The organism is Mesorhizobium sp. M0621, from assembly GCF_040320745.1.
Classification (GTDB): domain Bacteria; phylum Pseudomonadota; class Alphaproteobacteria; order Rhizobiales; family Rhizobiaceae; genus Mesorhizobium.
In genome coordinates, this window is sequence record NZ_JAMYQF010000019.1 from 1 (window position 1) to 110,237 (window position 110,237).

Below are 110,237 nucleotides of genomic sequence, written 5' to 3' on the forward strand. Positions count from 1 at the left end.
CTCGACAACCAGAGAGAAGACGGACAAACCCCGTTTTACGGGGCATGCACATGCGGCATTTCGATTCACTCAAAACTTTCCCCGGACAGCCCTGCCGTGAACGGGGAGAAGGATGCTGTCATGGCCGGTTTCGCCAATCGCCAGCGTTGCGGAAAGAGCTTCTTTCTCCCCGTTCACGGGGAGAAATGCCCGGCAGGGCAATGAGGGGCGGCGCTGCCTTCGACAACTGAAACGACCGGGTTTGCATTGGTTGTGAATTTGTGGCCGTCGCCTCTACCTATGCCTCGATCGCCAATGTGAAGCCCGACGCCTTGCTGCCGATCTAGACCGGCGGCTGTTCCCCCGCATCCAGCAGCCACTGCCGCACGGCTTGCGTCGGCTGCGGATGGCGCTGCTTTCTCGGCATCACGACATAAAAATCCTGCGTGCCACGCATTTCACCGCTGACCGGCTGAACCAAGCGGCCGGCGGCAAGGTCGGCGGCGACGAGAAAGCGGCTGGCCAGCGCTATGCCCTGGCCGGCGATGGCCGCGTCGATGGCGAGGCTTGTCTGGTTGAAGCGCATGCGTTTGAGCTCGGTCGTCATCTTTAGGCCGACCGCCTTTTCCATGAACTCCGGCCACAGATTGTGGGCGTCGTGCAGCAGGACATGATGCTGGATTTCTGCGGCCGCGATCCCGACCGTGCCGGCCGGAAGCAGGGCAGGGCTGCAGACGGCGATGATCTGCTGGGGAAACAACAGGTCGACGATCAGGCCGGCGCCGAAGGGCGGGCGGCCCTGGCGCACCGCGATGTCGACGCCATCGGCCTGAAAGCTCGACAGGCTTTCGCTGGCCAGGACGCGCAGGTCGACCAGCGGGTTGTGCACCACAAAATCCTGCAGCCGGGGGATCAGCCATTTGGTGGCGAAGCTTGGCGTCACGCTGATCGTCAGCCGCGCCGGCTCGGGGCGAAGCAGAAGCGTCGCCTCCGAGATCAGGTCGAAGGCGCGGCGGATGTTGGGCACATAAGCGCGGCCCTCGTCGGTCAGCGCCAGGCCGCGCGGCAGCCGCTCGAACAGTTTTGTGCCGAGGTCCGCCTCCAGCCCGCGGATGTGCTGGGCCACCGCCCCTTGCGTGACGTTGAGTTCCTCGGCGGCGATGCGGAAGTTGAGATGACGCGCCGAGGCTTCGAAGGCGCGCAGCGCATTCAACGGCGGCAGGCTGAGGAAGGCTTCGGGCATGCAGGAGTTTTTCTACAGGTTGATTTCAGGCATTCTGGTTCGAACCGATGCTGAAAACCAGCTATATCAACGCTCAATTCCCGAAAACACCGCTTGCGGTGCCTGGCAACCCGAGAAGGAAAATCCAATGAGTGTAGAAAAAGTGGCTGTTGTCGTGGCCGGCGGCAGCGGCATGGGTGCGGCGGCGGCGAAGCGGCTGGCGGCGGACGGCTTCAAGGTCGCCATCCTGTCCTCCTCGGGCAAGGGCGAGGCGCTGGCCAAGGAGCTGGGCGGGCTCGGCGTCACCGGCTCCAACCAGTCGAACGACGATCTGCAGCGCCTGGTCGACCTGACGCTCGAGCGCTATGGCCGCATCGACGTGCTGGTCAACAGCGGCGGCCACGGGCCGCGTGCGCCGATCCTCGAGATCACCGACGAGCAGTGGCACACCGGCATGGATGTCTATCTGATGAACGTCGTCAGGCCGGTGCGCATCGTGGCGCCGCAGATGGTCAAGCAGAAGGGCGGCGCGATCATCAACATCTCGACGGCCTGGGTGGTCGAGCCGAGCCCGATGTTCCCGACTTCGGCTGTGTTCCGTGCCGGTCTTGCCGCCTACACCAAGATCTTCGCCAACACTTATGCCGCGGACAATGTGCGCATGAACAACGTGCTGCCCGGCTGGATCGACAGCCTGCCGGCCACCGAGGAGCGTCGTGACAGCGTGCCGATGCAGCGCTACGGAACTTCCGAAGAGATCGCCGCGACCATCGCTTTCCTGGCGTCCGAAGGCGCCGGCTACATCACCGGCCAGAACATCCGGGTCGACGGCGGCATCATCCGCGCTATTTGAGGGCGTCGATCGGACGGGGGTCGATATCTCCAAGGAGCAATAAATGCGGCTTTTGATACTCGGCACCGGCTGGATGGCGCAGGAACATGCACGGCGCTTCAGCGCCATCGAGGGCGTCGACATTGTCGCCGCCGTCGATGTCGATCCGGGGCGCGTCGGCGACTTCGCCGACAGCTTCAACATTCCCAACCGCTTCACCTCGCTGGAGGAGGCGCTGACATGGGGCGCCTTCGACGCGGTGGCCAATGTCACGCCGGACCGCATGCATCACCCGACCACCATGATGCTGATCGCCGCCGGCAAGCCGGTGCTGTGCGAGAAGCCGCTGGCCGAAAATTTTAGCAAGGCCACCGAGATGGCCGACGCCGCCGAGGCCGCCGGCATCGTCAACATGGTGAACCTGACCTATCGCAATGTCGCCGCACTCCAGAGGGCCCGCCAGATGGTGCAGGCGGGCGAGATCGGCACGGTCAGGCACGTCGAGGCGTCCTATCTGCAAAGCTGGCTGGTGTCGAAATTCTGGGGCGACTGGCGCACCGATCCAAAATGGCTGTGGCGCCTGTCGCGCGGCCACGGTTCGAACGGCGTGCTCGGCGATGTCGGCATCCACATTCTCGATTTCGCCAGCTATGGTGCGGCGCTCGACATCGACCATGTCTTCTGCCGTCTGCGCAGCTTCGACAAGGCACCCGGCAACCGTATCGGCGACTACGGGCTCGACGCTAATGACAGCTTCGCCATGACGCTGGATTTTTCCAATGGCGCTTTCGGCGTGGTGCATGCCAGCCGGTGGGCGACCGGCCATCTCAACGAGCTGCGGTTGCGAATCTATGGCGAAAAGGGCGGCATCGAGGTGGTGCACAATCTCGACGGCTCGGCGCTCAAGGTCTGCGTCGGCGACAATGTCGAGAACGCCATATGGGAAGAGGTCGACGCCGGCACGGTGGCGACCAACTACCAGCGTTTCGTCGATGCGGTGCGAACCGGCGTGCAGGCCGAACCGTCATTCCACCATGCGGCCGAATTGCAGAAGGTGCTGGATCTGGCTGTCGTCTCGGACGAGAAGCGTGCGGAGTTGAGGGCGAGCGCGGATACGCATTGAGGGAAAATGGCCAGCCGCCAGAGGCGGTCAGGCGTGCGGCGGCGTCTGATCTAGCCGCGCGGGCGTCTGATCAGCGCGCGGCCGATCGGCTTCGGCGTCTCGCTGCGCAGCACCAGCGCTGTCGTGACCGAACCGTGACGCGCCACCGCATCGACGATGGTTTCGAGCTGCGCCGGCGAGGGAACGAGGACCTTGAGGATGAAGCAATCCTCGCCGGTCAGCCGGTGCACCTCGGTGATCTCAGGCATCTCGGCGAACTGCTTCAGACAGGGGCGGATATGCTCATGCGTGGTGCGCACCCGTATGATGGCCATCATGCCGAGACCAAGGGCCGCCGGATCGATCACCGCGGTGTAGCCGGCAATGACGCCACGCTCCTCCAGCCGTTTCACCCGCTCGGAAGTCGCCGGCTGTGACAGGCCGACCCGGCGGCCAAGCTCGGACATGCCGATGCGGCCGTTCTCCTGCATCGCTTCGAGGATGGCAATGTCGGTCGGATCGAACTCCGTGCGCTCATCGCTGTTTTTCATGGTCACCTTGAATCCATCGGAAATGCCTGGGCTTCTCCGATGGTTTCCTATTTTTATTGCCAGAGCAAGACGTCAGAATGCTCGCTTGATCGATAGGAGCAAGGCGACATGACGCACTTCATTATCCTGCCCGGCAGCGGTGGTTCCGGTCCGGCGCATTGGCAATCGCGCTGGGAAGATGCCAATCCGGCGATGCGGCGTTTCCAGCCGTCAAGCTGGGACCTTCCCGATCTCACCGACTGGCTGGCGGCGCTGGAGCGGGCGGTGAGCGAGGCGCCCGAGCCGCCGGTGCTGGTCGCGCACAGCCTGTCCTGCCTGTTGATTGCCCATTGGCAGAAGATCTCGCGGCGGCCGGCCAGGGCGGCCCTGCTGGTCGGCGTTCCCGACCCGACGTCCGCCGTCTTCCCTGGATATGGCATGGCTTTCGCCGAAATTCCGCAAGGGCGACTGCGCTTTGCCTCGCTGGTGGTGGCCAGCACAAACGATCCGTATGGCTCGCCGGAGTATGCAGAGGCGAGGGCGACGCAATGGGGCAGCCGTCTTGCCGTCATCGGCCCCGCCGGCCACATCAATGCCGAGAGCGGATTGGGAGACTGGCCGGAAGGTCTCGATCTTCTCGAAGGGCTCGTTTCCGAGGCCCAGGGGTAGCGTCAGCCGCCATTCACCAAAGCGAGAATGAGTTTTTGCAGATTGCCGCCCTGGCCGAGTTCGACGCGGTCGAAATCGCGGCTGGCTTGCCGCTGCGCCTGTGACAGTTCGGACAGGCGCCTGGTCATCTCGGTGCGGATCTTGCTGCATTTGGCATCGTCAGCAACGCTGAGGCCGACGGTCGCCGTCTCGATCTTGCGCACCATGTCGATGATATCGGCGCCGTGCACCTTCTCGTGGGCGCTGACGCCGGCGATGAAAACCTCCCAGTTCCTCTGGATGGCAGGCGGCAGCGGCGCCGAGGGGCTTGGCAATGTGTAGGTGATGATGAGCTTCGGCCGCGCCGTCGCCAGCATGCAGGCGCCGGCCCGCGTTTGATAGTCCCGGGTCCAGGTCAGCTTGAAATTGGTGTGGGCGATGGCACGGGTGATGCCGAGCTTAGGCCCGTTTTCGCCGATCGAGCGATAGAGTTCCGGCCCGGACTGGCCTGATATGGCGTAGGTCTCGACCTTCTCGACCGGCTTCCAGTCGGCATGGGCGGCGAGCGGCAAGGCTAGAAGCGCGGCGATCGACAGACCCAGACGAACACAGGCTTTCAATGCCACTCTCCGCGAAATCAGGACCGGCGCCGAACCAGGCGATGTCACCGGATGGCTTTTCCTATATGCTGCCTGCGGGCACCGCAATTGCCGGAGGGGGAAGTCATGAGAGCTGGATATCTCGTCGTCGCCGGTGCGTTGGCAGTCCTGCAGGCCATGCAGCCGGCCTTCGCGGCCTCCTGCGGCGGCTGGGCCGCCAAAATGGAGGAAGACGAGGGCGGCAGCATGCTCACCGCCTCGGTCTGCGGCGGGCCGAAAGGTGACGCGCATCTGATGCTGACCTGCTTCGGCACGCCGGTGCTGAGCTATGACCTCGGCGCCACCGGCCAGCAGCTGGAGCCGGGCATCAGCGGTTCGTTCGAGTTCAAGGCCGACGGCAAGGCGGTGACCAAGACCTTGCAGTTGGAGGCCATGTACAACTATTTCGTGGCGGACCTAGCCCGGGCCGACCCGCTGCTGGACCTGCTGCGCGGGAAGGGCGATGTGCTGGTCAGCGCCGCCAAATACGGCCAGACCAGTTTTCCGCTGAAGGGCTCCAGTGCCGCCATCGGCAAGGTGCTGGCGCAGTGCGGCAAGGCAGCGCCCGCGGACGGGGATTGAGCGGCGGGCGGCGGCCCGCGCGCCTTCGTCGCCCCGGCGGTGACTGGCGTATAGCGGAAGGCTTTCAGGCTCTATTCAAATCGCCCCAAAAAGCAGATATAGGTCAGCTAGGTTGACCTAAATAGAATTGTCGCGGGAGGCGTGACTTGACCCTGATGAACCTGTTGGCTTCGCGCTCATCGCGCATGAAAGCGTCCGAAATCCGCGAACTCTTGAAGTTGCTCGACCAGCCCGACATCATCTCGTTTGCCGGCGGCATTCCCGATCCGGCGCTGTTTCCGGCCGCAGCGATCCGCGACGCCTATGCCGATGTGCTTGGCGGCGCGGAGGCGGGTGCGGCGCTGCAGTACCAGGTCTCGGAAGGCTATCTGCCGTTGCGGCGCTGGCTGGCCGGGCAGATGGGCAAGCTCGGCGTTGCCTGCGAAGAGGCCAACATCTTCATCACCTCCGGCTCGCAGCAGGCGCTGGATTATCTCGGCAAACTGTTCCTGTCGCCGGGCGATACCGCGCTGGTGACATGGCCGACCTATCTCGGCGCGCTGCAGGCTTTCAACGCCTATGAGCCTCGCTACGACCGGCTGACCCCGGCGGGCGGCAACATGACGCCCGATGCCTATCGTGCGGCCGCGGCTTCGAATGGCGGCAAGGCCAAGTTCGCCTATCTGGTGCCGGATTTTGCCAATCCGACGGGCAACACGCTGGACCGAAAGCAGCGCGAAGCGGTGCTCGACCTTGCCGGCGAACTCGACATCGCCGTCATCGAGGACGCCGCCTATCGCGCGCTGCGTTACGATGGCGAAGGCGTGCCGCCGATCCTGGCGCTCGACTGTGCGCGGTCCGGCGGCATCGACAAGGCGCGCACGCTTTATTGCGGCTCGTTCTCGAAAATCCTGTCGCCGGGCATGCGCGTCGGCTGGGTGTGCGCGCCGCGCCATATCGTCGAGAAGCTGGTGCTGATGAAGCAGGCCTCGGATCTGCACAGCCCGTCGATCAACCAGGTGGTGATGCACCGCGTTGCCGAAGCGGTGTTCGACGACCAGGTCGAGAAGCTCATCGGCGCCTATCGCGAACGCCGCGACGGGCTGCTCGCGGCACTGGAAGCCCACATGCCGGCAGGCGTAACCTGGAGCCGTCCGGAAGGCGGCATGTTCGTCTGGATGACGCTACCCGAGGGCCGCGACGCCACCGCGTTGCTGGCGCGGTCGGTAAAGAAGGCGCGCGTCGCCTTCGTGCCCGGCAATGCCTTTTATGCCGACGGCACCGGCCGCAACACGCTGCGGCTGTCCTTCACGCTCGCCGACCGGCGCGCGGTGAGCGAGGGCATCCCGCGGCTGGCGGCCATCTTGAAGGAATAGGCTTCCGCCGGAATTCAGCAGGCCCGGTTGCTATGCCGGCACGTTCATCAGGTGCTTGAGCTTGGAAAGCCTGGTGCGAGCCAGCTTGCGAAGTTGTTTTTCGAACCCTTCCTCGCCGGTTCCGACGACGAAGACCAATGTCTTGAAGTCCAGCATGAACTCGTCGATCGCTGCTGTGACCTTGTCTGATCCGCCCTTGAAACGACGCAGCAATACGTTCGCTTCTTCGACATCGTCGGCACCTGCTCTGTCGACGAGCGCTTCGAGCCTTTGAAAACTATCCAATTCCAATTCCTCCCGGCCGCGCCACAAAACTTGGCTCCGGACAAAAAGTTCCAAGCTGAACGGGATTTTCCTGCCCGGCGCATCATGCGGCTTGCGTAACAAACAGCTCGCCGGCGGGCTTTTTTCGTTCCGGTGGAACCTCCGCGGCAAATCGGAGTTCTCACCATGTCTGACCCCCCGCAGACAAATGAAAGCCTCTTGTATCGGCTTTCCAAAAGCCCGCCGGATCCCCTCCCGGCGGGCTTCTTGTTTGAAAGATGGACCATGGCACCATCAGTGGACTTGCGGCGAGGCGACGGTCATGCGTTCGCATTGACGGCGTCCTGTCCGAACCTAAATTCGAAAGGCTCACGAGGAGGAGTTTGCATGGAAACCCAGGAATTGCATCGCGGTCGGCTCATCGACCATATCCAGTTGGTGGTCAGAGATCTCCCGGCCAGCCGGCGTTTCTACGAAGCGGTCTTCGAGGTGCTCGATATCCCGATCGGCGGCACCGGCGACGGCTATTTCTGGGCCGACGAGTTGTTTATCTCCAGTGCCGACAGCCCTGCAGCGTTGGGAAAACTCACCGGCCGCCATCATCTCGCCTTCCAGGCAAAGAACCACGCCATGGTCGAGGCCTTCCACAAGGCCGGGCTCGCCGGCGGCGGCAAGGACAATGGCGCGCCGGGCGAACGGCCCTATCATCCCGGCTATTACGCCGCCTTCCTGCTCGACCCGGACGGCAACAACATCGAAGCCGTCCATCACGGTCCGCACACGCGCAGCGCCGCTTCGGTGAAGATCACCTTCTAGGCTGGAGAGACGCCGCTTTGCGTTGCCAATTTGGTGGCGCCGATGCTAACCGTGCAGACGGCTGGCGGGAATCGGCATCGAAGCAACGCTCGCCACAAATGTCTCGATAAAACTCCCCTTACACCCCGTGGAGACTATTTTTATGCAAAGCCTAACCAAGGCGATCCGTGTCGGCGCACTTTTATTTGCGATCGGGACCATCGGTTTGCCAAACATATTATCGGTTGCTTATATCTCGTCGGCGCAAGCTCAGGAAGAGTATCTTCCGACCCAGAAGGATTTTGTCGGCAAATGGAAACTGAACGGTGGAGCCATCCGGCCGCCGCGCGACATGACGGATGCGCCCACGCCGGAACAAGAGGCTGCCGCCAGTGAGTTCCAGCAGACGGTGACCGCGTTTTACGGCGCGTTCGACTACCTGGAGATCACGGCGGACGGCCGCTACAATTTTCACCAACCCGGTGATCCGGCGTCGGGGCTCTGCGTCTGGTGCGGGACCTGGTCCTTTGCCAACAGTTCGGCGTGGCTCAAGCTGGAAACGGCGCCCAGGCTGGATATCTACGCCAAGGACGGCGACATGCAGATGACCTACACTTCCGAACCCGACGAAAAATCGAAATACGCCTGGCTGGTTTTCGGCTGGACGAAGGCCGAGTAAGCGGCGGCGCCCGCTGCATAGACGTTTTGACGGGTCGCTTGCGTTCGCTTCGTCATCCTCGGGTCTGCGCCGCGTCGCTTCGCTCCTGCTTCGCCCGGGGATGACGACGTTGGAGCTTTTCATCCATCTCGTATCCTCGTATACGAGATGCTGCCGAGGAGCCCGTTGTGAGTCCACTGCCTGAAACCGTGCCGTTTTTCAGCCAGTGGGAAACGCCAGACATGACGATGGACGTGCTCGCCGATGGCCCCCAAGTGGCGCTCAGGCGCGATCCCCTGTGGCAGGGATCGGGAGCGGAAACGCTGGACGAATACGCGGTCTGGGCCGCCAATATCTGCGGCATGGCATGTCTGAAGATGATCCTGGCAAGCCGCGGCGAGATCGTGCCGACGATCGAGCTTGCCAGGCGATGCACTGGATATGGCGGCTATGTCGTCAACGAGGGATCGATCAAGGGGCTGATCTACGCGCCCTTCGTCAGCTTCGTGGACGAGGTCTTCGGCCTGCGGGCCGAAGTGATGACCAATGTCGCGACAGCGGACATACCTGCGATCCTTTCGCGCTCCCGCTTCTTCATCGCTTCGGTCAGCAGCTCTATCCGCTGGCCCGAGCGCGAGCCGCCCTCGAAGGGCGGCCATCTGGTGCTGGTCACCGCTGCGTCGGATGAAGATTTCCGCTTTCACAATCCGTCCGGCCATACCAGTGCCACACAGGCAAACGCAGTGTTGGCGCCAGCCGATTTCGACCGTTTCTTCGCCAATCGCGGCATTGCCGTCGCCATTTGATTTCTGACAGTTGAGGGATTTCGATGACCGCTAAGACAAGAGTAGCCATCCTCTATGGCGGGCGTTCGGCCGAACATGACGTGTCGCGCCTTTCGGCTGCCAATGTGCTGAAGGCGATCGACCGGACACGCTACGACATCGTGCCGATCGCCGTTTCCCGCAGCGGCAGATGGCTGCTGCAGCAGTCGGCCGCCGGCGACGGGGCAGGGGCGCCGGCATCCGAGGACGGCATCGAGGTCGCGCTGCTGCCCGGCGGCAAGGGCAGGCTGGTCGCCGTGTCGCCGGATGGAACGCAGCCTGATCCCGTCGATGTCGTCTTTCCCGTCCTGCACGGGCCGTTCGGCGAAGATGGCTCGGTGCAGGGTTATGCGGAAGTCGCCGATGTCGCCTATGTCGGCTGCGGCATCCTCGCTTCGGCCGCGGCCATGGACAAGGAGATCGCCAAGCGGCTGATGCGCGAGGCCGGGCTGGCGGTTGCCCGCTCGCTGACCTTGCGGCGCGGTGAGCGCGTGTCCTTCGAGGATGTCGCGGTAAAGCTCGGCCTGCCGGTATTCGTCAAGCCGGCGCGCCAGGGCTCATCCTTCGGGGTCAGCAAGGCAACCGACAGTGCCGGCTTCACTGCTGCCGTCGAGGCGGCTTTCCAGCATGACAGCAAGGTCTTGGTGGAGGAGTTCGTCGAAGGCCGCGAGATCGAGTTCTCGGTGCTGGAGCGGGCCGACGGCACGCTGACGGTGTCGCTGCCCGGCGAGATCATTCCAGCCGGCAAGCACGGCTTCTACACCTATGAGGCCAAATATCTCGATGCCGACGGCGCGGTGGTCAAGGTGCCCGCCGATGTCCCGGCTTCGGTTGCAGACAAGGCCAGGGGGATGGCGCGGCAGGCCTTTCAGGCGCTCGGCTGCGAAGCCATGGCGCGCGTCGATTTCTTCCTGCGTGCCGACGGCAGCCTGCTGATTAACGAGGTCAACACCATTCCCGGTTTCACCGACATCTCGATGTACGCCAAGGCGCTGGCGGCATCAGGCGTCGGTTACAGTCAGATCATCGACGTGCTGATCGAGCACGCACTGGCAAGGCATGCGGGGCGCTGATCCCGTCCGGGAGCGGAGCGGTCGCTGGTCAAGCCTTGAAGGCCATGTGAAGCGTAGTTACATCAATTATTGAGCGTGCGTTGCACGCGAACTTAACGCTTTGGTCAAGCTTCATCTATGGAGGTTGTCATGGCTAATACACTCATGGAAGGAAAGAAGAGCCAGGACTGGCTCAATCTGGTCCTTGCCATCTGTCTGTTCATCTCACCCTGGATAATCGGCTTCGCTGCTGCAACCGCTCCCGCATGGAACGCCTGGATTGTTGGTGTCGTGCTGGGCGTCATGGCTCTGGCGACGCTCGCCGCATTCGCCGAGTGGGAAGAATGGGTTAATGTCGTTCTCGGGCTCTGGCTGATCGTTTCGCCCTGGTTTCTCGATTTCATGGCGAACGGGTACGCGATGGCCACCCATGTCATTCTCGGCGTGCTGGTGGTTGCGGTATCAGGTTGGGCCGTCTGGGACTTCCGTCATCCGCACGCGCATGCGTGACCGGTGAAAGGGTGGGGGTCCGGCGCGCGAGTGGCGGGCTCCTCCGGATTTGAATTTACGCGCCCATGCGTTGCCGTCCAGGCCGCGCAGAGAGTGGGGTTGTGGCTTGCAGTCCTGCGGCCGCGCCATGGATTTTGGTGGGATCGGGCCCATATCCTGCCCAGGGAGTTTTGAGCGTGAACCTCGCGCGGATGGCGGTTCTTGCCGCGGCTCTCATGGCCGCCGCGGTCGCCAGTCCCTCTTCCGTAACCGGAGAGGCGACGCAGAAGCTGGCGTTGCGCGTCGAGATGGACGGCGCCATCGGTCCGGCGAGCGCGAGGCAGCTCAAGGAAGCGTTGGCCAAGGCCGCCGAGCGGCACGCCGAAGTTCTCATCCTCGAGATCGACACACCAGGCGGGCTGGTCACCTCGATGCGCGAGATGATCGCCGATATCCTTGCCTCGCCCGTTCCCGTCATCGGCTATGTCGCGCCGGCCGGCGCGCATGCGGCAAGTGCCGGAACCTATATTCTTTATGCGACCCATGTCGCGGCGATGGCGCCCGGCACCAATCTAGGCGCCGCTACACCGGTCGAGCTTGGCGGGTTGCCGTCCCTTCCCGGTGGCGGCGACCAGAACAAGGACGACCAGAAGAACGCCACCGGACCGCCGGCGGGCGACGCGATGATGACCAAGGTGACGAACGACGCGGTTGCCTTGATCCGTTCGCTCGCCGAACTGCGCGGTCGCAATGCCGACTGGGGTGAAAAGGCCGTGCGCGAGGCGGCCAGCCTTTCCGCCGGCGCGGCACTTCAGGCACATGTCGTCGACCTCGTCGCCCACGACACGGCCGAACTGCTGCAGCTTGCCGACGGCCGCATGGTCGAGGTGGCCGGCAAGAAACAGGTGCTGGCGACCAAAGGCCTCCCGGTCGAGACGCTGGAGCCCGGCTGGCTGATCCGGCTTCTCGCCGTCATCACCGATCCCAACATCGCCGTCATCCTGATGCTTGCCGGCTTCTACGGCCTCATCTTCGAGTTCACCAGCCCCGGCGCGGTGGCTCCCGGCGTAATCGGCACCATCTGCCTTCTGCTCGGGCTCTATGCGCTCAACCTGTTGCCGATCAACTATGCCGGCCTTGCCCTGATGCTGCTTGGCATCGCCTTCCTCGTCATCGAGGCCTTCAATCCGACCGTGGTGCTTGGGCTTGGCGGCGTGGCCGCCTTCCTGCTCGGCGCCGCTATGCTGCTCAAGGTCGAGGGTCCCGGCTTCGAGATGTCATGGGCGGTCATCGGCACCGCCGCCGCGGTGACGCTTGGCCTGGCGCTGCTGGCCGGCAGCTATCTGTGGGCGGCGCGCAAGCGTCTGCCGCGTGTCGGCGCGCAGGCCATGCACGGACTGCCGGCCAAGATCCTCGACTGGTCGGGCAGCGAGGGCCATGTGCTGGCCCAGGGCGAGCGCTGGCGGGCGAAAGCCGACGAACCGCTCGCCCTGGGCGACAGCGTCGAGGTGGCCGATGTCAGGGATCTCGTGCTGACGGTTCGGCGCAGGAACAATGGAGCAAGGCAATGATCATCGGTTACGTGGCTTACCTGATACTCGCCCTTCTCGTGCTGATGTTCCTGTCCGCGGCCATTCGTATCCTGCGGGAATATGAGCGCGGCGTGGTCTTCACACTCGGCCGCTTCACCGGGGTGAAGGGCCCCGGCCTCATCCTCCTCGTTCCCTTCGTCCAGCAGATGGTGCGGGTCGACCTGCGCGTGGTGGTGCAGGACGTGCCGCCGCAGGACGTGATCTCGCGCGACAACGTCTCGGTGAAGGTCAACGCCGTGCTCTATTTCCGCATCGTCGACGCCGAGCGGGCGATCATCCAGGTCGAGGATTTCATGACCGCTACCAACCAGCTGGCGCAAACCACGTTGCGCTCGGTGCTCGGCAAGCACGAACTCGACGAGATGCTGGCCGAGCGCGACAAGTTGAACAGCGACATCCAGGAGATCCTGGACCAGCGGACCGATGCCTGGGGCATCAAGGTCTCCAACGTCGAGATCAAGCATGTCGACCTCAACGAGAGTATGGTCCGCGCCATCGCCAAACAGGCCGAGGCCGAAAGGCTGCGGCGCGCGAAGGTGATCAATGCCGATGGCGAGCAGCAGGCGGCGGCGAAGCTGGTCGAGGCCGGCAAGATGCTGGCGCAGGAGCCGCAGGCCATGCAGTTGCGCTATTTCGAGGCGCTGCACGACATCGCCGGCGAGCGATCGTCGACGGTGGTGTTTCCGCTGCCGGTGGACCTGCTCACGATCTTCAACAAAAAGCCGGACGGGGCCAAGTGAAGCGAATGATCATGACCATCGCCAGCGGTCCAGACCGGGACCGTATGCTTGGGCGGCACGTCGTTTTCATCCGGATTGGGGACCGGCTCTTCATCCGGAAGCCTGTCCGGATCCGGCTCGCGCATGGGCTTCGGTTCGGGAAGCGGCGGCGGCGGCGTGGGTACTGGAGCAGGCACTGGGTCGGGGTTAGGCAGAATGGCCATGAAGTAACTCCTGCGTGGGGGCTTGGTGGGTCATGGACATCGGCGGATGCCGACCAACCAGCGTCTCGACCAGGGCTGATGCGGGCAGAACGGTCGCGCTTGCGGATGGTTCCGATGCGGTTTCGATTGCGCCCCGGCCACGCGCTCACGAGCCGTACAGCGGAATGGAGCCATGCCGCCCAAAATGAATCGTCGTAGCGTGCATCTCCGGGTCTTGCCGACCCCACCGGGCGACATAATTTCATTAAAGGCTGAACCGAATTCAGCTGCTGAATAGGAGGCGTCCGTGAAGCATCAAACCGTTGACCAACTGAATGCCGTTGCCGACGTCCACGCCGAGGCAACCCATCTTCTCGCGACCCGAGGCGAACGCCTCGAACGCTGGGCGCAGCTTCTGGAGCAAAATCCCAACAGGTGCCTAGGAGCGCTGACGGGGACCGAGCACCAATCCGTGGAGACGCGCGAAAGAATGCGTTCCGCGGGATCACCGATCACAATTGCTTTCGAAGATCCGCTCTTTCGCGCGCTGGGCCTGAAAGAAGATACCTACGGTGAGGCCAAGCGCTTCTTCGAGCTGACCGATTGGCAGCTCCACGGAATCGTCTGCCATTGTCACGTAGGCGCCACGATGACGGCACGATGGGCCGCATCCCGTGTCCGCGCAGCAATGTCTGGAAGATCCGGTTTCTTCGCGTGGCTGCGAGAAGCGTTTATGCACTGAAGGCCGATGCCCGACTGGCGAACACCGCGCACGATGTCGAGCCGGGCTGAACGACTGCTTGAAGAACGATGAGGCGGCAGCGAGTCTCTCCGCCTCCTCGGTTGTGGTGGCTGGCGCCGCTTGTCGGCGAACCAGGGTAGATATTTTCTATATTTTTCAATTGGCTGCCTAGAGTCCACACTTCTGTTGACTTCCACATATGTGTGGACTACGCTATCTATGTGAACGCGAACGAACTCCGGCGCTGGCTCGCCAAGCAGGGATGCACCTTCGAAACCCATCGTGGTGGAAGCGGTCATCTGACTGTCCGTCTCAAAAATAGGGTTTCCCAGTTGCCCATGCACGGCGGCGGAAAGGAGCTCGGCACGCGCTTGGTCGAAAAGATCAAGAGGGACTTGGGGCTGAAATAGAGGAGCCTTTGTAATGTGGTATGAACTCACTCTCGCGCCCGATGACAATGATACCTGGCTGGTTACAGCGCCTCAATTCGACGAGGTTGTTTCTTATGGAAGTACGCAGGAGGAGGCCTGTGTAAACGGCCGGAACGCTATCGAGGAGGCTATCGCCGCTCGCATCGCAAATGGGGAGGATCTTCCCTTCCCGCTCAAGGAAACGTCAAGCAAGGGGCGGTTTGTAGAGGTTTCAGCGCTCGTCTTCCTGAAATCTGGGCTCTATATGCTCCTGAAGAGCAAGGGGTGGACTCGCGCCGATCTGATGCGTGAACTCAAATGCCAGCGCGAACATGTCGACCGGCTTTTCCGGCTCGATCATAACTCGCGGCTCGACTCGCTCGAAGAAGCGTTTAAGGCGCTCGGCTCTCCGCTGCGCTTTGACATGGAGTTCCCGCAAGCCGCTTGAACTTTCGTTATGAGAGGTGGCAGCGTCCCTTTCCATCATTTCTCACGCGAACAACCCGCCTTGTGGAAGGGCGGGTCAAATCTCCGAGTTCGTCGCTTCGCTTGCTCGCACCAATCATATGGCTCCTGACTTTTGCAGGACGTGAAGAATGCTTGAAATCCGCCCGGCCCGGGAGGCCGATCAGTCGGCGATTGTGCAACTGTGGCATCAGGGCTGGCATGATGCCCATGCGCATCTGGTCCCAACCGAAATCCTGGCGTTCCGAACGCCCGCATATTTTTCGCTCTGGTTGAAGCAGACCACCGATGTATTCCATGTGGCGATAACAGATGAACTGCTTGGCTTCGTCTCCATCAACGGGGCGGAACTGGTCAAACTCTATGTAAGTCCGCAAGCACGGGGAAGCGGAACTGCACACGATCTGCTGTCACATGCGGAGCATCTTTTGTCCGAACAGGGCGTGGTGGAGGCCGAGCTTTTCTGCACGGCAGGAAATGTCCGTGCGCAGAGATTTTATGCCCGCGAAGGATGGCGCTTGAGCCGCACGTTCGAAGACGCACTTTGGCTGCCGGAAAATATCGCCGGCAGATTTACCGTGGAGACCCACTGCTACCAGAAGCATCTGGGCCTTCGATAGGCCGGCAATAACGGTGTTCGCCAAGCATCCAGACGCCCCGTCCGTGGCGCACGTGGCGAGACCCTCGCGGACACTGAAAGCCAGAAGAGCCTTGGTGTGCCGCTGGCAGCCAGCATCTCGGGCGGACATCATGAAACCTTTTAATTTTTAAGCCGTTATCGCCGTTATGTCCGGGGCAAAATCCAAGCCGAAATCGGTCGACGGCGCCAAACCACGCGAGGCTGGAAAGTCGCGCCGGGAAAAGGCATCGGCTGTCGAAGCCACGCCCGAGGTCGATGGCCGGGCCGCGCCGCCGCCGGAGGCTGTCGAACCCGATCCAGAACTGACGCCCGAGGAGGCGGAGCAGGCGCGCAAGCGATATTTGCTGAGGCGTTTCTGGATCAGCGCGCGCGGCTACTGGGGCCGCGGCGGCGATCGGCTCGCCTGGCCGTTCACCATCGGGGTGCTGCTGCTGATCTGCATCAATATCGGTTTCCAGTACGGCATCAATGTCTGGAACCGCTCGATGTTCGATGCCCTCGAGCAGCGCAATGCCCGCAGCGTCTATTTCCTCATCGCCATATTCATGCCGCTGGTGTTCTGCAGCGGCAGCCTTGTCGTCGCGCAGGTCTACCTGCGCATGACGATCCAGCGCCGTTGGCGTTCCTGGCTGACCACCGCGGTCATCGCGCGCTGGCTGGCCAACGGCCGCTACTACCAGCTGAACCTCGTCGGCGGCGACCACCAGAACCCAGAGGCCCGCATGACCGAGGATCTACGCATCGCTACCGAATCTCCGGTCGATTTCATCGCCGGAGTCCTCAACGCGTTCCTGTCGGCCTCGACCTTCATCGTCGTGCTGTGGACCATCGGCGGCGCGCTCACCCTGCCGATCGGCGGCGAGAGCATCACCATTCCCGGCTTCCTGGTCATCACCGCAATAATCTATGCCGCCATCACCTCCACCTCGATGGTGGTCATCGGCCGCAACTTCGTCCAGCTGTCCGAGCGGAAGAACCAGGCGGAGGCCGAACTGCGCTACACGCTGACGCGCGTGCGCGAAAACGGCGAGAGCATCGCCTTGCTCGGCGGCGAGGAGGAGGAGCGCAGCGGCATCGACAGGAATTTCGGCCATGTGCTCAGGCAATGGGCGCTGCTGACCGGTCAGCACATGCGCACCGCGGCGGTGTCGCAGGGATCGAGCCTGTTTGCGCCGGTCGTGCCGATCCTGCTGTGCGCGCCAAAATTCCTCGAAGGCTCGATGACGCTTGGCGAGGTGATGCAGGCAGCGTCTGCCTTTGGCATCGTGCAGGGCGCGTTCGGATGGCTGGTCGACAACTATCCCCGTCTCGCCGACTGGAACGCCTGCGCGCGGCGCATCGCGTCGCTGATGATGTCGCTCGACGGGCTCGAGCGCGCCGAGCAGAGCGACGCGCTCGGACGCATCCAGCACGGCGAAACCAATGACGGTGCGATGCTCAGCCTCGACAATCTTTCCGTGACGCTCGACGACGGCACCGCCGTGGTCAAGGAGACCGAGGTTGCGATCGAGCCGGGTGAGCGGGTGCTGGTGGCCGGCGAATCCGGCTCGGGCAAGTCGACGCTGGTGCGGGCCGTCGCGGGACTGTGGCCATGGGGCGGCGGCGGCGTCAGTTTCCACGCGGGCAGGCGTTTGTTCATGCTGCCGCAACGCCCCTACATCCCCTCGGGCACGCTGCGCCGCGCGGTCGCCTATCCCGCGGCGGCGGACAAGTGGACGATCAAGCAGATCAAGGCTGCCCTCGACAAGGTGGGTCTTGCTTATCTTGCCGACAGGATCAACGAAGAAGCGCCGTGGGACCAGACGCTGTCGGGTGGCGAAAAGCAACGCCTCGCCTTCGCGCGCCTGCTGCTGCATCGCCCCGATATCGTCGTGCTGGATGAAGCGACCTCGGCGCTCGACGAGAAGAGTCAGGACAAGATGATGGAGACGGTGATCGGCGAATTGCCTGAAGTCACCATCATCAGCGTGGCGCATCGCGCCGAGCTGGAAGCCTTCCATAGCCGCAAGATCACCCTGGAACGGCGCGAGGGCGGGGCAAAGCTTGTCAGCGATATCGATCTTGTGCCGCGCAAGGGCAGGCGGAACTTGCTCCGGCGCGCCTTGTGGGGCTCCGGCGCGCGCAACAGAACGGCCAGGCGACCATGAGCTTCTACCGGTCGGCCATCGCCATGTCGTGAGTTAGGACCCCTTCATGTCCTGCTCCCGTTCAGGATCGGTGCGGCGATTGTATGCATCAGGCTCCCTCCCTCTGTTCCCGTACGGTATCCGACCTTCGGGCGATGATCCCGATCGGGTACAAAACGGCTTGTATTTGGCCTCGGGAGGGATTATGTTCCCGCTCGGGATCAGGATCATGACTAAAACCACACCGACGTCGGCGACCGTACCCTTGAGCGCCATCGAGATTGCGCGCCGCGCCGCGCGAACCGATCCTGCGGATGCCGGCAAGCCGGCCGGATTCGCCGAACAGGGTGATGGGAGCAACGCACCGGACCGGGGTAGGGCAAACGTCACCGTTCCCTTGACAGGCGTGAAGATCAAAGCCCTTCCGCCCGAAGTTCGGGTCACGCTACCTCGGATGCTCGGCTCCGATGCGAAGGCCGAGGCCGAACTCGCCACCATCGCGTCGCCGGCGGACCTCGGCCGGGTGGTGCGTGCTGTTCGTGAGCGGCGGAGATTTTCGCAACAGGAATTCGCCGACCTCGCCGGGGTCGGCCGGCGCTTCCTGTCGGAACTGGAGAACGGCAAGCCGACGCTGGAACTGGGCAAGGTGCTGAAGGTCACCAATGCCGCTGGCATTGTGCTCTTCGCCCGGGAACGCTGATGGATGCGCTGACACTTGACGTCCGGCTCGACGGATTCACCGAGCCGGTCGGCATCCTGGCGCGCGACGACCATGGCGGGGTCGCTTACGCCTACCGGAAGAACTATGTCGCCAATCCCGACGCTGTCGCCCTATCCTTGTCGCTGCCATTGACCGACGAACCCTATGGCGATGTCGCGGCCAGGCCGTTCTTCGACAATCTGCTGCAGGAACGTGATGGTGCGCTGGCCGATATCATGGCCCGCGAGGGCCTTGCCCGCGATGACATCGCCGGCCTGCTGTTCCATATCGGCAAGGACTGCGCCGGCGCCTTGTCGGTGCTGCCGGCCGGCGCCCCACCGGTCAAGCTGCCCGGAGACTATGGCAGCGACTATGTGCGGATCGGCATGGAACGAATGGTCGACATCGTCGATGCGCTGCACCGCCGCCGCCGCTTGCCGGACGGCACCGCCGACCCATCGCCGCTGGCCGGGGTGCAGAGCAAGATCGCGCTGACCTACCTGCCCGACGGCTCTTTCGCCGAACCGCGGCCGGGTTCGGGCGCACCGACCACGCATATATTGAAAGTCCCTGATCAGGGTCATCTCCGCGATGCCCGCAACGAGGCCGAGGCGCTCGCGCTCTCGCGGGTGCTCGGTTTCGACACGACCGACGCCACGGTTATGCCATTCGGCGAGATGGAGGCGCTGCTGATTACCCGGTTCGACAGGGCGCTGACCGGCGACGGACGGATCGTGCGTATCCATCAGGAGGATTTTGCCCAGGCGCTCGGGCTGCCGGCGGGGCTGAAATACGAGCGGCGCGGGACGCCCGGCCGGCGCTTCGATGCTCCGGCCATTCGCCGCGTGCTCGAGGCGACGGTGGACCCGGCCGGCGAGAAGGATATCTTCATCAAGGCAACGCTGTTCGATCTGATGATCGGCAACACCGATGGCCACGCCAAGAATTTCGCGCTTCTTCACGATAGGGGCGGGCGCATCCGCATGGCGCCACGCTACGACCTGCTGCCGACGCGGCTCGACGCCAACCTGACCGAAGAACTGGCCTTCAGGATCGGCACAGCGGACAGGCTGGCGGCGATCACCGCTGACGATTTCGCTGTTTTCCTGCAAGCGCTGGGTATCCAAAGCGCTGCCGCGCGCAAACGTATTTGTGCCGGCCATACGGCCTACATTGCGGCATCCCTGGCGCGGCAGCTCAATGGCCTCGACAAGCGGAACATGAAGCGCTTCGCTGATCTCATTGCATCGAACATCGGCATGTTGACGGCGGCGTTCGGGCTGGCCACGCCAGCGGCGGTGGAACAGCGGGACGCGTTTCTCGACCGAGCCCGCGGTTGGCTGATGAACTGAGAGCTGGCCAGTCTCGCAAGGAGCTACGGCATTGACGACTCCGCAAAAAAGGTAGGAGGGCGCCGCCGCCCTACCGGTCGACCATCGCCATGCCGCGCTCGGTATAGCGCGGGCCGGAGATTTTTCCGGGCGCGAGCGCTTCGTCGAGCGCGGCCATTTCGGCGGCGTCGAGTTTCAGCGAGGCGGCGGCGACGTTCTCCTCCAGATATCTGATCCGCTTGGTGCCTGGAATCGGCACGATGTCGATGCCAAAACCGTTGCCCTTCTCCAGCAGCCAGGCCAGCGCGACCTGGCCTGGCTTGACGCCGCGGGCTACCGCGATGTCGCGCACCTTGGCGGCCGCCTCGACATTGGCGTCGTAGTTTTCGCCCTGGTAGCGCGGGTCGTTGCGGCGGTAATCGCCCTCGGCATAGTCTTCCGCGCGCTTGACCGCGCCGGTGAGAAAACCGCGGCCGAGCGGCGAGAACGGCACCAGGCCGATGCCGAGTTGCCTGAGCAGCGGGATGATCTCCGGCTCCAGATTGCGCTCCCACAGAGAATACTCGCTCTGCACCGCCGACACCGGATGCACGGCATGCGCCCGGCGGATATTGGCCGCACCTGCCTCCGATAGGCCGAAGAAGCGCACCTTGCCTTGCGCGACCAGTTCGCCGACGGCGCCCGCGACATCCTCCATCGGCACCGCCGGGTCGACGCGGTGCTGGTAGATGAGGTCGATATGGTCGGTGGCGAGCCGGGCGAGCGAGGCTTCCACGGCCTCGCGAATGTGCTCGGGCCGGCTGTCGGTTCCGACCTGCTTGCCGTTTTCGATGCGGAAGCCGAATTTGGTGGCGATCGTGACCTGATCGCGCTTGCCCTTCAACGCCCGGCCGAGCAAGGCCTCGTTGGCGTAGGGGCCATAGACCTCGGCGGTGTCGAGAAAGGTGCAGCCAAGCTCGATGGCGCGGTGCAGCGTGGCGGTGGATTCGGCCTCATCGGCTGGGCCGTAGGACTGGCTCATACCCATGCAGCCGAGGCCGATGGCCGAGACTTGCAGCCCCTGGCTGCCGAGCTTGCGTGTTTTCAGGGTCATGGGGGTCTCCAGGAGGGATGCCGCGACTATAGCAGCCGCATCGACGTTGGCCGATTCAATCGACACTCTATTCGATCAGGATGTGGGCTTCGCGCGCGGCCTCGACAAGCGCCGACCTGGCGACATCGGCGGCAACCTCGCCACTCGTCGCCCGGCGGCAGGCGCGCAAAGCCGTTTGATGTTTTGGGCTGCCGGCGTCACGCCAATGTGTCGTGAGCAATTCAATGGCTTGCTGTGTATTGGACAGATGGCGGATGGAACCGGTGACACCGACCGACACCGCCACGGGTTTGGAAAACCATGCGGTTTGCATTGGAACCTCGACCAGGCTGGAGCAATTAACGCGTCTGGCGTCGTAAGGTTTCGTCGGTGCCGATCACTCTGGCGTGAGAGTTCCGAAAAACATCGGGAGACGCCGGGTTGTTCGCCTTTCGGCTTGCGCGTCACTCACATGTTCGAGGCGACGTCGGGTGGTGGTTTGGGTTTGTGGGCCGCACGCTGCCTCGTCGCCTGCTGGGCGGGGCGGGGTGCGGCCTTGACCATGTTCACGGTTTCGGGCGCTTGCGCCTTGCGGTGCTTGAGCCAGCTGGACGACAGTTCGGCAAGGAGACTGCGCAGATCTTTCACGACGTCCTCCTCCGCTCGAGCGACAGGATATCTCATTAGGCCGGACTTGCTCCGCCGGAAAGACCTGTTGCATCGAAAAGATATCAAGGCGCTCGCCCGAGCGTATCGGGCTGGCGTGCGCTCGGTCGACGGGTTCCTGCTCTCTATAGAATGTTGGTCGTCACTTCGACGACGATCGCGGCACCTTCCAGCGTGCCGTTGGTGATATGCACGACACGCGATACCCGCAGATCCTGCGCATTTCCGTCGATCGACAGGGAAACGCTTTCGCCGATCCGGGGAACCGCCTGGAAAATTGCATCCGTGGCCTCCGGCCGGTTGTCGATCGATATGCGGCAGTTGACGGTCATGGGATGTCTCCTGTGTCTGACGGCGCCCCGGCCGTCAACGCAGGGTCCGCGAAATGGTTTCAGGGGGACAGGCGCCTTGGCGGTTCCCGCCGCCGCTGGCATGTTGGCAGTGAGCACATCAATCACTGTGCGCCTAGCGCGCAAGCGCGGAAAATCTGCAAGGCAAACTCCGGGATGTCCGTAGTTGGCCTTGACATATACGGAAATTCCGTAGTATCGGCCATGCACACAGTCGTCGAAACGCCAGCATATCTTTCCGCCGCCCACGCCGCCGGCATGTCCGAAGAGGAGCGGACAGAGGTTGTCGAACTCCTTGGAGACGACCCTCAGTTCGGCAAGGTGATGAAGGGCACAGGCGGCTGTCGGAAATTCCGTGTTGCCGGTCGCGGACATGGCAAGAGCGGAGGCTATCGAATCGTGACCGTGTTCGGCGGCGAGGACATTCCGGTGTTCCTCCTAACCGTGTTCGGCAAGGGCGAGAAGGACAATTTGTCGAAAGCCGAGTGCAACGACCTCGCAAAACTGACGAAGATCCTGATCGACACCTACGAAGATCCTGATCGACACCTACGGAAAGAAGGGAAAAGCGAAATGAGCAAGAGTGCGTTCAACAAGATCAAGGCCGGTCTCGACGATGCCATTGCGTTCGCTGAGGGTGATACGGACGGCGCCGTGATTCATGTGCCGGAGCGGGTCGATGTCCGCGCAATCCGCAAAGTCCTCCACCTCAATCAAGAGGCCTTCGCGGCCCGGTTCGGCTTCGGCCTTGCTCGTCTGCGCGATTGGGAGCAGGGCCGGTCGGCGCCCGACAGTGCGGTGCGCGCCTATCTCACCGTCATCAAGAAGAACCCCAAGGCCGTGGAGCAGGCACTTGGCGCCGAGGAGACCGGGGAGCGGCTCGCCGGCTAGCCATCTGTTGAAATTGCTGGTTCCCGCTCATGGGCTCGAACCACGATTCACGCCTTCAAAGGGCGCTGTCCTACCATTAGACGAAGCGGGAAAATACAACTGCGCCCACACCCGTAGCCGGTTCGCGCGCCGGGATCAACGCAGTGCGGCGGCAAAGGCACGTGGCCGGCATCAGTTCGGGAAGTTGTTGACAGGCTCCTCGCAGCGGTGGACCGGGCAGCGGCCGTCACGGGTCGGAACGTAGGCCGACATCGGCACTTCGGGCCAGTCGCATTCGTTGCCGAACTGCCTGACATAGCGGTCATAGGTGTTGGGGCCGGTGGTCAGCACCACGGCGCGGTGGCTCTGGATCAGCCGCTGGAGTTGCTCGCAGCTCATCGTGCGGGTATCGGGCCGGGCCTCAGCGAGGCCGGTCGCGGCAAGCAGGATCGCTGCCGTCATCAAAGCAATTCGGCGCATCGGCATGTTGGTTCCCTCGATCTGATGTGTCACGCGAAACTCGCATCCCGGCCGGTGGTTCCGCAATGGCCGGCTGGCCGTTTCCTGGCGGCGCAACCAAATGACGCGCCGCGCATTGCTGGGGATGGCCGGCAGGAAGCCCTACGAGACGCCCCAATTGTGGCCCGGAAACGAGGATCGTGAAGCCATGTGCTGTTCCTTCTGTGGCGGCCGCGACCACCGCTACGAGGATTGCCCGCAGCGGGACGTCCAGGCCGATCAACCGCCTGTTGCTCCGCCTGACGGCGCTGAAGAAACAGGCCGGAGAGATTGGCAAGGGCCAACGGGTCGCCGGCTCGCTCCAACCCGACGAGATCGGGATCTATCGCCGCCGAGGCTCGTTGCCCGGGCCGTCCGCAAAGGCTGAGCGGCGCGCCGATTGCAACCAAAATGCCCGTGGCGCATTGCTGTGGCGCTGCGGAAATCGCTCACGCGAGCCGGAAGGCGTGACCGAGGGGGAAGGTGGGGCCATGACGGAATTGACGGACATCGATGGCCTGATCGAAGCCGCCGCCGACGCAAGGTTGGCGGCGATCGTCGATTCGTCCTTCGATGCCATCATCAGCAAGGACCTGAACAGTATCATCACCAGTTGGAACGGGGCGGCGCAGCGCATGTTCGGCTACACGGCCGAGGAGGCTGTCGGCCGGTCGGTGCTGATGCTCATTCCCGATCATCTCAGGGATGAGGAGACCGACATCATCGGCCGGGTTCGCAATGGCGAACTGGTGGCCAGCTATGAGACGATCCGGCGACGCAAGGACGGCAGCTTCATTGCCGTGTCGCTGACCATCTCGCCGATCAGGAACGTATCGGGCGAGATAATCGGTGCTTCGAAGATCGCCCGCGACATCACCGCGACCAAGGACAGCGAGCGCCGCATCCGGCTATTGCTGCGCGAGGTGAACCATCGCGTCAAGAACCAGTTCGCGGTGATCCTCTCGATGGTTAGGGAGACAGGCAAACGCTCGACCGATCCGCGCGAGTTCGAGGAGCTGATCCGCTCGCGCATCATGGCGCTGTCGCGGTCGCACGATCTGCTGGTGAATTCGGAATGGGCGGGCGCCAGCCTCTTCGACCTCATCCAGGAGCAGCTCAAGCCGTTCGCTCATGAGGAACAGGTATCGCTCTCCGGGCCGCTGCTGACCTTGCAGCCGAACGCCGTGCAAAATCTCGGCATGGCACTTCACGAACTCGGCACCAACTCCTCCAAATATGGCGCGCTGGCGGGTGATACCGGGCGGCTTGAGATCACCTGGCAGATCGCCAACGGTGTTTCGGGACGGCGGGAAATCCATCTCGTCTGGGACGAGACGATGCCGGTGCATGAACGAGACCGGCGGGACGAAAGCACGCGCAAGGGCTTCGGCACCGTGGTCCTGCAGCGGGTCGCGCCGCAATCGCTGAACGGCTCGGCGGTCCTGGAGCGCAGCCCGGGCCATCTCAGCTGGTCGCTGACGGCGCCGCTGGAATCGATCCTCGTTCCGCAGCTTGCCGCCGAAATCCCTGCCGCCGAGCCGTATTTCAGCCCTTGAGAGTCTATTCAGCAGCGGGAGGCAGCTTCGGCCCCATCAAAGCGAGGGTGAAGGTAAACCCGACCGCTGCGAAATGCCCCGACTGGTTTCACCGAAGAAGCTGGCCAGCGCCTCGGCGGTCTGAGCCGGGTTCTCCTCGGGAAAGAAATGTCCGCCCGGCATCGCCTGGCCGCTTACGTCATCGGCCCAGCCTCGCCACAGCGCCAGCGGCCCGCCTTCACCGGCATACCAGTCCGCGAGTGCGCCCTGGCCGCTCCACAGCGCCAATAGCGGGCAGCGGATGCGCCGGCCTGCGGCCTTGTCCGAACGGTCATGCTCGCGGTCGAGCACAGCCGCCGCCCGATATTCCTCGCAGATTGCATGGGCGTGGGAAGGCGCGCGCAAGGCATCGATGTAGGCCCGCCGCACCTCGGGTGGGAACACCGAGTGCGGTGAGCCCCAGCCGCTCAGGGCATTGTCGACGATCGCCTCGGCAGCACCTGCCAGGATCTTTTCCGGCAACGGCTCGGGCTGTGCCAGCAACGACCATGGCCAGTAGCCCAGCGCCAGCCTGTCGTCGGCCCTATCCCAGGCATCGGCCGTGGGCACGATGTCGAGCACGGCAAGCTTGTCTATGCTGTCTGGATGATCGAGCGCCATCCGGTAGGCGACACGCCCGCCGCGATCATGGCCGGCGACCATGAAGCTTGAGAAACCGAGATTTGCCATCAGCGCCACCATGTCGGCGGCCATGACGCGCTTGGCGTAGGTCGCATGATCGGGAGCCGACGCCGGACAGGAACTGCCGCCATAGCCGCGCAGATCGGCGCAGACGACGCTGAACCGGTTGGCCAGCGCAGGTGCAATGTCGCGCCACATCAGATGCGTTTGCGGAAAACCGTGCAGCAACAGCAGCGGCGGCCCGCTGCCGGCACGCAGCGAGAATATGCCGGCATCGCCGGTGTCGATTTCCGCACTTTGAAAGTCATCGAACATGGTCGCCTCCGGCACGCGCAACGGCCGGCGAACGGATTTGGTTGCAACACGGCGGGGCAGCAGCGGCCAACTTTTTTCCTCGACAGGCGTTGTCCCTGTGAAGGGAAGGCCGCCGCGGGCGGCCGTGACAGGAAGAAGGAGGCTGAGATGAGAATTCTCGCCATCGTGCCATTCAGCCTGATGCTGGCGCTGGCCATGCCGGTTGCGGCCCAGACCGACCAGCAGCAGAACGACAGCCAGGCGGCGCCGGCCGACAAATGCCGGGCCCAGACAGAGCAAGATGCAAAACAGCAGCCTGAACAGCAGGCTGGCGGCGGCAATCTGACGGAGACGCTCAACGATTGCGGCGGCGTGCTGAAACCGCCGCCCACAGGTGACCAGGGAATGGCGGCGCCGGCGCCCGACGAAGGCAAGACGCCGGTGATCAAACCGGGTGAAGTGCCGCCCCAGCTGCCGAAGCAATAAGGCAGGGCTGATGGCGCCGAAAAGCTTTGGGTTCGAGACCCTTCACCTGATCGTACAGGGCGAGCTTCCCGCAGAGTAGTCGGGGATCGATTCCTCGGAGTAATTTCGCAACAAAAGCAGGCGAGGCACCACGTCTCGCCTGCTTTTCCAATGGATTGAAACCTCTACCGCACCAGCACGCCGGCGTGGTTGCAGAGCGCCACGAACGCCTCCTGCGCCTCGGCAGCATTTGCCTCGTTTTCCAACGCTGCCTCGACCTTTTCGCGCGCCGCCTGGTAAAACGGGCCGCGTTTTGCCTGCGGCCAGTCGATCAGGATTTCGCTGGCATCCTTCATTGTGGCGACGTCGCGGATCGTATCCGAGCCGTGCGGCTTGATCCGCATCGGCGTGGGCAGCATCAACTCGGCCATGTCCATGTCCCTCTACTGGAGGAGTTTTGCTTCGCGCGCGGCGTCGATCATCGCCCGCATCGCCTTTTCCGGCTGCGTCCAGCCATCCAGCGCATCGCGACAGCTGCGCAATGCCGCACGATATCGCCGGCCTTGGCCAGCCGGCCAGTCGCGGAGGCATTCCAGGCCTTCCCACGCACTGCGGATAACGCGCTCACGCTCGGGGGTGAATTTCAGCCGGACGGGTCGGGGAAACATCTTGTCGTTCACGGTCGTCTCCATGACTGATGCATGTCGCCCAAAAGCATGCCTACGGGACCGACCCGAGGATGCGCAACGATTTGGGACGATGACATGCACAAAAAACGAGGCGCCGAATAACGTCGGCAACAGGGCAGGGTTCCCTTCGCGAGCGATCAAATTTCACTCGCGCGCATCGACGTCCGACAGCGACCTCGGCGTCGGCACTTCGGCGTTGTGCGCCGCTGGCCGGTCATGCTCGAACTGCTCGGCATCGGGCAAGGCATGCAGCCAGGTTTCGCGCCTCGAGGTCCACAATTCATATTCGGGCACGAGATCGGTCGGCGCGACATCGAGGCTGCCGATCGCCACCTCGGCCTCGTTGTCGTCGACCCAGGCGACGCGGCTGCCGCAGGTCGGGCAGAAGCTGCGCGTGCCATAGGAGCTGACGATTCCAGTGGTCTCGAAGGCCTCGCGGGGCCAGATGGCAAAGGCCGAATAGGCCGAGCCACCGGCCTTGCGGCAATCCTTGCAATGGCAAAGACCAATGCGGAGCGGCGCTCCGCTGACCGAGAACTGCACGCCGCCGCACAGGCAACTGCCGGTCCTACGTATGGTGTCGGACATGGTCGTGGCCTCCGTTTCTGTCAGCCTGCGGCGCTGCCGGTCGGGTGGGGCCGAGACAAGCCCCGTCCCGATCCCGGGATGAAACAGGCTCTAGCCGCGCGCCGCCATATGGGCGTCGAGCTTCTTGCGCGATGGCCCGTAGCGCTTGATGATGGTCTGCGCCTCGCTTGGCGGAATGCCGTATTTGCGGGCAAAGGCAGCGACCTCGTAGGGCTCTTCGCTCGAGACCAGCTTGCGGTCCTGTTTCGTCTTCGATTTGTCGTCAGCCATCTCGGCCTCGCTTTCTGTTGTCGGGGGAAACGCACAGCCGTCGGCGCCCGATCCCGCGATCAACAGGACATAACACAGATCGGCGCCGCGGGTTCCACAAGCACGCCAATAACGCCACCGCTACGAGCCCGTCATGGGCCTGGGCGGAGTTCCCGACCGGCTGGTATCAGGCCGAGGGCCGCATGGAGCCGGCGTCGGACGGGCGGCCATCGTCACATTCGGTGCATGCGGCGCTGACGCCGGGACAGCCGCGCTGGTGCGTGCCTGCGGGGCAGCAATGGCCGTTGGAACTTGTCCAGCGCGGGCATTGGAAGACATGGCCGGCGCCGCCGCAGCCGCTGCATTCCAGTGCTGTCGACCGGGCAACCAGAAATTTCGCCCCAAACCTCACGCTCGCGCGCAAATCTCGCCCACCCAAAATTGCTGCACCGGCATGCCCGTGCATTAGCCCGAGCTAACGATACCACGATCGCGGTTACCGACAAGTTTCAAATCGCGGGATGCTGGAGGGGCTTCAACAAGCCCCCGGAACCATGGCGGAGCGCTTTGCATCGCGGTTGTCGAGAAAAAATTCGTGGGTGTGTCGGACCTGGCGTCGGTCGCGCGTCCTTGGGTCGGAGCCCATTGCAAAGCTGGAGAACGAGCATGCCGTCGCAAATCACACAGTCGCAAATCACACAGTCGCCGTGGCAGACCGCGGCACTTCTCATCGCCCGCCTGATCTTCGCCGGCGTCTTCCTGATGGCCGTGAGCTTCAAGTTCATGGGCATGGAGGCGACCGCCGGCTACATCGCGGCCGCCGGCTTTCCGTTTCCGCTGTTCCTGGCCTGGTGCGCGGCGATCCTGGAAGTCGCCCTGGTGCTGTGTTTCCTGACCGGCGCCTTCTTCTCGCAAGCCGCCCTGGTGGCCTCCGCCTATGTGCTGTTCCTCGGCCTTGCCTTCCACGGACCCAGCCACTGGGCCGGCAACCAGGCCGAGTTCGGCTTCTTCATCGACCATTTTTCCTTCTTGGCCGGACTGCTGTTCGCCGCCGTGCATGGGCCGGGCAAGGTGCTTTCGCTCAATCTGGGATGGCCGGGCAGGGCCTGAGGCGAGGGATTCACAGCTGGTCGTTGTAGGGTTCCTTTATCTTGCCGACCATGCGGGCCAGCTTCGAAAAGGAGGGCATGTCGACCTCCGGCTGGCACTGATTGGCGAGTTCCAGCAGCCGGAGCGGAAAGTTGATGGCGTCGCGGCTGGACGCGGACATGGCTTCGGATCGCTCCTGGCTGGTTTCGCCGGCCTCGGTCTTGCGCAAGGCTAGGTCTATTTCCTCTGCCGTCAGCACCCCCTTTTGAACCAGGAGACGGTTGATCGATGCGACGGCCATCAGCAGGCCCTCAAGTTGCAGATTGGCGACATTCATGGCGATTGCTCCCGTGACTAAGATCGAAACGCGCGAGCGCCGTTTTCGCTCCGGAGGCGGCGGATTGCCGGCTGGAATGACCAGCGAGCCGGAGCCAAACGGCCTATTCCTGCGTCAGCCGCTCGCCATATTCGCGCCACAGCGCCTTCGCCTCCAGGCTGCCGAGGCGCGTGACCGAAGGATCGCCGCAGCTGATGGCGACGGCGCTGATGTCGTATTGGGGGTAGGCGTGGGCGACGAAACGGATCGCTTCGCCGAGCGAACGCACGCGGATGACCGGATCGGCCTGGCCCTGGCCAGTGCTGCGCACACCGGAAACCGTGGCCGGTGCATTCCGCATCCTGAACACGGATGCCATGGCTGGTCTGTCCATCGTCCTCTCCCACAAGGCCGTGCGACGGGAATCATTCCATGAGCTTTGTCTAATGATTTCATGGATGCCGGCTTATGACCAGCCGGCCGGCGGAGTTCCACGGGCTTGCTGGCGCCGGTCGAGGCACCGGTTTCGACCGAAATAGGAATTTTTTCTCAGAATTCTGTTGACGGGGTGAGTGCAGCTATGCCTTCCAGACGCTGAACCCGGTCGTTGGAACCAGCAGCATCGTCCTCAGCTTCTATCAGTCCGATGACATCGTCGGCGATATTCGGGACGCCACTCAGGGCATCATCGACCAGGCCCAGGCAGCGGCCAATGTCGCGGCCGAAGTCATGACCACGGTAATTGACCCGCAATTCGCCACGCTCGCGGCCGCCCAGGCGTTTTCCCCACCGATCGCGCCGACCTACATCCGCACCGCGTTCTACGACAGCCACCAGGTGGCCGGCAGCGGCGCCGTGTATCGCAAGAACGGGACCTCGGCAGGGGATCTGGTGATCACATTGAGCAATGGGGTGACGCTAGTGGGGTATAGTCTAGCCTCGATCCCAGTGACGGCCTCCATGCTCGGCGCGCGCGCTGGCGTGAATGCGACGGCAGCCATCGATGCGCTGCTGACTGGCAACTATCCGCACGTCCTGATCGACGGTTCCTACCAAACCGACGGCAATCACGTGATCTCGACCGGGAAGAAGCGCGTTGAATGCTTCGGCGGTTCGGTCCTAACCCTTCGCGCGCCGAGTGGCACGGTAACAGGCCATTACCCTGTGATCGACATCGCCGCTGACGATGTGCAGATCGATGGCGACCTGACAATCGATGGCGGTTCACATGCCGGCTATCAAGCCTCCATTGGCATCCGCGCTGGCCTGTCGACCGGTGCGCGCCGGAAGCGACCGACAATCCGTGGCGTCAAGGTCCGCAATCTTGGACTTGCCGGCGTAATGGCGTTATGCGTCGACAGCCCGACGATCGAGGACATCGACGGCTACAACATCATCGCGCCGACCGGAACGGAGTTCGGCGATACGGTCTACGTCGCAGCGTGCCGCAAGCCGATCGTGCGCAACATCCGCTCGACTAAGTGTAAACGTGATGGTGTCGTGCTGACCTACACTGGCAACCTCAATACCACTGACATGCTGGTTGATGGCGTGTTCGCCGAAGGGCATCTTGACAGTCCTTCGGCTTGCGTGTGGGTGGAGATGACGGGCGCCCGAGACCCCCGTGGCATCATCACGAATATCATCGCGAACGACTGTCTGGAGGGGGTCGCCCTCACGGACGCGAACAGTGAAATCGTGTTGTCGAACGTCAAGTTGATTGGCAATCGGCTCCAGGGCAGTTCAGCCGGCAACGTGTTCGGGGTGCAGATCCAATCAGGACGGCTAGACAACTGGTATATTGACCGGTTCAACACGGCCCTCCAACTAGAGCCCAATGGTGAATATCAGTTTGCGCTAAGCTCACAGGTGGGCTCGTTCGCCACAGGCGAGACAGTCACGGGTGGCACCTCTGTGTCTTCGGGCACCCTTCGGTTCCAGCACGTGGAAATCGTTGTCACTGGCTCAACGCTCGACTACGAGCTTGGCGAGACGGTCACGGGTGGCACCTCGGGCGCAACGGGTACGGTGGTTGACTTTTTCGCCAATGTGCTCCGGGTCCTGTCAATAAGTGGCATTTTCCAGTCCGCCGAGACGGTCACAGGTGGCACGTCGGGAACCGCAAAGACCGCAAGCTCCGTCACGAGGCGTATCTATGTGCGCAACACCGCAGGCATCTTCACGGCCGGCGAGACGGTCACGGGTGGTACCTCGGGGGCAACCGCTGTGATCGCTGCGCCCTACCAGACACAGCTTGCCATTGGCCCTGGCACCCTGATGAATTGCCCCACGGATGCCATCGTAGTTGCCAATGTGGTCACACCGGCAAGCATCAGCCTTACGGGCATCAGAGGAAACACGCAATCACACGGTCTTAGGTTCAACCTGTCTGCCGGCCAGCGGGTGCGCAAGGTGAGTGTACGTGATGTGGCGTTGAAGAACTCCACATCGGTTGGCATCATGTTCCGCGTCACGACGGGCGGCATGATTGACGAGATGTTTGTCGATGGCTTGGACATGTCGGAGTGGGTTGGGGACGGCAATGGCAGTTCCATCACGGCCGGCATCGTGACGCGCTTTATCGGCGGCGACAACCCAGGTCTTCAAGGATCGACGGGCTTGCCGATCAACCTTGCGGTCAACACTACGCTGACCGGGCTACATAATCGTGCCATCTGCCACAACAATGGAGCAGGCGCAGCGCGGACGCACACGCTGCCGCCGGCAGTGCCAGGCCTACGGATCGGCTTCGCGGGTGTACACTCGACCCATGTCATGAATCTCGATCCCAGCGGCACGGATACAATCAAGGGCGGCGGCGCAGGAAAATATCTCATCCTCGATCCCGGCGAGCGGGTAGTCTTGGAGGCCTATTCGGCGGGATTGTGGGTTGTTAGTTCGGCGATCGGTTGGGCAGGCGATTTCGAGCCGTAGACCCTGTCGTTGTGTTTGCCGAATCGGCTAAATTGCTTTTTCAATCCGGGTGGCTGAACGAGAGATATGATCTTCGTTCTATGGGCGATGGTGCTTGCTAGCACCGGCATACTTCTGACGCGTCACAACCAGGTGTCGGTCGTGGCAATCGGATACATCGGCCTGCTTGCGTATTCGGTCCCTGCGTTGATCGGTTACACTCGCCCTGTTAGCGCGAGAGGGCTTGAGCCGTATCTCGATCCGGCATCGTCGGGGGCCATCCTCGTGATGGCGGCGGCATGGCTTGGGTTCGGCTTGTCGCTTCTGGTCGTGCCCAGATCGCCGGGCATGGCTGAGCCCGTGCGATATCAGCTGCATCCGATGCGCATCACGTGGTTCATCAGGTTCGCGTTGATTATCTCCATGCTGTGCTACGCATGGATGGCCAACAGGGCAGGGCTGCAATGGTTCGCAATGGAGCGTGCGGACATCTACGGCGTTGTCGGCGGCCTGATTTCCGTCGTGTGGCGTTGGGTCAGCGGTATTGGCCTTCTGGCGTCCATCTATTTCGACAGGCTTTGGGGGCGAGGTGCGCGGGTCACACAAAGCATCTTCCTGCTGATGGTGGTGCTCAATGCCATTGCCGGTGATCGAACCGTACCTGTCATTCTGGCAATGGCGTTCGCTGTTGTTTCGATGTGGGAATGGCCTATCACGAGGGCTGCACTCAACTGGAGAATGTGGTGCATAGGGCTTGCAACGCTCGCCATCGTCTTCTTCATGAAGCCATTCTATCTGGCCTATAAGCGGGACATACCCATAGGAACAATGCTGACGGGCGGATCGGAACCGATGGCTTTGATCGCGTCCTGGGAAGCTTTTGGCACACACGAAAATATAGAGGGCCTGATCAGAACAAACACGACCTATCCGTGGTGGAATATGGTTCGCGATACTTTGGCGCAGCTGCTCGTTCAGCCGTCGGCTTTCGGTTTCGACAGCACTGGGTTCAACACTGTGCTTCAGACGCAGATTTTCTCTCAGGCCAGCTATGGCTTGGCGGGCACCTTCTGGGGGCAAGCGTGGGCAACGGGCGGCATTCCGGTCGTAATCGTGTTCGGGCTTCTCTACGGGCTGGCGCTCGCGGCGCTGCATCGCGCCTCGCTGCAAAGCAAGGGCACATGGTTCTTCTTCTGGATCGTCGTTGGCAGCGTGATCGGTGTCTACGCGCACCGCAACAGTCTGGAAAACGTACTGGCCCAGGCACGTCAGCCTTTCGTCGGGTTCTTGGCTATTCAAACGTCGGTCTGGCTGCTGCTCTTGGGGCGCTTTCACGGCAGCGTTCGGATTCGATCCATGGCCCGACCACGCAATTGATGCAAAGACCGAGGCGCGGCGTGGCTCATCGGTGTTTCATGCCCCGCACATAGGCCCTTGTGTCTGATGCCACCCGCGGCAAGGCAGACCAGTCCGGCCAACCACAACCCGAAAGTGAACAACTGCCCGGAAGGGCGGAAAGGGAACCTCATGGACCGCAACTTCGCGCGGGCGCTTGCGCTCGTTTTGAAATCTGAAGGGCTCTGGTCGGACAATCCGGCTGATCCGGGCGGCGCCACCATGAAGGGTGTGACGCTTGCCAATTTCCGTCGCTACGTGAAGGCCGACGCGACGAAGGCGGATTTGCGTAAGATCAGCGATGATCAGGTGGCGACGGTCCTTCGTCGGTTCTATTGGGACACCGTGCTCGGCGCCGAACTGCCCGATGGTGTCGACCATGCCGTGTTCGATTTCGCGGTGAACAGCGGGCCTGGCCGAGCGGCGAAATACCTGCAGGCGGCGGTTGGCGTTGCCCAGGACGGCCGGATCGGGCCGGCAACCCTTGCAGCAGTCAAGGCAAAACCGGCCGGCGTCGTCATCGATGCGCTTTGCGATGCGCGGCTGGCGTTTCTCAAACGGTTGCCGACGTGGGCGACATTCGGGCGCGGCTGGTCCGATCGCGTCAGGTCGGTACGGGTTCAGGCCTTGCTGATGTCGGCTCAGCGTCCTGCGGCATCGGTGGCCGCGCCGGCGTCTGTCCCCCAGCCGCCCAAGGTCGTAACGCCCGCTAGTGAGGCGCCGACGGTCCAGACCGTGCCGCCAGCGCCGCCATCCGGCGGCAAGACGGCTGCAGCGGCCAGCATCCTCGTCCTCTTTGCCGGAGCGCTCGCAGCCTTCTGGCATCACGTCACCGGTTTTTTCGGGAGTCTCTTTTGATGACATGGTTCAACACCAACACGCTGCACAATCTTCTCAACACGCTGATCGCCATCATCTGCGGCGGCGCGCTCGCCGGTTTCGACTGGACGACGTTCGGCGTCACCGATCGCACCGCGCTTCAGATCAGCGGCACACTCGCCCTTGCCAAGATCATCATCAACGCAGTGCGTGACGGACCGCGCGGCATGGTCGCGCCGCCCGCCAAGGAGACATGAAATGGGAACGCTCGTACTGCTTGGCCAGGTCTGGCCGTATCTCCTTGCAACGGGTGCCGCGCTCGCCGGTCTCTGGACGGCCTACGCCAGGGGCAAGGCAAGCCAGAAGGCCAGGCAGGATGCCGCCGACGCCGCGGCGCGCACCGAAGCCCAAAAGATCGACGACGCCGTCGCCGGGCGGACGCCGGACGACAACCGGGGGAGGCTGGGCAGATGGTCAAAATCGTAGCGCTCTCACTCCTGTTGGCCGGCTGCACCACATCAGGTGGATCGTTCTGCGCGGCCGGGCATCCCATCCGGCCTGCAAAGGCAGAGGTGGCGACCCTTTCCGATGCGTCGGTGGCGGCGATCCTGGCTCACAACGAAAAGGGCCAGACGCTTTGTGGGTGGAGGCCGTGATGCACGATCTTTTCGATCTGCTCGGCGTCAAGGGACCGGTCGTTGCTGCCGGTCTTGCCGGTGGCGTTCTGCGCGCGCTGTCGCGGCACCGCTACAAGTTGCGCGAAATGGTGGCCTCGCCGATCTGCGGCGCGCTTGCCGCGGCTTATCTGACGCTGCCGGCGGTGTCCTATGCCAGGATCACCGGCCTGCCGATGCCCAATCCCGCCGACGACACCACCACGCTGGCGGCGGCCTTCCTGATCGGCGTCTGTGCCATGTGGATCTCGGACGTCCTGTTCGAGTTTGTGGTGCGGAGATTCCGGCCGGCGCCAGAGGAGTAGTGGCTGGCTCCCGCTGGTGTTGTCTGTTGGCGACGGCTCAACAGAATTCCGGAGAGTCGCGCTGAAAAGCCGCCGGACGCGGCATAGTCCTCATTTTTTAGCCCGCCTCGGCTCACGCCGAGGCGGGCTATTTTGCGTTTCGGCGATGCAGCGAAGATTCGGCCTGGCAAGCCTCAAGCCAGGATGTTGACCGCCCGTGCCGCGACCAGCGCGATGGTCAGCAGCGAGATCATGGCCTCGGCCATCATCAGCAGCTTGGCGCGTTGGGAGAGTGGCAAGGTGTCGGTGGGCGAAAACGCTGTTGCATTGGTGAAAGCGAGGAAGAAATAGTCGACGAAGCCGGGCAGCCAGTCGCGAAGCTCACGATCGTTCAGCGTCATCTGCGCAAACAGGAAATCGGCCTGCGCGAGCTTGACGAGGCCGCAGGTCGGCGGGCCGCCGCGGTCGGTGCTCCAGAACCACAAGGCAAAGACGATGACGTTGGTGACCCAGATGTTGAGCGCGTCGATCAACAGTGTCGTGCCGCTATTGCCGGCATGGCCCTCCAGCAAGGCACGCACCAGCAAGACCAGCGAACCGCAATTCATGACGCTGATGATGGCGGTCATGGTCAGGGCGGTCTTGCGGATCATGACGCGAAACTGGCCGATCGCGTGCCACTCGTGATCCTCGACCGCCTTTCGGGTGGCGGCCTGTGTCCAGGCGGTAGCCACCGACAAGGGCAGCAGCAGGGCGGCCTCCAGCGCCGGCGCCAGCCAGCGCGGTCCGAACGAGAGGTTGTTGATGACCAGGAGCTGCAGGCAGATGATGACGAGAACGGCCGCGCGCGCCATCCAGAAGTCGAGCGCACGGTAATGGATGACGGCATGGTGGTGGCGCATTGGGATCCGGATTTTTCAGGCAGGGGTCAGACGTGCAGCGCTGTCGTGCCTGGAGAGAGGAGCGCCGATACTCCTGCCCGATCTTGGTGCTGCAATGGCACATAGCTATACTTTTTCGTAAGCTTCGACGTTTGGGGCTGTTCGTTAAACAGGACTATGTGATTTAAGCGCCGCATGGCGGGGATAGATGGATCCATGGACAACTGGGTGCCGGCGGGATTGCCTGCCGCCGGCGTCGATTCCCCATCGGTTTTGTCCAGCCTAATCCGTCATCCCTGGCATTTGCTGGCGATTTTGTGCCTGATGCAGATATTCTGCTGGACGGTGGTGCCCGCACTCGTCAACGTCTCACCGCCCGGTGATGTCGTCGAGGGCTTCATGTGGGGCCGCGAATGGGTGCAGTTGACCTACAAGCATCCGCAGCTTCCCGGCTGGCTGCTCGAGACCAGCCATCTTCTGACCGGATCGTTCCGCTGGCCGCAATATCTGCTCGCGCAGCTTGTCGTCTCGGCGACCTTCATCTTCGTCTATCTGCTGGCCCGCGACATGCTCGGGAGAACACGCGCGCTGGCCGCCGTGCTATTGATGCCGTCGCTCTATTTCTTCGGCTGGCCGACCCCGCAGTTCAATCATGACTACGCGCAGATGCCCTTCTGGGCCGCTATCTGCTGGCTGCTGTGGCGCGCCAGCCGTGGTGGTGGGCCGGGCTGGTGGCTGACGCTGGGACTGGTATCGGGCGTCGGGCTCTATACCAAGTTTTCCACCGGTCTGCTGTTGTTGTTCGGGGCGATCTGGCTGTTGTCGGATACTCGGGCACGCAGCCGGCTCGCCACGCCTTGGCCATGGCTCGGGCTTGTGGTTTTCATCGCTGTCGCTGCGCCACTGGCCGTCGAACTCTATCGCGTCGATTTCCTGCCGCTGACCTATGCCGCATGGCGCGATGAATGGGTGCTGGCCCATCGCTCCCGCTTTTATTATATCGGCGTCCAGATGGCCGGGCTCTGCGGCTTTGTTCTGGTGCTCGCGATATCAGGGCTGCTGCGGCGCTCGCCCCCGCCGCAAGAACCCGTCGGGCGCGGCATCCTTGTCTATCTCTTGTGGATGGGGCTTGGTCCGGCGGCCCTCGTCATGCTGGCCTCGCTGTTCACCGGCACCGGCGAGGCATGGGGCGCGCCGATGTACAATCTTGTTGGCGTGGTGGCGCTCGCCTCTCTGGGCCATCGGCTCGGCGCCGTCGAGATGCGACGGCTGTCGATCTGTGCGTTCGTCTGTATCATCGGCATGTCTGGTGCCTATGCTTGTATCCGCTGGACGAGCTGCAATTTGCGCGGGCGCATGGATGCCGTGTGCTGGCCGGCCCAGCAGATCTCGGATGAGGCCGAGGCCGTCTGGCACGCGGCGGTGCCCGGTCGGCTCGACATCGTCGGCGGCGATACCCGTATCGCGTTGCTGGCAGGCCTCAATGCCTATGACAAGCCGTCGATCTTCACCGATCTCGACATGCGGTTGGCCCCCTGGATCACGAGCCAGCGGCTGCGTGAACACGGTATACTCCTGGTCTGGCTCGGACGCGGCGTGCCACCTTGGCTGCAGTCGTGGCTGGGCGACATCCCGGTCAAGACCGTTCTCTTCGACTGGTCGCTCAAGGCGCCGCCGGTAGCGATCAGCTTTGCCGCCATTCCGCCCGGCGTGAAGCAGTTGCCGGGTGTGATCGACAGCCTCGCCCGACCGAGCAACTGAAGCAGGTCTGCCCGCTGGACGAAGCAGGTGACAATACCCATTTATGCGAGGATCCAACTTGCTTTTGCGCAATTCTCAAGGGAAAGCGCTATGCGCTTTCCCGGGAAAACCGCTACATTTTCCCGGAATTGCTTTTGAGGAGACGTGATATGGCGACTTCGACCGAACGCGCAGTCCTTGCCGGCGGCTGCTTCTGGGGCATGCAGGATTTGATACGGCGCTATCCCGGCGTCACCTCCACCCGTGTCGGCTACAGCGGCGGCGACGTGCCCAATGCCACCTATCGCAACCATGGCACCCATGCCGAGGCCATCGAGATCAATTTCGATCCGGCCATCATAAGCTATCGCACGCTGCTGGAGCGCTTTTTCCAGATCCACGATCCGACGACCCGCAACCGGCAGGGCAACGATGTCGGGATGAGCTATCGCTCGGCGATCTACTACACCAGCGACGAACAAAAGCGCGTCGCCGAGGACACTATCGCCGATGTCGATGCCTCGGGCCTGTGGCCGGGCAAGGTCGTCACCGAAGTCGCGCCGGCCGGTCCCTTCTGGGAAGCCGAGCCTGAGCATCAGGACTATCTGGAGAAATACCCCAACGGCTACACCTGCCACTTCGTCAGGCCGGGCTGGAAGCTGCCGGTTCGCGAAAAGGCTGTTTCATAGACTTCACGACCGGCGGTTCTGCCATGCATTGCCGCTCGACAAGGTCGTCGAGCGGCTTCATCGCATCCCAAACCCCTTTCAGTCAGTTAGTGCGCCTGGTCGCTTCGGTGAAGCCGTCGAGCCTTCCACCGATGTCCGAAAGTGCCCATGATATTGGCGTTGTCGAGGAGTGCCCGATTGTGCTGACGCCCAAAAGAAGCCGCAGAGCATACGCTCGCGGCTTCCTCGGTTGCCAGCAATGGCCTACTTACCGCAATGGTTGTCATTGACCGTCGGCACAGAGGTGCCCGGCGAGGTGTGGGTGGCGTCAGGCTGCGCGCCCTGCGGGCTGGCCGGGCAATTTCGATCTGCGTTCGAATTCATGTCGCCGGGCATGCCGGTCGTGCTGTTGGTTATGCCGAGGTCGACAGCACCAGGCCTGACCGTATTCGGCGAAGCTGGGGTGTTCGGCTCCACAGTCACCGACTTCCCGCTTCCGGCGCCATCGCCACTCGCGTTGTTGCTACCGGCACTTTGCGCCATGGCTGACATGGCCAGACCAATCGTGAGAGCCGAAGCTGCGAGGATTTTCATGAACATGGTTTGTCTCCATTTCTGTGAACTCGTCGCTTGTTTCTACGAAGGTGATCGCATTTGCGACTATGGGGACAACCGGGTGCGGCAGTGAAGGTTCCCGATAAAATTTGGCTCCAGAAACATCAGCGGCTTCGACCCAAGAATCAGGTCTGGCGCAATGCCTTTTGGTGCAGCGCGCTGAAAAAATGGCTTTCACTTCGGTTTGATTGGTGCTTTAACCCGCGCATCCACAGGGGTGCTCCGTACGGTCGGGGCTGAGACGGGGGCGGCAAGCCCACAGACCCTAAAAGCTGATCTGGGTAATACCAGCGGAGCGAGGCGGGCCATGTTTTCAGGCGCACAGATTTCCCTATATCCCATGGCCGACGATTTCGTCGGCGTCATCCTTGGCGCGCTGGGCGCGCTCGATGCCTACCGCGACAAGCTCCGGATCGAGACCGACGACATCTCGACCCTGCTGGTCGGGCCACCCGAGGTGCTGTTTCCAGCCATGCGCGACCTCTTCGTGGCGGCGGCGCGCAGCGGCAAACATTGCGTGCTGTCGGCTACCATTTCACGCGGCTGCCCGGGCGAGCCGGACGATCCGATCTGCCGCTCCGATGCGCTTGGCGGACCTGTCGGGCCACTCGGCCCGCGCAGGGATGCGGCCATCGCGGCGGTGCGCGGCGCGGCTTCGACCGGCCAGCCGGCGGCAGCGCAGTTCTCGCTCTATGTGATGGGCACCGACGACCATATGGACGAGATCTACGGCTGCATCGATTTTCTCAAGCAGTCGGGCGTTTATGAGCGCTCCAAGCATTTCTGCACCAAATTGCGCGGTGATGCCGGCGCGATCTTTTCGGCGCTGGACGAGGCCTTCTGCCGCTTTGGACCGGGTGCCGGCCACGTAACCCTCGATGTCACGGTCTCGGCCAACAGCCCGTCGGCTGTTTGAAGCAGCCGCTGCTCTCCGGCCGTCAAAGGTTATCTGCCGTGGTCTCATCATCAGTCGCTTCGCGCCCGATCGCGCGCCTTCTTGTCAAGGCAGGACCGGCGATGATCTCGGTCGGACTGCTCCTGCTGGCCTGGGAGCTTTATGCCACCTATTCCGGCATCAAGCCGACGATGCTGCCGGCGCCATCGCGCGTCCTCGCGCAAGCGATGCTCAATCGCGAGGCGCTGGTCGACAACGCCATTCCGACAATCCGCGCCACGCTGCTTGGCTTTGCCTGTTCGCTCAGTGCCGCCTTAGCGCTGTCGATGCTGGTCGACTTCTTCCAGCCGCTGCGCCGCGCGTTGTTTCCCGTCTTCATCGTCAGCCAGACATTGCCGCTGGTGGCGATCGCGCCGCTTGTGGTGCTGTGGTTCGGTTTCGGGCTGGCGCCCAAGATCATGCTGGTGTCGCTGGTCACCTTCTTTCCGATGCTGGTGGCGTTGGTCGAAGGTTACGAGTCGACCGAGGCCGAGATCGGCCAGATGCTGCGCGCCATGGGGGCAGGGCGCTGGCGCGTCTTCGTGCTGGCACGGCTGCCTTCGGCGCTGCCTTACTTCTTTGCTGGCCTGAGGATCTCCATCACCTATGCCGTGGTCGGCGCCATCTTCGCCGAATATGCGGGTGCGGCGAAGGGCTTGGGCATCTATATGCTCAACGCCAAGAACAATTTCCGCCCCGACTTGGTGCTGGCCGCCGTCGGCGTCAGCGCAGCGCTTACACTTGTCCTGTTCGGGTTGACTGTACTGTTGCAGCGCATTGCCATGCCTTGGGAGCACGCCGGCAACGAAACCGCCGGGAAGGGGCCGTGGCGATGAGCCGGCTCGAGCTGCGGCATGTTCGCAAGGCGTTCGGTGGGCTCGACGTGCTGGCCGATATATCGCTGAGTGTCGGCGCTGGTGAGTTCGTCTCGATCCTTGGGCCCTCGGGCGCCGGCAAGTCGACGCTGTTCCAGCTTCTGACCGGCACCGAGCATGGCGAGGGCGAGATGTTGTTCGACGGCGCGCCCCTCGATGACCACGGCAGGCATTTCGCCTTCATGCCGCAACGCGACGCGCTGATGCCGTGGCGGCGCATCCTCGACAACACGACGCTCGGGCTCGAAGTGCAAGGCATCGGGCGCAAGGCGGCGCGGGCACGTGTTGCGCCGCTGTTTGCCGAGTTCGGGCTTGCCGGCTTCGAGCGACATTTTCCCGCTCAGCTGTCCGGCGGCATGCGCCAGCGCGCGGGCCTGCTGCGCACAGTTGTGCAGGAGCGCGACATGCTTTTGCTCGATGAGCCATTCGGCGCGCTCGACGCACTGACGCGCACCGCGATGCAGCGCTGGCTCGAGCGGATGTGGCGAGACCACCGCTGGACGGCGCTGCTGATCACCCATGATGTGCGCGAAGCCGTATTCCTGTCCGACCGCATCTATGTGCTGTCGGCGCGCCCGGCCCGCATCGTGCGTGAAATCAAGGTCCCGCTGCCGCGCCCGCGCAGCCTTGGCGGCGATGCCGCGCGGCAGGCAAGCGCGCTCGAGGCCGAGATACTCGACACCATCCTCAACCCGCACCAATCTAAAGGACACGACCATGACTGACTTGACGCGCCGGCAGGCTTTGCTGATGACCCTCGCTACCGGCCTTCCGCTCTTTGCCGGATCGGGGCGAGCCTGGGCACAATCGGCGGCGCAAAAAGTCACCGTCGCCCTCGACTGGACGGTCAACACCAACCACATCGGCCTGTTCGTCGCTCGCGACAAGGGGTTCTATTCCGAAGCTGGACTCGAGGTCGAGATCCTGCCTTACAGCGATACCGGCGCCGGCACGCTGGTAGCCAACCGCGTCGCCGATTTCGGCATCAACGGCACGATCAGCCTGTTCACCCAGAAAACCGCTGGGGCCGACTTGAAGGGCGTCTATGCCGTGGTGCAATCCGAAACCGGCCGCGTGGTTTTCAATGCGGCACGCAGCGAGATCAAAAGCCCGAGGGACCTTGACGGCCTGACTTATGGCGGCTTCGGCAGCGCCTGGGAGAACGCACTGATCGGCACCATCATCCGCCACGACGGCGGCAAGGGCAATTTCGAGACGGTGACGCTCGGCACCTCAGCCTATGAGGCGCTGGCCAATGGTTCGGTCGATTTCACGCTCGAAGTCTCGACCTGGGAGAGTGTCGAAGCCGAGCTCAAGGGCGTCAAACAGCGCAGTTTCGTCTATGCCGATTACGGCGTGCCTGACGAGCACACGACACTGATCTCTTCGAGCGAAGCCTATCTCCAGGCAAATCCGAAACCTGCCGCCGCCTTCGTCCAGGCAACGCGGCGTGGCTACCAGTTCGCTGTTGATCATCCCGATGAGGCGGCAGCCCTATTGGTCGCCGCCAACAAGGACACGCTGACCAATCCGGCACTGATCGAGGCTTCGCTGAAGATGCTGGTCGACGGCCATTATCTGCGCAGCCGAAGCGGCGCCATCGGGACGATGGATCCGGCCAAGATGGAAGCGATCGGCGACTATCTCTTCGCATCCGGAATCCTGCGCGATGCCGATGGCAAAGTTCTGACACAACGCCCTGATTTCGCGAAGTATTTCAGCAATTCAACCTTGGGGTAGGGAGCCAATCGGCTCTTCGCCTTCGAGGAAATGGCTGGCCAACCAAAGAGCTCACGAGGTGCTGCGGCTCTACGTCAGGCCCACAGATCAGCAGATCCGACCAATTCAATTCCGGACGATCTCATAGAGCAGGGTGGTTTTGATGTGTCGCCCGGGTTCACCCTGCAGCGACAGGGCGGCTGCGTAGAGTTTTGCTACAGCTGGGCAGAGACCTTCGAATTCCCGACTCATATTGGCAATGGCAGTCATCTCGGCGGGAGTGCCGCCAGCGTTGATGAAAGCGTCGGCCAGCAGCGACCAGTCTCCGTCGCTGGCAGCGGCGGCCGGCAGACTGCCATTCTTCGCTGCGCCGAAAGCGTGGAACAGGGTGGCGCCGACCTTGTCCATGTCGATCAGGAAATCCTGGTCCGGCGTGCCGAGCGCATCCGGCCCTTCACGAAGGTAGTTGTTGCAGATGGCAGCGGTTTCCCGCGCCATGACATGGTTGAGCATATCCGATTGTGCACGCAGCGCTTCGGCGGCATTGCCGTCCGGAGCCGAGGACAGCAGGGATGCGTATCATCGCCTGAGATCGGCGACAGCCATCCTGCTCGTATTTCGCACCTGATCGACATTTCCAAGTCTGGCCATGGCCGTGATTTTTTCCACGACGACGTCGTAGTCGTCTGGAAATTCCTGCTTGATTGCCTTGAAAATCTGGCTTCCTTTGCTCTCAATCTGTTCGCTTACCTGAGCTGTGGTCAGCATTTGTGGATCGGGCGAGCCCGCCACCGTCTGGTAAAGATATTTGCCGCCGGCAAAGCCGAGCGCCCAGGGCAATACCTTTACCGCGACAAACGCCAAAGCGGCGACCGCCGCCACGCCAGAGCCTTTCCAACGTCCCATCCACCGGTCCTCCCTGAATCTGTCTAGTTCGCGCCGAGGCTCCGCGCCTTCTTGCGGTCGGCCTCGGCGCGCTTGTGGTTCCCCTTGGCGTCCCACGCCCTGCTCCGCACTTTGTAGGCGGCGGCGAAATCCGGTTTGAGCTTTATCGTCTGGCTCAAATCGGCGATGGCCTCGTCATAATTCGCCTTGCCGATCCGAATCACGCCCCGGCCCAAATAGGCAAAGGGGTTCTTCCCATCGAGGCTGAGCGCCCTTTCGAAATCACGTAACGCTGCGACGTCCTCATGCCTGCCCATCAATATAAGGCCTCGATGGGCATAGACCCTTGCGTCCTTGGTATTGAGACTGATGGCCTTTCCGTAGTCAGCAAGCGCTCCGTCGTAATCTCTTTGGAAACCGCGGTTCTGACCACGGTCGTAGTAAGTATCGGCAAAATTCGGATTGAGCGTGATTGCCTGACTGTAATCGGCGACGGCATGAGCGTAGTCGCTCTTGGCCTCCCAGACCATTGCTCGGGCCAGATAGGCGTCGTGGAATGCGGGAAAGAGCGCAATCGCCTTGTCATAAAGCGCTATGGCGCCGTCATAGTCGTCCCTCTCGTGCAGCGTCCAGCCCTTGCTGAACGCCTGCGCAGCCGGCGAAGCGCTACTTGGCTTGATCGCCCCCTCGCCAGCCTGGCCAGCGGCTTCGCCTGATGTCTTTGAGGCGTTCGCCGCTGCCGCAGCCTTGCGGCCTTTGCGGGCAATGGCCAGCTTTGGGTCGAGCTTGAGTGCCTGGTCGTAGTCGGCGATGGCCTGATCGTAGTCGCCCTTGGCGAACCAGGTGCTGCCGCGCCCGAAATAGGCAGGTGCGTAGCCAGGTTCGATTTCGACCGCGCGGTTGTAGTCGGCGATGGCACGATCCAATTCGTTCTTCTTGCCCAAGGCGATGGCGCGGCCGAGGTAAGCGTCGAAATAGGTCGGATAGAGTTCGATCACCTTGCCGTAGTCATCGATAGCACCATCGTAGTCGCCCTTCTCGGCGCGCGACAGTCCTCGCCCGACATAGGCGGCCGCCTTTCTTGGATCGAGCGCGATCGCGCGGCTGTACTCGGCAATCGCGCGATCGTATTTGCGCTTCGTGTAGAACGCATCGCCGCGATCCATGAAAGCCTTGAGGTTCTTGGGATCAGAGCCGACAGCATTAGGCGCGGCGGCCCCTTTCTTTAACGCAGTCACCGCCGCCTTGCGGGCGACCGCATAATCGCGGTTGCCCGGATTGAGTCCTATCGCCTGGTCGAAGTCGGCAATAGCGTCGCTGTAGTCCTTGCTGTCGGCTCTTTCTATGCCACGTCCATAATAGCTGGGAGCATCCCTCGGATCGATTTCGATTGCCGCCGAGTAGGCTGTGATCGCTCGCCCGGCGTCGCCCTTGACGTGCCAGGCCATGCCTATGCAGAAATAGGCATCCAGAAGTTTCGGATCGACCATGGCGGCCCGGCCGCAATCGAGGAGAGCACCTTCGGCATCCTCGGACGTGGCCTTGGCCATGCCCCGGCGAACATGGGCAGAGAGCAGGTCCGGTACGAGCCGGATCACCTGATCATAGTCGGCAATCGCCCGGTCATACGCTCGCTTGGCGGACCAAGCATTGCCACGGCCAAAATAGGCGAGGGGGCTGTCGGGGTCGAGCGCGATCGCCTTGCCATACGCGCCGACTGCCTGGTCATACTTGCCCGCATTCGACAGACTGTCGCCGTGCTGTACCGCGGCAAGAACGCGCGGGTCTGTCGCCTGGATGAGTTCCGCCATCCTGACGGCGGAACGCTTGCCGCCGGACTTGGCGCTATTGCCGGCGTTCCGCGGAGTGGCAGGTTTGGTGCCAACCGCGTCGTCCCGTCCCAACGCCGCCAACGCCGCCTTACGGCTGACGAGGTAGTCCGCGTTGTCGGGGTCGAGCTTGATTGCGTGGCCGAAGTCGGCGATAGCCTCGTCATAGTCCCTCCTGTCGGCTCGCGCCATGCCGCGCCCATAGTAGCTGGCGTCGTCTTTCGGATCGATCTCGATGGCTACCGAATAGGCAGCGACCGCGCGCGCCGGGTCACCCTTGGCGTGCCAGGCCATGCCTTTGCAGAAGTAAGCGTCGCGCACCTTTGGATCGAGTGTTGAAGCCCGGTCGCAGTCGGCGAGAGCGCCATCGGTATCGCCTGAGGTGACTTTGGCGAGGCCGCGGCGAGAATGCGCCGACGCCATATTGGGGGCTATGCGGATAACCTTGTCGAAGTCGGCGATCGCCTGCTGGTAGGCGCGCTTGGCAGCCCAGGCTTTGCCGCGGCCGAAATGGGCGAACCGATTGTTCGGATCGAGCGTGATCGCCTCGTCATACGCGCCGATTGCCTGGTCGTATTTGCCCATATCCAGGAAGGCGTCACCGCCCAGGATCGCTTCCAGGGCGCGCGGGTCGGTAGACTCCAGGGCCTTGGCTGCCAGCGTGTCTTCTGTGGCCGCCATGTCGGAAACGGCGGCTTGGGGTTCTGGCGCATCCGCAGGCGCGGGCGACTTGCCTTCGACGTTCGCATCATGTTCGCGACAATTTCCCGTCCGCTCCGGGTCGAGTTCGATGGCGTGCCGGCAATCCGCCGCCGCCCCGGCCAGATCTCCCTTCAGCGTCTTGGCGCGACCCCGGCTGAAATAGGCATCGGCATTGTCCGGATCGAGGCTGATAGCGCTGTCGAAATCGAGAATAGCGCCCTCGATGCCATACTTGGACAGCCGCACCATGCCGCGCTCGACCAGGATTTTGGCGGCGCCAGAATCCCCGATCTCTTCCCCTGCAGCGGATGCGGCGGGCTGGACTTCGTCTGCGACCTGTTCATTGCAAGTACCTGTCCGTTTCGGATCGAGCTTGATCGCCTGCCTGCAGTCGGCGGCAGCAATCACATAATCTCCTACAGACGCGCTGGCCAGGGCGCGATCGTAATAGGCGTCGGCATTGTAGGGATCGAGCCGGATTACAAAGCTGAACGAGTCTATGGCGGCCCCGACATTCCCTTGTATCTGCTGGTCCAACCCCTGCTGCAGATTCCAGGCAATGGCGGCGGAATTGTCCTGCCGCGGAATGGCCATCGCTTCCTCCCCAGGCGGAGCTTCGCCGCCCATTATCTGCTCGTTGCAGGCGTCAGCCCATTTCGGGTCAAGTTTGGTCGCTTTTCGGCAGTCGGCGGCTGCGCGGTCCAGATCGCCCTTGCGCGTCAGCGCCAGCGCACGGCCGAAATAGGCGGCGGCGTCCTTCGCATTGAGGTCGATCACCCTATCGAAATCAGCTATGGCGCGATCATTGTCGCCTGTATTCGTCCAGGCGACGGCTCTGTTGTAGTAGCCATCCGCACTGTCGGGGGCGATCTCAACCGCCCTGCTCGCATCGGCAAGCGCGCGCGGCCAGTCGCTCTTGCCAATCCAGGCTGCGCTTCGATTGGCATAGGCGTCGACGCTTTCCGGATCGAGGCTGATGGCATGGTCGAAATCAGCCATCGCAAGGTCATAGCCGCCCTTGGAAGCGTGGGCGATGCCTCTGTTGACATACACTGTGGTGTCTTGTGGATCGAGGCGGATCGCCTCGTCATATTCGGCGATAGCCCTGTCATGGTCGCCCTTGCGTTGCCAGGTGGCGCCGAGACTGTTGTGCGCCTTGTGGTTTCGCGGATCGACCGTGAGTGCCTGCTCGAAATCGATAATGGCCGCGTCGGCCTTGCCTTTGCGAAAGAAGGCCAGGCCACGGCTGTAGTAGGCATCGCTGGAGCCGGACTTGAGGCTGATGGTGACGTTGAAGTCAGCGATGGCGCGGTCGTCTTCCCCCTTGTTGTACCAAGCAGCCCCGCGATTGAAGTAGGCCGAGGCCTCTCTGGCATCAAATGTGATCGCCTCGCTGTAGTCGGCGATCGATCGGTCGTAGTCGTGCTTGTCGTCCCAGGCGAGGCCGCGATGGAAATAGGCGATAACACGGTTCCGCGACGGTTCCGTGTTGTCCTCGGCAATCGGCGTGCAGGCGGCGATGAGCTGGTCGGCAGCGATCTTGCGGTCGCTGAAGCAGACGGCATAGTCCTTGCCGGCGGCGAGCGCGACAGCGTTCAGAGCGAGAATGAGCGCAAGCCCAGCCAGCCAACCCGGGCGCAAAACCCTCACCAGCAAGCACGACCCGACCGCAGCGGCAACCTGCCGCGCACCTTTGCTCGTCATCTCGCTGGTCCTCCCCCGAAAACCCTGGTCCGCTTCAGCGGCAATCGCGCATTGTTCCTTATTTGTTCTAGAATGCAAGCATAAATTGCAATGGAGCAGAGCCAATCTGCACCGCAGTGCCTTCGGCTTGCATGCGTTTGGGACGTTGTGCGTTTAATGCCGATCTGATCTTGTTGATTAACTGCCCGGCAATGGTTGCATGCAAAGGTTCCCCTGACGGATCATTGGGGTGCTTGCCTTGCTCATATCAAAAAGCGAAACCCTTTCGCACATCAACGATGACAAGATTTTGTCCGCAGTCCGAAAGCGCGAAATTCTGATCGACTTGCGCGAAGGCTTCTTTCGGATCTGCGCGCTGGCTTTCGCGGGGCTGTTCGTCTACCGCGGCGTGTATCACCTTATGCTCGACCCGACCCGTATCAATGTAGCGCTGCTGGCGATTTCCGAGATCTTGACCTTTACCTGGCTGCTTCTGTCGCGGCGGCCGCAGGTTCGCGACTGGAACCCGCTCACGGTGGTTGTCTCGGTAATCGCCAGTTTCGGTGTCGGCTTCATCGATCTGGAGCCGGGCGTGGCCATCGTTCCGGTCTATTTCGCGGCGCCTCTGCAGGCCCTGGCGTTGGGGTTCGTGATCTGGGGAAAGATATCGCTGGGGCGTTCGTTCGCCATTCTGCCGGGCAATCGCGGCGTGATGACCGGCGGCGCCTACCGCTTGGTGCGGCATCCGATCTATGGCGGCTACCTTGCCGGCCATGTCCTGTTCCTGCTGTCGGCCTTTTCCTTCTACAATCTCGCCGTCTACGCCGTGATCACCTTCTTCCAGGTGCATCGCATCCTGCGCGAAGAGGCGCTGCTGGCCGCCACGCCGGAGTACCGGGACTATATGAAACGCGTCCACTACAGGCTGTTCTACGGGATCGTCTGATAAGCGTGCCTGTGAACTGAATCGCTCGGCCTGCAATCGCGCCGGCACTTTCACGTGGCCTCCCGCCCATCCTTCACTTGTGTAGATTGATGTTCGTCGGTCACGTGTAGGCGAAATGCGTTGCGTTTCCAAAACGCGATGCGGATAGCCTGGTGTCTCGCCGCAAGACCCTGGCGGATGTCATGCCTTCCGGGTAGATCGTCTGCCTTGATGCCGTACCCTTGCCGCTCGCATCCGGCGGCCGACAAGCTCTGGTCAGATCGGAGCCATCGTGGCGGCGATGCTATCCCTGGCCAAGGGCTGTCTCTGACGCCATCGGTGATGCTGCCTCAACTATCAGAGCAGAATTCCAGTCATAAGGGAGGGCATTTTTAGGATTTTTCAGAAAATCGATTTTTGGTTGCGTCATAAATGTATATCGACGATACCCGCACGTTATATGTTGCACTAGTGAAAGTTGTATTTAAATTTTATTATTGTTGCAAAGTTGCAATTTAGAAAACAGACACCATCATTTGTGCTATAAGATATCAATCTGAAACTTAGGCCAGCCTGTTTCGTAGATAAACTTTGCGATCGGCTTCTCGCCGACTGCCCTAGCGTAACGACAACAGGAGAGTGTTATGGCTTTTACCATCAAAACAGTCGCCAGTGTGTTGGCAGGCAGTGCAGTAATCCTGGCTCTTTCCCTGCCGGCAAATGCCGCAGGACTTGGTATTGGCGTCGGTGCCTCGGTGGGTGGTAGCGGCGGTGTCAATGCCGGCGTCGGGGCCTCCGTTGGCGACAGCGGCGGCATCAATGCCGGTGTGGGCGCCTCGGTCGGTGGCAGCGGTGGCGTCAATGCTGGTGCCGGAGCCAATGTCGGCGGTTCGAGCGGCGTCAGCGCCGGTCTCGGTGCTTCGGTTGGCGGCAGCAACGGCATCAATGCCGGTGCCGGTGCCAATGTTGGCGGTTCCGGCGGCATCAACGCCGGTGTGGGCGCCAATGTCGGAGGGTCTGGCGGCATCACCGCCGGCCTCGGCGCCAATGTTGGTGGCTCGAGCGGCGTCGGCGTTGGTGTCGGCATCGGCGGCGGAACCAACCCGAGCAATCCAAGCAATCCAAGCAATCCCGGAAATCCGGGTAACCCTGGTACTCCGGGACATCCGAACCTGCCCGGTGTCGTCGCCGACATGTCAGATAGCCAGTTGGCGCGGATGAAGAAGCGCTGCGTCGATGTTCTCGGCAGTTCCGGGGTCTACGACCGCGACCTGCGCCAGCTTTGCCTGCTGATCGCACGCCGCTGACACCAGGAGCGCCGGGATCGGAAGTGCCGAACCAGCCGTGAGGCTTGACCGCACTCTCCTGGCCTCCGGCCGGTTGGAAAGCCCGCCATCCTTGGCGGGCTTTCCGCGTGGTTACTCTTAAGTGTTCCCGTGCGTCCGGCAACGCTGAACAGGGTGGAATGCCAATCCTTTGAAGCGGCGGCCCTTCTATGGCACCGGCTATTATGGCGGCGGCATCGGGCTCGTGTTGCTCATCATTGTCGTGCTTGTCGTGCTGGGGCGGATTTAGCCGCGCTCGATCATCTCGGGGTGATCGCAATCTCGTGACCGGCTCGATAACCCGCGCCCACCGGATTGTGATGCGTGCAGGCCTGCTTGTGATCCGGCTTGTTTCAAATTTTTCGTAAGATGGTCGCGGTCCACACCCCCGTGGAAACAAGAGGAGAGGGTCCCACCCCTGGTCCTCCTCCAAGGCCCGCTTCGGTTCACCGTGGCGGGCTTTTGCTTGGCGCCGATAGATTACTCCATGTCAGGTACATCGCCGCTGACGAAGAGCGTGTTCGGCGGGCCGTATTCGCCTAGCGTCGGATCGGCCTCGCGGCTCCATGCGATGACGCCGGCATGCTTTGCCGCCAGAGCCCTGGCGGTGCGTATGGCGCGGTCTTCGCTCTGTTGGTCGGCGGGTCCAAAGGCTGGAAACAATTCGCCATCCTCGCCGCGATCGAACGCAACCACGACGATCAGCCTGGGATTTTTCTGGCCACTGGAATCAGACATCTTGCACCTTTGGCGCGAAACCTATCACAATACAGGGAATTGGGTCGGCACGTTCGATTCCGGAGGTGGGGTGGTGCAAGACCAGCGTTTCGATGAGCCGATCAGGATTGCGCTCGGTCGGTCGCGAAACTCGATCTTCAACGTGGAGAGGGTCGCTCAGGCTGCCGACATCCTGATGAACCGCTGGCCGGTTGCCACAGGGCAAAGGCACATGGTTGCCCGCAAGGTCTGCCTGGCCGTGCTTGAGGGAAAGAAAGAAGCTTCGGCGGCACGGGCGGCGTTCATCAACGCCGCGATCGAGGCGGATATCCTCGTTGAGCCTCGTGAAGTGTCGATGCCGTAGCCTTGCCCGGCCAAAATTGAATCAGGACTCGCCTCTATCCTCTTGATTGACTGCGGTCTTTTCAGCGATCGGTGATCGGCTTTCCATGCCCATATTTGACCGTCCTGTCGGCGCGCTTCGGGGCATTTCGAAATTTTCTGCCTCGTCTCGCTTGCCTTGGGCATCCGTTGACATGGCATCCGTGTCTCTGTATTGAACAGGATTATACAGGTTCATTGAACAGGTACCCATATGAAGCGGCGCGCGGTTCAACTGTCTCCAGGCACGGGCAAGCCCGAGCAGATCGCCACCGTCCTCGAACATGAGATCCGCTCCGGCGTTCTCGGTTTCGGCGACCGCCTTCAAAGCGAGAACGAACTCGTCCAGCGCTTCTCCGTCAGCCGCAATACGGTCCGCAAGGGCCTCGAGGAACTATCCAGCCGCGGGCTGATCACCACCAAGGTCGGCATCGGCTCGTTCGTCACCTTTGACGGCAAGCCGGTCGATGACGCCATCGGCTGGTCGCGGGCGCTAGCCAATGCCGGCGCCAATGCCGAGACGCGGACGCTGCGGCTGGAGGTCATCGAGGACACCGATCTGGCTGCGCTGCTTGATATCGAGAGCCCGTTCTTCATCGCCGTCGACCGGGTGCGCACCAACGCCAGCGATGGCCATGCGATCTCCATCGAGCGCAGCCGGCTGCCATTGTCACCCGAGCTTGAGGACGTGCCGCTGCGTGGCCTGCGCGAGGGCTCACTGCACCAGACGCTGCGCGCCGCCGGCCTCTTTCCCGACCATGGCGAGGAATGGGTCGAGATCGAGATGCTTAATGCCGAAGATGCGGCCATCCTCGGCTGCCCGCAAGGCACGCCCTTTCTGCGCGGCCGCCGGCTGACGCGTGCGGCTGATGACCGGCCGATCGAATATGTCACCAGCCTGCTCAACCCGGCGCATTTCGCGCTGCATATGAGGTTCTGAGCGATGCCGGACAAAGCCAAGGACACGCTTGATCGCGCCATGGGTGCGCTTGTGGGCGGAGCGCTGGGAGATGCGCTCGGCATGCCGACACAGCTTTTGTTGCCGGCCCGGATTGCCGAACTCTACGGCCATGTCGAGAATTTCATCGCGCCTTTCGCCGATCATCCGGTGTCGAAGGGACTGGCTGCCGGCACCATCACCGACGATACCGAACAGGCACTGCTGCTCGGCCGCATTCTCGTCGAATCCGGCGACCACTTCGATCACGCGCGCTGGGTCAATGCGCTGCTCGACTGGGAACGCGAGGTGAAGGCGCGCGGCAGCTATGACCTTTTGGGACCATCGACCAAACGCGCCATCGACGCCATCAACAATGGCACACCGGCGGAGGAAGCGGGACGCAGCGGCGACACCAATGGCGCGGCCATGCGCATAGCGCCGGTTGGCATCATGATGCCGCTCGAGCCGTTGGAGGCATTCGTCGCCAAGGTGGCCGAGACCTGCCGGGCGACGCACAACACCTCGATCGCCATCGCCTCCGCCGCCGCTGTTGCTGCCGCCGTCAGCCGCGGCGTCGCCGGCGGCGACTGGCGCGATGCTTCCGCCAGCGCGGTCGTGGCGGCGAGGCGGGGGGCGACGCTCGGCCATTGGGTCACCGGCGGCGACATCGCCGCCCGTATCGTCTGGGCACAGGACATCGTGAGCGGCAAGGCGACGAAGGATGCGATCCGGCTGATCACCGATCTGGTCGGCACCGGCGTTGCCAGCCAGGAATCCGTTCCGGCTGCCTTCGCGGTGCTGCAAGTCGCCGGCGGGGATCCATGGCAGGCGGCGGTCATCAGCGCCAATCTCGGTGGTGACACCGACACGATCGGCGCCATCGCGGCCGGCATGGCCGGCTCCTGCACCGGCTTTTCCCGATTGCCGCAACAACATATCGCGCGGCTTGTCGGCATCGACATGTCAGAGGTTCGCGCGCTTGCCGCCGACCTCGTGACGGCACGAGTGGCGAAAATCGGTTCCGGCAAGGACGCGGCGGGATGAGCGGGCGTCTCGTCCATATCGGCAGTGCCGTGGTGGATTATGTCTACCGCATCGACGCCTTGCCGGCGCCCGGTATGGAAAAGACGGCGTCGAGCTTCGCCCAGGTTGCTGGCGGCGGCTTCAACATGATGGTCGCGACCAGCCGCACCGGCATGCAGGTGGTGTTCGGCGGCCAGCTCGGCAGCGGACCGAATGGCGACTTCCTGCGCGCCGCCTTCGCCGCCGAGGGGATCGAGACACTGACGCCGCCATCACCCTTGATGGATAGCGGCAATTGCGTCGCCATGATCTCGAGCGACGCCGAACGCACCTTCGTGTCGTGGCCAGGTGCCGAAAGTGTGCTCAGCCTCGACCTGATGGCGCCGGTGACGGTCGCGCCTGATGATTGGGTGTTCACCTCCGGCTATACGCTGAGCTATCCCGGCAGTCGCGACGCGCTCACCGACTGGATCGAGGCACTGCCGGACGAAACACCTTTCGTCTTCGACCCGACGCCGGTCGTCACGGACATTCCGCGCCCGATCCTGTCGCGGGTACTCGCCCGCACGACATGGCTGAGCTGCAACACGACGGAGGCGGCCGAGATTGCCGGCCCGGGCGATGTCGAGGCTGTCGCGGCTCGGCTTCTGGACGACCATTGTCCGCAGGCTGCCGGCGTGGTCATCCGCGCCGGGGCAAAGGGCTGCCACGTGCGGTTGGCCGACGGGTCAGCGCAGACTATTGCCGGCTACACGGTCACCGCCATCGACACCAATGGCGCCGGCGACACCCATATCGGGGCTTTCGTCAGCGCGCTGGCACGCGGTACCCCACCCTTCGAGGCAGCGCGCTATGCCAATGCGGCGGCGGCTATTTCGGTCACCCGCCATGGCGGCTCGTCGGCGCCGACCGATCACGAAATCCAGACATTCCTGAGCTATGTCGATGATCACGGGCATGGCCGGAAGCAAGAGGCTTAAACAAGCCCCGCCAAGCGGGCAAACAATGAGAGGAACGAACATGCGCATGCCCAGACTGACTGCCCTGCTGACGGCGACTGCCGTCATAACCTCCGTACTCACGCTGACCGCAAGTGCCGCCGAAATACATGTGCTCAACTGGAAGGGCTACGGTACCGACGAGCCGTGGGCCGTCGAGGCTTTCGAAAAGGCGACCGGCAACAAGGTCGTCAACGACTTCTTCAATTCCGAACAGGAGATGCTGACCAAGATCCGGACCAATCCCGGCCTCTATGACGTGGTCATGATCAATGCCGCCTTCAACGACCAGGCGATGGACGGCAAGCTGATCCAGCCGATCGACGTCTCCAAATTGCCGAACTACGCTGACATCAGCAAGGACAAGGCGGGATCGCCGATGCTCGTCCATGACGGCAAGGTCTATGGTGTGCCGTGGGTATGGGGTCTGACAGCGCTCGCCATCAACGAAAAATCCTTCGACAAGCCGCCGACGAGCATTGCCGAGATGTGGGATGCAGCCCACAAGGGCCGCGTCGTCATTCGCGACGACGCCGTCGAAGCGGTGCAGTTCGGTGCCATCGCCACCGGCCAGAACATCAATGACATCAAGGATATGGACGCGGTCAAGGCGAAGCTCACCTCGCTGATGCCGCAGATCAAGACCTTCTGGAGTTCGGAGAACGACTGGAACCAGATGGTCGCCTCCAACCAGATCGACATCGGCACCTATTGGAGCGGCTCGGCCGATCGGGCCAAGACGCATTTCAAGCTGCCGGTCTCGCTGGTCGTGCCGCAGGAGGGTGCCGTCGCCTGGCTCGACGCGTTTTCCATTCCGGTCGGCGCCAAGAATGTCGCGGGAGCCGAGGCCTTCATCAACTATATGATTGACCCGAAATTCTATGTCGAATGGGTCACCAAGGTCGGTGCGCCGGTGTCGGCCAACACCAAGGCGGTGGAAGCGCTGCCCGAGGATGCCTTCAACCGCAAGGTCATGGGTGACCCCGAAGTGGCCAAGCGCATCCAGTTCCAGGCGCCCATCACCGACGCGCAGCGCGAAGCCTATCTGGGGCTGTGGCAGCAGCTGAAGGTCGACGTGAAATAAAGCCGGCATCGGAACCAGCCGGCGGTTCGCGCCGGCTGGTTCTTCCAATCTGGAGGAGAGTAGGCTGTCATGGGAGCTGCAACAGCATCGCGCAGCGGGCTGAGATCGGCATTGCCGCTGCTGGCGCCTGCCTATCTCTGGCTGACGGTGGCGATCTTCCTGCCGCTGTCGGCGATGGTCTTCTTCTCGTTCATGACCGAGCTGCCGCTGTCGGGAAAACCGTGGGCCTTCACGCTTGGCAACTATGCCGCCTTCTTCTCGCAAAGCCTCTATCTGACGCTGCTGCTGGCCTCGCTGCGTCTTGGCCTCGAAGTGACGTTGTGGTGCGTCGTCATCGGCTATCCGGCGGCTTACGTGCTCGCCAAGGTGCTGAAGGGGCGCAGCCGCGAGGCGATCTTCCTGCTCGTCATCCTGCCGTTCTGGTCGAACGGGCTGGTGCGCATCTTCTCCTGGGCGATGGTTTTGCGCGAAGGCGGCATCCTCGACACCGCGCTCAACGCCGTGCTGCCGTTCAAGATCAACATCGACCTGATGTATTCCTATCCGGCCGTCATCATCGGACTGGTGCACTCCTATGTGCCCTACATGGTGCTGACCTGCTATCTCACGCTCCAAGCGATCGATGACTCGCTGATCGAGGCCGGGCGCTCGCTCGGCGCTTCACGGCTGCAGGTGCTGAAGCGGGTGATCATCCCGCTGTCGATGCCGGGGCTGGTGGCGGGCGCGGCGCTTATCTTCGTGCCGGTCGTGGGCTCATTCATGGAGCCGCGCATCCTTGGCGGCCGCACCGGCACTTTTTACGGCACGGTCATCGAGGATCAGTTCGTCGCCGTGTTCAACTGGCCGCTTGGGGCGGCGCTCTCCTTCATTCTGCTGGCGGTGGTGCTGGTCATCCTGGCGATTGCTTCGCCGGTGTTACGGAGGGCCGCGTGATGGCGACGACCCGCATCCTCGAATGGCTCGGCCGCCTCTATATCTGGCTGCTGCTCGCCTTCCTCTATCTGCCGATCATCATCATGGCGCTGATGTCGTTCAACGCCTCGCCCTTCTACCAATTGCCGTTCGAATGGACGACGGAGTGGTACGCGTCGCTGTGGCAAAACGACCAGCTGATCGCGGCCACCTGGAACAGCGTCGAGATCGCGATCATCACCACGATCATCTGCGTCGTGCTCGGCTCGGCGGCGTCGCTGGCGCTCTATCGCTACGAATTTCGCGGCAAGAAATTCCTGCAGGCGCTGCTGTTTCCGCCGATCGCCATACCGTGGCTGATCACCGGCACGGCGATGCTGATCTTCTTCTTCGGCGTCGGCATCGGCCGCGGCCTGCATGCCATCCTGCTCGGCCATGTCGCGCTGGCGCTGCCCTATGTCATCGTCGTCGTCTCGGCCCGGCTGCAGACCTTCGCGCCGGAGCTGGAAGAGGCGGCGCGCTCCCTCGGTGCCAACCAGTGGCAGGTGACAAGACGCGTCACGCTGCCGTGGATCATGCCCGGCGTCATCGCCGGCGGACTGTTTGCGTTTGCCGTCTCGTTCGACCAGTTCGTGGTGTCCTATTTCCTGGCGACGCCTGGCCAGACGACGCTACCGGTCGAAATCTACGCCGCGATCCGCAAGGGTTTTACGCCCGAGATTAACGCGGTCTCGACGATCATCATCGTTGTGTCGATGGCGCTGATGCTGCTAACGGCGCGGTTCTTCAAATTCGGCGGAGAGAAATAATGGCTGGCGTGCAGGTATCGAACATCTCGCGCAGTTTTGGGGCACACAAGGCGCTCGACGACGTCTCCATCGACTTCGCCGATGGCGGCTTCTATGCGCTGCTCGGCCCATCGGGCAGCGGCAAGACCACTCTGCTCAGACAGATCGCCGGTTTCGATTTTCCTGACTCGGGTCGCATCACCATCGGCGGTGAGAGCGTCGAGCGGGTGCCGGTCGAAAACCGGCGCATCGGCATGGTGTTCCAGAACTATGCGCTATTTCCCAATATGAGCGTCGCCGACAATGTCGCCTTCGGCCTGTCGGTGCGCGGCGAGGCCAAGGCGGTGATTGCGACCGAGGTGCAGCGTGCGCTCGACCTGGTGCAACTCGGCAAGCTCGGTGCCCGCCGGCCACATCAGCTGTCGGGCGGCCAGCGCCAGCGCGTCGCGCTCGCCCGCGCCATCGTCACCAAGCCGCGCGTGCTTTTGCTCGACGAGCCGCTCGGCGCGCTCGACAAGGCGTTGCGCGTCGACATGCAGATCGAGCTCAAGCGCATCCAGCGCGAGATCGGCATCACCACCATCTTCGTCACCCACGACCAGGAAGAGGCGCTGACGATGAGCGACCGCATCGGCATCCTGCGCGACGGCAGGCTGGTGCAGGAGGGACCACCGGAAGAGATCTACGACCGGCCAAAGAGCGAATTCGCCGCCACCTTCCTCGGCGACGCCAACATCTTTCGCGGCGACACGACGGGCAATGGCATCCGGCTGCCAGACGGCACGGCGATTGCCTCGGGCGTGGGTGCAAGGCTTGCCGCCGGCGCCAAGGCGAGCTGTGCCGTGCGGCCCGAACGCATCCGCATCGCGACGGACGGCGGGGCTTCGGACGGCGATGCCAACACGCTCAAGGGCAAGGTTTTCAAGCGCATCTTCGCCGGCAACAACAGCACCTATTTCGTCGAGCGCGGCGGCCAGACGTTGAAAGTGATCGTGCAGAACACCGGCATGGAACGGCTGGCGGAGGGCCAGGAGGTGGTGCTGCGCTGGTCGCCTGAGAGTACGGTGCTGATTGCGGGTTAGACAGCGTTCCGTCCCGCCATAAGATCGAGTAAGGTCCGGAGCACATCCATGACGCTGGAATTGACGGCCGAGGACCAATCCATGCTCGACGGCGAGCAGGGCCCGTCCGCAGCCGCTGCCATGAAAATCCTCGTCGCCTTTTCCAAGGCGGTCGGGGCAGGCAGTCTGCTCGACATTGCCGGCGCCCATATCGATGGCTGTCTCTACCACGGCAAGGCCGGTCTCGATTTCGTCGAATGGCTGGTTGAGGGCGGTGGCCGCGTCCAGGTGCCGACGACCTTGAATGTCGGTTCGTTCGATCTCATCCATCCCGGCATGGTGAAGATGCCGGCGGCGGAAGAGGCGCCGGCGCGGCGGCTGATGAAGGCGCATCTGGAACTCGGCTGCCAGGCGACATTCACTTGCGCGCCTTACCAGACGCGGTTCCGGCCAGCCTTCGGCCAGCAGATCGCCTGGGGCGAATCCAACGCCATCGTCTTTGCCAATTCGGTGATCGGCGCGCGCACCAATCGCTATGGCGATTTCATCGATCTGTGCTGTGCCATGACCGGGCGCGCGCCGGCCTGGGGGCTGCATTTGAGCGAGAACCGGCGCGGCCGAATCCTGTTCGAGCTGGCCATTGCTGACCTGGAGCCGAGCGACAGTCTGTTCGTCGGCATCGGGCTGGTGATCGGGCAAGCGAGCGGCGACCGCATTCCGGTGATTGCCGGCCTGCCGCGGCCGCGCGACGAGGACCAGCTGAAGGCGCTGGGTGCGGCGGCGGCAACGACCGGCGCGGTGGCACTGTTCCATGCGGTCGGCGTCACACCGGAAGCGCGGACGCTGGCTGAAGCGTTCCAGGGCCATGCGCCTGACGAGACGATCCTCATCACCCGCACCGATATCGACCACGCTCTGGCCAGGCTGTCGAGCGTGCCCGAAGGCGCGCCGCTGGCGGCCGTTTCGCTCGGTACGCCGCATTTTTCGCATGAGGAATGGATGCGGCTGCTGCCGATGCTGCGCGAGGTCGCGCCGGGCAGGCGTATCCCGATCTATGTCAACACCGGCCGCGCGACCCTGACGCGACTGCAGGCGGATGGGGCGCTGGCCGGCATGGAGGCGTTCGGCCTGATCCCGGTTGCCGACACCTGCACCTATGTCACCTCGATCCTCAAGCGCCTCGACGGCGTGGTGATGACCAACTCCGGCAAATGGGCGCATTACGCACCCGGCAATATCGGCGTGTCCGTCGCTTTCGCCGAGATGAAGGACTGTATCCGTTCGGCTGCGGCCGGGCATGTCGTGCGGAGCGCCTCATGACGATAGAACGAACCGGCACCTTCCAGCTGGCCGGCGAGGCTCAGGGCCAAGCGCTGGTGTTTTCGCAACCGCTCAGCTTCTGGGGCGGCGTGGATGCCGAGACAGGCGACATAACGGACCATTCGCATCCTGGCCTTGGCCAGAATGTCGCCGGCAAGATCCTGGTCATGCCGAGCGGGCGTGGCTCGTCGTCTTCATCCTCGGTCCTGGCCGAGACGATCCGCAGGGGCACCGCGCCTATCGGGATTCTTCTGGAGCGGCCGGACCCGATCCTGGCGGTCGGCGCGATCGTTGCCGAATTTCTCTACGAGATCCGCATGCCGCTGGTGGTGTGCGATACTATGGGCATTGTTTCCGGCGATCGGATCGCGATCTGTGTTGGCGAGGATGGCGCGGCGGTCATTCGCAAAAGGCTAGGGACCAGTGCTCGCTGGCCAAGGGGCGGCGCCAGCGATTCTTAGGTCCGCTGCCATCGAAATGTGCTTCAGCCCTCAGCCAGCCATCAATCCCGCCGAGCCGCGCCGCCAGTAGGCCGCGGCCAACGTTTGATCGCGGCCGAGCCCCAGCGTATCGCGCCAATATTCGCGCACGATCTTGGCGGCGGCCGCTTCCGCCGCGAACCAGCCGAAGGCCGAGCCGCCCTGCGGCCACGCCACCGAGCGGACAGCCTCTGCCAGCAGTCTGTCCTCGCCCGCCGGCACGCCGTCCCGTGTCAGCCAATGCAACTCGATGCCGGTTGTATTGTCGATCGTCTGCCGTTCACCGTCATTGGCGATCTCGACAAAGGCGATGCCTTTTGTCTCGGCCGGCAGCGTTTCCAGCAGTCGCGCCAGCGCCGGCAGGCCGGTTTCATCGGCACCCATCACATACCATTCTGCTTGCCGCACCGGACGACCGACTGGCCCCATGATGCCGATCTTCATGCCTGATACCGCCTGCATGGCCCAGCTCGAGCCAACGCTCTCGCCGGGATGGATTAGGAAGTCGACATCGATCACGCCCTTGGCCACGTCGAGCGCGCGGATGGTGTAGACGCGCGCCACCGGCCGCCGGTCATCGGCGGGCCAGACCGGCAAACCATTGCCGCCGAGCACCGGCCACAGCGGAGCGGGCACCTCCCTGGTCGGAAACAGCATACGGATATGCATGCCGCCGAATTTGGCGAAACGAGAGAGATCTTCGCCGGCGAGGCGGATGCGGCGCATATGCGGGGTGAGGTCGCGTACGTCCGTCACCACCACCTCGCGGAACTGGGCGAGGCTGGTCTCATTGGCGAGATCGCCGGTCCAGACGATCTCGGGATTTTCGTCCCTGGCATAGACCTGGATCGCGGTGGCCAGCAGGTCCTTGATGCGGGCGAGCCCGTCGCGGTCGGCGGCATTGGCCCGCATCACCAGATGTTCCATATCGATGGAGGCGCCGCCAAAGGCGAAGCGGAAATCGATGCGCTGGCCGTGTTGTGAAGCATCGGCCTCGAAGCTCTGCAGCCTGTCGCTGATGCGGTCCATGTAGGCGGGCAGGTGCCGCAGGTCGAGGCGGGCTTCGCAGGTCAGTTCGCTTGCAGATGCTTCGCTCATTCTCAGCCTCCGATCCTGCCGGTGAGAGCTACCTTGAAGGTGCGGCCCTTGCCTTGTTCGGTTGCGGCCGTGGTCGACCATGCGCTTTGCGGGTCGGTGTAGGCGGTGTTGAAGAGGTTATCGACGCCGAAATCGAGCCGTGCGTTGTCGTTGATGCGCCAGTTGGCGAAGACGTTGACCAGATCGAAGCCATCGTCGACGACCGGCACGGCATCGGGATTGGTGCGGCTGGTGCGGGTGATCTTGCCGACGCTGAGATATTGCGCGCCGACGGTGAGCTGATCCTCCAGCATGCGGAAGCCGATGGTGGCCGAGAAGCGGTCGAGCGGCGTGTTGTTCAGCGCCTGGCCGGAATAGACGCCGCTGACGACCTTGGCGTCGATCAACGCGCCGGCAAGGTTCACAAAACCCCAGTTGTAGTCGTAGACCATCTCGGCCTCGATGCCCTTCAGCCGGGCGTCGCCGATGTTGATCGCCGTGCGCGGCAGGACGGTCAGGTCGATGTCGATGTAATCCTCGACGTCGGTGTGGAAGACGTTGAGCTTGGCGCGCAACCGGTCGCCCGCCGTCAGAACGTCGTCATACTTGACGTTGATGCCGGCCTCCCAGTTCTTCGCCGTCTCGGGCTGCAGCAGAAGATTGGGCCGGTATGTATCGCCGCCGCCATGCGCGCCACCGCCGCGGAAGACATCCTGCAGCCCAGGTGCCCGGTAGCCTTCGGAATAGGTGCCATAGAGCTGGAAGCCGTCAAATGGCGTGACGCCGACGGTGAGACGCGGTGACCAGCGGTCGCCTGAGACCGAGGCTTCCTGCGGAGGCACGGTGCGGGTCTCGCCATCGAGCTGATAGCCGTCATAGCGCATGGCGGCGATCACCTGCAGCCAGTTCTCATAGTCGCCCTGCCATTGCAGGAAGCCGCCATAGCCCTGCTGCTCGCCGGCACCAAAATGCGCGGCTTCCGAGGAGGCCTCGAGATAGTAATAGTCGAGCCCGTAGGTCAGCGTGTGGGCGATCTCCCAGGCGTCGAAGCGTGAGGAGTTCTTCACATTGAAGCCCGATGTGGCAACATCATAGAAACGGAAATTGCCGATCGCCGAGGCGGGCCAGACCTGCGTCTGCTCGGCGCGGGTGCGGTTGTGATAGGCATTGGCGCTGAAGTCGATCAGGTCGTTGTCCTCAGGCTTCCAGGTGTAGGCAGCTGTGTAGGTCTGGTTGGTGGTGTTGGTGTCGTAGCGGCTCAGCGTCGGCGAGGCCGAGCCGCTCGAACCGGTGATCTGGTCGTTGTAGCGCTGCAGGATGGCGCCGAGCTTCAGCTCGTGATCATCGGCCGGCCGCAGTGTCGTCTTCAGATAGCCACTAGTCACCCGCTCGCCGGTCCAAGGCACGATGTCACCATTGCCGTCGGTGTAGCTGTCGCGGTTGCGGTGGATGAGGTTGCCGATGATGTCGGCGTCGTCGCTGAAGCGGTAGGCGCCGGTGGTGCTGGTGGTGAAGCCGTCGCCATTGTCCTCGTAACCGAGCTTCTCGCTCAGCGCCCAGCGCTCGTCCTTCTTGAGGAAGTCGCCGGCATCCTTGGTCTCGAAGGAGACGACGCCGCCGATGCCGCCCGAGCCATAGGCGTTGGAGACCGGGCCGCGAATGACCGTGGCTTCCTTGATCAGGTCCGGCTCGACATAGAACGAGCCCGAACCATGGCCGACTCGCCAGTAATCCTGGCGAGCGCCGTCGAGCGTGACGACGACGCGGCCATACTGTTCCAGGCCGCGAATGTTGATGGCGGTCGCCGGGTCGTCGCCGTTCATCGAGGCAGCGACGCCCGGCGTGGTGCGGAAGATGTCGGCGGCGGTGTCGGGCTGGATGCGGTCGAGTTCGTCCTGGTCGACGGCGCTGATGGCGGCCATCGATTCGATGACGGCGGTCTTGATCATCGTCGCCGAGATGGTGATCACGTCGAGCATCGTCGCTGGCTGGTTCTGCGCGACACTAGCCGGCGCCAGGCGACCCGTCTTGGCGGCGGCCTTCTTCTCCTGGTCCTGTTCCTGCGCGCTGGCAAGAGGTACGGCGCAGAGGCCGAGAACGAAGGCGAGCGCGGTGCTCGCCATCAATGTCGTGTTTGTTGTCGTTGTCATGCAGCCCCCAAGCAAAAGCAAAACTGCTGGCGGTGGCTGAACGGCCTTGGCTGGCGTGATTGAAATCCCTCGACCAGGCAGTCAAGGCACGGGTCACATATTAAAACATGATGACATTAGTCAACTTTAAATTTATAGCCGACCATTATCGAGAAGCATCTGGCACGGGAGCAGCGGCATGATCGGCAGGGCGGGCGAGGGCAGGAGGATCGGCTGGTTGCAACCGGGCAGGCTCGCGGCGGTGCTGCTTCTGGCACTGTCGGTGCTGGCGCCTTCCTGCGGCTTCAAGGCGCTGGCCGCCGAGACCGTTGTCGATGCGCTGGGGCGAACTGTCGTGCCGGGCGCGGCGACCCGGATCGTGACGCTCGGCTCCGATGTCACCGAGATTGTCCATGCGCTCGGCGCAGGCGAGCGAATCGTCGGCGTCGATCGTGGCAGCAAGTACCCGCCATCCGTGACCGGGAAGCCCAATGTCGGCTATCGCCGCCAGCTTTCGGTCGAGGGGCTGGCGAGCTTGCGTCCCGATCTGATCCTGGCGGCCGAGGACAGCGGGCCGCCGGAGGCGGTCGAGGTGTTGAAGTCGTTGGCGATCCCGATCGTCTTTGTCCCGCAGGATAACACCCCGCAAGGCATCGAGCGCAAGATCACGCTGGTTGCCGCCAGTCTTGGGCTTGAGGACAAGGGCAAGGTGGTTTGCGCCGAGGTACTCACCGCCTTTCAGGCGGCCGCCGATCTGGCGTCGAAAATCCCGCCGGAGCGGCGCAAGAAGGTGGTGTTCTTCCATGGTCTCGTGAAGCTGAGTGCCGCCGGCGCCGGCACCTCGGCCGACGCCATCATCCGCTATGCCGGCGGCCTCAATCCGATGGATGTCGTACAAGGCTACAAGCCGGCATCGGAGGAAAAGCTGGTCGAGATGGCGCCCGATGTCATCCTGATGATGAGCGACGGCAAGGGCGGGCCGACGGCCGAGCAGGTGTTCGGCAACCGTGCGCTGGCGGCAACGCCGGCGGCGGCCAACAAGGCGCTGGTCGTGCTCGACGGCGCCTACATGATTGGCTTCGGCCCGCGCACATCAGACGCGATCCGCGACCTGGCGAAGGCACTCTATCCCAAGGGATAATGATGCCTCGATGGTCGCAGAAGGTTCGCCTGCGATGGCATCCTCTCGCGGGCGGCCCCTGCAGCCTACGATAAAACCTTGTCCGTGCGGATTTCTTCGGATCGGCTCTTGCTCGAACAAACGTGCCGGCTCGGCCCGAAACATTGGCACGATATTCTAAGCCGCGCGGTTGACCGCGAATGCGCTCTCCAGCCTATAATTATACTAAATTCATAGACTAACTGAGAGCACTCAAACGCTCGCGTGTTGGCTCTGTGAAACCGGCTGCATAAAAGGGGAGCGTGTCGATGCCGAAGACAGAATCCAACCCGATCGAGCTTGGCACCAGGGCCGCCGATTTCCTATTGCCTGACGCGCAAGGCGTGCTGCACCGGCTCACCGATTTCGATGCCAAGCCGGCCTTGCTTGTCGCCTTCATCTCCAACCGCTGCCCGTTCGTCGTGCTGATCCGCGAGCAGCTTGCCGCCTTTGCCAGGGACTATGCGAACAAGGGGCTGCAGGTGGTGGCGATCAACGCCAACGCCATGAGGCGCATCCAGAGGAGACGCTTGCCCGCATCGGCGAGGAGGCTGAAAAATTCGGCTATTCCTTCCCCTACCTCAAGGACGCTTCCCAGCAGACGGCCTATGGCGCGGCCTGCACGCCCGACTTCTTCCTGTTCGATGCCGACCGGCGGCTCGCCTATCACGGCCAGTTCGACGATGCGCGGCCGGGCAACGGCAAACCGGTGACCGGTGCTGATCTGCGCGCGGCGGTGGATACGGTGCTGGAGGGCGGCAAGCCCGCGGCAAGCCAAGTGCCGTCAATCGGCTGCAACATCAAATGGAATGCCGGCAACGAGCCGGCGTGGTTCGCAAGCGCCGCCCGCGCCGCTTAGCGATATCGCCCTGTAGCGAACTCAGCCACCGAGCATCCATGCCCAAGCCGCAAAAATCCGCTTCCGACAGCTTGCACCTCCACGCCGACGTCCTGGTGTTGGGCGGCGGGCCGTCGGCTGCCTGGGCGGCTGTCGCTGCGACCGAAAACGGCGCCAAGGTGGTGCTGGCCGACAAGGGCTATCTCGGCACCAGCGGCGCCACCGCGCCGTCGAACACCGGCACCTGGTGCGTGCCGCCGGGTGATAACAGGCATGCCGTCGTCGAGCGGCGCTGGCAGCGCACCGGCGAACTCGCCGACCCGCGCTGGATGCTGCGCTGCGTCGACACCGCCTACCGCAATCTGCTCCGGCTGTCCGAGTGGGGCTACCCCTTCCCGAGCGAGGATGACGGACGGCTCTACATCGCCAATCTGCGCGGCCCGGACTATATGCGCTTCATGCGCCGCCGGGTGCTCCTGGCCGGCGTCACTGTGCTCGATCACCATCCCGCGCTCGAACTTCTGTCCGATGGCGATGCCATCGTCGGGGCTGCCGGTGTTGCCAAGCAGGCCGGTCACGACTGGCGCGTCGACGTCAACGCCGTGGTGCTGGCGACTGGCGGCTGCGCCTTCCGCGAGCGTATCCTCGGCGCGACCGGCTTGACCGGCGACGGCTATCTGATGGCTGCGGAAGCCGGCGCCAGCCTGTCGGGCATGGAGTTCACCGGCAAGTACACGCTGGCGCCCTATGGTTCCTCGCTGAACAAGGGGCTGCCGTTCCGCTGGGCTTCGTTTCATCGTGAGGATGGCTCGCCGATCCTCGGGTCGACCGGCGAGCCGTTGCGCAACGGCATCGGCGACCGTGAGGAAGAGGTGGCCCGTGCGCTGATCGACGGCCCTGTCTATGCGCGGCTCGATCAGGCCGAGCCGGCGCTGCAAGGCTGGCTGCGCCAGGGTCAGCCGAACTGCTTCGTGCCTTATGACCGCGCCGGCATCGATCCGTTCAGCGAGCTGTTCCGCATCACCTTGCGCGCCGAAGGTACAGTGCGCGGCACCGGCGGCATCGACATCGTCTCCGACGACTGCGCCACCGGCGTGCCCGGCCTCTACGTCGCCGGCGACGCCGCCAGCCGCGAGATCATGACCGGGGCTGTTTCGGGCGGCGGCGCCGTCAATTCGTCCTGGGCGCTGGCCAGTGGCTGGTGGGCCGGCAAGGGCGCCTCGACCCATGCCAAACGTCGAAACGGTAAGGCGTTTCGCAGTGCTGCGCAGTCGCTCGGCCAGGCTGGGTTGCGCCCGGCGGCAACGGCGCACGCCGACATCTCGGCGGCCGAAGTCATCGAGACGGTGCGCAACGAGGTGACACCGCTGGACAAGAATTTCTTCCGCAGTGGCGAAACCCTGCAGAAGAGCAGCGAGCGGCTGGAGAGTGTCTGGCGCGACGTGCGCGACCATCTGCAGGGCGAGGGGCTCGACCGGGTCCGCACTCGCGAGGCGGCATCGATCGCTGCTGCCGGGCGCTGGTCGGTGGCTGCAGCCCTGCATCGCACGGAGAGCCGCGGCATGCATCGCCGTACCGATCTGCCAGGCATGAGCCCAACCTTCGCGCACCGGCTGGTGATCACGGGGGTCGATGAGTTCCGCATTGCAGGCGCGTCCGAGCGGCTGGCGGAGCTGGCGTCATGATCGAGATCGTGTCGGCCACGCGCTGCGTCGAATGCGACATCTGCGTCAAGGTCTGCCCCGCCAACGTCTTCGACGCGACCGACAACGGCGTGCCGGTGATCGCTCGCCAGGAGGACTGCCAGACCTGCTTTCTCTGCGAGATCTATTGCCCGATCGACGCGCTTTATGTGGCCGAATTCGCCGAAGGGCCGACCGGCATCACGGAAGCTCAGGCCGACGCACGCCAGCTGTTCGGCTCCTATGCCCGCGCGCTCGGCTGGAAGCGCGGCAAGGCCGGCGGCTCGGAATTCGACCCGACGCACCGCATCCGCGTGGCGCAGTGACCGATCGGAGACAGATATGAATCGCATCATCGTCAGCGATATCAGCAAGACTTTCCAGCTCAAGCCGGGGCAGTTCGTCACCGTCGACGGCGAGGCGACGGACCGCGTCACCGTGCTTGACGGCGTCGATCTTTCCATCCGCAAGGGCGAGTTCATCACGCTGGTCGGACCCAGCGGCTCGGGCAAGTCCGTGCTGCTCGACATTATCGGCGGGCTGACGCAGGCGACCGATGGCGACGTCCAGCTCGACGGCAGGCGCATTACAAGGCCCGATCCCAAGACCGGCTATGTCTTCCAGCAATATGCATTGTTTCCTTGGCGCACGGCGCTCGCCAACATCGAATATGCGCTGGAAGTTCGCGGCGTCGCCAAGGCGGAACGCGCAGCTACCGCTCATCATCTGCTGGCGCTGTTCGGGCTTGCCGGCTTCGAAGACCGTTTTCCCAACCAGCTTTCCGGCGGCATGCAGCAGCGCGTGGCGATCGCGCGTGCGCTGGCCAGCAATCCGGAAGTGCTTTTGATGGACGAGCCCTTCGCAGCGCTCGACCAGCAGACGCGCGAGCTGCTGCAAGGCGAACTCTTGCGGATCTGGGGCAAGATCAAGACGACGGTGATCTTCGTCACCCACTCGATCGACGAGGCGATCTTCCTGGCCGACCGCGTCGTGGTGATGACGGCGCGCCCAGGCACGGTGAAAGAGATCATCGACATCGACCTGCCGCGGCCGCGCGACGGCGACATCCGAGCCAGCGCTGAATTCAACACCTATCGCGCCCGCGTCTGGGATGTGCTGCGCGACGAGGTCAACAAGGCGCAGAAGGACTGGACCCTGTCGCCAGCCTTCAGTCACTGAGGAGCTGGACCCATGGCTTATCTGACCGAGAAGTTTGGCACTGCCGGAGCCCTTGATCTGTTTGCCGGAGCTGGCGAAACGGTGGCCGCCGCGAGAGTCCCCGCCATCAAGGCTCACAGCGCCAAAGCCCGGCGCAAGAAAGCGAGCCACGGCACCTTTGTCTACGGCCTGCCGCTGCTCGGCCTGTTCTTCCTGCTGTGGGAGATCGCGCCACGGCTTGGCTGGCTGAACCGCATCTTCTTTCCGCCGCTGAGCGAGGTGCTGGTCGCCTGGTGGGACCTGCTCGCCTCGGGGGTGCTGGTCGAGCATATCGGCATCAGCCTTCAGCGCGCGGCGATCGGCTTCGCGCTTGGTGTGGTGGTCGCCATTCCGCTCGGCCTGTTGATGGGGCGCTATTCGCTGTTCGAGAAGGTCAGCGATCTCCTGGTGCAGACGCTGCGCAACACCTCGCAATTCGCGCTGCTGCCGGTGTTCATTCTCTTGCTCGGCATTGGCGAGGAATCGAAGGTCGCAATCACCTTCTACTCCTCGGTTTTCTTTCTCCTCGTCAACACGATCAGCGGCGTCAAGTCGGTCGATCCGCTGCTGATCAAGGCGGCGCGCTCGATGGGTACATCCGATTTCGATCTGTTCCGGAAGGTCATCCTGCCGGCCAGCATCCCATCGATCGTCGCCGGCGCGCGGCTGGCGGTGAAATCCTCGCTGTTCGCGGTGATCGGCGCGGAGATGCTGGCGGCCAAATCCGGTCTCGGTTTCCTCATCCAGAACTCACAGCTGATGATGGAAACGGCCGACATGTACGCCGGCATCCTGACCCTCACCGTCATCGGCCTGACCGTCAACTATCTGCTCGTCTGGTTCGAACGTTGGGCGACCGCCTGGAAGAGCCAGTCCGAGACTTCGCTCATTTAAGCCTCTCATTCATCCCAATCAGGAAGGATTTTTCCATGTCCAGCATCTCGTTCGATGGATTTCGCAGGCTGCTCCTGAAGGGCGCCATTGCCGTCGCCATCGGCCTTGGCGGTATGCCTGCCTTTGCGCAGGACAAGCCAGATGTCATCCGCATCGGCAGCACGGCGCCCGGACACCTCAAGTTCATTCTCGCCCAGAAGGACGGCTGGTGGGAGAAGGAATTCGCCAAGGACGGCATCAAGGTCGAGCTGGTGACCTTCAATGGCGGCTCGGAGGCGACGACGGCGCTGGCCACCGGCGCGATCGAGTTCACCTACACCGGCAACAATCCGGCGCTGCGCGTCGCGGCGTCCGGTGCCGACGTCAAGCTGATCGGCGTGTCGAGCTACGTGAAGGCAGGCGGCTCTTACATCATCGTCAAAGCCGACTCGCCGCTGAAGACGCTGCAGGATCTCAAGGGCAAGAAGGTCGCCTATCTCACCGGCACGGTGCGGCATTCGAATTTCAGCAAGGCACTGAACAGCGTCGGCCTGAGCACGAATGATGTCGAAGGGTTGAACCTGCCTTTCGAGGCGTCCGGTCCGGCGCTACTGCGCGGCGACATCGACGCCATCGTCGAGACGGATTCGACGGCGGCCAAGCTGGTCGACACCGGCGAGGCGCGCGTACTGTTCGACACCGGCACGCATCCGGAATGGAGCGTGCCGAACGTCATCTCGGTCAACGGCGCCTTCGCGGCAAAGTACCCCGATCTGGTCAAGCGGCTGCTCAAGGTCGATATCCAGGTTTCGCGCTGGGCCGACGCGCACCCCGACACGACGATCAAGACCTTTGTCGAGGCGACCAAGTCGTCGGAAAAATCCGTCCGCAAGACCTATGCCGACGGCGTGTTCCACCAGGACCCGAAGCTCACCGACGATGCGATCGCCGCCTTGCAGGGCGAGGAGAAGTTCATGGCGAGCGCCGGGCTCCTGAAGGGTTCGATCGACTACGGCAAATGGGTGGACAAGAGCTTTGTCGATGCCGCTGGCGCGGAAATCGCCGCCGTCCAGTAGACCGGAAACATCGAGCGGGGCGGCGCCCTGTAGCGCCGCGCCCCCCCTCGCTTTCTCCGTCAGATCTCCGGGATGTTCTCTTTGAAGATCACCTGCAGCCTCGGCTGGTGCAGTTCATAGGGCAATCCCCTGACCGCATGGGTCAGAGTGTTGAGCGCTTCGCGGGCTTCGACTCGCGGATTCTGGTCGATGACCGCGTCGAGCGTGCCGTCGAGCAGAAGGTCCTTGGTGCCGTCCGTCACCTCATGGCCGAGGAAGACCATGGACTGAGCTCGGCCGCGTTCCTTGAGTGCGCGGGCGATGCCGGTGTTGCCGGCGCCGACATTGTAGATCGAGGCAAGGTCGGGGTGCCGCTCCAGCAGGGCGGACGCTTCCGAATAGGCCTTTTCGCGGTCGTCGAGCATTTCGCGCATCTCGACGATCTGCAGATTGGGCGATTCCTCCGCCAGGATATGGCGGAACCCCATCTCGCGTTCCTCATGGCCGCGATAGGACAGCGAGCCGGCGAACAGCGCCACCTTGCCAGGACGCCCTGATCCCATGAAACGGTTGAGCAGATAGCCGGCCAGCCGCCCGGCGGCGCGATTGTCGATGCCGATATAGGCGACCCTCGGCACATGCAGGATGTCGGAGGCGATGGTGACCACCTTGATGTCGTTGGCCGATAGCGAGCGGATCGCTTCGCGCACCGTCGGATGGTCGAGCGCGATGACGCCGACGCCTTGCGTCTGTCCGCGCAGTTCCTGCAGCAGGCGGGCGAGACCGTCCGGATTGAAACCTTCGATGGTGGCGATATGCACATCGAGGTCGGGCCGTGACTGCGCCTGCGCCTCGATCTGGCGGTGCAGCATCTTGATGAAGGAATTGGTGCCGGCGGGCAGCGCGAAATCGAGCCGGATGACATCACCGGGCAATGGCCGCGGCGGTGCCCCGTTCGGGCTTTCGGCGATGTAGCCGAGCCGCTGCGCCATTTCCAGCACGATTTCACGCGTGCGCGCACGCACGCCGGGGCGATTGTTGAGCACTCGGTCGACCGTGGCGGCCGAGACCCCGGCTTCCCGGGCTATGTCAGTCAGGGTGGACCGCACCGTCTTTCATCTCCTGCCTGCGTCGGATCGGCGGGCGACGGCTTTCCCGCCATCCGCGATTCTGATGGGAAATGATGTATCCGCCCTTGGCCGATGTGCAAGCCGCCGGGCTAAATCAAATGATCCAGCAGGACTGTTCTGGACCGGGAAGAGGCGTTTCCCATCAAATCGAGGCATCAGGAGTGATGTGTTGATCTCGGGTTTATGCATTTCCTCGCCCTATTTGCCATGTTGTGAGGTATTTTGATTATTTATGATGTTGACAGCCTTCCCGTGCTGCCGTCAATATCCCTCATAGGGTCGTGGAGGAAACGTGACCCTGAGGGAGGAGTTTCAATGTCTGACTTGATCCGCATCTCGCGGCGCCGCCTGCTGGCGTCCGGAGGAAAGGCGGCCGTGATCATGGCCGCCACTGGCATTGCGCCGCAATTCATTCGTCCCGGCCGAGCCTATGCGGCCGACGCGCTGGCGCCAGGCATGATCGGCGGCCCGACGGGCTTCGATGGTGCCGAGCGTTATCAGTATGGCGCCGACACGCCGGAAGGCCGCGCCATCGAAGCGGCCAAGGCGCTGAAGGGCGCCGGCAAAGCGCCGGCCAAGATCGTGCTCGGCCTGTCGGATGGCTCGATCGGCCAGCTCACACAGCCGTTCCCGGCCGGCGCGCCGTCGATCAAGGACCTGTGGGAAAAGGAGACCGGCATCCCGATTGAAATCGTCGGTCTGCCGAACGGCCAGGAATTCACCAAGACGATGCAGGACATCTCCACCAAGGGTGGGGCCTACGACATCTACTCGACCGAGTGGAACCGTCTCGGCGATCTCGCCGAAACCGGCGGCATCGCCAAGCTCGACGACTTCGTCGCGCAGTACAAGCCCGAATGGGACGATCCGGCGACCGGCTATGTCAACGGCGCCAAGGGCGTGTCTCTGCTCAACAAATATCGCGGCTCCAACTATGGCGTATCGCTGGACGGCGACTTCCAGACCTGGGTTTACCGCAGCGATCTGTTCGGCGACGAAGCCGAGAAGAAAGCCTTCAAGGACAAATACGGCTACGATCTGGCGCCGCCGAAGACCTGGAAGCAGCACGGCGACATCGCTGCCTTCTTCCAACGCCCGGACAAGGGACTGTTCGGCTCGACCGACCTGCGCAACCAGGGCTGGGGCTACACCAACTGGTATCAGCGCTATGTCTCGATGGCCTCGCCAAACCAGTTCCTGTTTGGCGATGACGGCAAGCCGATGATCAATTCGGAACAAGGCATCGCGGCGACCAACGAATATGTCGCTTCGCTCGCGCATCATTCGCCGGATGCGATCTCCTGGGGCTGGCCGGAGCAGTACGGCAATTTCGCCAAGGGCGGCGCGGCGATGACCTGCGCCTTCTCCAACCTGCCGAAATTCCTCGACAATGCCGGCAACAAGGACTCGGCTGTCACCGGCAAGATCGGCTCGATGCTGCCGCCCGGCCGTGAGATCGACGGCAAGCTGATCAGCCGTTCCGTGCTGTGGTTCTCGCTGACTGGCATGGTCTCGGCGCAGTCGAAAAACCAGGAAGTCGCCTACCTCCTGCTGCAATGGCTCGGTTCCGCCCGAATCTACGCATGGATGAGCGCCAACCCCGGTGGTTACCTAGACCCGTTCCGGCTCTCCGATTTCTCCGATCCGCTGGTGCGCCAGACCTATCATGCCTACCACATGGACGTGGTGCGCGAGACGGTGGCACGCACGGTACCGACCATCAACTATCCCGGCGCCACCGCCTTCCACAATGCGCTCGACGAGAACCTGATGGCGGCGCTGACCAAGGCCAAGACATCAGAGCAGGCGATGGCCGACACCGAGACCGAGTGGAAGAAGATCGCCCGGCGCACCGGCGAGGACAAATTGCTCGAAGCCATCAAGACCAACAAGGAGGCGTGGCCGACAGTTCTCGATCCAATCGTCTGATCCTTCTCCCTGGATCACATCAAAGGAGGGGAGGAGCCTGCTTCTCCCCTCCGCCCACAACGCCACCAGCAAAGCCGCCAGATGAAGCGTTCCATTCCTTTCGAGATCTTCCGCTACGCCGCGATCTTCGCGGCCATGGCGGTGACGCTGGTGCCGATCCTGTGGATGGTGTCGATGGCGTTCAAGCCGATCGCCGAATGGTCGGCGACCGGTGCCGACCTGACATGGTGGCCGAAGAACCCGACGCTCAGCAATTTCCGTTTCGTGTTCGGCGAGTCGACCAACAATCTGATCGTCGCGCTCGACCACACGGCGCTGAAGCCGATCCTCTCATCGCTGCTGTCGGCGGTTTTCGGCACGGTGATAGCCATGTCGGCGGGCACTGCCGCCGCTTATGGACTGTCGCGTTTCGGCTCCGGCCAGAACCTGCCGCTGGCGTTGATCCAGCTCAGGCTGTTTCCGCCGATGGCGGTCATGATCCCGGTGATGATCATGTGGGCCTTTCTCAACTTCACCGACAGCTGGTGGGGGCTGGCGCTGATCTACGGCATCGTCACCTTGCCCTTCGCCTTCTGGCTGATGAAGACTTTCTTTGACGACATGCCGCGCGAGATCGAGGAGGCGGCGCTTGTCGAAGGCTGTTCGCGGCTGCGCGTCTTCACCCGCATCACGCTGCCGATGATGCGCGCGCCACTGGCCAGTGCCGCGCTCTTCGTCTTCATCCTCAACTGGTCGGACTATCTGATCGCGCTGCTTCTGACGACGCGCGAATGGGTGACGATCCCGGTCTACATGGCTTCATTGTCTTCTTCGATGACCGGGCAGCTCTATGGCGCCAAGGCAGCGCTCGGCCTGATCGCTGCCGTGCCGCCGGTCATCATGGGCATCGCCATCCAGCGCCATCTGGTGCGTGGGCTGACTTTCGGGGCGCTCAAGCAATGAGCGCGGTGACTGCCATGATTTTGAAGGACGAAATGAAGACCGTCGGTGCAAGGCCGGTTTCGCACGACGAGGGTGCAAGGCTGGGTTTCCGCCTAACGCTGCCGGCGCAGATACTGGTGCTGTTCATCTCGGCCTTTCCGCTGTTGATGCAGCTTTACATCAGCGTCACCGACTGGTCGCCGCTGTCGGGCCTTGGCTGGTGGAACGCCTGGTCGCTGTGGAACAGCTTTGCCAACTACACCGACCTTGCCGCCGATGCGCGCTTCTGGAGCGCGCTGAAGCGCACCGCCATCGTCATGATCGTCTGCGTGCCGGCGGAGTTCCTGCTGGGGCTGGCGCTGGCGACGTTGTTTGCCGACGATTTTCCGGGCAAGCGGGTGTTCTACTCGATCCTGCTGATGCCGATGATGGTGGTGCCGGCGGTGGCGGGCTACATGTTCTTCATGCTGTTCCAGTCGGGCGGCCCGGTGAACGACATATTGTCAGCGCTCATCGGTTCTCCCGTCACCATCGCCTGGCTGTCGGATCCGACCTTGGCGCTGATCGCGGTCATGGTCGCCGACATCTGGCAGTGGACGCCGCTGATGTTCCTCATCCTGCTCGCCGGCCTGGTCGGCGTGCCGGAGGACCAGATCAAGGCCGCGACGCTGCTCGGCGCCAATCCGTGGCAGCGCTTCGTCACCATCGTGCTGCCGAAGATGAAGATCATCATCATCATCGCACTGGCGATCAGGGTGATCGAGAACTTCAAGATATTCGACACGCTCTACATCATGACCGGCGGTGGTCCCGGCGTCGCCACCGAGACCATCTCCGTCTACATCTACAAGCTCACCACGCAGGACCTGATCTGGGGCTATGTGGCGGCGATCGCGCTGGCCATCTTGATCGTGCTCTCGATCGTCGCGGTGTTCGCCATGAAGCGCATGGCGCGGGCACGCGAGGTGTCGGCATGAGCGCGATCCACCTGCAGAACCTGGTCAAGAAATTCGGCGACTTCACCGCGCTGAAGACCATGGACCTGGCAATTGCCGACGGCGAGTTCATGGCGCTGCTCGGGCCGTCGGGCTGCGGCAAGTCGACGACGATGAACATGATCGCCGGCATGGAGGAACCGACCGGCGGCAAGATCCTGTTTGGCGAGCGCGACATGGCAGGCGTGCCGATGGGGCGGCGCGGCGTCGGCTTCGTGTTCCAGAATTATGCCATCTTCACCCATATGACGGTGCGCCAGAACCTCGCCTACGGGCCGAAGATGCACGGCACAGCGAAAGCCGAGATCGACCGCCGTGTCGGTGCGATCGCCGAAATGCTGCAGCTGACGCCGCTGCTCGACCGAAAGGCCGACCGGCTGTCGGTCAACATCTTGCAGCGGGTAGCGATCGGCCGCTCGGCGATCATGGAGCCGGCGATCTTCCTGCTCGACGAGCCGCTGTCCAATGTCGACGCCGCTTTCCGGGCGGTCATGCGCACCGAGCTGAAGCAGCTGCAGCGCCAGTTCCGCCAGACCATGGTCTACGTCACCCACGACCAGCTCGAGGCGATGACCATGGCCGACCGCATCGCGGTCATGGATCATGGCGTGCTGCAGCAGGTCGGCACGCCGCTCGAGGTCTACAACGATCCGGCCAATGTCTTCGTCGCCCGCTTCATCGGCGCGCCGGGCATGAACCTGCTCAAGGGCAGGCCGGCGGAGAGCGACCGTGGGCTGGTCATCGATCTCGGACCGTTGGGCATCACGCCGCCGCTGCCGGGCGAACTCGCGGCGGCCATGCGCGCCGCGCGCGGCGAGGTGCTTTACGGATTCCGGCCGGAGCAGGCGACGCTGGTGCAGAATGGGCAGGGTCTCGCCATGCAGGTCACCTTCGTCGAACGGATCGGCGCGCGCACCATCGTTCATCTCGGCCAGGGCGAGGCTGCTGTGAAGACGGTGTTCGACAATGATGTTGGACTGGCGATCGGCGACATCGCCATCGTCGCACCCACAGTGTCGTCGGTGCGTGTCTTCGACGCCGCCAGCGGCCTTGCGATCAAGGCAGGTTGAGATGGCCGATATCGTCTTTCGCAATGTGACCAAGCGCTACGGCAATATGCTCGCCGTCGACGACGCTTCATTCACGGTCAACGACAATGAGTTCTTCTGCTTCTTCGGGCCGCCGCTGTCGGGCAAGTCGACCATCCTGCGTCTGGTGCTAGGGCTGGAGACGCCAGACTCGGGAGAAATCCTGATCGGCGGCAGACCGGTCAACACTGTGTCGCCGGCCGAGCGAAACGTGGCGATGGTGTTCCAGAACCTGGCGCTGTTCCCGCATATGAGTGCGCTCGACAATGTCCGCTTCCCCCTGGTCGAACGCCGGGTCGCCGAGGTCGACATCAAAAGGCGGGTCGCCGACGTCGCGGCGAAGCTGCATATCGGCCATATCCTGCACAAGCCGCCGGGACAGCTCTCGGGCGGCGAACGGCAACGCGTCGCGATTGCGCGTGCGCTGGTGCGCGATCCCAACGCCTATCTGATGGACGATCCGATCTCGGCGCTCGACGCCAGGCTGCGCGAGGAAACGCGCGTCGAGCTGAAGCGCATCCAGCGCGAACTCGGCAAGACGCTGATCTATGTCACGCATGATCAGGAAGAGGCGATGTCGGTTGCCGATCGCATTGCCATCCTGGAGGATGGCAAGATCCGACAGATCGGTGCGCCGGCCGAGATTTACGATCGTCCGGCCAGCACCTATGTGGCGCGGCTGCTCGGCTCGCCGATGATGAACATTCTGAAATCGGCGCGCGGCGAGGGCGGTGTCGAGGCGGCTGATGGGACGATCCGCATTGCCGACAAGGCGGCTCCCACTGATGCCGTCGAGATCGGGCTGAGGCCGGAAGACATCAAGGTCAGACCGTGGCCCATCGAGGGAAAAGAGGGCGAGGTCCTAGGCCGCCCGGCGCGGGTGTTCGAGGTCGAGCCGCTTGGCGGCTTCACCGTGGTAACACTCGCTGCCGGGCAGGCGCGGCTGAAGGCGTTGCTGCGCGGCCAGCCCGACATCCGGCCGGACGCGATGGTGGCGATATCCTGCGAGCCGGCCCGCGTGCATTATTTCGGACAGAGCGGGGGAGCGCTGGCACGATGACGGCGGCCGCAAGAAACGAGTTTCGGGAGGATCAGATGGCACACAGGGGCTTCGAGCCGGACGTGAAGGTCCGCACCAAGGAATACAGGATCGGCTGCGTAGGCGCCGGCATGATCATGGCCGAGTGCCATCTCGCTGCCTACAAGGAAGCTGGATTCCCGATGGTGGCGATCGCCTCGCGCACCAAAGCCAGTGCCGAAAAAGTGGCGACACGCTGGGCCATCCCGACCGTGCACGACACACCGGAACAGTTGATAGAGGATGCAAATGTCGAGATCATCGACCTTGCCTTTCCGCCCGACCAGCAGCCGGCACTGATCCGGCACGCACTGAAGCAGAAGCACATCAAGGCGATCCTGGCGCAGAAGCCATTGGCGCTGTCGCTCGAGGAGGCGGTCAAGCTGCGCGACGACGCGGCGAAAGCCGGCAAGATCCTCTCGGTCAACCAGAACATGCGCTACGACCAGTCGATGCGCGTGCTGAAGCAGATCATCGACAGCGGCGCGCTGGGCGACATCGTCTTCGCGCAGATCGACATGCATGCCATCCCGCACTGGCAGAGCTTCCTCGAGGATTACGATCGGCTGACGCTCGCCAATATGAGCGTGCACCATCTCGACGTGCTGCGCTTCCTGTTCGGCGACCCGGATGAGATCACCACGCTGACGCGCAAGGATCCGCGCACGAAATTCGACCATTCGGACGGCATTACCGTCTCGACGTTGCGCTTCCCGTCCGGCGCGCTCGCCGTGTCGCTGGAGGATGTCTGGTCCGGCCCGCGCCAGGATGGCTACAAGGACGACCAGCATATCAACTGGCGCGTCGACGGCACCAAGGGCGTCGCCAAGGGCACCATCGGCTGGCCGACGGGAGCGGCCTCGACACTGACCTATGCCTCGACCGAGACCACCGGCGGCGAATGGATCAGCCCGAGCTGGGACACGATGTGGTTCCCGCATGCCTTTATCGGCGTGATGGAACAGCTCCAGCACGCGGTGAAGACCGGCACGCCGCCGGCGCTGTCGGTCGCCGACAACGTCAAGACCATGGCGCTGGTCGAGGCGGGCTACCGCTCGATCGACGAAGGCCGCACGGTCAAGCTTTCCGAAATCGCCACCTGATCACCGCAACTGAAACACCAGACAACTTAATCGCTTACAGGGAGGAATTCACATCATGATGCAGGCAGGTATTTTCACGGGCTATTTCCCGTACGGTCTCGAAGAGACGGCGAAGAAAATCCGCGGGCTGGGTTTCAACACGGTGCAGCTCGACCTCCACTTCAAGGATGTCGACCTGTCGGCCGGACAGATCACCAGGGACAAGGCGAAGACGGTACGCGACGTCTTCCGCGACCACAATCTGCCGGTCTGCTGCGTGTCGGGCTACACCAACATCATCCACCCGGACAAGGCGGAGCGCGACAAGCGCGTTGGCTATCTCAAGGAGATCATCCGCAACGCTCGCCATTTCGGCTCGCCTTACGTGATCTCGGAAACCGGCACCTACAACACCGAGTCCGACTGGGTGCATCACCCCAAGAACAAGACCGAGGAAGGCTTCGAGGAATGCCGCAAGGTGATCGCTGATCTTGCCCAGACGGCCTATGACCATGGCGCGGTCTTCCTGCTCGAAACCTATGTCAACAACGTCGTCGGTTCGGTCGAGGAGACGGTGAAGATGTTCGCGCAGGTCGACCATCCCGGCCTCGGCCTCTTGATGGACCCGACCAACTATTTCGAGACGCACAACATCGACAGGATGGACCAGATCCTGAACCAGGTGTTCGACACGCTTACCGACAAGATCAAGATTGCCCACGCCAAGGACGTCAAGCGTTCGGGCGGCGACAAGTCCGAGAAGCACGCCGATATTGGCGACGAGGACGCGCTGGAAAGCCACACGTTCCGTGGCGTCGGTGAGATCGAGTTGCCGGCCCCTGGCCTCGGTTCGCTGAACTACGACCTCTATCTCCAGCGGCTGGCGGAAAAGCATCCGAACATCCCTGTCATCATCGAGCATCTCTCGGAAGACGACGTGCCGCGCGCCAAAAAATTCCTCGACGGGAAGTTCCGCGCCAACGGTCTGTGAGAGGTGGTTAGCGCAGCCGATTGAGGGGACGACAGTGCAGTGAATGAAGCGGCCGTGACATGGTAGAACTCTACGGCAAGACGCTTTCGCGCCGGCAGGTATCGGAACGTTCGGGCATGCTGTCGCAATTTGCCGGCGTGCGGCTGATGACGCTTGGCGACGGTGTGGAACGCGGCATCCGCATGCTGGAGTTCCGCACCGGCTCCGGCCTGCGTTTCACCGCGCTGGTCGACCGGGCGCTCGATATCGCCGACTGCGACTATAGGGGACAGGCGATCGGCTGGCATTCGCCGAGCGGCTTTCGTCATCCCGGCCTGCACGACTATGAAGGGGAAGGGGGGCTCTCCTGGGCGCGCTCTTTTTCCGGGCTGCTCGTCACCTGCGGCCTCGACCACATATTGGGCCGGGAAGAAGTGCCGGTCGATAGCTACAATTATCCGGGCAGGAAGACCGTGGTGCATTCGCTGCACGGCCGCGTCGGCACCATTCCGGCACGGCTGACCGGTTATGGCGAGACTTGGGATGGCGACCGCTGCGTGCTGTGGGCTGAAGGCATCGTTCAGCAATCGGCGGTGTTCGGCGAGGATCTGCATCTGTTGCGCCGCATCGAGGCCGATGTCGGCGGCAACGAGATCCGGCTGTCGGACCGCGTCGTCAATCACGGCTTCAACCGTACGCCGCACATGTATTTCTACCACGTCAATGTCAGTCATCCCTTGCTCGACGAGGGTGCGCGCTATCTGGCGCCGATCCGCGACGTCGTCTGGGCCGGCCATGCCGGCGAGCGCTACGAGGCGCAGAAGGTCGGCTACCGCACCGTGCCGGCGCCGCGACTGGGTTTCAGCGAACAGGTCTGGCAGCACGACATGGCGGCGGACGGCAATGGCGAGGTGCCAGTGGCTGTTGTCAACGACCGTCTTGGACTTGGCTTCGAGGTGGTGACCCGCAAGGAGCAGCTGCCTTGCGCCTATGAATGGCAGAATTTCCAGGCGGGGCAGTATGCGTTGGGCATCGAGCCCTCGACACACCATGTGCTCGGCAATCTCGCGGCGCGTGAACGTGGCGAGATGATCTGGCTGGAGCATGGCGAAAGCCGTTCTTACGACGCGGTGTTCCGAGTGCTCGACGGCGCCGGCGAGATCGCCGCGACGGAAGAGAGGATCGCTTCGATCGCCAGGCAACCGCAACAGGATTATCCTGCGCCGTCGGGAAATTTTCCGGGATTGGCGGACAGGGCATGATGCGAAATGAATGCTCCGGCTGGCGGGCCGGAAATCGGAGGTCGATGTGATGGAGAAGAAGCGCGACTACAGCCTGGTCGGCGAAAGCACTCGGCTTGCGATCGAGACCGGTTTGGCTTCTGCCGAGTGGTATCACACCGACGTGCCGCGCAAGGCGATGAAGGAGCTGATGCAACGCTCCGACGGACCGGCGATCCGCGACACGATTATCTGGATATTGGCCATACTCGGCTCCGCAGCCGGGATCATCTGGTTGTGGGACACATGGTGGGTGGTGCCGTTCCTGCTCGTCTATGGCGTGCTTTACGGCTCCTCCAGCGACTCGCGCTGGCACGAATGCGGCCACGGCACCGCCTTCCGCACGCGCTGGATGAACGATGTCGTCTACCAGATCGCCAGCTTCATGTTGATGCGCAATCCGGTGACATGGCGCTGGAGCCATGCCCGTCACCACACCGACACGATCATCGTGGGCCGAGATGCCGAGATCGCGGTGATGCGTCCGCCGGACCTGTTGCGCGCCGCACTCGCCTTCACCGGCCTTCTCGATTTCCGCTATTCGCTGCCGACACTGGTGCGCAATGCGTTCGGCAGCATCTCACCCGACGAAAAGAGTTTTATCCCGGAGATGGAGCTGCACAAGGTGGTCACCGCCGCGCGGTGGCATCTCGCCATCTATGTCGCGGCGATCGCGCTGGCACTTTATCTCTGGTCGTTCCTGCCGCTGGTGCTGATCGGCTTGCCGCGCCTCTACGGCAGCTGGCACATGGTACTGACCGGCCTGCTGCAGCATATCGGGCTGGCCGATAATGTCACCGACCACCGGCTGAACACGCGCACCGTCTACATGAATCCGATCAGCCGCTTCATTTACTGGAACATGAACTACCATGTCGAACATCACATGTTTCCGATGGTGCCCTATCACGCGCTGCCGAGGCTGCATGAGCTGATCAAGCACGATCTTCCGGAGCCCAATCCATCGATGTGGCATGCCTATCGCGAGGTCTGGCCGGTGCTGATCAGGCAGCTCCAGTACGAGGATTATTTCCTCAAGCGCGAGCTGCCGCCGACGGCGCGACCGTACCGCGAGGAATTCCATGCGCTGACCGTTCCGGCTGCAGCGGAATAGAATTGCAGGAGGCAGAGATGGCTGATTGGGTGGAAGCGTGCGCCGTCGATGATGTCGAGGAAGAGGATGTCATCCGCTTCGATCACAGCGGCCGCACCTTTGCCATCTATCGCAGCCCGGATGACGAGTTCTTTGCCACCGACGGCTACTGCACGCATGAGAAGGCGCATCTGGCCGATGGGCTGGTGATGGACGACATCATCGAATGTCCCAAGCACAATGGGCGCTTCAACTACAAGACAGGTGTCGCCCGGGGCGCGCCGGTATGCATCAATCTTAAGACCTATCCGGTCAAGGTCGAGGCTGGCAAAGTGATGATCGAGATCGGCTGACCTGCCGCAGCATATAACAAGAGGGGAACCCTTTCGATGAGCCGAAAAAGACCGACCGTCGCCGACCTGCGCGCCATGAAGGGCAAACGCCAGCTGACCATGCTGCGTGTGCTGACGATGGACGAGGCAGAGGCGGCCGAGCGGGCAGGGGTCGACATCGTTTCGGTACCGCCCGAACTGGTGCTCAACCCGCAATACCGCGACGCGGCGCCCAGCCTGTTCACCATGCCGGGCGACAATTTCTACGAGATCGGCACATCAGACGATTTCCTGCGCTGGGCCTTCCGGCTCTACAAGGCCGGCGCCGACGCGGTCTATTGCAGCGCCGGTTACGCCACGATCAAGCGGATGGCGGACGATGCCATTCCGGTCATCGGCCATGTCGGCCTCATTCCTTCCCGCGCGACCTGGACCGGCGGCTTCAAGGCGGTCGGCAAGACGGCCGACACCGCCATGGAGATATTCGCGGCTGTCAAGCAGCTGGAGGCCGCCGGCGCCATCGGCGCCGAAATCGAGGTGGTGCCGGTCGAGGTGGCGAAAGCGATCTCGGAGCGCACGTCGCTGATCATGCTGTCGATGGGGGCGGGCACAGGCTGCGACGCGCAATATCTGTTCGCCGACGACATCCTCGGCCAGAACAGGGGCCACATGCCCCGCCACTCCAAGGTCTATCGCAACTTCGCCGCCGAATATGACCGGCTGCAGGCCGAGCGCATCGCCGCGTTCTCGGAATACGTCGCCGACGTCAACAGCCTGGCCTATCCCGAGGACAGGCATGTCGTGCATATGGATCCGGGCGAACTACGCCTGTTCCTGGACAAGGTCGGCCGGGCTTAAGGCCGTCTGCCAATTTCCACCCGCGAGCACCGCGTAGAGCGCTTCGGCGTCGATGCCGAGCGGTCGGTCCTCCTTCAGCGTCGGGATCAGCTTGCGTATCGCCGCGTGAATAGCGGCGGTGCGTGGCGCAAGAGCGAGCCCTTCACGCAAGTCAACCGCCTGTGCCGCTGCTATCAATTCGAAGGCGATCAGCCGCCGCCATAGCGCGATCATCCCGGCGCATTTCGCAACCGCCAACGGCGTCTGCGTGGCGTGATCCTCTACGCCTTCCGACACTGGCAGGAAATCGAGCATGACCGGATTGGCCTTGTGGCGGATGGCGGCCAGGATCGATGTCGCCGTCTTCTGCAGCGGCACGAAGCCGGCCGAAGCGCCGCCGATCGGCGACAGATATTTCGGCAGTCCGTTGCGGCCCGAGCCGGTGAGCTGGATGAAGCGGGCGGCACTGGCGGCGGCACATTGAGCGATTGCCAGGCCGAGCGTCTCGAAAGCGAGCGAGAGTGCGGCGGTGTGGAAGTTGCCGGTCGACAGCACCAGCTCGTCGTCGCCCAGCACCAGCGGGTTGTCGGCGGCGGCGTTGAGCTCGATTTCGACGGCATGTCTCGCCTGACCGATCGCCTCGATCAGCGCGCCATGGATCGACGGCATGCAGCGGATCGACAGCGGGTCCTGCAAGGTGGTTGGCGCTGGCGCCTCGTCGCGGGCGAGCAGCTCATGCAGCGCCTTGGCGGCTTCCTGCTGGCCCACCGCCGGGCGTGCCATGTGCAGGCGCGGGTCGAGGATGGTGCGGTTGGCACCAAAACCTTCCATGGTCAGCGCGCCGGCCTGCTGCTGCTGGGCAAGCGCCGACAGCGCATCCGTCACCGCAAGCGCGCCGCTGCCGGCGGATACCGCCGAAGCGTTGATCAGCGACAGGCCGTCCTTCGGCGCCAGGCTGACGGGGGCGAGACGGGCCATCATCAGCGCCTTGGCCGCCGGCATGCGACGGCCCTGATAGTCTGCTTCACCTTCGCCGGTGAGCATACGGGCGAGTGTTGTCATCAGCACCAGATCACCGGCGCCGATCGAGCCGAGTGACGGCATGACAGGATGGACGCCGGCATTGAGCGCGTCGACCAGAGCGACGAAGACGGAAGGCGAAAGGCCGGAGCCTCCGGCTGACAGCATTGCTGCGCGGGCAAGCATGGTTGCCCGCACGGCTTCGACCGGCAGCGCTTCGCCGACCGCGCCGCTGCGTCCCTCCAGCAATTGGCGCTGGAAGGCGCCGGCGTCGCCCTCGACCGCGGTGCCGAGATTGGCGCCGAGGCCGGTGTTTAGACCATAGATCTGCTGGCCGGATGCGGCGGCCTGGTCGAGCACTTTTCGCGCCTTCTCCAGCCTGCCGATGACATCGGGTCCGATCTCCACCTTGCGTGCATCGCGGGCGACCGCAGCGACATCGCCGACGCTGACACCAGCTCCGGTGAGGACGAGCGCGCTCATGCGAAGCGCAGCCTCTGGCCGATGCCTTGCACTTGCGCCTTGGCCAGCATCGCCTTGCCGAGCGCGATGTCGGACAGCGACAGGCCGCGGTGCCAGAACAGGATCGTTTCGTTGTCGCTTTCGCGCCCGGCCTTGAGACCGGCGGCAATCTGGCCGAGTTCGGCATGCAGCGTCTTCTCGCTCAGCCGCCCGGTCTCGACATGGGCGCGCAGCGAGCCGAACTTGCCGCCCTTGCACTGGCCCCAATCGTCAACGACCATCTTCTGCATGATGTCGGTCAGCGAGAGTTCAACCGCGCTCATCGTGCCGTAGGGCACCACCAGCGCGCCGGGCTTGATCCATTCGGTTTTCAACAATGGTTGCGGCTCCGGCAGCCGCGATGCCTCGACGACGATGTCGGCGCCCTCGATGCAGCTCTTCCAGTCGGCCACCGCCGAAACCTTCTTGCCGAGATCGGCGGAGAGTTTGGCGGCAAAGCCGTCGCGGCTTTCCGGCCGGCGCGAATGGACGCGGATCTCTTCGAAGTCGAAGAGATGGTCGAGCAGGCGCACGTTCCAGTAGGCGGTGCCACGCGCACCGATATGCGCCAGCACCTTGGAATTCTTGCGCGCCAGATGCTTGGCGCCGATGGCGGTGACGGCGCCGGTGCGCATGTCGGTGATGACGGTGGCGTCGAGGATGGCGCGCGGTGTGCCTGTGCGCGGATCGAACAGATTGAGGATACCGAATTCGGAAGGGAGCCCGTGCAGGTAATTGTCGACATAATCGCCGACGATTTTGACGCCGGCCGTGTCGAGCGGCGCGACGTAGCCGCGCAGGATGTTGAAATGACCGTGGAAGGACGGGTCCGGCTCAAGATGGACGCGCGGCTCGATCACCGTCTGGCCCTTGCCTTGCGCCACCAGGCCAGCCTCGACGGCGGCAATGATTTCACCATCGGTCATGGCAAGTGCATCGATGTCGAGGGCGTTGAGGTAGTCGATGTAGATGGGCTTCATTTGACGCGCACACTTTCCTCGGCCACCCCGCTCATCCCATAGCAGGCCTCCGCGCGACACGAAAGTTTGTTGCCCTGTCTCTGGACGCGGCCGGCCAAATGCTGTTCAAACCGGTTCCGTCATGACTGCCATTCCCGAGACTGAAGCCTTACCCGAAACGGCCACCAATGCGCGGCGCGTGGCGCTGATCGTCGCCATCGCGTTCTTCATGCAGTTGCTGGATTCGACGATCATCTCGACCTCGCTGCCGCAGATGGGCGCGTCGTTCGGCGTGCCGGCAGTGGCGATGAGCATCGGCATCACCGTCTACATGCTGACCATGGCGGTGTTCGTGCCGCTGTCAGGCTGGCTCGCCGACCGGTTCGGCGCCCGCAACATCTTCCTGCTGGCGATCGTCCTGTTCACACTGGCTTCGCTTGCCTGCGGCTTCTCGCAAAACCTGGGCCAATTCGTCGCCGCGCGTGTCGTGCAGGGGCTGGGCAGCGCACTGATGACGCCGGTCGGACGCATTCTCGTCTTGCGCAACGCGTCGAAGTCCGAGCTGCTCAACGCCACGGCGCTGATCACCTGGCCGGCGCTGTTCGCGCCGGTGGTCGGGCCGGTGCTCGGCGGCTTCATCACCACCTATCTGTCCTGGCACTGGAATTTCTTCATCAACATCCCGCTCGGTGTGGTCGGGCTGGCGCTGGTCGCCCGCTTCATTCCGGGCGACCGCGAAGCAGACCCCAAACCGCTGGACTGGCCGGGCTTCGTGCTGACATCGGCCGGGCTCGCCTTGCTGCTCTACGGCCTCGAGCGCATCGCGCATCCGGAAGACGGTGTTCTGCCGACCGTAGCGCTGATCGCTGCCGGGATCGCCATCGGCTGGCTGGCGGTGCGGCATCTCAGACGCGCGCCGCATCCGCTGCTCGATCTCTCGTCGTTCAAGGTGCTGACCTTCGCTATCTCGACGCTTGCCGCCGGCACCATCTTCCGGGTGGCGATCAACGCAACGCCCTTCCTGCTGCCGTTGCTGTTCCAGGTCGGCTTCGGCCTCAGCCCCGTCGATGCCGGCATGATGATCCTGGCCTATTTCCTCGGCAATCTCGGCATGAAGACGGTGACGACGCCGACGCTGCGCCGCTTCGGTTTTCGGTCGGTGCTGGTCGTCAACGGCTTGATCGCCTCGGCGGCGATCATGGCCTGCGCTGCAATCTCGCCGCAGACGCCGCAAGCGCTGGTGGTGGCGCTGATGCTGATCGCCGGCCTGTCGCGCTCGATGCAGTTCACCGCGCTCAACACACTGGCCTTCGCCGATATCGATGCGGCGCAGCGCAGTTCGGCAGCAACGCTGTCCTCGATGCTGCAGCAAGTGGCGATGCTGTTCGGCGTCGCGGTGGCGGCCGCGATCCTCAATTTGTCGCAGATCGTCAGGGATCAGCCGGCGCTCGATCTTGTCGATTTTCGAATCGCCTTCCTGGCGATCGGTGCCATCGGGCTGGTGGCGGCGTTGCGTTTTCTCGCGCTGCCGCCGGGTGCGGGCGCCGAGGTTTCCGGCCACGCATCGGGGAATTGAGATCGATTTTTTGCGCCTGATGCGGAGATAAATTCCGCCTTGTGCCTTCGTCTTGAAGCGGACCTTTCACCGGCAGCCGCAATGGCGGAACCGATTGCCAAAAATGCAGAGTTTTCCATGCATTGCGCCAGCTTCGGCAATCGATGCGTCCACTCGGTGAATATCGCTGCCGGCCCGGGTTCTGAACGCGGATTCATTTGACGAACCGGCGCTGAGCCGATTAGCTTTCTTCCCAGGGATGGCAGCGCTGCCATCGGGGCAAACGCAGACATGAACACGATCGGCTGGCCGAGCTTCAGGAGCCTTAATCAGGAAGGCATTGTCTTTGCCATCGCCGTGGTGCTGTTCGTTGCCGCGGCAATAGGCCTGCCGGGCTTCATCGATCCCAACAACCTTGTCGCCATCATCCGCTCCGTGTCGGTGCTTGGCATATTGGCGCTTGGCATGGCCGTCGTCATCATCGGCCGCGGCATCGACCTCTCCGCCGTGGCGATCATGGCGATGTCGGTCGCCTGGTATCTGCAACTGCTGAATTCGGGCACGCCGGACGGGCTGGCCTTCGCCTATGTGCTGGCCGGTGTGCTGGCCATCGGCCTGCTCAACGGCTTTCTCGTCGCCTATGCCGATGTGCCGGCGATCTTCGTGACGCTGGCCACGGGCTCCTTCGTCTTCGGCTATGTGCGCTCGCAGCTGATCACGCAGGATGCCGTACCGGTGCCGCAGGGCCATTGGGTCGAGCTGCTCGGCGGCCTGCGCTTCCTCGATGTTCCTATCGAGGTGTTCGTCTTCGCCGGCCTGGCGTTCCTGTTCTTCCTGTTCCTACGCTACACCAAATGGGGCCGCTATATCTATTTCGCCGGCGACAATCCGGTAGCGGCGCGTAACATCGGCATTCCGGTGCGGCCGATGCTGGTGCTGCGCTATGTGCTTTCCGCCTTCGTGGCGCTGATCGCCGGCCTGCTGACGGCAGCCAGCCTGCATTCGATCAACACCCGCGTCGTCAATTCCACGCTGCTCTATGACATCGTGCTGGTGGCGGTGATCGGTGGCATCGGCCTTTCAGGTGGGCGAGGCGGGGTGCGAAATGTGCTGGTTGGTGCGGCGCTGATCGGCATCCTGCTCAACGCCATGACCATCATCGACATTCCGCTGCTCTACCAGAACCTGATCAAGGCGGCGATCCTGCTGGGGGCGATCATCGTCGACGGCATCATCAATCCACGCGACGAACAGACCGCACAGCAAGGCGACATTTAGAGCAGATGGGGTAGCCCATCTTGCTCGGGGTACCCGGTCCGATCCATCCCGACTGGCCGGCAATGAAAATCGAAACGAGAGGATCTGACATGAAATTCATCAGGACATTGATGGCAGCCGCCACGGCACTCGCTGTCACGGCCTTCGTGGCGCCCACGTTTGCCGCCGACGATCCCGGCCCGGCCGCCTACGCACAGGCGCTCAAGGGCAAGCGTGTCATGCTGGTGCCGCTGGCGATGGGCTTCGACCTGGCGCAGGGTTGGGCGCACTACCTGAAGACCGAAGTCGAGGCCTGGGGCGGCGTGTTCGAGACGCGCGATCCGAACTGGGTCGTCGATGCCGGCGCGCAGGCGATCACCGACGCCATCTCGTCGGACACCCGGCCTGACGTGCTGATCATCCATGCACCCGATCTCAACTCCTATTCCAAGCTGATGAAGAAGGCGCAGGCCGCCGGCACCTACGTCATCCTGGTCGACAATCCCGCCAACTTCCCGGCCGACGCCTTTATCGGCAGTGACTGGGACCGGCTTGGCCAGCTCGAGGCCGAAGCGGCGATCAAAGGCTGCGGCGAAAACTCGTCGAAGAAGATCGGCCTCGTGCAGGGCGACCAGGCGAACTCTTCCAGCCTCTATCAGTATGCCGGCATCATGAAGGTGCTGGATAAGCATCCTGACTTCAAGGTGGTGGCGAAGCCCGATTCCAACTGGGATGCGACGACCTCGCGCAACGTGACGACGACCATGCTGCAGCAGAACCCGGACATCTGCTCGATCATCGACTTCTGGGATGGGGACGCCACCGGCGCATCCGCCGCGATCCGCGACGCCAAGCTCGACGGCAAGGTGTTCTTGGTCACCACCGGCGGCGGCGAGAAGGCGGCCGACTGCGACAAGCTGCAGGACGGCACTTACGGCGCCGTGGTGATGACCGATCTTGCCCGGCAGTCGGGCGACATGAACGCCATCATCAAGTTCCTGCTGCAGAGCGGCCAGCCGGCCGGTACCTCGCACACCTACATCTACACGCTGGAGAAGGCGACGACCAAGGCCGACCTCAAGCCAGACAGCTGCTGGGACCTGAAGGCGCTGCAGGCGCAAGCGGCGGCGAAATAAGCCGATCCTCTCCAACACCGATCGATGAGGTGGCCGTATTGCCCGGCCACCTCTTTCTCTTGCAGCTCCAGATTTTTGCAGCCCCAGATTTTGCAGCAGTGACCTGATGTCCTTTCGCGAACGCCTCCAGTCCTGGCGGTACAATCTCGTGCCCGACCATGTCGTCGGCGAGATCCTGACCAAGCGCTGGACCGACAACGCCATTCCGTTCCTGGCGCTGGTGGCGACGCTGGCAACTTTCGGCTCGATCATTCCCGGCTTTTTCAAGCTGACCGCGCTGCAGGAATCGACCCGCCAGCTCGGCGAGTTCTCCATGGTGGTCACCGGCATGACGGTGGTGATGCTGGGCGGCGGCATCGACCTGTCGGTCGGCTCGATCTTCGCGCTTTCCTGCTTCTCCGCCGTTTATGTCTTCTTCATCCTCGAACAGTCGATCTGGCTGGCGCTGGCCGCATCGCTCGCCACCGGCCTCGTCTTCGGCGCCATCAACGGCTATCTCGTCGGCTACCTCAGGCTACGCGCCTTTCTCACCACGCTGGTCACCTTCATCTTCGGGCGGGCGCTGTTCGACATCCTGGTCACCACCTATGCCGCCGATGTGCAGCTCTCGACCGCCACTTCGGATGTGCTCGACTTCATCGGCGACAGCACCTTCTGGGGGCTGTCGGTCTCGGTCTGGCTGGCGATCATCCTGGCGATCGTCACCCATATCGCGCTGACGCGTTCGCGGCCGGGCTGGCATGTTCTGGCGGTCGGCGGTTCAAGGCGCTCGGCGCACAATGCCGGCATCCGCGTGCGCCGCACCGTGTTCATGACCTATGTCTTTTCGGGCTTCTGCGCCTCGATCGGCGGCTTCCTCATCGCCTGCCGCTTAAGCGGGGCAGGGCCGGGCACCGGCCTAAACCTCGAGATCATGGCACTGACGGCGGCGGTGGTCGGCGGCGTCAGCCTCGGCGGCGGGCGTGGCTCGGTGATCAAGGGGCTGATGGGCGCCATCATCGTCTTGACCATGACCAACGGGCTGATCCGGCTGGGCTACGGCACCGGCACCAACCAGATGGTGCTCGGCATCATGCTGGCGGTGGCGGTGACGATCGACATCCGCTGGCTGAAGAACCGCCACAAGGTGCTCAACGAGGTCTATGTCGCGCCGGTCTATCTGAAGATGGGCGAAACGCAGTCGGCCGCGCCCGGCTCCGGCACATCATACGAACTCGACAACAGGCTGTCGGGCGCCGACCATATCGGGCTTGGCGAGCTGGAAGGACCGGAGGACGTCATCCTCGATCGCGACGACAATCTCTATTGCGGGACGCGCCATGGCGAGATCGTCCGCTTCTTCGCGCCGGACTATGTCAGGTCAGAAGTCTTTGCCCACATCGGTGGCTTCCCGCTGGGTCTCGCCTTCGACAAATCGGGCAATCTGATCAGCTGCGTCGGCGCCATGGGGCTCTATTCGGTGTCGCCGGATCGGGAGGTCAAGAGACTGTCGGCCGAAACGTCGCGCTCCTGGACCTCGATCGTCGACGATGCGCGGCTGCGCGACCCGAACGACTGCGACATCGCGCCGGACGGGCGCATCTATTTCACCGATTCGACCAAGCGCTACGATGCCCATGATTGGGCGCTGGACTCGATCGAGAACCGCGCCACCGGCCGGCTGCTGGTCTACGACCCCAGGGATGGTTCGACGAAGACTTTGCTCGACGGCTACCGCTACACCAATGGTGTGTGCATGGCGCATGACGGCAAGTCGCTGTTCTTCGCCGAAAGCTGGGCCTGCCGCGTGCATCGCTACCGGCTGGAAGGGCCGAAGGCTGGTACCGCCGAATGCGTCATCCGCGACATGCCGGGCTACCCCGACAACATCAACCGCGCCTCGGACGGCAATTACTGGATGGCGTGGCTGGGCATGCGCACGCCGAGCTTCGACCTGTCGCTGCGCCACCCCGACATGCGCAAGCGCATGACGCGCCGCTTGCCGCAGGACGAATGGCTATTCCCCAACATCAACACCGGCGGCGTGGTGAAATTCAACGAGAAGGGCGGCATCGTCGAGGCGATGGGCGACCTCACCGGCGGCGCGCACCCGATGGTCACCTCGATGCGCGAGCACAAGGGCTTTCTGTTCGTTGGCGGTATCCTCAACAACCGCATCGGCCGCTACAAGATTGCTGGCGCCGACCCGAACTGGACCAGTCCCGCTTCCTATTGGGGGGCAAGGCCATGATCCTTGATCCCGTGCTCGACCTGTTTCGCGGCAAGGCCGTGACCATTCCGCCGCTCGACGGCGCCTTCCGCCCCAACACACGGCTGGACGATGCGCCGGCTTTCGCTGAGCTGACCGAGCCGGACAATCTGCTGGTTGCCGGTGAGAGGCTGCTGGCCTCCGGCGGCAACGCTGTCTATTCGCTTGCTGCTCGAACCGAGCCCAAGGTTGTCGAAACCTTTCCGTCTCCCGTCGCGGCGCTGGCGCTCTCGCCATCCGGCGAACTGACCGTGGGGCTGGAAAGCGGCAAGCTGCTGATATCAGGCAAGGAGGTTTCATTTCCTGATATCAACTGCATCACCGCACTTGCCTATTCGGATGACGGCACGCTGTGGTTGGCAAATGGCTCGGCCGAGCATGCGCCCTCGCAATGGGCCGCCGACCTGATGAGGAAGGGAGCGTCCGGTTCGCTTTGGAAGCGGGACGCGGCAGGTGGCGGCTTCCGCAAAGTGGCCGGCGACATCGCCTTCCCCTATGGGCTCTATCCCGTCGGCAGGAATGTTCTGGTTAGTGAAAGCTGGCGCCATCAACTTGTCCGCTTCGATGGCGCGACGGGAAACCGCTCGACGGTGTTGACGCATCTGCCAGGCTATCCCGCGCGGCTGTCGCCCTCCGCCGATGGTGGCGCCTGGCTGGCCCTGTTTGCACCGCGCAACAGGCTGATCGAGTTTGTGTTGCAGGAAACGCATTACCGCCATGACATGCTCGACCAAGTGCCGCCGGCCTACTGGATCGCGCCGGCGCTGGCTTCCAGCCGCAGCTTCCTCGAACCGCTGCAATGCGGCGGCATCCGCACCATGGGCATCCACAAGCCATGGTCGCCGAGCCGCTCCTATGGGCTTGTGGTCAAGCTCGACCAAAACTTGCAACCGCAATTCAGCCTGCACAGCCGCGCCAACGGCACGCGCCATGGCATCTGCAGCGTGGCGGAAAAGGATGGCCTTCTGTTCATCGCCTCCAGAGGCGGCGATTGCGTGTTGGCCATCGACCTCGCGTCGGGAGGTTTTTGATGGAGCCGATCGTTCGTCTGGAGAATGTCACCAAGAATTATCGCGGCGTGCCCGCGGTGAAGAACGTCAGCTTTGAGCTGCGCAAAGGAGAGATCCATGCGCTGCTCGGCGAGAACGGCGCGGGAAAATCGACGCTGACCAAGATCATTGCCGGTGTCGTCGACGCGACATCAGGCAAGATGTTCCACAAGGGCCAGGAGATCGCCTACGCCTCGCCGCATGCCGCCCTTGAAGCCGGCATCGCCATGGTGTTCCAGGAAACCAGCCTGGTGCCGTCGATGACGGTGGCGCAGAACCTTTATCTCGGCACCGAAAAGTTCCTCAACCGGTTGCGCGGCACCTATATTTCGGCCCAACAATTCCTGCAATCGCTGAACTTTCCGGTCGACCCGAACGCCATGGTGGCGACGCTGGGCGCGGCCAAGCGGCAGATGGTCGAGATCGCGCGCGCCGTCCACCACAATGCCGAGGTCATCATCTTCGACGAGCCGACGGCGACGCTGACGCCGGAGGAGAAGCGCCACTTCTTCGCGCTGATCCGCCGGCTGAAAGCGAACGGCGTGTCGATCGTCTTCATCAGCCACGCTCTGGAAGAGGCGCTGCTGATTGCCGACCGCATCACCATCCTGCGCGATGGCGAACTGGTGATCACCGACGACACATCGGCCTTCGACCGCGACAGGATCGTCGCCGCCATGGTCGGGCGCACTTTGTCGGGACAGATCTACCGCCAGCGCGACGAAGCCAAGCTGCGCAAGGCAGGCAAGAAAGTGCTGTCGGTGCAGGACATCTCGATGAGCAATGTCGTGCGCAACACGTCGTTTTCTATCTTCGAGGGGCAGATCACCGGCGTGTTCGGGCTGATCGGCTCCGGCCGCACCGAGACCTTCAAGATCGTTTCCGGCATCTACAAGCGCGATTTCCTGCGCGGCGGCGCCATCGAGCTGGACGACAGGCCGGTGCGCTATCTCGTGCCGAGCGAAGCGGTGGCCGACGGCATCGTCTATGTCACCGAGGACCGCAAGAGCGAAGGCATCTTCGAGACGATGGGCATTGCCGAGAACCTGTTCGGCGGGCTGCTGGCGGCGGGCCGCGAAAAAGCGTGGGTGATCAACGCGCAAGAGATGCGCGTGCTCTCGGCGGAATGGACGAAGACGCTGAATATCAAGGCGATCAACGACAATGCCCGCGTCGTCGAGCTGTCCGGCGGCAACCAGCAGAAGGTGGTGATCGGCAAGGGGCTGGTGCAGAAGCCGCGCATCGTCATCTTCGACGAGCCGACGCGCGGCGTTGATGTCGGCGCGATCGCCGAAATCCACCAGATCATCAACCGTCTGGCCGACGAGGGCCTCGCCGTCGTCGTCATCTCGTCCTACCTGCCGGAGATCATGAACCTGTCCGACCGTATTCTTGTCTGCAGGCAAGGGCGTATTGTGGAGGAGTTTTCGCCGGCGGAGGCAACGGAGGAGAAGATCATGTACGCGGCCGTGCATTAGGTTTCTGGCTGGTGCGTACGTCGATAATTGGCCAAAACGTCCATCCCTCGTCATCCACGGGCGAAGCAAGGAGCGTAGCGACGCGGCGCAGACCTGAGGATCCATGCCGGGACTCCGTAGCGCTGCCGCAGTGCAGAATTCCGCTCCGCTGCACTCTTCGGCAGAGGTCACGGAATGGATACCAGGTCTCCGCGACGGAGCTTCGCTCCTACTTCGCCTTAGGATGACGAGTTTAGGCTATTGCGCGCAAAAAACTGAGTCAAAGAGGCTGGTTAGCCACCTTTGCTCGAAACTCGATTTAATGTTCATCGATCGAAACGAAAGGATCACGCATGGCCACCACAAGACTCCTCAGCGATGCCGAGGTGGAGAAAATCCCGGCGGTGAAGGCCGTGTTCGACGATATACGCGCGACGCGCAAATCCGATTTCGTCAACAATTTCTGGCGCGGGTTGGCCAATGATCCCGCGGCGCTGAAGCGGATCTGGGAGCAGCTGAAGGTGGTAATGGTCGCCGACAGCGCCATCGATCCGCTGACCAAGGAGATGATCTACATCGCGGTATCGACCGCCAATGGCTGCTCGTACTGCGTTCACTCGCACACGGCGGCAGCGCGAGCCAAGGGTATGACCGATGCCCAGCATGGCGAACTGGTGTCGATCATCGGGCTCGCCGGCCAGACCAACCATCTGGTGACCGCGATGCAGATCCCGGTCGATCCGCAGTTCGAGGTGAAGTGAGGGGTGCCTATACCGGCCGGTAAACCTTCTCCGCCGTGTTCCAGAAAATATCAGCCTCCGCCGCCGCGCCATGCTTGGCCACTGCGGCGCGGTGCGCCTTGATCAGGTCGGTGTGGCTGGTCCATAGCTTCTCGATCGGGAAGTTCGAGCCGAACATCAGATGGTCAGCGCCCAGGATCTCGATCGCGTTGTCGACGATGTAGGCGATCAGCGCCGGGTCGTTGCGGTGGACGAAGGTGCCGAGCCCGGAGAGCTTGGCGTAGAGATTGGGTGCGGCCGACAGCGTGCGCAGGCCGGTCTTCCAGGCTTCGGTGGTTTCCGGTTCCATCCCGGTCAGCATGCCGGCATGGGTGAGGATGAAATTCGTCTGCGGGTTCTCGCCGACCAGCGTCAGGCCGTCCTTCATCTGGGCGGGGAAAAGCTGCAGATCGAAGGATAGGTCATAGTCCTTCAGGCGCGCTACATTCGCTCGCACCTTGCGATCTATGACCTGATCGGCCGAGGCGGCGAAACGGAAGGCCGGCGTCTCGTGCCAGTGTAGTTGCATGCGCACGCCGCGCAGCAGCGGATATTTTTTCAAGCGATCGATCTGGGGCCTGATGTCGTCGACAGTCATGTCGGTGTAGCCGACGATGGCATGCGGCCAGCCGGTCTCGTCAGCGGTCTTCTGCAGGAAGGCGACTTCTTTCTCGAAATCCTCCTTGGCCCAGTTGGTCTGGACATAGACGGCCTTTTCGATGCCGGATCCCTTCTGATCGGCCAGAAACTCCTCGATCGGATAGTTGCGGCGGATCGGCTCGTAGGGGCCGAAGATGCGCGGCACCATCGGGCCGACCAGCCAGGGCTGATCCTTTTGGCGCCAGATGTGGAAATGCGCGTCGATTGCTTTCTGCATCATGAAACCCTCTTCCAGATTGTCGTCGCCGCCGGGGCAGGGCGGGCGAGCGACAGGATGAAATCGGTTAGACCCTTGAGCGACGAGCCGTCGACGAGATCGTCGATCACCGGCAGGATGGCGCGAAGTGCCGCCGTTGCCGGCCTGAAGCGCGGGTCGCCGGCCAGCGGCGTCGCCAGCGACAGCCGGAAGGCGCGAACGCTCAACCGGCGCATTGCCGTCTCCAGCTCGCCATGGTCGCCGCGCTCCAGCGCGTCGGACAGGATGACGATCGCGGCACCGCGTGCAAAAGCGGAAAAGCGCGGCACCGAGAGGAAGGCGAGCAGTGTCGGCCCCATGCGGGTGCCGCCGTCCCAATCGTCAACCTGCGCGGCCGCGCGCGCCAATGCCTGATCGCGGTCGCGGATGCGCAATGCCGCGGTGATGCGGGTCAGCCGCGTGCCGAAGGTGAAGATTTCGGCGCGATCGGCGCCCTGCACCGCGGCATGGGCGAGCTTGAGATAGTCCGCTGTGTGCAGTTTCATCGAGCCGGACACATCGATGAGGATCAGCAGCTTTCGCGGCACGGTCTGGCGGCGGCGCAGCAGCGGCGAGGGGACGTCGCCATCGGCGCTGACGATTTCCCGCAGCGACCGGCGCAGGTCGAGCTTGCCGCGCGAATGGGTGCGCACGGTGCGGAAGGAGCGGCGGGCGGGCAGGGCCGAAGCGAGCTTGCGGCGGAAAGCGGCAAGGCCGTCATCGTCGCGCTGGAAGTCGCGGCTGCTCAGTTGCTCCAGGGCCGAGGACAGCTCGCCGCCTTCTTGCTGCCGGTCAGCTTCGATCTGTTGTTCGTCGGCGCCGCCATCGTCCTTGATGCGGGTTTCCTCGTCCGCGTCGCCTTCGACCACTGCGGATATATTGCCGTAGAAATGGCTCCGAAAATGCGCCTCGAATTCGTCGCGACGGTCGGGCGGTGGCGCCAGTGTGGCGAGCGCCGCCTCGCGGATATCGGCCATCGAGCGCGGCCCGAGCAATGTCACAGCTTGCATGAAGCCGGAGACTTGTTCGGCCGCTACGGCAAAGCCGTAGCGGCGCAGAAGGCGGGCAAAGCCGAGCAAGGAGGTGGCCGCGCGGGGTAGGCTTTTCTCCCGCATCATTCCGTGGCGCCCCCCTCTGTCCTGCCGGACATCTCCCCCTCAAGGGGGGAGATTGGCAGCTTTGACGCGTCGCCTGGTAATGCGACGTGGGAGATTGGCGAAAGCCGGAATGACAGCTGATCTCCCCCCTTGAGGGGGAGATGTCCGGCAGGACAGAGGGGGGTGCTGTCCCGCCAACGTTCCGGAAGGAACGGGGCAAAGGTGTCGTTGACGTCGCGCATCACGCCAGCGCCTCCTCGACAATCCGGCCAAGCTCTGGTGCGATATAGGACAGGTCTTCCTCGTCCTTGATCAGCACGCCGATGGCGCGGCGGAAGGCTTCCGGCCATGGGCTGCCGCCTTTTTCCAGGATGGTGGCGGCATTGGCCCATTCGACCGCCTCCGCGATGCCGGGTGGCTTGGCGAGCGGCCGGGCGCGGATGGTCTGTACGGCCGCCGCCACCGCGCGTGCCGTTGCCTCGGCTACATCGCCAGCGCGCAGCATGATTATGGCGGCCTCGCGCTCGGCGTCGGGATAGCCGATCCAGTGATAGACGCAGCGCCGGCGCAACGCCTCCGCCAGTTCCCGGGTGCGGTTCGAGGTCAGGATGACGATCGGCTGCGCCGTGGCGCGGATGGTGCCGCGCTCGGGAATGCTGATCTGGAAATCGGAGAGGAATTCCAAAAGCAGCGCTTCGAATTCATGGTCGGAACGATCGATCTCGTCGACCAGCAGCACGCGCTGCTCGGGCGCCTTCAGCACCTGCAGCAGCGGTCGCGCGATCAGGAAACGGTCGTCGTAGATGTCGATCTCATGCTCGCCGGCATGGCGGATGGCGAGCAGCTGGCGCTGGTAGTTCCACTCGTAGAGCGCATGCGCGGCGTCGATGCCTTCGTAGCATTGCAGCCGCACCAGATCGCGGCCGAGCAGTTGCGCGATCGCCTTGGCCGCTTCCGTCTTGCCGACGCCCGGCGCGCCTTCGAGCAGCAGCGGCTTGCCCAGCCGGATGGCCAGGAAGATGGCGGTCGACAGGCTCTCGTCGGCCAGATAGCGCGAGGCGGCCAGATGCTGCGCCACCGCCTCCGGCGAGGTCGCGACAGTCTCGGCGCTTGTCCCAGTCATTTTGGCCCTCAGTTCGCCGCTTGCGCCTTCAGCGCGCGCAAAATGCGCTCCGGCGTGATCGGCAGCGTGTCGATGCGCACGCCGACGGCATCGAAGACGGCATTGGCGACCGCCGGTATCTGCGGATTGGCGCACATTTCGCCCGGCCCCTTGGCGCCGTATGGCCCGTCCGCCGAGGGACGCTCCAGAACGATGATCTCGGTCTCGGCGAGATCGCCGGGGCCGGGCATCAGGTACTGGTTGAAGTCGGTACCGCCATGGTCACGGTTGGGATAATAGGGCTCGGTCGTTTCGTACAGAGCGTGGCTGATGCCCATCCATGAGCCGCCGACGAGCTGCTGTTCGACCATTTTCGGGTTCAACGCGCGGCCGATCTCGAAGACGTTCTTGACGGTCAGCACGGTCACCTCGCCGGTCTCGTCATCGACCTCGACCTCGGCCACCGTGCAGGCATGCGCGTAACAGGTCGACGGCTTCATCGCGCCGGTTTCTTTCTCGGGATAGGAGCGCGGGATCAGGAACATGCCGCGGCCGGAAATCGAGCGGCCGCGCTTGAAATGTGCCGACAGCGCGACATCGAAGATCGAGATCGACTTCTGCGGCGCGCCCTTGACCAGGATGTTGCCCTGGCCGTCGGTCTCGAGGTCGGAGGCATTCACTTCCAGCTCTTCGGCCGCCACTTCGAGCATCACCTGGCGGGCTTCCCTGGCGGCCTGGATGACGGCATTGCCGGCGCGGTGCGTGCCGCGCGAAGCGAAGGTGCCCATGCAGTGCGGACCGGTGTCTGTGTCGGCGGTGTCGACGACGACGCGGTCGGTCGGTACGCCGATCGTCTCGGCGCAGATCTGCGCCATGATCTGCTTCATGCCCTGGCCGAGATCGACCGATGACAGCGTCACCATGAAATTGCCGGTCGGCGTCGAATGCACCAGCGCCTGCGTCGGGTCGCCGCCGAGATTCATGCCTGTGGGATAATTGATCGCGGCGACGCCGCGTCCGCGCCTGATCGCCATCTCAAGCTCCCTTCACGTAGGAGGACATCGCCATGTATTTCTCCGCCACCGGCCAGTTGGCGGCGCGCGAGGCTTCCTGCATGCACTCGATCAGCGCCGCGCCCTCGGTCGGCTGGCGGTGCGCCTTCATGTCGCCGTCGCGATAGGCGTTGATGAAGCGGAATTCGAGCGGGTCCATGCCGATCAGCCGCGCCAGCTTGTCCATCTGCACCTCTAGCGCGAAGTCGCCGATGGTGACGCCGAAGCCGCGCATGGCGGAGGAGGGCGTGCGGTTGGTATAGACGCAGTAGGTGTCGATCCAGACGTTCGGGATGGTGTAAGGGCCGGGATAGTGCCCTGCACCCTTCTGCGCGCCATAGGGCGAGTGGCGCGAATAGGCGCCGGCGTCGGTGTAGCCGGTGACCTTGCGGGCGACGATACGGCCGTCGTTCATGACGCCGTCCTTGATGACGACCTTTTCGGCCGCGCGAGGTGACGATATCTGCATCTCCTCCTCGCGGCTGTAGATAAAACAGACTGGTCGTCCTGTTAGCTTGGCGCCGAGGATGGCGATCGGCTCGACGATGACGTCGACCTTGCCGCCAAAGCCGCCGCCGACGGTACCGCCGACGAAGTGCAATTTGCTGCCCGGCATCTGCAGGATGATCGAGGTGTTGTCGAGCGTGAAGAACATCGCCTGCGTGTTGGTGTAGCAGGTGAAGCGGTCATTGCCCTCTGGTGCGACCACGCAGCCGGTGGTCTCGGTCGGCGCATGCTCGATCGGTGACGACTGGTAGCTCTGCTCCAGGATGTGATCTGCGCCGGCGAAGCCCGCCTCGACATCGCCGAAGCGCACTTTGCGGCACTCGCCGCTGTCATAGAGGTAGTAATTCTGGCCGTGGTACTCATTGACCAGCGGGGCGCCGGGCTTCAGCGCTTCCTCCATGTCGAAGACAGCCGGCAGCACCTCATAGTCGACCTTGACCTTGGCAGCGGCCTCTTGTGCCGCGCGCTCGGTCTCGGCCAGCACCGCCACCACGGCCTCGCCCTTCCAGCGAACCTTGCCGTCGGCCAGCACGGTTTCGTCCTCAGGTCCGATCTGGATCAGGATCAGGATGGTGTAGACATTGTGCGGCACGTCCTTGGCGGTGAGGATTTTCACCACGCCTGGATGCTTTTCGGCTTCCGAGGTGTCGATCGAACGGATTCGGGCATGGTGATGCGGGCTGCGCACCATTTTTAGATGCAGCATGCCGGGGAAATTGCGGTCGGCGAAAAAGGTGGTCTTGCCGGTGACATGGCCGGGCGAATCGGAGCGTGGCCTTGGCTGGCCGATCTCATGCAGATCGTCCTTGCGGACATCGGCGAAGTAGCTCTTGCGCAGTTCCATTCTTTTTGTTCCCTCAGCTCTATCTCTTTGATTTAGAGGCGGATTCAGATTTCAGGTCGAATCGACCTGAAATCATCCGGCTCTAGGCCGCGTTCTGAGAGTTGGACCGCGCGGCGGTCAGCACCGCCTGGATGATCGGCTCGTAGCCGGTGCAGCGGCAGATGTTGCCCGACAGCGCCTCGACCACCTCATCGCGGCTGGGATTGGGCGTGTAGTCGAGCAGCACCTTGGCTGCCATGATCATGCCCGGCGTGCAGAAGCCGCATTGCGTGGCGAAGGCGTCGAGGAAGGCGCGCTGCAGCGGGTGCAGCACGCCGGCTTCCGAAAGCCCCGCCGTCGTGGTGATGGCGGCGCCATTACAGGTCTCGGCCAGCGTCAGGCAGGAGAGCCTGAGTTCGCCGTCGATGATGACCGAGCAGGCACCGCAAGTGCCTTGATGGCAGCCGCCTTTCGGCGAGGTGTCGCCGATCTTGTCGCGCAAGGCGTGCAGCAGCGTCGTGCCACTGTCGATGAATTCGGCCGTTTCCGCGCCGTTGAGCGTGAACTGAACCGGAACCTTTGCCATGTTTTTCCTCCCAGCGCGCCTGTCCGAACCATCGGACAGACGCGCGCCCCCGAACGAAATATTATGCGAGCAGCAGCCGTCCGAGATGGACCGGCAGCACTTCGTTGCGATACCAGGCGCTGGCAATCGGATCGGTTGCCGGCGCGGTGCCGTGGTTGACTGTTGCCAAAGCCGGCGCGATGCCGTCCTTGGTCAGGCTTCGGCCGATCAGAGCGTTTTCGGCTGCTTTGGCACGCATTGGCCGGTCGGCCATGCAGCCCAGCGCAATCCTGGCCGAAGTCACGGTGCCATCCAGCGCCAGTTTCAGAACGCTGGCGATGCTGAGCACCGAGACGCCCTTGGGCTTGACCCGCGACACTTTCAGGAAGCGGAAACTGGCGGCTTTCGGCAACGTGAAGCTCACGGAAGTGACGATGGCGCGGTTGCCGTCCCGATTGGCCAGGAAGGTCTCGATCGACGCTTCGCCGTCGTCGGTGCCGACAATGGCGTCGAGCGCCAGCAGGGCAACAGTGAAATCACCATAGGGAGCCGGCGCAAACAGATTGCCGCCGACGGTCGCCATGTTGCGGACTGCCGGGCCACCAACGGCGCGGGCGGCCTTGGCAAGGACGCCGAGGTGCGGATGGCGGGCGATCGCCGCCATGGTCACCGAAGCGCCGATGCGGACTTTATCGCCAGCGACAGCGATGGTGGACAGCGATGGCTCGGTCGACCTGATAAGGCCGGAGATCGAAACATCGCCTTCATTGGCGGCGCGGACCACGAGTGTACCGCCACCGAGATAGCGCGTGCCGGCGGCGTTCAGCGCCGCGTTGGCGTCCTTAACCGTTGCAAAAGTCTGCAGTGCTAGCGCCATGGCTTGGCTCCTGTCAGCTCTGGCCGGCGAAATGGCTTTTCAGGGCGTTGAAGCCGCCCTGAAAAACATTGGCGCCCATGCCCTCGGCCAGCTTGTCGGCTTCCTCGGGTGCTGCGTCGAAGCTGGCGGTCCATTCGGCATAGGTGCGGTCGCCATCGGTGACACGACGCAACTGCAGCGTCGCCTTGTGGTTGGTCAGCGGTTGCGGAGTTTCCAGGATTGAATAGCTGACGAGGAAATTCTGATCGGAGAAGTCGAGCAGCTTTTCGCGGATACGTGCTCCGCTGGCGAGCTGGAAGTTGCGCACGCAGCCTATCGTCGAAGCGTCCTTGCCGTCCTCGATATGGCTTTCCACCATGCGCGGATGCCAGCCAGGCAGACCGTTGAAATCGCGTACGCGCGCCCAGACCTTTTCGACCGGTGCGTCGATAACGCTGGAGATGGTGACTTTCGCCATATGGATATTCCCTTGCAAATGCGACAGCTGGGCAAGGGTAGGGCGGCCATTTCAGGGACGCTTATCAATGCGTCTTGAACGCCTATCAAGGAGTCTGAAAAAGGGTGGCGGCGGTCGGTTCAGGCGATCGCCCGCGCGGCCTCGCGGTAGAGCGTCGGCGGTACGCCGACATGGTCGCGGAAGAAGCGCGAGAAATTGCCCTGTGTGGTGAAGCCGAGATTGCAGGCGACCGAGATCAGCGGCTCCTGCGACCACTGCAACTGCCGCACCGCTTCCTCCATGCGCAACGTGTTCCAGTACACATTGGGGGTCAGATTGGTCTGCTCCTTGAACAGTGCGAAGAAATGCGGCCGCGACAGGCCGACACTGCGCGCCACGTCGTCGAAGCAGATGCGCTCGCAGACATTGGCCTTCATCAACTGGATCGCCTTGCGGACACGGAAATCCTGCATCGTGTTGATGCGAACACGGGCCTCCTGCGGCGCCGAGGCGTCGGCGGCGTCGAGCACTGAGTCGATGAAACGCTCGATCTCGTAATTGGCGATATCGTCGATGTTCTCATTGTCGCTGAGATGGTCGAGCAGATTGGCGGCGGCCTGATGCAGCCAGGGCTCCAGCGTGATCGCGGCTTGTGAAAAAAGCGGCGCGGACGCAGGCAGGTCGCGGCGGCGCCGCGCCCAGTCCGGATCGATGTAGAAGGCGAGAAACAGACCGGGCGTCCCGTTTTGCGACAGAACATGGCTGTGCGGCTGGAAGGAGTTGATGCCGGCGGCTGTGTCGGGTCCGAGCCGCACGGTCTCGCGGCCGATGGTCATCTCCCCGGCCGTGCCTTCCAACCAGATGATCAGATGCGCCTCGACATGGGCATGGGTGACGAAGTCGCTTGCGACATTCAGGACAGAAACATGTCCGAACCGGCCCCAGTAGAGCCTGATCGCTTCCGTCATGGGTATTCCTCCCGCAGACGACTGGCCTCCCTTCGCCTGCAACGGGGATAGTGCGGCTGAGTTCGGGCCTGCGTCAAGACGGGAGTTCGTGCCGAGCGTGGAGGACGGCTGATGCGGGCGGATTTTCAGACTGAGGGATAGGTTTCCCCTTCTCCCACAAGAAGGAAGAAGGGAAGAACGCCTCCTCAAACCGAAGCCGTCATGCCGCCATCGACATACAGCGTATGGCCGTTGACGAAGGAGGATGCGTCGGAGGCGAGGAACACGGCGGCGCCGATCAGTTCGTCGACATTGCCCCAGCGTCCGGCGGGCGTGCGCTTTTCCAGCCAGGCGGAAAATTCCGGATTGTCGACCAGCGCCTGGTTCATCTCGGTGCGGAAATAGCCGGGCGCGATCGCGTTGATCTGCAGGCCGTGCTTGGCCCAGTCGGCGCACATGCCCCTTGTCAGGTTCCTGATCGCGCCCTTGGTGGCGGTGTAGGGCGCGATGTTCGGCCGGGCCAGCTCGCTCTGCACGGAACCGATGTTGATGATCTTGCCCTTGCCGCGCGGGATCATGTGGCGGGCGACCGCCTTGCCGGCATGGAAGGCGCCCGACACATTGGTCTTGAACAGCCGCTCCCATTGCTCCTCGGGAAAATCCTCGAGCGGGGCGCGGAACTGCACGCCGGCATTGTTGATGAGGATATCGATGGCGCCGATCTCGGACTCGATTCGGGCAATGTCCGTGTCGACCGTCTGAGAATCGGTGACATCGAAGGTCGAGGCGTGAGCCTTGAAGCCGGCAGCGCGCAGCTTTTCGACGGCGCCGTCGATCCTGGCGGCATCGCGGCCGTTCAGCACCACGCTCGCCCCGTGTTCAGCGAGACCGCGAGCCAAGGCAAAACCTATGCCTTGGCCAGAACCGGTAATCAGCGCAAGCCGCCCATCGAGGCTGAAAAGGGAGCTTGTCACGGACTGTTTTGTCGTTTGACCATGATCTCTGGGCAAACGGTTCCGTTTGTCCGAGAAAACCGGTTTCCACTTTTCGGGATCATGGTCTTAATCGCTGCGGCGGAAATTGCGGATGCGGTCGAACAGCACCGCCAGCAGGATGGCGCCGCCGATGAATACGCCTTGCCAGAAGGCATTGATGCCGAGAAGGCCAAGACTGTTGCGGATCACTTCGATCAGGGCCGCGCCGACGATGGCGCCGAAGGCGGTGCCGACGCCACCAGCCAGATTGGCGCCGCCGATGACAGTGGCGGCGATCACCTGCAACTCCATGCCGGTGCCGAGATTGGTGGTGACGGCGCCCAGCCAGCCGGTCTGGATGATGCCGGCAATGCCTGCCGACAGCGCCGAGATCATGTAGACGGCAACCTTGATCTTGCGCACCGGCACGCCGGTCAGCGTCGCCGCATGCTCATTGCCGCCAATGGCGAAGATGTGGCGGCCGAATTTGGTCCAGCGCAGGATGAAGCCGGTGATCAGCGCCAGAACGATCATGTAAAGAACCGGATTGGCGATCCCGAACACCCAGGCGCCGCCGCCCAATGCCAGCAGTTTGGCGTGGTCTGGCCCGAACTGGAAGACGACGGTGTTGTTGGAGGCGACCATCGCCAGGCTGCGGGCGATCGACAGCACACCGAGCGTTACCACGAACGGTGGAAAGCCAAGGTAGGCGATCAGGACGCCGTTGAAGGCGCCGATGGCGAGCGCGGTTGCGATAGAGGCCAGAATGCCGACTTCGATCGAGTAGCCGGCATGCATGGTGACGGCCAGCACCATCGACGACAGGCACAGCACCGAACCGACCGACAGGTCGATGCCGCCGGTGATGATGACGAAGGTCATGCCAAGCGCGATGATGGCGACGAAGGTGATGTTGCGGGTGATGTTGTAGAGGTTTTTCGACGTGGCGAAGGCGTCGGTGGCAAACGACAGGAACAGGCAGGCGAGGATGACGGAGATCACCACCCAGAAAGTCTGGCTGGCAAACAGCCTTGCCAGCAAGGATTGCTGCTTGTGCTCGATCGGCTGGTCAATTGTCAGTGCCATCGTTGACCTTCATCTGCTGTCATAGTGAAAACGCTTGAAATCAAACCTGTTCGATGGCGCCGGTAATCAGCCCGGTGACTTCCTCGGGCGAACTCGACGCAATCGTCTTGTCGGCGACCTTGCGGCCGCGCCGCATGACGATGACGCGGTCGGCGACGGTGAAGACATCCGGCATGCGGTGGCTGATCAGCACCACGGCGATGCCCTGGTCGCGCAAATGGCGGATCAGGTTCAGCACCTCGGCGACCTGACGCACCGAGATCGCCGCCGTCGGTTCGTCCATCAGCACGATCTTGGCCTGCGACAGCATGGTGCGGGCAATCGCCACCGCCTGGCGCTGGCCACCCGACATCTGCTTGACGAGGTCGCGCGGACGGGTCTCGGACTTCAATTCGGCGAAGAGCTGGCCGGCGCGCTTGTACATCGTCGCATAATCGAGGATGCGGAGCGGCCCTAGGCCACGGCGCAATTCGCGGCCGAGATAGACATTCGCCGCCGCGGTCAGATTGTTGCAGAGCGCCAGATCCTGATGGACAATTTCGATGCCGTGCTGGCGGGCTTCCGCCGGCTTGTGCAGGATCAATTCCTTGCCATCCATGTGCATGGTGCCATGGCTCGGGCGGAAATTGCCGGCGATCATCTTGACCAGCGTCGATTTGCCGGCGCCGTTGTCGCCCATCAGGCCGACCACCTGTCCAGGCTCGATCGACAGCGAAACGTCGTTGACCGCCTGGATGGCGCCGAAATGCCTTGAGATGTTGGTGAGTTCGAGAACCGCCACCAGCCTTTACCTCCCCGTGCCTTGCCTGCTTTTCCGGTGGACCGGGCGCAGCTTTCGCCACGCTTTTCCAGCTCCTCCCGGAAACAGCGCTGACCTGCATCTACGCGAATGCCTGCGCAGGCGTCAATTGTCAGACGAATAAGAATTGGCGATAGTCAGGGAAATGCGGCCGGGGGCCGTTGCGGGACGAGGTTGAATCTTTCGAAAAATCAGTTTTGTAGGACAAATGGCATTGACGTTGGCCGCGAGCCGAGATTAGCTGAGCATCGGAGGAACTAAATCAATATACCGATCCCATGCCGGTCTGCCGCGCGGGATCATCAGAGGATTGTCGGTCGTTGCCAGTCAGTTTTCGATCTGGCGGACCGAAATGAAAATACTTATCGGCCTGGCGTATGACATGAGCGCTCGCACAACGACCCTCTGTCATCACGCATCCGGTCGATCTGTGTGGCGGGCACGCCGTGTCCGTCTGTTTCCAAGGGAGGACTGACATGAGGAAAACACTTTTGCTCGCCGCCGTCGCCGCCATGGCGCTTGGCGCCGGGCCGGCTTTGGCCAAGAAACAGCTCGTCATTGTCGTGAAAGGTCTCGACAATCCGTTCTTCGAAGCCATTCACCAGGGCTGCGAGAAATGGAACAAGGAAAACGCCAGCTCGGAATATGAGTGCTTCTACACCGGCCCGGCGTCGACTTCCGATGAAGCCGGCGAGGCGCAGATCGTCCAGGACATGCTGAGCAAGGCCGACACGGTGGCGATGGCGATTTCGCCGTCCAACGCCCCACTAATCGCGCAGACGATCAAGACCGCCAATCCGACGATCCCGATCATGACGCTCGATGCGGATCTCAGCAAGGAGGATGCGGCCCTTCGCAAGACCTATCTCGGCACCGACAACTATCTGATGGGTCACAAGATCGGCGAGTACATCAAGAAGGGCAAGCCGAATGGCGGCACGATCTGCACGATCGAGGGCAACCCGGCGGCCGACAACATCCTGCGCCGCGCCCAGGGCATGCGCGACGCACTGTCGGGCAAGGAGGGCCTTGCCGCACTTGCCGGTGAAGGTGGCTGGACCGAAGTTGCCGGCTGCCCGGTGTTCACCAATGACGACGGCGCCAAGGGCGTGCAGGCGATGACCGACATCCTCGCCGCCAACCCCAAGCTCGACGCCTTCGGCATCATGGGCGGCTGGCCGCTGTTCGGCGCGCCGCAGCCCTATCGCGATCTGTTCGGGCCGCTCAAGGACCGGATAGCCAGCAACGACTTCGTCATCGGTGCCGCCGACACGATCGGTGACGAGGTGGCGATCGCCCGTGACGGCCTCGTGACCGCGCTTGTCGGTCAGCGGCCGTTCGAAATGGGCTACAAGGCACCGTCGGTGATGATCGACCTGGTCGAAGGCAAGGCCGTCGCCGATCCGGTGTTCACCGGCCTCGACGAATGCACCAAGGACACGGTCGACACCTGCATCCAGAAGTAGGTTCTCGATTTCGGGACGCCCGGCAACGGGCGTCCCGTCACTCCTGAACGGGACGCAATGGTTGGGGCAACAGGCTCCGGCTTTCGTGCGCCCATGGTTTGGATTTTTCGGCAACGAGATCGGCGCGCCGCGTAAAGTTCGGACCTGTCCGGATGATAGACGGCCGACGCATTGGAATGTGGATGCCGGACGAGAAGTCAAACAAACGCGCCGACCGGCCCATGGCACACGCCAGCCGCCATCCGGCCGTCATGCGCGCAACTGGTGCCGCGCACTTTCCGGGGGCGAGCGTTCATGTCTCGCTGGCCGGTGAGATTGGGCTGCGGATCGTGCGTGGCGACTATCCGCCCGGCACCATCCTGCCCAACGAAGCCAAATGGGCCGAGATCTTCAATGTCAGCCGTTCTGCGGTGCGCGAAGCCATCAAGATGCTGATGGCGAAAAGCCTGTTGGCATCGCGGCCCAAGATCGGCAGTTGGGTCGAGCCTAAGGAGCGCTGGAACCTGCTCGACCGCGACGTGCTGGCCTGGTACGCGACGGCGCCCGACCGCGAGGCTTTCCTGCGCACCGTGCAGGAGTTTCGTCACATCATCGAGCCGGAGGCGTCGGCCTTTGCCGCCACGCGGCGCAACGACGAGCAGATGGCGGAGATCAGCCAGGCCTGCCGCGAAATGGGCGAGGCCTTGAGCCTGCAGGAGCGTATCCGTGCCGACACGCGTTTTCATCTGGCCATCCTTCGCGCCTCCGGCAACGACCTTCTAGTGCCGCTTGGCGTGTTGATCGAGTCGGCGCTCGATCATCTCTTCGCGTTCACGACGCAGCAGGTCAGCGACCAGCGGCAGGCGCAGAAGCTGCATGAAGCGATCGAGAAGAACATCCGCCTGCGGCGTCCAGCCGCCGCGCGCAACGCTGTGCACAAGCTGCTTGAAAACACCGACGATGGGATAGGACGGTGGAGGCGGTGATCGGCACCTTTGTCTGGCTCAGATAGTCTGCTTTTTGCCATCCTTCATCGGCATCAGGTCGACGCCGTTGACCTTGCCGATATGGGTTGCCAGCATCGGCACGAATTGCTCGGCCGGGCCGGTGGCATGGGCGCCGGCGAAGGAGTTCTTGGTCGCGTTGCCGAGCGGGTTGGCGATGCCGGCCGCACCCGCCATCGATTCCAGATAGGTCAGGTCCTTGAAGGCATTGGCGATCGAGAATTTGTGGGCGTCGCGATCGCCCTCCAGCGTCCAGCGCATGAAGGTCTGGTAGAAGCCGCAATCCATGCGGCCGTTGCGGATGACGCTGTCGAAGCGCGGCGGCGAGATGCCGACTTTCTGCGCAAGCGCCAATGCCTCGGAATAGATCGCGGCGTAGCCGAGCGAGATGAAATTGTTGAGCAGCTTCATGCGGTGGCCGTCGCCGGTGTCGCCGATATGGACGATGCGGCCGGCCCAGGTTTCGATCACCGGTTTCACCCTGGCAAAGAGGGCGTCCGGCGCGCCGACCATGGCGTCGAGCGTGCCTTCCCAGGCTTCCTTCGGCGTGCGGCTCAGCGGCGCGTCGACAAAATCGATGCCGAGCGCGTTCAGTTCCGCTGCCAGTGCCACCGTCGAGACCGGATCGGAGGTCGAGCAATCGACGACGACCGAGCCTTTCTTCAAACCCTCCTTGAGGCCGCCTGGGCCACGAATGATGGCTTCGACCTCACGTGAGCCGGTGACGCAGATGAAGACAATTGTCGATGCCGCCGCCACATCGCGCGAGGTTGATGCTTCAGTGGCGCCGCGGCCAATAAGGTCTTCCGCCGGCTTGCGGTTCTTGCGGCCGAGAAAGGTCAGGCTGTAGCCCTTGTCGACGATGTTCTTGGCGATCCCGTGCCCCATCAGACCAAGGCCGATGAAGCCGATCTTTTCGCTCGCGGCAGTCGTATTCATGTCTTCAAGTCCTGTTGCAATGATTGATGTCAGGCGCTGCCGTTTTGCAGGCGAGGTGGTTGCGGATGGCGATATTGTCTGACAATACACATAAATCCCAGATGATGTGGAGAGCAAAATGACGAAGCGGATCATGTTCACCGGCGGCAGCGGCAAGGCCGGACGCCATGTCGTGCAATATCTGGTGGAGCAGGGCTGCCAGGTGCTCAACATCGACACCAAGCCGCTCGACAATCCCAAGGTGCGCACGCTGATCACCGACATCACCGACAGCGGGCAGGTGTTCAACGCGCTGTCGAGCTATATGGGCCTGCATGAATTCGACCCGTCGCTGCGCCCGCAGCCGGTCGATGCGGTGGTCCACTTTGCCGCCATCCCGCGCATCATGATCACCACCGACAACGAGGTGTTCCGCATCAATGCGCTCGGCACCTACAATGTCATCGAGGCGGCGGTGAAGCTCGGCATCCGCAAGGTTATCATCGCCTCGAGCGAGACGACCTATGGTCTGGTTTTCGCCAATGAGCCGCGTGATCCCAAATATTTCCCGCTCGACGAGGAGTACGATGTCGATCCGATGGACAGCTACGCGCTGTCCAAGGTCGTCAACGAGAAGACGGCTCGCGCCTTTGCGCAGCGCGATGGCACCGACATCTATGCCTTGCGCATCGGCAACGTCATCGAGCCGCACGAATATTCGCTGTTTCCAAAATGGTTCGCCGATCCGGGGTTCCGCAAGCGCATCGCCTGGAGCTATGTCGACGCGCGCGACCTCGGCCAGATCACGCTGCGCGCCATCGAGAAGGACGGCCTCGGCTATCAGGTGTTCAACGCCGCCAACGACGATACCTCGTCCGATTTGCCGACCGCCGAACTCTTGAAGCGGTTCTATCCCGGCGTGCCGGTCAAGGCCGAACTCGGCGAATACGAGACGCTGCTCTCCAACCGCAAGGCGCGCGAGGTGCTCGGTTTCCGCCCGGAACACAGCTGGCGCAGATACGTCAAGCAGGCCTAGGCATGTCGATATTCAGGTGATGCCGGCCTGCGAATGACGGCTTTCTGCGCTTCCGGTGCTCATATGTGGACGGCCCCCTGCTTGCAAGTGTTTGGCATGATGATTTGATCGGATCGCTTGCGCTCATATGTCCGGCCTT

116 protein-coding genes, 1 tRNA gene, 2 pseudogenes and 1 riboswitch are annotated in these 110,237 nt (G+C 63.0%); of the genes and pseudogenes, 77 read left to right on the plus strand and 42 right to left on the minus strand.

Annotation, left to right across the window (positions count from 1 at the left end):
• Positions 1-204, plus strand: a 204-nt coding sequence (locus tag NKI38_RS15295; protein ID WP_352658884.1) for a hypothetical protein, incomplete at its 5' end; no start/stop codon positions are given.
• Positions 205-322: 118 nt separating this feature from the next.
• On the opposite strand, the gene gcvA is transcribed toward NKI38_RS15295, so the two are convergent.
• Positions 323-1,222, minus strand: coding sequence for a transcriptional regulator GcvA (gene gcvA / locus NKI38_RS15300; protein ID WP_352658886.1), 900 nt, complete (start codon positions 1,220-1,222; stop codon positions 323-325).
• Positions 1,223-1,349: 127 nt separating this feature from the next.
• Between gcvA and NKI38_RS15305 the strand changes: the two genes are divergently transcribed.
• Both NKI38_RS15305 and NKI38_RS15310 read left to right on the plus strand, forming a co-directional pair.
• Positions 1,350-2,054 (plus strand): SDR family oxidoreductase, encoded by a 705-nt coding sequence (locus tag NKI38_RS15305; protein ID WP_352658888.1) that lies wholly within the window; start codon positions 1,350-1,352, stop codon positions 2,052-2,054.
• A 43-nt stretch (positions 2,055-2,097) separates the two neighbouring features.
• Positions 2,098-3,156 carry a Gfo/Idh/MocA family protein gene (locus NKI38_RS15310; RefSeq protein ID WP_352658890.1) on the plus strand — a complete coding sequence of 353 codons (1,059 nt, stop codon included), beginning with the start codon at positions 2,098-2,100 and terminating at the stop codon, positions 3,154-3,156.
• Positions 3,157-3,206: 50 nt separating this feature from the next.
• Here NKI38_RS15310 and NKI38_RS15315 read toward each other — a convergent pair whose 3' ends face one another.
• Entirely contained in the window at positions 3,207-3,686 is a 480-nt protein-coding gene (locus NKI38_RS15315) for an Lrp/AsnC family transcriptional regulator (RefSeq protein ID WP_352658892.1), read from the minus strand.
• Between the two features lie 108 nt (positions 3,687-3,794).
• On the opposite strand from NKI38_RS15315, the gene NKI38_RS15320 reads away from it, so the two are divergent.
• Positions 3,795-4,334 carry an RBBP9/YdeN family alpha/beta hydrolase gene (locus NKI38_RS15320; RefSeq protein WP_352658894.1) on the plus strand — a complete coding sequence of 180 codons (540 nt, stop codon included), beginning with the start codon at positions 3,795-3,797 and terminating at the stop codon, positions 4,332-4,334.
• 2 nt (positions 4,335-4,336) lie between these two features.
• Here NKI38_RS15320 and NKI38_RS15325 read toward each other — a convergent pair whose 3' ends face one another.
• A complete protein-coding gene (locus tag NKI38_RS15325; protein ID WP_352658896.1) occupies positions 4,337-4,933 on the minus strand; it encodes a DUF922 domain-containing Zn-dependent protease in 597 nt (198 codons plus the stop codon).
• A gap of 105 nt (positions 4,934-5,038) precedes the next feature.
• On the opposite strand from NKI38_RS15325, the gene NKI38_RS15330 reads away from it, so the two are divergent.
• Both NKI38_RS15330 and NKI38_RS15335 read left to right on the plus strand, forming a co-directional pair.
• Positions 5,039-5,533 carry a hypothetical protein gene (locus tag NKI38_RS15330; RefSeq protein WP_352658898.1) on the plus strand — a complete coding sequence of 165 codons (495 nt, stop codon included), beginning with the start codon at positions 5,039-5,041 and terminating at the stop codon, positions 5,531-5,533.
• A gap of 155 nt (positions 5,534-5,688) precedes the next feature.
• Positions 5,689-6,888, plus strand: a complete 1,200-nt coding sequence (locus NKI38_RS15335) for an aminotransferase-like domain-containing protein (RefSeq protein WP_352659064.1) — start codon at positions 5,689-5,691, stop codon at positions 6,886-6,888.
• A 30-nt stretch (positions 6,889-6,918) separates the two neighbouring features.
• Here the strand turns inward: NKI38_RS15335 and NKI38_RS15340 are convergent, their stop codons facing one another.
• Complete coding sequence (locus tag NKI38_RS15340; protein ID WP_352658900.1) at positions 6,919-7,275, minus strand: hypothetical protein; 357 nt, start codon at positions 7,273-7,275, stop codon at positions 6,919-6,921.
• A 264-nt stretch (positions 7,276-7,539) separates the two neighbouring features.
• On the opposite strand from NKI38_RS15340, the gene NKI38_RS15345 reads away from it, so the two are divergent.
• The 14 genes from NKI38_RS15345 to NKI38_RS15410 all read left to right on the plus strand — a co-directional run bounded on the left by NKI38_RS15345 (position 7,540) and on the right by NKI38_RS15410 (position 19,919).
• Positions 7,540-7,968, plus strand: coding sequence for a VOC family protein (locus tag NKI38_RS15345; RefSeq protein WP_352658902.1), 429 nt, complete (start codon positions 7,540-7,542; stop codon positions 7,966-7,968).
• Positions 7,969-8,110: 142 nt separating this feature from the next.
• Positions 8,111-8,626 carry a hypothetical protein gene (locus NKI38_RS15350; protein WP_352658903.1) on the plus strand — a complete coding sequence of 172 codons (516 nt, stop codon included), beginning with the start codon at positions 8,111-8,113 and terminating at the stop codon, positions 8,624-8,626.
• Positions 8,627-8,847: 221 nt separating this feature from the next.
• The gene (locus NKI38_RS15355; RefSeq protein ID WP_502899318.1) at positions 8,848-9,411 is read left to right on the plus strand and encodes a C39 family peptidase; all 564 of its coding nucleotides are present in this window, start codon (positions 8,848-8,850) and stop codon (positions 9,409-9,411) included.
• A 23-nt stretch (positions 9,412-9,434) separates the two neighbouring features.
• Positions 9,435-10,502, plus strand: coding sequence for a D-alanine--D-alanine ligase family protein (locus NKI38_RS15360; RefSeq protein ID WP_352658906.1), 1,068 nt, complete (start codon positions 9,435-9,437; stop codon positions 10,500-10,502).
• Positions 10,503-10,631: 129 nt separating this feature from the next.
• Positions 10,632-10,991, plus strand: coding sequence for an SPW repeat protein (locus tag NKI38_RS15365; RefSeq protein WP_352658907.1), 360 nt, complete (start codon positions 10,632-10,634; stop codon positions 10,989-10,991).
• 176 nt (positions 10,992-11,167) lie between these two features.
• On the plus strand, positions 11,168-12,541 hold the full coding sequence (locus NKI38_RS15370; RefSeq protein WP_352658909.1) for an NfeD family protein: 1,374 nt from the start codon (positions 11,168-11,170) through the stop codon (positions 12,539-12,541).
• Complete coding sequence (locus tag NKI38_RS15375) at positions 12,538-13,302, plus strand: slipin family protein (protein WP_352658911.1); 765 nt, start codon at positions 12,538-12,540, stop codon at positions 13,300-13,302. Before NKI38_RS15370 ends, NKI38_RS15375 begins: the two co-directional genes overlap by 4 nt.
• 489 nt (positions 13,303-13,791) lie before the next feature.
• Positions 13,792-14,226, plus strand: a complete 435-nt coding sequence (locus tag NKI38_RS15380) for a hypothetical protein (protein WP_352633817.1) — start codon at positions 13,792-13,794, stop codon at positions 14,224-14,226.
• Between the two features lie 221 nt (positions 14,227-14,447).
• A complete protein-coding gene (locus NKI38_RS15385; RefSeq protein ID WP_352658913.1) occupies positions 14,448-14,636 on the plus strand; it encodes a type II toxin-antitoxin system HicA family toxin in 189 nt (62 codons plus the stop codon).
• A gap of 13 nt (positions 14,637-14,649) precedes the next feature.
• A complete protein-coding gene (locus NKI38_RS15390) occupies positions 14,650-15,084 on the plus strand; it encodes a type II toxin-antitoxin system HicB family antitoxin (protein WP_352633815.1) in 435 nt (144 codons plus the stop codon).
• Between the two features lie 148 nt (positions 15,085-15,232).
• Entirely contained in the window at positions 15,233-15,721 is a 489-nt protein-coding gene (locus NKI38_RS15395) for a GNAT family N-acetyltransferase (RefSeq protein WP_352658915.1), read from the plus strand.
• A 166-nt stretch (positions 15,722-15,887) separates the two neighbouring features.
• A complete protein-coding gene (locus NKI38_RS15400) occupies positions 15,888-17,888 on the plus strand; it encodes an ABC transporter ATP-binding protein/permease (RefSeq protein WP_352658917.1) in 2,001 nt (666 codons plus the stop codon).
• 244 nt (positions 17,889-18,132) lie between these two features.
• On the plus strand, positions 18,133-18,567 hold the full coding sequence (locus tag NKI38_RS15405) for a helix-turn-helix domain-containing protein (RefSeq protein ID WP_352658919.1): 435 nt from the start codon (positions 18,133-18,135) through the stop codon (positions 18,565-18,567).
• Positions 18,567-19,919, plus strand: a complete 1,353-nt coding sequence (locus NKI38_RS15410; protein WP_352658921.1) for a HipA domain-containing protein — start codon at positions 18,567-18,569, stop codon at positions 19,917-19,919. The genes NKI38_RS15405 and NKI38_RS15410 overlap by 1 nt, the downstream gene beginning before the upstream one ends.
• Positions 19,920-19,989: 70 nt before the next feature.
• Here the strand turns inward: NKI38_RS15410 and NKI38_RS15415 are convergent, their stop codons facing one another.
• The 4 genes from NKI38_RS15415 to NKI38_RS15430 all read right to left on the minus strand — a co-directional run bounded on the left by NKI38_RS15415 (position 19,990) and on the right by NKI38_RS15430 (position 21,968).
• A complete protein-coding gene (locus tag NKI38_RS15415; RefSeq protein ID WP_352658923.1) occupies positions 19,990-20,991 on the minus strand; it encodes an aldo/keto reductase in 1,002 nt (333 codons plus the stop codon).
• 67 nt (positions 20,992-21,058) lie between these two features.
• Positions 21,059-21,304 (minus strand): DUF982 domain-containing protein, encoded by a 246-nt coding sequence (locus tag NKI38_RS15420; protein WP_352633804.1) that lies wholly within the window; start codon positions 21,302-21,304, stop codon positions 21,059-21,061.
• Positions 21,305-21,438: 134 nt separating this feature from the next.
• On the minus strand, positions 21,439-21,618 hold the full coding sequence (locus NKI38_RS15425; protein WP_352658925.1) for a hypothetical protein: 180 nt from the start codon (positions 21,616-21,618) through the stop codon (positions 21,439-21,441).
• 143 nt (positions 21,619-21,761) lie between these two features.
• Positions 21,762-21,968, minus strand: coding sequence for a hypothetical protein (locus tag NKI38_RS15430; RefSeq protein ID WP_352658927.1), 207 nt, complete (start codon positions 21,966-21,968; stop codon positions 21,762-21,764).
• A 12-nt stretch (positions 21,969-21,980) separates the two neighbouring features.
• Here NKI38_RS15430 and NKI38_RS15435 point away from each other — a divergent pair, with 12 nt between their 5' ends.
• Positions 21,981-22,877 carry a type II toxin-antitoxin system RelE/ParE family toxin gene (locus tag NKI38_RS15435; RefSeq protein ID WP_352658929.1) on the plus strand — a complete coding sequence of 299 codons (897 nt, stop codon included), beginning with the start codon at positions 21,981-21,983 and terminating at the stop codon, positions 22,875-22,877.
• 17 nt (positions 22,878-22,894) lie between these two features.
• On the opposite strand, the gene NKI38_RS15440 is transcribed toward NKI38_RS15435, so the two are convergent.
• Positions 22,895-22,968, minus strand: a tRNA-Gln gene (locus NKI38_RS15440).
• An 80-nt stretch (positions 22,969-23,048) separates the two neighbouring features.
• Entirely contained in the window at positions 23,049-23,342 is a 294-nt protein-coding gene (locus tag NKI38_RS15445; RefSeq protein WP_352659066.1) for a hypothetical protein, read from the minus strand.
• Positions 23,343-23,845: 503 nt separating this feature from the next.
• On the opposite strand from NKI38_RS15445, the gene NKI38_RS15450 reads away from it, so the two are divergent.
• The gene (locus NKI38_RS15450) at positions 23,846-24,910 is read left to right on the plus strand and encodes a PAS domain S-box protein (RefSeq protein WP_352658930.1); all 1,065 of its coding nucleotides are present in this window, start codon (positions 23,846-23,848) and stop codon (positions 24,908-24,910) included.
• Positions 24,911-24,946: 36 nt separating this feature from the next.
• On the opposite strand, the gene NKI38_RS15455 is transcribed toward NKI38_RS15450, so the two are convergent.
• Positions 24,947-25,885 (minus strand): alpha/beta fold hydrolase, encoded by a 939-nt coding sequence (locus tag NKI38_RS15455; protein WP_352658932.1) that lies wholly within the window; start codon positions 25,883-25,885, stop codon positions 24,947-24,949.
• A 147-nt stretch (positions 25,886-26,032) separates the two neighbouring features.
• On the opposite strand from NKI38_RS15455, the gene NKI38_RS15460 reads away from it, so the two are divergent.
• A complete protein-coding gene (locus tag NKI38_RS15460) occupies positions 26,033-26,350 on the plus strand; it encodes a hypothetical protein (protein WP_352658934.1) in 318 nt (105 codons plus the stop codon).
• A gap of 164 nt (positions 26,351-26,514) precedes the next feature.
• Here NKI38_RS15460 and NKI38_RS15465 read toward each other — a convergent pair whose 3' ends face one another.
• The 4 genes from NKI38_RS15465 to NKI38_RS15480 all read right to left on the minus strand — a co-directional run bounded on the left by NKI38_RS15465 (position 26,515) and on the right by NKI38_RS15480 (position 27,876).
• Positions 26,515-26,766, minus strand: coding sequence for a DUF982 domain-containing protein (locus NKI38_RS15465; RefSeq protein ID WP_352658936.1), 252 nt, complete (start codon positions 26,764-26,766; stop codon positions 26,515-26,517).
• Positions 26,767-26,772: 6 nt separating this feature from the next.
• Positions 26,773-27,009 carry a DUF982 domain-containing protein gene (locus NKI38_RS15470; RefSeq protein ID WP_352658938.1) on the minus strand — a complete coding sequence of 79 codons (237 nt, stop codon included), beginning with the start codon at positions 27,007-27,009 and terminating at the stop codon, positions 26,773-26,775.
• A gap of 153 nt (positions 27,010-27,162) precedes the next feature.
• Positions 27,163-27,606 carry a GFA family protein gene (locus tag NKI38_RS15475; RefSeq protein WP_352658940.1) on the minus strand — a complete coding sequence of 148 codons (444 nt, stop codon included), beginning with the start codon at positions 27,604-27,606 and terminating at the stop codon, positions 27,163-27,165.
• A 90-nt stretch (positions 27,607-27,696) separates the two neighbouring features.
• Complete coding sequence (locus NKI38_RS15480) at positions 27,697-27,876, minus strand: DUF3606 domain-containing protein (protein ID WP_024501602.1); 180 nt, start codon at positions 27,874-27,876, stop codon at positions 27,697-27,699.
• A 645-nt stretch (positions 27,877-28,521) separates the two neighbouring features.
• Here NKI38_RS15480 and NKI38_RS15485 point away from each other — a divergent pair.
• The gene (locus NKI38_RS15485) at positions 28,522-28,965 is read left to right on the plus strand and encodes a DoxX family protein (RefSeq protein WP_352658942.1); all 444 of its coding nucleotides are present in this window, start codon (positions 28,522-28,524) and stop codon (positions 28,963-28,965) included.
• 10 nt (positions 28,966-28,975) lie between these two features.
• Here NKI38_RS15485 and NKI38_RS15490 read toward each other — a convergent pair whose 3' ends face one another.
• The 3 genes from NKI38_RS15490 to NKI38_RS15500 all read right to left on the minus strand — a co-directional run bounded on the left by NKI38_RS15490 (position 28,976) and on the right by NKI38_RS15500 (position 30,013).
• Positions 28,976-29,281 carry a hypothetical protein gene (locus tag NKI38_RS15490; protein ID WP_352633781.1) on the minus strand — a complete coding sequence of 102 codons (306 nt, stop codon included), beginning with the start codon at positions 29,279-29,281 and terminating at the stop codon, positions 28,976-28,978.
• A 103-nt stretch (positions 29,282-29,384) separates the two neighbouring features.
• Entirely contained in the window at positions 29,385-29,654 is a 270-nt protein-coding gene (locus NKI38_RS15495) for a hypothetical protein (RefSeq protein ID WP_352658944.1), read from the minus strand.
• 155 nt (positions 29,655-29,809) lie between these two features.
• Positions 29,810-30,013 (minus strand): hypothetical protein, encoded by a 204-nt coding sequence (locus NKI38_RS15500; RefSeq protein WP_352658946.1) that lies wholly within the window; start codon positions 30,011-30,013, stop codon positions 29,810-29,812.
• Between NKI38_RS15500 and NKI38_RS15505 the strand changes: the two genes are divergently transcribed.
• From NKI38_RS15505 to NKI38_RS15530, 6 genes are all read left to right on the plus strand, one after another.
• A complete protein-coding gene (locus tag NKI38_RS15505; protein WP_352658948.1) occupies positions 29,990-32,194 on the plus strand; it encodes a right-handed parallel beta-helix repeat-containing protein in 2,205 nt (734 codons plus the stop codon). The genes NKI38_RS15500 and NKI38_RS15505 overlap by 24 nt on opposite strands.
• A gap of 66 nt (positions 32,195-32,260) precedes the next feature.
• A complete protein-coding gene (locus NKI38_RS15510) occupies positions 32,261-33,550 on the plus strand; it encodes a hypothetical protein (protein WP_352658949.1) in 1,290 nt (429 codons plus the stop codon).
• A gap of 150 nt (positions 33,551-33,700) precedes the next feature.
• On the plus strand, positions 33,701-34,426 hold the full coding sequence (locus NKI38_RS15515) for a glycoside hydrolase family 108 protein (protein ID WP_352658950.1): 726 nt from the start codon (positions 33,701-33,703) through the stop codon (positions 34,424-34,426).
• The gene (locus tag NKI38_RS15520; protein WP_352658952.1) at positions 34,426-34,644 is read left to right on the plus strand and encodes a hypothetical protein; all 219 of its coding nucleotides are present in this window, start codon (positions 34,426-34,428) and stop codon (positions 34,642-34,644) included. Before NKI38_RS15515 ends, NKI38_RS15520 begins: the two co-directional genes overlap by 1 nt.
• Position 34,645: 1 nt before the next feature.
• On the plus strand, positions 34,646-34,873 hold the full coding sequence (locus NKI38_RS15525) for a hypothetical protein (protein ID WP_352658954.1): 228 nt from the start codon (positions 34,646-34,648) through the stop codon (positions 34,871-34,873).
• 169 nt (positions 34,874-35,042) lie between these two features.
• Positions 35,043-35,366, plus strand: coding sequence for a hypothetical protein (locus NKI38_RS15530; protein WP_352658956.1), 324 nt, complete (start codon positions 35,043-35,045; stop codon positions 35,364-35,366).
• Positions 35,367-35,539: 173 nt separating this feature from the next.
• Here NKI38_RS15530 and NKI38_RS15535 read toward each other — a convergent pair whose 3' ends face one another.
• On the minus strand, positions 35,540-36,247 hold the full coding sequence (locus tag NKI38_RS15535) for a hypothetical protein (protein ID WP_352658958.1): 708 nt from the start codon (positions 36,245-36,247) through the stop codon (positions 35,540-35,542).
• A 195-nt stretch (positions 36,248-36,442) separates the two neighbouring features.
• Here NKI38_RS15535 and NKI38_RS15540 point away from each other — a divergent pair, with 195 nt between their 5' ends.
• The gene (locus NKI38_RS15540; protein ID WP_352658960.1) at positions 36,443-37,987 is read left to right on the plus strand and encodes a glycosyltransferase family 39 protein; all 1,545 of its coding nucleotides are present in this window, start codon (positions 36,443-36,445) and stop codon (positions 37,985-37,987) included.
• 149 nt (positions 37,988-38,136) lie between these two features.
• Positions 38,137-38,655, plus strand: a complete 519-nt coding sequence (msrA, locus tag NKI38_RS15545; protein ID WP_352658961.1) for a peptide-methionine (S)-S-oxide reductase MsrA — start codon at positions 38,137-38,139, stop codon at positions 38,653-38,655.
• Between the two features lie 243 nt (positions 38,656-38,898).
• On the opposite strand, the gene NKI38_RS15550 is transcribed toward msrA, so the two are convergent.
• A complete protein-coding gene (locus NKI38_RS15550) occupies positions 38,899-39,234 on the minus strand; it encodes a hypothetical protein (protein WP_352658963.1) in 336 nt (111 codons plus the stop codon).
• Positions 39,235-39,452: 218 nt separating this feature from the next.
• Positions 39,453-39,566: riboswitch (TPP riboswitch) on the plus strand.
• On the opposite strand from NKI38_RS15550, the gene NKI38_RS15555 reads away from it, so the two are divergent.
• From NKI38_RS15555 to NKI38_RS15570, 4 genes are all read left to right on the plus strand, one after another.
• Positions 39,557-40,165 carry a YkoF family thiamine/hydroxymethylpyrimidine-binding protein gene (locus tag NKI38_RS15555; protein ID WP_352658965.1) on the plus strand — a complete coding sequence of 203 codons (609 nt, stop codon included), beginning with the start codon at positions 39,557-39,559 and terminating at the stop codon, positions 40,163-40,165. (Overlaps the previous riboswitch by 10 nt.)
• 101 nt (positions 40,166-40,266) lie before the next feature.
• Positions 40,267-41,019 (plus strand): ABC transporter permease, encoded by a 753-nt coding sequence (locus tag NKI38_RS15560; protein ID WP_502899319.1) that lies wholly within the window; start codon positions 40,267-40,269, stop codon positions 41,017-41,019.
• Positions 41,016-41,783 (plus strand): ABC transporter ATP-binding protein, encoded by a 768-nt coding sequence (locus tag NKI38_RS15565; RefSeq protein WP_352658968.1) that lies wholly within the window; start codon positions 41,016-41,018, stop codon positions 41,781-41,783. The genes NKI38_RS15560 and NKI38_RS15565 overlap by 4 nt, the downstream gene beginning before the upstream one ends.
• Positions 41,776-42,798: an ABC transporter substrate-binding protein gene (locus NKI38_RS15570; protein ID WP_352658969.1), complete on the plus strand. Its 1,023-nt coding sequence runs from the start codon at positions 41,776-41,778 to the stop codon at positions 42,796-42,798. The genes NKI38_RS15565 and NKI38_RS15570 overlap by 8 nt, the downstream gene beginning before the upstream one ends.
• Before the next feature lie 105 nt (positions 42,799-42,903).
• Here the strand turns inward: NKI38_RS15570 and NKI38_RS15575 are convergent, their stop codons facing one another.
• The 3 genes from NKI38_RS15575 to NKI38_RS15585 form a co-directional block, all read right to left on the minus strand.
• Positions 42,904-43,290 carry a hypothetical protein gene (locus NKI38_RS15575; RefSeq protein WP_352658970.1) on the minus strand — a complete coding sequence of 129 codons (387 nt, stop codon included), beginning with the start codon at positions 43,288-43,290 and terminating at the stop codon, positions 42,904-42,906.
• A 66-nt stretch (positions 43,291-43,356) separates the two neighbouring features.
• Positions 43,357-43,683: a hypothetical protein gene (locus tag NKI38_RS15580; RefSeq protein ID WP_352658971.1), complete on the minus strand. Its 327-nt coding sequence runs from the start codon at positions 43,681-43,683 to the stop codon at positions 43,357-43,359.
• A 23-nt stretch (positions 43,684-43,706) separates the two neighbouring features.
• Positions 43,707-47,897: a tetratricopeptide repeat protein gene (locus NKI38_RS15585; RefSeq protein ID WP_352658973.1), complete on the minus strand. Its 4,191-nt coding sequence runs from the start codon at positions 47,895-47,897 to the stop codon at positions 43,707-43,709.
• 289 nt (positions 47,898-48,186) lie between these two features.
• Here NKI38_RS15585 and NKI38_RS15590 point away from each other — a divergent pair, with 289 nt between their 5' ends.
• The 3 genes and pseudogenes from NKI38_RS15590 to NKI38_RS15600 form a co-directional block, all read left to right on the plus strand.
• Complete coding sequence (locus NKI38_RS15590; protein ID WP_352658975.1) at positions 48,187-48,822, plus strand: methyltransferase family protein; 636 nt, start codon at positions 48,187-48,189, stop codon at positions 48,820-48,822.
• A 623-nt stretch (positions 48,823-49,445) separates the two neighbouring features.
• Positions 49,446-50,108, plus strand: coding sequence for a hypothetical protein (locus NKI38_RS15595; RefSeq protein ID WP_352658976.1), 663 nt, complete (start codon positions 49,446-49,448; stop codon positions 50,106-50,108).
• A gap of 181 nt (positions 50,109-50,289) precedes the next feature.
• Positions 50,290-50,376: pseudogene (locus NKI38_RS15600) on the plus strand (DUF3309 family protein); the annotation flags it as partial.
• 230 nt (positions 50,377-50,606) lie between these two features.
• Here NKI38_RS15600 and NKI38_RS15605 read toward each other — a convergent pair.
• On the minus strand, positions 50,607-50,864 hold the full coding sequence (locus NKI38_RS15605) for a hypothetical protein (protein ID WP_023814060.1): 258 nt from the start codon (positions 50,862-50,864) through the stop codon (positions 50,607-50,609).
• A 73-nt stretch (positions 50,865-50,937) separates the two neighbouring features.
• On the opposite strand from NKI38_RS15605, the gene NKI38_RS15610 reads away from it, so the two are divergent.
• The 10 genes from NKI38_RS15610 (at position 50,938) to NKI38_RS15655 (ending at position 59,811) form a co-directional block, all read left to right on the plus strand.
• Positions 50,938-51,207 carry a DUF982 domain-containing protein gene (locus tag NKI38_RS15610; RefSeq protein ID WP_352634411.1) on the plus strand — a complete coding sequence of 90 codons (270 nt, stop codon included), beginning with the start codon at positions 50,938-50,940 and terminating at the stop codon, positions 51,205-51,207.
• 231 nt (positions 51,208-51,438) lie between these two features.
• Positions 51,439-52,164, plus strand: a complete 726-nt coding sequence (locus tag NKI38_RS15615; protein ID WP_352658978.1) for a GntR family transcriptional regulator — start codon at positions 51,439-51,441, stop codon at positions 52,162-52,164.
• 3 nt (positions 52,165-52,167) lie between these two features.
• Positions 52,168-53,208, plus strand: coding sequence for an ADP-ribosylglycohydrolase family protein (locus NKI38_RS15620; RefSeq protein WP_352658980.1), 1,041 nt, complete (start codon positions 52,168-52,170; stop codon positions 53,206-53,208).
• Positions 53,205-54,167, plus strand: a complete 963-nt coding sequence (locus NKI38_RS15625) for a PfkB family carbohydrate kinase (RefSeq protein ID WP_352658982.1) — start codon at positions 53,205-53,207, stop codon at positions 54,165-54,167. The genes NKI38_RS15620 and NKI38_RS15625 overlap by 4 nt, the downstream gene beginning before the upstream one ends.
• Positions 54,168-54,207: 40 nt before the next feature.
• Complete coding sequence (locus NKI38_RS15630) at positions 54,208-55,269, plus strand: ABC transporter substrate-binding protein (RefSeq protein WP_352658984.1); 1,062 nt, start codon at positions 54,208-54,210, stop codon at positions 55,267-55,269.
• A gap of 69 nt (positions 55,270-55,338) precedes the next feature.
• Positions 55,339-56,202 carry an ABC transporter permease gene (locus NKI38_RS15635; protein WP_352658986.1) on the plus strand — a complete coding sequence of 288 codons (864 nt, stop codon included), beginning with the start codon at positions 55,339-55,341 and terminating at the stop codon, positions 56,200-56,202.
• Positions 56,202-56,990: an ABC transporter permease gene (locus NKI38_RS15640; RefSeq protein WP_352658988.1), complete on the plus strand. Its 789-nt coding sequence runs from the start codon at positions 56,202-56,204 to the stop codon at positions 56,988-56,990. The genes NKI38_RS15635 and NKI38_RS15640 overlap by 1 nt, the downstream gene beginning before the upstream one ends.
• Positions 56,990-58,051 (plus strand): ABC transporter ATP-binding protein, encoded by a 1,062-nt coding sequence (locus NKI38_RS15645; protein WP_352658990.1) that lies wholly within the window; start codon positions 56,990-56,992, stop codon positions 58,049-58,051. Before NKI38_RS15640 ends, NKI38_RS15645 begins: the two co-directional genes overlap by 1 nt.
• A 48-nt stretch (positions 58,052-58,099) precedes the next feature.
• Positions 58,100-59,350: an aconitase X gene (locus NKI38_RS15650; protein WP_352658991.1), complete on the plus strand. Its 1,251-nt coding sequence runs from the start codon at positions 58,100-58,102 to the stop codon at positions 59,348-59,350.
• Positions 59,347-59,811: an aconitase X swivel domain-containing protein gene (locus tag NKI38_RS15655; RefSeq protein ID WP_352658993.1), complete on the plus strand. Its 465-nt coding sequence runs from the start codon at positions 59,347-59,349 to the stop codon at positions 59,809-59,811. Before NKI38_RS15650 ends, NKI38_RS15655 begins: the two co-directional genes overlap by 4 nt.
• Before the next feature lie 30 nt (positions 59,812-59,841).
• On the opposite strand, the gene NKI38_RS15660 is transcribed toward NKI38_RS15655, so the two are convergent.
• Positions 59,842-60,927, minus strand: a complete 1,086-nt coding sequence (locus tag NKI38_RS15660) for an SIP domain-containing protein (RefSeq protein WP_352658994.1) — start codon at positions 60,925-60,927, stop codon at positions 59,842-59,844.
• A gap of 2 nt (positions 60,928-60,929) precedes the next feature.
• Positions 60,930-63,056, minus strand: coding sequence for a TonB-dependent hemoglobin/transferrin/lactoferrin family receptor (locus tag NKI38_RS15665; RefSeq protein WP_352658996.1), 2,127 nt, complete (start codon positions 63,054-63,056; stop codon positions 60,930-60,932).
• A gap of 178 nt (positions 63,057-63,234) precedes the next feature.
• On the opposite strand from NKI38_RS15665, the gene NKI38_RS15670 reads away from it, so the two are divergent.
• From NKI38_RS15670 to NKI38_RS15700, 7 genes and pseudogenes are all read left to right on the plus strand, one after another.
• The gene (locus NKI38_RS15670; RefSeq protein WP_352658998.1) at positions 63,235-64,176 is read left to right on the plus strand and encodes a heme/hemin ABC transporter substrate-binding protein; all 942 of its coding nucleotides are present in this window, start codon (positions 63,235-63,237) and stop codon (positions 64,174-64,176) included.
• 287 nt (positions 64,177-64,463) lie between these two features.
• A pseudogene (locus NKI38_RS15675) lies at positions 64,464-65,053 on the plus strand (thioredoxin family protein).
• A gap of 38 nt (positions 65,054-65,091) precedes the next feature.
• A complete protein-coding gene (locus NKI38_RS15680) occupies positions 65,092-66,717 on the plus strand; it encodes an FAD-binding protein (protein WP_352659000.1) in 1,626 nt (541 codons plus the stop codon).
• On the plus strand, positions 66,714-67,040 hold the full coding sequence (locus NKI38_RS15685; protein WP_352659002.1) for a 4Fe-4S dicluster domain-containing protein: 327 nt from the start codon (positions 66,714-66,716) through the stop codon (positions 67,038-67,040). Before NKI38_RS15680 ends, NKI38_RS15685 begins: the two co-directional genes overlap by 4 nt.
• 16 nt (positions 67,041-67,056) lie before the next feature.
• On the plus strand, positions 67,057-67,893 hold the full coding sequence (locus NKI38_RS15690; RefSeq protein WP_352659003.1) for an ABC transporter ATP-binding protein: 837 nt from the start codon (positions 67,057-67,059) through the stop codon (positions 67,891-67,893).
• Positions 67,894-67,905: 12 nt separating this feature from the next.
• Positions 67,906-68,805, plus strand: a complete 900-nt coding sequence (locus NKI38_RS15695) for an ABC transporter permease (protein WP_352659004.1) — start codon at positions 67,906-67,908, stop codon at positions 68,803-68,805.
• A 35-nt stretch (positions 68,806-68,840) separates the two neighbouring features.
• The gene (locus tag NKI38_RS15700) at positions 68,841-69,860 is read left to right on the plus strand and encodes an aliphatic sulfonate ABC transporter substrate-binding protein (RefSeq protein ID WP_352659005.1); all 1,020 of its coding nucleotides are present in this window, start codon (positions 68,841-68,843) and stop codon (positions 69,858-69,860) included.
• A gap of 59 nt (positions 69,861-69,919) precedes the next feature.
• On the opposite strand, the gene NKI38_RS15705 is transcribed toward NKI38_RS15700, so the two are convergent.
• Positions 69,920-70,948: a LacI family DNA-binding transcriptional regulator gene (locus NKI38_RS15705; RefSeq protein WP_352659007.1), complete on the minus strand. Its 1,029-nt coding sequence runs from the start codon at positions 70,946-70,948 to the stop codon at positions 69,920-69,922.
• A 336-nt stretch (positions 70,949-71,284) separates the two neighbouring features.
• Between NKI38_RS15705 and NKI38_RS15710 the strand changes: the two genes are divergently transcribed.
• From NKI38_RS15710 to NKI38_RS15760, 11 genes are all read left to right on the plus strand, one after another.
• On the plus strand, positions 71,285-72,898 hold the full coding sequence (locus NKI38_RS15710) for an extracellular solute-binding protein (RefSeq protein ID WP_352659009.1): 1,614 nt from the start codon (positions 71,285-71,287) through the stop codon (positions 72,896-72,898).
• Between the two features lie 81 nt (positions 72,899-72,979).
• Positions 72,980-73,840, plus strand: a complete 861-nt coding sequence (locus tag NKI38_RS15715) for a carbohydrate ABC transporter permease (RefSeq protein ID WP_352659011.1) — start codon at positions 72,980-72,982, stop codon at positions 73,838-73,840.
• Positions 73,837-74,796, plus strand: coding sequence for a carbohydrate ABC transporter permease (locus NKI38_RS15720; RefSeq protein WP_352659013.1), 960 nt, complete (start codon positions 73,837-73,839; stop codon positions 74,794-74,796). The genes NKI38_RS15715 and NKI38_RS15720 overlap by 4 nt, the downstream gene beginning before the upstream one ends.
• Positions 74,793-75,884 (plus strand): ABC transporter ATP-binding protein, encoded by a 1,092-nt coding sequence (locus tag NKI38_RS15725; protein ID WP_352659015.1) that lies wholly within the window; start codon positions 74,793-74,795, stop codon positions 75,882-75,884. The genes NKI38_RS15720 and NKI38_RS15725 overlap by 4 nt, the downstream gene beginning before the upstream one ends.
• A gap of 1 nt (position 75,885) precedes the next feature.
• Positions 75,886-76,962: an ABC transporter ATP-binding protein gene (locus tag NKI38_RS15730; RefSeq protein ID WP_352659017.1), complete on the plus strand. Its 1,077-nt coding sequence runs from the start codon at positions 75,886-75,888 to the stop codon at positions 76,960-76,962.
• 35 nt (positions 76,963-76,997) lie between these two features.
• Positions 76,998-78,083: a Gfo/Idh/MocA family protein gene (locus tag NKI38_RS15735; RefSeq protein WP_352659019.1), complete on the plus strand. Its 1,086-nt coding sequence runs from the start codon at positions 76,998-77,000 to the stop codon at positions 78,081-78,083.
• A gap of 55 nt (positions 78,084-78,138) precedes the next feature.
• On the plus strand, positions 78,139-79,053 hold the full coding sequence (locus NKI38_RS15740) for a sugar phosphate isomerase/epimerase family protein (RefSeq protein WP_352659020.1): 915 nt from the start codon (positions 78,139-78,141) through the stop codon (positions 79,051-79,053).
• Between the two features lie 59 nt (positions 79,054-79,112).
• The gene (locus NKI38_RS15745) at positions 79,113-80,294 is read left to right on the plus strand and encodes an aldose 1-epimerase family protein (RefSeq protein ID WP_352659021.1); all 1,182 of its coding nucleotides are present in this window, start codon (positions 79,113-79,115) and stop codon (positions 80,292-80,294) included.
• Positions 80,295-80,343: 49 nt separating this feature from the next.
• A complete protein-coding gene (locus NKI38_RS15750; protein ID WP_352659023.1) occupies positions 80,344-81,426 on the plus strand; it encodes a fatty acid desaturase family protein in 1,083 nt (360 codons plus the stop codon).
• Positions 81,427-81,443: 17 nt separating this feature from the next.
• Positions 81,444-81,758 carry a MocE family 2Fe-2S type ferredoxin gene (locus NKI38_RS15755; protein ID WP_352659025.1) on the plus strand — a complete coding sequence of 105 codons (315 nt, stop codon included), beginning with the start codon at positions 81,444-81,446 and terminating at the stop codon, positions 81,756-81,758.
• Between the two features lie 36 nt (positions 81,759-81,794).
• Positions 81,795-82,595: a 3-methyl-2-oxobutanoate hydroxymethyltransferase gene (locus tag NKI38_RS15760; protein ID WP_352659027.1), complete on the plus strand. Its 801-nt coding sequence runs from the start codon at positions 81,795-81,797 to the stop codon at positions 82,593-82,595.
• Here NKI38_RS15760 and NKI38_RS15765 read toward each other — a convergent pair.
• Together NKI38_RS15765 and NKI38_RS15770 are read right to left on the minus strand one after the other, a co-directional pair.
• Positions 82,560-84,077, minus strand: coding sequence for an HAL/PAL/TAL family ammonia-lyase (locus NKI38_RS15765; RefSeq protein WP_352659028.1), 1,518 nt, complete (start codon positions 84,075-84,077; stop codon positions 82,560-82,562). The two genes, NKI38_RS15760 and NKI38_RS15765, sit on opposite strands and share 36 nt — an antisense overlap.
• Positions 84,074-85,075 carry an ornithine cyclodeaminase family protein gene (locus NKI38_RS15770; protein WP_352659030.1) on the minus strand — a complete coding sequence of 334 codons (1,002 nt, stop codon included), beginning with the start codon at positions 85,073-85,075 and terminating at the stop codon, positions 84,074-84,076. The genes NKI38_RS15765 and NKI38_RS15770 overlap by 4 nt, the downstream gene beginning before the upstream one ends.
• A 121-nt stretch (positions 85,076-85,196) precedes the next feature.
• On the opposite strand from NKI38_RS15770, the gene NKI38_RS15775 reads away from it, so the two are divergent.
• From NKI38_RS15775 to NKI38_RS15805, 7 genes are all read left to right on the plus strand, one after another.
• Entirely contained in the window at positions 85,197-86,630 is a 1,434-nt protein-coding gene (locus tag NKI38_RS15775) for a DHA2 family efflux MFS transporter permease subunit (protein WP_352659032.1), read from the plus strand.
• A gap of 270 nt (positions 86,631-86,900) precedes the next feature.
• Positions 86,901-87,887, plus strand: coding sequence for an ABC transporter permease (locus NKI38_RS15780; protein WP_352659034.1), 987 nt, complete (start codon positions 86,901-86,903; stop codon positions 87,885-87,887).
• A gap of 89 nt (positions 87,888-87,976) precedes the next feature.
• The gene (locus tag NKI38_RS15785; protein ID WP_352659036.1) at positions 87,977-89,002 is read left to right on the plus strand and encodes a sugar ABC transporter substrate-binding protein; all 1,026 of its coding nucleotides are present in this window, start codon (positions 87,977-87,979) and stop codon (positions 89,000-89,002) included.
• Positions 89,003-89,108: 106 nt separating this feature from the next.
• Positions 89,109-91,232 (plus strand): ABC transporter permease, encoded by a 2,124-nt coding sequence (locus NKI38_RS15790; RefSeq protein WP_352659037.1) that lies wholly within the window; start codon positions 89,109-89,111, stop codon positions 91,230-91,232.
• The gene (locus NKI38_RS15795) at positions 91,229-92,281 is read left to right on the plus strand and encodes a hypothetical protein (RefSeq protein WP_352659039.1); all 1,053 of its coding nucleotides are present in this window, start codon (positions 91,229-91,231) and stop codon (positions 92,279-92,281) included. The genes NKI38_RS15790 and NKI38_RS15795 overlap by 4 nt, the downstream gene beginning before the upstream one ends.
• Positions 92,281-93,777, plus strand: coding sequence for a sugar ABC transporter ATP-binding protein (locus NKI38_RS15800; protein WP_352659041.1), 1,497 nt, complete (start codon positions 92,281-92,283; stop codon positions 93,775-93,777). Before NKI38_RS15795 ends, NKI38_RS15800 begins: the two co-directional genes overlap by 1 nt.
• 332 nt (positions 93,778-94,109) lie before the next feature.
• Positions 94,110-94,517, plus strand: coding sequence for a carboxymuconolactone decarboxylase family protein (locus NKI38_RS15805; protein WP_352659043.1), 408 nt, complete (start codon positions 94,110-94,112; stop codon positions 94,515-94,517).
• A gap of 7 nt (positions 94,518-94,524) precedes the next feature.
• Here NKI38_RS15805 and NKI38_RS15810 read toward each other — a convergent pair whose 3' ends face one another.
• The 12 genes from NKI38_RS15810 to NKI38_RS15865 all read right to left on the minus strand — a co-directional run bounded on the left by NKI38_RS15810 (position 94,525) and on the right by NKI38_RS15865 (position 105,677).
• Positions 94,525-95,412, minus strand: coding sequence for an amidohydrolase family protein (locus tag NKI38_RS15810; RefSeq protein ID WP_352659068.1), 888 nt, complete (start codon positions 95,410-95,412; stop codon positions 94,525-94,527).
• Complete coding sequence (locus NKI38_RS15815) at positions 95,412-96,548, minus strand: vWA domain-containing protein (protein WP_352659045.1); 1,137 nt, start codon at positions 96,546-96,548, stop codon at positions 95,412-95,414. Before NKI38_RS15815 ends, NKI38_RS15810 begins: the two co-directional genes overlap by 1 nt.
• A 220-nt stretch (positions 96,549-96,768) precedes the next feature.
• Positions 96,769-97,650, minus strand: coding sequence for an AAA family ATPase (locus tag NKI38_RS15820; RefSeq protein ID WP_352659047.1), 882 nt, complete (start codon positions 97,648-97,650; stop codon positions 96,769-96,771).
• 8 nt (positions 97,651-97,658) lie between these two features.
• Entirely contained in the window at positions 97,659-98,663 is a 1,005-nt protein-coding gene (locus NKI38_RS15825) for a xanthine dehydrogenase family protein molybdopterin-binding subunit (protein WP_023756899.1), read from the minus strand.
• Between the two features lies 1 nt (position 98,664).
• Positions 98,665-100,032, minus strand: a complete 1,368-nt coding sequence (locus NKI38_RS15830) for a xanthine dehydrogenase family protein molybdopterin-binding subunit (protein WP_352659049.1) — start codon at positions 100,030-100,032, stop codon at positions 98,665-98,667.
• 82 nt (positions 100,033-100,114) lie between these two features.
• Positions 100,115-100,597, minus strand: a complete 483-nt coding sequence (locus tag NKI38_RS15835) for a (2Fe-2S)-binding protein (RefSeq protein WP_352659051.1) — start codon at positions 100,595-100,597, stop codon at positions 100,115-100,117.
• A gap of 61 nt (positions 100,598-100,658) precedes the next feature.
• Positions 100,659-101,453, minus strand: coding sequence for an FAD binding domain-containing protein (locus NKI38_RS15840; protein ID WP_352659053.1), 795 nt, complete (start codon positions 101,451-101,453; stop codon positions 100,659-100,661).
• A gap of 13 nt (positions 101,454-101,466) precedes the next feature.
• Positions 101,467-101,910: an SRPBCC family protein gene (locus NKI38_RS15845; RefSeq protein ID WP_352634039.1), complete on the minus strand. Its 444-nt coding sequence runs from the start codon at positions 101,908-101,910 to the stop codon at positions 101,467-101,469.
• A gap of 119 nt (positions 101,911-102,029) precedes the next feature.
• Positions 102,030-102,857 carry an AraC family transcriptional regulator gene (locus tag NKI38_RS15850; protein WP_352659054.1) on the minus strand — a complete coding sequence of 276 codons (828 nt, stop codon included), beginning with the start codon at positions 102,855-102,857 and terminating at the stop codon, positions 102,030-102,032.
• A 185-nt stretch (positions 102,858-103,042) separates the two neighbouring features.
• Positions 103,043-103,810: an SDR family oxidoreductase gene (locus NKI38_RS15855; RefSeq protein WP_352659056.1), complete on the minus strand. Its 768-nt coding sequence runs from the start codon at positions 103,808-103,810 to the stop codon at positions 103,043-103,045.
• Between the two features lie 87 nt (positions 103,811-103,897).
• A complete protein-coding gene (locus NKI38_RS15860; RefSeq protein WP_352634033.1) occupies positions 103,898-104,896 on the minus strand; it encodes an ABC transporter permease in 999 nt (332 codons plus the stop codon).
• Between the two features lie 40 nt (positions 104,897-104,936).
• A complete protein-coding gene (locus tag NKI38_RS15865) occupies positions 104,937-105,677 on the minus strand; it encodes an ATP-binding cassette domain-containing protein (protein WP_352634031.1) in 741 nt (246 codons plus the stop codon).
• A gap of 494 nt (positions 105,678-106,171) precedes the next feature.
• Between NKI38_RS15865 and NKI38_RS15870 the strand changes: the two genes are divergently transcribed.
• The gene (locus NKI38_RS15870) at positions 106,172-107,161 is read left to right on the plus strand and encodes a sugar-binding protein (protein WP_023673050.1); all 990 of its coding nucleotides are present in this window, start codon (positions 106,172-106,174) and stop codon (positions 107,159-107,161) included.
• A gap of 182 nt (positions 107,162-107,343) precedes the next feature.
• A complete protein-coding gene (locus NKI38_RS15875) occupies positions 107,344-108,126 on the plus strand; it encodes a FadR/GntR family transcriptional regulator (protein WP_502899317.1) in 783 nt (260 codons plus the stop codon).
• A gap of 18 nt (positions 108,127-108,144) precedes the next feature.
• Here the strand turns inward: NKI38_RS15875 and NKI38_RS15880 are convergent, their stop codons facing one another.
• Positions 108,145-109,083 (minus strand): NAD(P)-dependent oxidoreductase, encoded by a 939-nt coding sequence (locus NKI38_RS15880; RefSeq protein WP_352659060.1) that lies wholly within the window; start codon positions 109,081-109,083, stop codon positions 108,145-108,147.
• A gap of 118 nt (positions 109,084-109,201) precedes the next feature.
• Here NKI38_RS15880 and NKI38_RS15885 point away from each other — a divergent pair, with 118 nt between their 5' ends.
• Positions 109,202-110,098: an NAD-dependent epimerase/dehydratase family protein gene (locus tag NKI38_RS15885; RefSeq protein WP_352659062.1), complete on the plus strand. Its 897-nt coding sequence runs from the start codon at positions 109,202-109,204 to the stop codon at positions 110,096-110,098.
• The last annotated feature ends 139 nt before the right edge of the window (positions 110,099-110,237 follow it).

What these genes read in the sequence shown, in the direction of transcription:
- gcvA (WP_352658886.1), bottom strand. Translation starts at nt 1,222, where the DNA reads ATGCCCGAAGCCTTCCTCAGCCTGCCGCCGTTGAATGCGCTGCGCGCC.
- NKI38_RS15305 (WP_352658888.1), top strand. Translation starts at nt 1,350, where the DNA reads ATGAGTGTAGAAAAAGTGGCTGTTGTCGTGGCCGGCGGCAGCGGCATG.
- NKI38_RS15310 (WP_352658890.1), top strand. Translation starts at nt 2,098, where the DNA reads ATGCGGCTTTTGATACTCGGCACCGGCTGGATGGCGCAGGAACATGCA.
- NKI38_RS15315 (WP_352658892.1), bottom strand. Translation starts at nt 3,686, where the DNA reads ATGAAAAACAGCGATGAGCGCACGGAGTTCGATCCGACCGACATTGCC.
- NKI38_RS15320 (WP_352658894.1), top strand. Translation starts at nt 3,795, where the DNA reads ATGACGCACTTCATTATCCTGCCCGGCAGCGGTGGTTCCGGTCCGGCG.
- NKI38_RS15330 (WP_352658898.1), top strand. Translation starts at nt 5,039, where the DNA reads ATGAGAGCTGGATATCTCGTCGTCGCCGGTGCGTTGGCAGTCCTGCAG.
- NKI38_RS15335 (WP_352659064.1), top strand. Translation starts at nt 5,689, where the DNA reads ATGAACCTGTTGGCTTCGCGCTCATCGCGCATGAAAGCGTCCGAAATC.
- NKI38_RS15345 (WP_352658902.1), top strand. Translation starts at nt 7,540, where the DNA reads ATGGAAACCCAGGAATTGCATCGCGGTCGGCTCATCGACCATATCCAG.
- NKI38_RS15350 (WP_352658903.1), top strand. Translation starts at nt 8,111, where the DNA reads ATGCAAAGCCTAACCAAGGCGATCCGTGTCGGCGCACTTTTATTTGCG.
- NKI38_RS15355 (WP_502899318.1), top strand. Translation starts at nt 8,848, where the DNA reads ATGACGATGGACGTGCTCGCCGATGGCCCCCAAGTGGCGCTCAGGCGC.
- NKI38_RS15360 (WP_352658906.1), top strand. Translation starts at nt 9,435, where the DNA reads ATGACCGCTAAGACAAGAGTAGCCATCCTCTATGGCGGGCGTTCGGCC.
- NKI38_RS15365 (WP_352658907.1), top strand. Translation starts at nt 10,632, where the DNA reads ATGGCTAATACACTCATGGAAGGAAAGAAGAGCCAGGACTGGCTCAAT.
- NKI38_RS15375 (WP_352658911.1), top strand. Translation starts at nt 12,538, where the DNA reads ATGATCATCGGTTACGTGGCTTACCTGATACTCGCCCTTCTCGTGCTG.
- NKI38_RS15390 (WP_352633815.1), top strand. Translation starts at nt 14,650, where the DNA reads ATGTGGTATGAACTCACTCTCGCGCCCGATGACAATGATACCTGGCTG.
- NKI38_RS15395 (WP_352658915.1), top strand. Translation starts at nt 15,233, where the DNA reads ATGCTTGAAATCCGCCCGGCCCGGGAGGCCGATCAGTCGGCGATTGTG.
- NKI38_RS15400 (WP_352658917.1), top strand. Translation starts at nt 15,888, where the DNA reads ATGTCCGGGGCAAAATCCAAGCCGAAATCGGTCGACGGCGCCAAACCA.
- NKI38_RS15410 (WP_352658921.1), top strand. Translation starts at nt 18,567, where the DNA reads ATGGATGCGCTGACACTTGACGTCCGGCTCGACGGATTCACCGAGCCG.
- NKI38_RS15415 (WP_352658923.1), bottom strand. Translation starts at nt 20,991, where the DNA reads ATGACCCTGAAAACACGCAAGCTCGGCAGCCAGGGGCTGCAAGTCTCG.
- NKI38_RS15420 (WP_352633804.1), bottom strand. Translation starts at nt 21,304, where the DNA reads ATGCAAACCGCATGGTTTTCCAAACCCGTGGCGGTGTCGGTCGGTGTC.
- NKI38_RS15430 (WP_352658927.1), bottom strand. Translation starts at nt 21,968, where the DNA reads ATGACCGTCAACTGCCGCATATCGATCGACAACCGGCCGGAGGCCACG.
- NKI38_RS15445 (WP_352659066.1), bottom strand. Translation starts at nt 23,342, where the DNA reads ATGCCGATGCGCCGAATTGCTTTGATGACGGCAGCGATCCTGCTTGCC.
- NKI38_RS15450 (WP_352658930.1), top strand. Translation starts at nt 23,846, where the DNA reads ATGACGGAATTGACGGACATCGATGGCCTGATCGAAGCCGCCGCCGAC.
- NKI38_RS15455 (WP_352658932.1), bottom strand. Translation starts at nt 25,885, where the DNA reads ATGTTCGATGACTTTCAAAGTGCGGAAATCGACACCGGCGATGCCGGC.
- NKI38_RS15460 (WP_352658934.1), top strand. Translation starts at nt 26,033, where the DNA reads ATGAGAATTCTCGCCATCGTGCCATTCAGCCTGATGCTGGCGCTGGCC.
- NKI38_RS15465 (WP_352658936.1), bottom strand. Translation starts at nt 26,766, where the DNA reads ATGGACATGGCCGAGTTGATGCTGCCCACGCCGATGCGGATCAAGCCG.
- NKI38_RS15475 (WP_352658940.1), bottom strand. Translation starts at nt 27,606, where the DNA reads ATGTCCGACACCATACGTAGGACCGGCAGTTGCCTGTGCGGCGGCGTG.
- NKI38_RS15480 (WP_024501602.1), bottom strand. Translation starts at nt 27,876, where the DNA reads ATGGCTGACGACAAATCGAAGACGAAACAGGACCGCAAGCTGGTCTCG.
- NKI38_RS15485 (WP_352658942.1), top strand. Translation starts at nt 28,522, where the DNA reads ATGCCGTCGCAAATCACACAGTCGCAAATCACACAGTCGCCGTGGCAG.
- NKI38_RS15490 (WP_352633781.1), bottom strand. Translation starts at nt 29,281, where the DNA reads ATGAATGTCGCCAATCTGCAACTTGAGGGCCTGCTGATGGCCGTCGCA.
- NKI38_RS15495 (WP_352658944.1), bottom strand. Translation starts at nt 29,654, where the DNA reads ATGGACAGACCAGCCATGGCATCCGTGTTCAGGATGCGGAATGCACCG.
- NKI38_RS15505 (WP_352658948.1), top strand. Translation starts at nt 29,990, where the DNA reads ATGACCACGGTAATTGACCCGCAATTCGCCACGCTCGCGGCCGCCCAG.
- NKI38_RS15510 (WP_352658949.1), top strand. Translation starts at nt 32,261, where the DNA reads ATGATCTTCGTTCTATGGGCGATGGTGCTTGCTAGCACCGGCATACTT.
- NKI38_RS15515 (WP_352658950.1), top strand. Translation starts at nt 33,701, where the DNA reads ATGGACCGCAACTTCGCGCGGGCGCTTGCGCTCGTTTTGAAATCTGAA.
- NKI38_RS15520 (WP_352658952.1), top strand. Translation starts at nt 34,426, where the DNA reads ATGACATGGTTCAACACCAACACGCTGCACAATCTTCTCAACACGCTG.
- NKI38_RS15525 (WP_352658954.1), top strand. Translation starts at nt 34,646, where the DNA reads ATGGGAACGCTCGTACTGCTTGGCCAGGTCTGGCCGTATCTCCTTGCA.
- NKI38_RS15530 (WP_352658956.1), top strand. Translation starts at nt 35,043, where the DNA reads ATGCACGATCTTTTCGATCTGCTCGGCGTCAAGGGACCGGTCGTTGCT.
- NKI38_RS15535 (WP_352658958.1), bottom strand. Translation starts at nt 36,247, where the DNA reads ATGCGCCACCACCATGCCGTCATCCATTACCGTGCGCTCGACTTCTGG.
- NKI38_RS15540 (WP_352658960.1), top strand. Translation starts at nt 36,443, where the DNA reads ATGGACAACTGGGTGCCGGCGGGATTGCCTGCCGCCGGCGTCGATTCC.
- msrA (WP_352658961.1), top strand. Translation starts at nt 38,137, where the DNA reads ATGGCGACTTCGACCGAACGCGCAGTCCTTGCCGGCGGCTGCTTCTGG.
- NKI38_RS15550 (WP_352658963.1), bottom strand. Translation starts at nt 39,234, where the DNA reads ATGTTCATGAAAATCCTCGCAGCTTCGGCTCTCACGATTGGTCTGGCC.
- NKI38_RS15555 (WP_352658965.1), top strand. Translation starts at nt 39,557, where the DNA reads ATGTTTTCAGGCGCACAGATTTCCCTATATCCCATGGCCGACGATTTC.
- NKI38_RS15560 (WP_502899319.1), top strand. Translation starts at nt 40,267, where the DNA reads ATGATCTCGGTCGGACTGCTCCTGCTGGCCTGGGAGCTTTATGCCACC.
- NKI38_RS15565 (WP_352658968.1), top strand. Translation starts at nt 41,016, where the DNA reads ATGAGCCGGCTCGAGCTGCGGCATGTTCGCAAGGCGTTCGGTGGGCTC.
- NKI38_RS15570 (WP_352658969.1), top strand. Translation starts at nt 41,776, where the DNA reads ATGACTGACTTGACGCGCCGGCAGGCTTTGCTGATGACCCTCGCTACC.
- NKI38_RS15575 (WP_352658970.1), bottom strand. Translation starts at nt 43,290, where the DNA reads ATGCTCAACCATGTCATGGCGCGGGAAACCGCTGCCATCTGCAACAAC.
- NKI38_RS15580 (WP_352658971.1), bottom strand. Translation starts at nt 43,683, where the DNA reads ATGGGACGTTGGAAAGGCTCTGGCGTGGCGGCGGTCGCCGCTTTGGCG.
- NKI38_RS15585 (WP_352658973.1), bottom strand. Translation starts at nt 47,897, where the DNA reads ATGACGAGCAAAGGTGCGCGGCAGGTTGCCGCTGCGGTCGGGTCGTGC.
- NKI38_RS15595 (WP_352658976.1), top strand. Translation starts at nt 49,446, where the DNA reads ATGGCTTTTACCATCAAAACAGTCGCCAGTGTGTTGGCAGGCAGTGCA.
- NKI38_RS15605 (WP_023814060.1), bottom strand. Translation starts at nt 50,864, where the DNA reads ATGTCTGATTCCAGTGGCCAGAAAAATCCCAGGCTGATCGTCGTGGTT.
- NKI38_RS15615 (WP_352658978.1), top strand. Translation starts at nt 51,439, where the DNA reads ATGAAGCGGCGCGCGGTTCAACTGTCTCCAGGCACGGGCAAGCCCGAG.
- NKI38_RS15620 (WP_352658980.1), top strand. Translation starts at nt 52,168, where the DNA reads ATGCCGGACAAAGCCAAGGACACGCTTGATCGCGCCATGGGTGCGCTT.
- NKI38_RS15625 (WP_352658982.1), top strand. Translation starts at nt 53,205, where the DNA reads ATGAGCGGGCGTCTCGTCCATATCGGCAGTGCCGTGGTGGATTATGTC.
- NKI38_RS15630 (WP_352658984.1), top strand. Translation starts at nt 54,208, where the DNA reads ATGCGCATGCCCAGACTGACTGCCCTGCTGACGGCGACTGCCGTCATA.
- NKI38_RS15635 (WP_352658986.1), top strand. Translation starts at nt 55,339, where the DNA reads ATGGGAGCTGCAACAGCATCGCGCAGCGGGCTGAGATCGGCATTGCCG.
- NKI38_RS15640 (WP_352658988.1), top strand. Translation starts at nt 56,202, where the DNA reads ATGGCGACGACCCGCATCCTCGAATGGCTCGGCCGCCTCTATATCTGG.
- NKI38_RS15645 (WP_352658990.1), top strand. Translation starts at nt 56,990, where the DNA reads ATGGCTGGCGTGCAGGTATCGAACATCTCGCGCAGTTTTGGGGCACAC.
- NKI38_RS15650 (WP_352658991.1), top strand. Translation starts at nt 58,100, where the DNA reads ATGACGCTGGAATTGACGGCCGAGGACCAATCCATGCTCGACGGCGAG.
- NKI38_RS15655 (WP_352658993.1), top strand. Translation starts at nt 59,347, where the DNA reads ATGACGATAGAACGAACCGGCACCTTCCAGCTGGCCGGCGAGGCTCAG.
- NKI38_RS15660 (WP_352658994.1), bottom strand. Translation starts at nt 60,927, where the DNA reads ATGAGCGAAGCATCTGCAAGCGAACTGACCTGCGAAGCCCGCCTCGAC.
- NKI38_RS15665 (WP_352658996.1), bottom strand. Translation starts at nt 63,056, where the DNA reads ATGACAACGACAACAAACACGACATTGATGGCGAGCACCGCGCTCGCC.
- NKI38_RS15670 (WP_352658998.1), top strand. Translation starts at nt 63,235, where the DNA reads ATGATCGGCAGGGCGGGCGAGGGCAGGAGGATCGGCTGGTTGCAACCG.
- NKI38_RS15680 (WP_352659000.1), top strand. Translation starts at nt 65,092, where the DNA reads ATGCCCAAGCCGCAAAAATCCGCTTCCGACAGCTTGCACCTCCACGCC.
- NKI38_RS15685 (WP_352659002.1), top strand. Translation starts at nt 66,714, where the DNA reads ATGATCGAGATCGTGTCGGCCACGCGCTGCGTCGAATGCGACATCTGC.
- NKI38_RS15690 (WP_352659003.1), top strand. Translation starts at nt 67,057, where the DNA reads ATGAATCGCATCATCGTCAGCGATATCAGCAAGACTTTCCAGCTCAAG.
- NKI38_RS15695 (WP_352659004.1), top strand. Translation starts at nt 67,906, where the DNA reads ATGGCTTATCTGACCGAGAAGTTTGGCACTGCCGGAGCCCTTGATCTG.
- NKI38_RS15700 (WP_352659005.1), top strand. Translation starts at nt 68,841, where the DNA reads ATGTCCAGCATCTCGTTCGATGGATTTCGCAGGCTGCTCCTGAAGGGC.
- NKI38_RS15710 (WP_352659009.1), top strand. Translation starts at nt 71,285, where the DNA reads ATGTCTGACTTGATCCGCATCTCGCGGCGCCGCCTGCTGGCGTCCGGA.
- NKI38_RS15715 (WP_352659011.1), top strand. Translation starts at nt 72,980, where the DNA reads ATGAAGCGTTCCATTCCTTTCGAGATCTTCCGCTACGCCGCGATCTTC.
- NKI38_RS15720 (WP_352659013.1), top strand. Translation starts at nt 73,837, where the DNA reads ATGAGCGCGGTGACTGCCATGATTTTGAAGGACGAAATGAAGACCGTC.
- NKI38_RS15725 (WP_352659015.1), top strand. Translation starts at nt 74,793, where the DNA reads ATGAGCGCGATCCACCTGCAGAACCTGGTCAAGAAATTCGGCGACTTC.
- NKI38_RS15730 (WP_352659017.1), top strand. Translation starts at nt 75,886, where the DNA reads ATGGCCGATATCGTCTTTCGCAATGTGACCAAGCGCTACGGCAATATG.
- NKI38_RS15735 (WP_352659019.1), top strand. Translation starts at nt 76,998, where the DNA reads ATGGCACACAGGGGCTTCGAGCCGGACGTGAAGGTCCGCACCAAGGAA.
- NKI38_RS15740 (WP_352659020.1), top strand. Translation starts at nt 78,139, where the DNA reads ATGATGCAGGCAGGTATTTTCACGGGCTATTTCCCGTACGGTCTCGAA.
- NKI38_RS15745 (WP_352659021.1), top strand. Translation starts at nt 79,113, where the DNA reads ATGGTAGAACTCTACGGCAAGACGCTTTCGCGCCGGCAGGTATCGGAA.
- NKI38_RS15750 (WP_352659023.1), top strand. Translation starts at nt 80,344, where the DNA reads ATGGAGAAGAAGCGCGACTACAGCCTGGTCGGCGAAAGCACTCGGCTT.
- NKI38_RS15755 (WP_352659025.1), top strand. Translation starts at nt 81,444, where the DNA reads ATGGCTGATTGGGTGGAAGCGTGCGCCGTCGATGATGTCGAGGAAGAG.
- NKI38_RS15760 (WP_352659027.1), top strand. Translation starts at nt 81,795, where the DNA reads ATGAGCCGAAAAAGACCGACCGTCGCCGACCTGCGCGCCATGAAGGGC.
- NKI38_RS15765 (WP_352659028.1), bottom strand. Translation starts at nt 84,077, where the DNA reads ATGAGCGCGCTCGTCCTCACCGGAGCTGGTGTCAGCGTCGGCGATGTC.
- NKI38_RS15770 (WP_352659030.1), bottom strand. Translation starts at nt 85,075, where the DNA reads ATGAAGCCCATCTACATCGACTACCTCAACGCCCTCGACATCGATGCA.
- NKI38_RS15775 (WP_352659032.1), top strand. Translation starts at nt 85,197, where the DNA reads ATGACTGCCATTCCCGAGACTGAAGCCTTACCCGAAACGGCCACCAAT.
- NKI38_RS15780 (WP_352659034.1), top strand. Translation starts at nt 86,901, where the DNA reads ATGAACACGATCGGCTGGCCGAGCTTCAGGAGCCTTAATCAGGAAGGC.
- NKI38_RS15785 (WP_352659036.1), top strand. Translation starts at nt 87,977, where the DNA reads ATGAAATTCATCAGGACATTGATGGCAGCCGCCACGGCACTCGCTGTC.
- NKI38_RS15790 (WP_352659037.1), top strand. Translation starts at nt 89,109, where the DNA reads ATGTCCTTTCGCGAACGCCTCCAGTCCTGGCGGTACAATCTCGTGCCC.
- NKI38_RS15795 (WP_352659039.1), top strand. Translation starts at nt 91,229, where the DNA reads ATGATCCTTGATCCCGTGCTCGACCTGTTTCGCGGCAAGGCCGTGACC.
- NKI38_RS15800 (WP_352659041.1), top strand. Translation starts at nt 92,281, where the DNA reads ATGGAGCCGATCGTTCGTCTGGAGAATGTCACCAAGAATTATCGCGGC.
- NKI38_RS15805 (WP_352659043.1), top strand. Translation starts at nt 94,110, where the DNA reads ATGGCCACCACAAGACTCCTCAGCGATGCCGAGGTGGAGAAAATCCCG.
- NKI38_RS15810 (WP_352659068.1), bottom strand. Translation starts at nt 95,412, where the DNA reads ATGCAGAAAGCAATCGACGCGCATTTCCACATCTGGCGCCAAAAGGAT.
- NKI38_RS15815 (WP_352659045.1), bottom strand. Translation starts at nt 96,548, where the DNA reads ATGATGCGGGAGAAAAGCCTACCCCGCGCGGCCACCTCCTTGCTCGGC.
- NKI38_RS15820 (WP_352659047.1), bottom strand. Translation starts at nt 97,650, where the DNA reads ATGACTGGGACAAGCGCCGAGACTGTCGCGACCTCGCCGGAGGCGGTG.
- NKI38_RS15825 (WP_023756899.1), bottom strand. Translation starts at nt 98,663, where the DNA reads ATGGCGATCAGGCGCGGACGCGGCGTCGCCGCGATCAATTATCCCACA.
- NKI38_RS15830 (WP_352659049.1), bottom strand. Translation starts at nt 100,032, where the DNA reads ATGGAACTGCGCAAGAGCTACTTCGCCGATGTCCGCAAGGACGATCTG.
- NKI38_RS15835 (WP_352659051.1), bottom strand. Translation starts at nt 100,597, where the DNA reads ATGGCAAAGGTTCCGGTTCAGTTCACGCTCAACGGCGCGGAAACGGCC.
- NKI38_RS15840 (WP_352659053.1), bottom strand. Translation starts at nt 101,453, where the DNA reads ATGGCGCTAGCACTGCAGACTTTTGCAACGGTTAAGGACGCCAACGCG.
- NKI38_RS15845 (WP_352634039.1), bottom strand. Translation starts at nt 101,910, where the DNA reads ATGGCGAAAGTCACCATCTCCAGCGTTATCGACGCACCGGTCGAAAAG.
- NKI38_RS15850 (WP_352659054.1), bottom strand. Translation starts at nt 102,857, where the DNA reads ATGACGGAAGCGATCAGGCTCTACTGGGGCCGGTTCGGACATGTTTCT.
- NKI38_RS15860 (WP_352634033.1), bottom strand. Translation starts at nt 104,896, where the DNA reads ATGGCACTGACAATTGACCAGCCGATCGAGCACAAGCAGCAATCCTTG.
- NKI38_RS15870 (WP_023673050.1), top strand. Translation starts at nt 106,172, where the DNA reads ATGAGGAAAACACTTTTGCTCGCCGCCGTCGCCGCCATGGCGCTTGGC.
- NKI38_RS15875 (WP_502899317.1), top strand. Translation starts at nt 107,344, where the DNA reads ATGCCGGACGAGAAGTCAAACAAACGCGCCGACCGGCCCATGGCACAC.
- NKI38_RS15880 (WP_352659060.1), bottom strand. Translation starts at nt 109,083, where the DNA reads ATGAATACGACTGCCGCGAGCGAAAAGATCGGCTTCATCGGCCTTGGT.
- NKI38_RS15885 (WP_352659062.1), top strand. Translation starts at nt 109,202, where the DNA reads ATGACGAAGCGGATCATGTTCACCGGCGGCAGCGGCAAGGCCGGACGC.